Origin of the sequence: Vibrio sp. 11-4(1) (genome assembly GCF_013048625.1) — a bacterium.
GTDB classification, from domain to species: Bacteria; Pseudomonadota; Gammaproteobacteria; order Enterobacterales; family Vibrionaceae; genus Vibrio; species Vibrio diabolicus.
In genome coordinates this window covers 1-82,607 of the sequence record NZ_VHSY01000014.1, presented here as the reverse complement: position 1 = coordinate 82,607, position 82,607 = coordinate 1, and the positions used below count along the sequence as shown (strand labels likewise).

The 82,607-nt window shown below is 46.8% G+C and carries 80 protein-coding genes and 1 rRNA gene; 35 read left to right on the top strand and 46 right to left on the bottom strand.

Going from position 1 to position 82,607, the window contains the following annotated elements:
* Positions 1-114, bottom strand: a 16S ribosomal RNA gene (locus FKN16_RS21515); the annotation flags it as partial.
* 503 nt (positions 115-617) lie between these two features.
* On the opposite strand from FKN16_RS21515, the gene FKN16_RS21510 reads away from it, so the two are divergent.
* Complete coding sequence (locus FKN16_RS21510) at positions 618-1,166, top strand: gamma carbonic anhydrase family protein (protein ID WP_170903508.1); 549 nt, start codon at positions 618-620, stop codon at positions 1,164-1,166.
* A gap of 7 nt (positions 1,167-1,173) precedes the next feature.
* On the opposite strand, the gene FKN16_RS21505 is transcribed toward FKN16_RS21510, so the two are convergent.
* From FKN16_RS21505 to FKN16_RS21490, 4 genes are all read right to left on the bottom strand, one after another.
* Positions 1,174-1,437: a DUF1488 domain-containing protein gene (locus tag FKN16_RS21505; RefSeq protein ID WP_012841273.1), complete on the bottom strand. Its 264-nt coding sequence runs from the start codon at positions 1,435-1,437 to the stop codon at positions 1,174-1,176.
* 3 nt (positions 1,438-1,440) lie between these two features.
* A complete protein-coding gene (gene aroE, locus FKN16_RS21500; protein ID WP_170903507.1) occupies positions 1,441-2,274 on the bottom strand; it encodes a shikimate dehydrogenase in 834 nt (277 codons plus the stop codon).
* Positions 2,275-2,375: 101 nt separating this feature from the next.
* Positions 2,376-3,293 (bottom strand): oxygen-dependent coproporphyrinogen oxidase, encoded by a 918-nt coding sequence (hemF, locus tag FKN16_RS21495; RefSeq protein WP_024699626.1) that lies wholly within the window; start codon positions 3,291-3,293, stop codon positions 2,376-2,378.
* Between the two features lie 47 nt (positions 3,294-3,340).
* Positions 3,341-3,898, bottom strand: a complete 558-nt coding sequence (locus FKN16_RS21490) for an L-threonylcarbamoyladenylate synthase (RefSeq protein ID WP_025624054.1) — start codon at positions 3,896-3,898, stop codon at positions 3,341-3,343.
* A 199-nt stretch (positions 3,899-4,097) separates the two neighbouring features.
* Between FKN16_RS21490 and purE the strand changes: the two genes are divergently transcribed.
* Together purE and FKN16_RS21480 are read left to right on the top strand one after the other, a co-directional pair.
* Positions 4,098-4,583: a 5-(carboxyamino)imidazole ribonucleotide mutase gene (purE, locus tag FKN16_RS21485; RefSeq protein WP_048625611.1), complete on the top strand. Its 486-nt coding sequence runs from the start codon at positions 4,098-4,100 to the stop codon at positions 4,581-4,583.
* A 4-nt stretch (positions 4,584-4,587) separates the two neighbouring features.
* On the top strand, positions 4,588-5,721 hold the full coding sequence (locus tag FKN16_RS21480) for a 5-(carboxyamino)imidazole ribonucleotide synthase (RefSeq protein ID WP_170903506.1): 1,134 nt from the start codon (positions 4,588-4,590) through the stop codon (positions 5,719-5,721).
* 65 nt (positions 5,722-5,786) lie between these two features.
* On the opposite strand, the gene FKN16_RS21475 is transcribed toward FKN16_RS21480, so the two are convergent.
* From FKN16_RS21475 to FKN16_RS21460, 4 genes are all read right to left on the bottom strand, one after another.
* Complete coding sequence (locus tag FKN16_RS21475) at positions 5,787-6,356, bottom strand: topoisomerase DNA-binding C4 zinc finger domain-containing protein (protein ID WP_005386647.1); 570 nt, start codon at positions 6,354-6,356, stop codon at positions 5,787-5,789.
* Positions 6,357-6,434: 78 nt separating this feature from the next.
* On the bottom strand, positions 6,435-6,914 hold the full coding sequence (locus FKN16_RS21470; RefSeq protein ID WP_005379074.1) for a DUF494 family protein: 480 nt from the start codon (positions 6,912-6,914) through the stop codon (positions 6,435-6,437).
* Between the two features lie 2 nt (positions 6,915-6,916).
* On the bottom strand, positions 6,917-8,026 hold the full coding sequence (dprA, locus tag FKN16_RS21465; RefSeq protein ID WP_170903505.1) for a DNA-processing protein DprA: 1,110 nt from the start codon (positions 8,024-8,026) through the stop codon (positions 6,917-6,919).
* The gene (locus FKN16_RS21460; protein WP_170903504.1) at positions 8,010-9,104 is read right to left on the bottom strand and encodes a LysM peptidoglycan-binding domain-containing protein; all 1,095 of its coding nucleotides are present in this window, start codon (positions 9,102-9,104) and stop codon (positions 8,010-8,012) included. Before FKN16_RS21460 ends, dprA begins: the two co-directional genes overlap by 17 nt.
* Positions 9,105-9,242: 138 nt before the next feature.
* Between FKN16_RS21460 and def the strand changes: the two genes are divergently transcribed.
* The 6 genes from def (at position 9,243) to FKN16_RS21430 (ending at position 15,611) form a co-directional block, all read left to right on the top strand.
* On the top strand, positions 9,243-9,761 hold the full coding sequence (gene def / locus FKN16_RS21455) for a peptide deformylase (protein ID WP_005379068.1): 519 nt from the start codon (positions 9,243-9,245) through the stop codon (positions 9,759-9,761).
* A gap of 33 nt (positions 9,762-9,794) precedes the next feature.
* The gene (gene fmt / locus FKN16_RS21450; RefSeq protein WP_170903503.1) at positions 9,795-10,742 is read left to right on the top strand and encodes a methionyl-tRNA formyltransferase; all 948 of its coding nucleotides are present in this window, start codon (positions 9,795-9,797) and stop codon (positions 10,740-10,742) included.
* Between the two features lie 80 nt (positions 10,743-10,822).
* Positions 10,823-12,106, top strand: a complete 1,284-nt coding sequence (gene rsmB / locus FKN16_RS21445) for a 16S rRNA (cytosine(967)-C(5))-methyltransferase RsmB (RefSeq protein ID WP_170903502.1) — start codon at positions 10,823-10,825, stop codon at positions 12,104-12,106.
* A 63-nt stretch (positions 12,107-12,169) separates the two neighbouring features.
* Positions 12,170-13,546, top strand: a complete 1,377-nt coding sequence (gene trkA / locus FKN16_RS21440; protein ID WP_005394041.1) for a Trk system potassium transporter TrkA — start codon at positions 12,170-12,172, stop codon at positions 13,544-13,546.
* Between the two features lie 9 nt (positions 13,547-13,555).
* Complete coding sequence (locus FKN16_RS21435; RefSeq protein ID WP_006742925.1) at positions 13,556-15,001, top strand: TrkH family potassium uptake protein; 1,446 nt, start codon at positions 13,556-13,558, stop codon at positions 14,999-15,001.
* Between the two features lie 25 nt (positions 15,002-15,026).
* Entirely contained in the window at positions 15,027-15,611 is a 585-nt protein-coding gene (locus FKN16_RS21430) for a DUF3157 family protein (RefSeq protein WP_170903501.1), read from the top strand.
* 38 nt (positions 15,612-15,649) lie between these two features.
* Here the strand turns inward: FKN16_RS21430 and FKN16_RS21425 are convergent, their stop codons facing one another.
* Positions 15,650-16,303, bottom strand: a complete 654-nt coding sequence (locus tag FKN16_RS21425; RefSeq protein ID WP_005394044.1) for a hemolysin III family protein — start codon at positions 16,301-16,303, stop codon at positions 15,650-15,652.
* Positions 16,304-16,373: 70 nt separating this feature from the next.
* The gene (locus FKN16_RS21420) at positions 16,374-17,180 is read right to left on the bottom strand and encodes a sporulation protein (protein WP_005394045.1); all 807 of its coding nucleotides are present in this window, start codon (positions 17,178-17,180) and stop codon (positions 16,374-16,376) included.
* A 296-nt stretch (positions 17,181-17,476) separates the two neighbouring features.
* Here FKN16_RS21420 and FKN16_RS21415 point away from each other — a divergent pair, with 296 nt between their 5' ends.
* The 5 genes from FKN16_RS21415 (at position 17,477) to FKN16_RS21395 (ending at position 21,490) form a co-directional block, all read left to right on the top strand.
* Positions 17,477-17,644 carry a hypothetical protein gene (locus FKN16_RS21415; protein ID WP_005379043.1) on the top strand — a complete coding sequence of 56 codons (168 nt, stop codon included), beginning with the start codon at positions 17,477-17,479 and terminating at the stop codon, positions 17,642-17,644.
* Positions 17,645-17,810: 166 nt separating this feature from the next.
* Positions 17,811-18,077: a YihD family protein gene (locus FKN16_RS21410; RefSeq protein WP_170903500.1), complete on the top strand. Its 267-nt coding sequence runs from the start codon at positions 17,811-17,813 to the stop codon at positions 18,075-18,077.
* Between the two features lie 313 nt (positions 18,078-18,390).
* A complete protein-coding gene (gene ccoG, locus FKN16_RS21405) occupies positions 18,391-19,812 on the top strand; it encodes a cytochrome c oxidase accessory protein CcoG (RefSeq protein ID WP_170903499.1) in 1,422 nt (473 codons plus the stop codon).
* A 54-nt stretch (positions 19,813-19,866) separates the two neighbouring features.
* Entirely contained in the window at positions 19,867-20,853 is a 987-nt protein-coding gene (locus FKN16_RS21400) for a serine/threonine protein kinase (RefSeq protein ID WP_170903509.1), read from the top strand.
* Positions 20,854-20,887: 34 nt separating this feature from the next.
* Positions 20,888-21,490, top strand: coding sequence for a thiol:disulfide interchange protein DsbA/DsbL (locus FKN16_RS21395; RefSeq protein ID WP_005379036.1), 603 nt, complete (start codon positions 20,888-20,890; stop codon positions 21,488-21,490).
* Between the two features lie 46 nt (positions 21,491-21,536).
* On the opposite strand, the gene FKN16_RS21390 is transcribed toward FKN16_RS21395, so the two are convergent.
* Positions 21,537-22,415, bottom strand: a complete 879-nt coding sequence (locus tag FKN16_RS21390; RefSeq protein ID WP_170903498.1) for an acyltransferase — start codon at positions 22,413-22,415, stop codon at positions 21,537-21,539.
* 149 nt (positions 22,416-22,564) lie between these two features.
* Here FKN16_RS21390 and FKN16_RS21385 point away from each other — a divergent pair, with 149 nt between their 5' ends.
* Positions 22,565-23,521: a DUF2860 domain-containing protein gene (locus FKN16_RS21385; RefSeq protein WP_170903497.1), complete on the top strand. Its 957-nt coding sequence runs from the start codon at positions 22,565-22,567 to the stop codon at positions 23,519-23,521.
* Positions 23,522-23,578: 57 nt separating this feature from the next.
* Here the strand turns inward: FKN16_RS21385 and FKN16_RS21380 are convergent, their stop codons facing one another.
* Positions 23,579-25,102, bottom strand: coding sequence for a YifB family Mg chelatase-like AAA ATPase (locus FKN16_RS21380; RefSeq protein ID WP_006742918.1), 1,524 nt, complete (start codon positions 25,100-25,102; stop codon positions 23,579-23,581).
* Positions 25,103-25,566: 464 nt separating this feature from the next.
* On the opposite strand from FKN16_RS21380, the gene ilvG reads away from it, so the two are divergent.
* Genes ilvG through ilvA form a run of 5 tightly spaced genes read left to right on the top strand, consistent with a single transcriptional unit; the run spans position 25,567 to position 31,866 of the window.
* Entirely contained in the window at positions 25,567-27,213 is a 1,647-nt protein-coding gene (ilvG, locus tag FKN16_RS21375; RefSeq protein WP_005394061.1) for an acetolactate synthase 2 catalytic subunit, read from the top strand.
* An 11-nt stretch (positions 27,214-27,224) separates the two neighbouring features.
* Positions 27,225-27,509, top strand: coding sequence for an acetolactate synthase 2 small subunit (gene ilvM / locus FKN16_RS21370; protein ID WP_005378958.1), 285 nt, complete (start codon positions 27,225-27,227; stop codon positions 27,507-27,509).
* Positions 27,510-27,521: 12 nt separating this feature from the next.
* Positions 27,522-28,460 carry a branched-chain-amino-acid transaminase gene (gene ilvE / locus FKN16_RS21365; protein WP_005378953.1) on the top strand — a complete coding sequence of 313 codons (939 nt, stop codon included), beginning with the start codon at positions 27,522-27,524 and terminating at the stop codon, positions 28,458-28,460.
* 14 nt (positions 28,461-28,474) lie between these two features.
* Positions 28,475-30,316, top strand: coding sequence for a dihydroxy-acid dehydratase (gene ilvD, locus FKN16_RS21360; RefSeq protein WP_005394064.1), 1,842 nt, complete (start codon positions 28,475-28,477; stop codon positions 30,314-30,316).
* A gap of 2 nt (positions 30,317-30,318) precedes the next feature.
* Positions 30,319-31,866 carry a threonine ammonia-lyase, biosynthetic gene (ilvA, locus tag FKN16_RS21355; protein ID WP_104971093.1) on the top strand — a complete coding sequence of 516 codons (1,548 nt, stop codon included), beginning with the start codon at positions 30,319-30,321 and terminating at the stop codon, positions 31,864-31,866.
* Positions 31,867-31,921: 55 nt separating this feature from the next.
* Here the strand turns inward: ilvA and punR are convergent, their stop codons facing one another.
* Positions 31,922-32,824, bottom strand: coding sequence for a DNA-binding transcriptional activator PunR (gene punR / locus FKN16_RS21350; protein ID WP_170903496.1), 903 nt, complete (start codon positions 32,822-32,824; stop codon positions 31,922-31,924).
* 152 nt (positions 32,825-32,976) lie between these two features.
* Between punR and punC the strand changes: the two genes are divergently transcribed.
* Positions 32,977-34,182, top strand: a complete 1,206-nt coding sequence (gene punC / locus FKN16_RS21345) for a purine nucleoside transporter PunC (protein ID WP_031780373.1) — start codon at positions 32,977-32,979, stop codon at positions 34,180-34,182.
* Positions 34,183-34,227: 45 nt separating this feature from the next.
* Here punC and FKN16_RS21340 read toward each other — a convergent pair whose 3' ends face one another.
* Positions 34,228-35,004: a transporter substrate-binding domain-containing protein gene (locus FKN16_RS21340; RefSeq protein ID WP_170903495.1), complete on the bottom strand. Its 777-nt coding sequence runs from the start codon at positions 35,002-35,004 to the stop codon at positions 34,228-34,230.
* 115 nt (positions 35,005-35,119) lie between these two features.
* Here FKN16_RS21340 and FKN16_RS21335 point away from each other — a divergent pair, with 115 nt between their 5' ends.
* Complete coding sequence (locus tag FKN16_RS21335) at positions 35,120-35,860, top strand: amino acid ABC transporter permease (RefSeq protein ID WP_031780374.1); 741 nt, start codon at positions 35,120-35,122, stop codon at positions 35,858-35,860.
* Between the two features lie 81 nt (positions 35,861-35,941).
* Here the strand turns inward: FKN16_RS21335 and glmU are convergent, their stop codons facing one another.
* The 23 genes from glmU to FKN16_RS21220 form a co-directional block, all read right to left on the bottom strand.
* Complete coding sequence (gene glmU, locus FKN16_RS21330) at positions 35,942-37,303, bottom strand: bifunctional UDP-N-acetylglucosamine diphosphorylase/glucosamine-1-phosphate N-acetyltransferase GlmU (RefSeq protein ID WP_005394079.1); 1,362 nt, start codon at positions 37,301-37,303, stop codon at positions 35,942-35,944.
* A 149-nt stretch (positions 37,304-37,452) separates the two neighbouring features.
* Complete coding sequence (locus tag FKN16_RS21325; RefSeq protein WP_005378937.1) at positions 37,453-37,875, bottom strand: F0F1 ATP synthase subunit epsilon; 423 nt, start codon at positions 37,873-37,875, stop codon at positions 37,453-37,455.
* 18 nt (positions 37,876-37,893) lie between these two features.
* Positions 37,894-39,297: a F0F1 ATP synthase subunit beta gene (gene atpD / locus FKN16_RS21320; protein WP_005383849.1), complete on the bottom strand. Its 1,404-nt coding sequence runs from the start codon at positions 39,295-39,297 to the stop codon at positions 37,894-37,896.
* A gap of 35 nt (positions 39,298-39,332) precedes the next feature.
* The gene (gene atpG / locus FKN16_RS21315) at positions 39,333-40,199 is read right to left on the bottom strand and encodes a F0F1 ATP synthase subunit gamma (protein WP_005394082.1); all 867 of its coding nucleotides are present in this window, start codon (positions 40,197-40,199) and stop codon (positions 39,333-39,335) included.
* 44 nt (positions 40,200-40,243) lie between these two features.
* Entirely contained in the window at positions 40,244-41,785 is a 1,542-nt protein-coding gene (atpA, locus tag FKN16_RS21310; RefSeq protein ID WP_005394084.1) for a F0F1 ATP synthase subunit alpha, read from the bottom strand.
* Positions 41,786-41,798: 13 nt separating this feature from the next.
* Positions 41,799-42,332 carry a F0F1 ATP synthase subunit delta gene (gene atpH, locus FKN16_RS21305; RefSeq protein ID WP_005394085.1) on the bottom strand — a complete coding sequence of 178 codons (534 nt, stop codon included), beginning with the start codon at positions 42,330-42,332 and terminating at the stop codon, positions 41,799-41,801.
* A 14-nt stretch (positions 42,333-42,346) separates the two neighbouring features.
* Positions 42,347-42,817 (bottom strand): F0F1 ATP synthase subunit B, encoded by a 471-nt coding sequence (gene atpF, locus FKN16_RS21300; RefSeq protein WP_031780375.1) that lies wholly within the window; start codon positions 42,815-42,817, stop codon positions 42,347-42,349.
* A 74-nt stretch (positions 42,818-42,891) separates the two neighbouring features.
* Positions 42,892-43,146, bottom strand: coding sequence for a F0F1 ATP synthase subunit C (atpE, locus tag FKN16_RS21295; protein WP_002540812.1), 255 nt, complete (start codon positions 43,144-43,146; stop codon positions 42,892-42,894).
* 57 nt (positions 43,147-43,203) lie between these two features.
* Positions 43,204-44,016, bottom strand: a complete 813-nt coding sequence (gene atpB / locus FKN16_RS21290; RefSeq protein WP_005378922.1) for a F0F1 ATP synthase subunit A — start codon at positions 44,014-44,016, stop codon at positions 43,204-43,206.
* 8 nt (positions 44,017-44,024) lie between these two features.
* Complete coding sequence (locus tag FKN16_RS21285; protein WP_005378921.1) at positions 44,025-44,414, bottom strand: F0F1 ATP synthase subunit I; 390 nt, start codon at positions 44,412-44,414, stop codon at positions 44,025-44,027.
* Between the two features lie 189 nt (positions 44,415-44,603).
* Positions 44,604-45,485 (bottom strand): ParB/RepB/Spo0J family partition protein, encoded by an 882-nt coding sequence (locus FKN16_RS21280; protein WP_005394090.1) that lies wholly within the window; start codon positions 45,483-45,485, stop codon positions 44,604-44,606.
* Between the two features lie 24 nt (positions 45,486-45,509).
* The gene (locus FKN16_RS21275) at positions 45,510-46,283 is read right to left on the bottom strand and encodes a ParA family protein (RefSeq protein WP_005383838.1); all 774 of its coding nucleotides are present in this window, start codon (positions 46,281-46,283) and stop codon (positions 45,510-45,512) included.
* Positions 46,284-46,293: 10 nt separating this feature from the next.
* On the bottom strand, positions 46,294-46,929 hold the full coding sequence (gene rsmG, locus FKN16_RS21270) for a 16S rRNA (guanine(527)-N(7))-methyltransferase RsmG (protein WP_170903494.1): 636 nt from the start codon (positions 46,927-46,929) through the stop codon (positions 46,294-46,296).
* Complete coding sequence (gene mnmG / locus FKN16_RS21265; protein WP_170903493.1) at positions 46,929-48,824, bottom strand: tRNA uridine-5-carboxymethylaminomethyl(34) synthesis enzyme MnmG; 1,896 nt, start codon at positions 48,822-48,824, stop codon at positions 46,929-46,931. The genes rsmG and mnmG overlap by 1 nt, the downstream gene beginning before the upstream one ends.
* Before the next feature lie 477 nt (positions 48,825-49,301).
* Positions 49,302-49,736, bottom strand: coding sequence for an FMN-binding protein MioC (mioC, locus tag FKN16_RS21260; RefSeq protein ID WP_005394096.1), 435 nt, complete (start codon positions 49,734-49,736; stop codon positions 49,302-49,304).
* Positions 49,737-49,836: 100 nt separating this feature from the next.
* A complete protein-coding gene (gene mnmE / locus FKN16_RS21255) occupies positions 49,837-51,198 on the bottom strand; it encodes a tRNA uridine-5-carboxymethylaminomethyl(34) synthesis GTPase MnmE (protein ID WP_005383836.1) in 1,362 nt (453 codons plus the stop codon).
* 117 nt (positions 51,199-51,315) lie between these two features.
* Positions 51,316-52,938 (bottom strand): membrane protein insertase YidC, encoded by a 1,623-nt coding sequence (gene yidC, locus FKN16_RS21250; protein WP_170903492.1) that lies wholly within the window; start codon positions 52,936-52,938, stop codon positions 51,316-51,318.
* A gap of 2 nt (positions 52,939-52,940) precedes the next feature.
* On the bottom strand, positions 52,941-53,198 hold the full coding sequence (gene yidD, locus FKN16_RS21245; RefSeq protein ID WP_005378822.1) for a membrane protein insertion efficiency factor YidD: 258 nt from the start codon (positions 53,196-53,198) through the stop codon (positions 52,941-52,943).
* Positions 53,165-53,488, bottom strand: a complete 324-nt coding sequence (gene rnpA / locus FKN16_RS21240; RefSeq protein ID WP_005394102.1) for a ribonuclease P protein component — start codon at positions 53,486-53,488, stop codon at positions 53,165-53,167. The genes yidD and rnpA overlap by 34 nt, the downstream gene beginning before the upstream one ends.
* Positions 53,489-53,534: 46 nt before the next feature.
* Entirely contained in the window at positions 53,535-53,669 is a 135-nt protein-coding gene (gene rpmH / locus FKN16_RS21235) for a 50S ribosomal protein L34 (RefSeq protein ID WP_005378825.1), read from the bottom strand.
* A gap of 242 nt (positions 53,670-53,911) precedes the next feature.
* The gene (locus tag FKN16_RS21230; protein WP_048625594.1) at positions 53,912-54,649 is read right to left on the bottom strand and encodes an amino acid ABC transporter ATP-binding protein; all 738 of its coding nucleotides are present in this window, start codon (positions 54,647-54,649) and stop codon (positions 53,912-53,914) included.
* Positions 54,646-55,317: an amino acid ABC transporter permease gene (locus FKN16_RS21225; protein WP_005378829.1), complete on the bottom strand. Its 672-nt coding sequence runs from the start codon at positions 55,315-55,317 to the stop codon at positions 54,646-54,648. The genes FKN16_RS21230 and FKN16_RS21225 overlap by 4 nt, the downstream gene beginning before the upstream one ends.
* A 114-nt stretch (positions 55,318-55,431) precedes the next feature.
* Positions 55,432-56,178: an amino acid ABC transporter substrate-binding protein gene (locus FKN16_RS21220; RefSeq protein WP_170903491.1), complete on the bottom strand. Its 747-nt coding sequence runs from the start codon at positions 56,176-56,178 to the stop codon at positions 55,432-55,434.
* A gap of 412 nt (positions 56,179-56,590) precedes the next feature.
* On the opposite strand from FKN16_RS21220, the gene dnaA reads away from it, so the two are divergent.
* From dnaA to FKN16_RS21190, 6 genes are all read left to right on the top strand, one after another.
* Positions 56,591-57,997 (top strand): chromosomal replication initiator protein DnaA, encoded by a 1,407-nt coding sequence (gene dnaA, locus FKN16_RS21215; RefSeq protein WP_005378835.1) that lies wholly within the window; start codon positions 56,591-56,593, stop codon positions 57,995-57,997.
* 63 nt (positions 57,998-58,060) lie between these two features.
* Positions 58,061-59,161, top strand: coding sequence for a DNA polymerase III subunit beta (dnaN, locus tag FKN16_RS21210; RefSeq protein ID WP_005394106.1), 1,101 nt, complete (start codon positions 58,061-58,063; stop codon positions 59,159-59,161).
* 9 nt (positions 59,162-59,170) lie between these two features.
* Positions 59,171-60,250, top strand: a complete 1,080-nt coding sequence (recF, locus tag FKN16_RS21205; protein WP_170903490.1) for a DNA replication/repair protein RecF — start codon at positions 59,171-59,173, stop codon at positions 60,248-60,250.
* A gap of 13 nt (positions 60,251-60,263) precedes the next feature.
* Positions 60,264-62,681 carry a DNA topoisomerase (ATP-hydrolyzing) subunit B gene (gyrB, locus tag FKN16_RS21200; protein WP_005394109.1) on the top strand — a complete coding sequence of 806 codons (2,418 nt, stop codon included), beginning with the start codon at positions 60,264-60,266 and terminating at the stop codon, positions 62,679-62,681.
* A 344-nt stretch (positions 62,682-63,025) separates the two neighbouring features.
* Positions 63,026-63,442 (top strand): GreA/GreB family elongation factor, encoded by a 417-nt coding sequence (locus FKN16_RS21195; protein ID WP_053807522.1) that lies wholly within the window; start codon positions 63,026-63,028, stop codon positions 63,440-63,442.
* Positions 63,443-63,974: 532 nt separating this feature from the next.
* On the top strand, positions 63,975-64,412 hold the full coding sequence (locus tag FKN16_RS21190) for an Hsp20 family protein (protein WP_005458680.1): 438 nt from the start codon (positions 63,975-63,977) through the stop codon (positions 64,410-64,412).
* An 84-nt stretch (positions 64,413-64,496) separates the two neighbouring features.
* Here FKN16_RS21190 and FKN16_RS21185 read toward each other — a convergent pair whose 3' ends face one another.
* From FKN16_RS21185 to glyQ, 4 genes are all read right to left on the bottom strand, one after another.
* The gene (locus FKN16_RS21185; RefSeq protein ID WP_170903489.1) at positions 64,497-65,750 is read right to left on the bottom strand and encodes a valine--pyruvate transaminase; all 1,254 of its coding nucleotides are present in this window, start codon (positions 65,748-65,750) and stop codon (positions 64,497-64,499) included.
* A gap of 221 nt (positions 65,751-65,971) precedes the next feature.
* A complete protein-coding gene (locus tag FKN16_RS21180) occupies positions 65,972-68,056 on the bottom strand; it encodes an alpha-amylase (RefSeq protein ID WP_170903488.1) in 2,085 nt (694 codons plus the stop codon).
* A 218-nt stretch (positions 68,057-68,274) separates the two neighbouring features.
* Entirely contained in the window at positions 68,275-70,341 is a 2,067-nt protein-coding gene (gene glyS, locus FKN16_RS21175; RefSeq protein ID WP_048625587.1) for a glycine--tRNA ligase subunit beta, read from the bottom strand.
* 12 nt (positions 70,342-70,353) lie between these two features.
* Positions 70,354-71,271: a glycine--tRNA ligase subunit alpha gene (glyQ, locus tag FKN16_RS21170; RefSeq protein ID WP_048625586.1), complete on the bottom strand. Its 918-nt coding sequence runs from the start codon at positions 71,269-71,271 to the stop codon at positions 70,354-70,356.
* Positions 71,272-71,755: 484 nt separating this feature from the next.
* Between glyQ and FKN16_RS21160 the strand changes: the two genes are divergently transcribed.
* Both FKN16_RS21160 and FKN16_RS21155 read left to right on the top strand, forming a co-directional pair.
* The gene (locus FKN16_RS21160; RefSeq protein WP_170903487.1) at positions 71,756-72,310 is read left to right on the top strand and encodes a TMEM165/GDT1 family protein; all 555 of its coding nucleotides are present in this window, start codon (positions 71,756-71,758) and stop codon (positions 72,308-72,310) included.
* Between the two features lie 206 nt (positions 72,311-72,516).
* Complete coding sequence (locus FKN16_RS21155; protein WP_031780377.1) at positions 72,517-72,777, top strand: hypothetical protein; 261 nt, start codon at positions 72,517-72,519, stop codon at positions 72,775-72,777.
* Positions 72,778-72,819: 42 nt separating this feature from the next.
* On the opposite strand, the gene tusA is transcribed toward FKN16_RS21155, so the two are convergent.
* A complete protein-coding gene (gene tusA, locus FKN16_RS21150; RefSeq protein WP_005394130.1) occupies positions 72,820-73,068 on the bottom strand; it encodes a sulfurtransferase TusA in 249 nt (82 codons plus the stop codon).
* Between the two features lie 133 nt (positions 73,069-73,201).
* Here tusA and FKN16_RS21145 point away from each other — a divergent pair, with 133 nt between their 5' ends.
* Together FKN16_RS21145 and FKN16_RS21140 are read left to right on the top strand one after the other, a co-directional pair.
* The gene (locus FKN16_RS21145) at positions 73,202-73,384 is read left to right on the top strand and encodes a hypothetical protein (RefSeq protein ID WP_005394131.1); all 183 of its coding nucleotides are present in this window, start codon (positions 73,202-73,204) and stop codon (positions 73,382-73,384) included.
* Between the two features lie 166 nt (positions 73,385-73,550).
* Positions 73,551-74,495 (top strand): LysR substrate-binding domain-containing protein, encoded by a 945-nt coding sequence (locus tag FKN16_RS21140; protein WP_005378881.1) that lies wholly within the window; start codon positions 73,551-73,553, stop codon positions 74,493-74,495.
* A gap of 51 nt (positions 74,496-74,546) precedes the next feature.
* Here the strand turns inward: FKN16_RS21140 and FKN16_RS21135 are convergent, their stop codons facing one another.
* The 3 genes from FKN16_RS21135 to fadB form a co-directional block, all read right to left on the bottom strand.
* Positions 74,547-75,527 carry an MDR family oxidoreductase gene (locus FKN16_RS21135; protein ID WP_047010269.1) on the bottom strand — a complete coding sequence of 327 codons (981 nt, stop codon included), beginning with the start codon at positions 75,525-75,527 and terminating at the stop codon, positions 74,547-74,549.
* Positions 75,528-75,808: 281 nt separating this feature from the next.
* Complete coding sequence (gene fadA / locus FKN16_RS21130; protein ID WP_170903486.1) at positions 75,809-76,984, bottom strand: acetyl-CoA C-acyltransferase FadA; 1,176 nt, start codon at positions 76,982-76,984, stop codon at positions 75,809-75,811.
* 14 nt (positions 76,985-76,998) lie between these two features.
* Entirely contained in the window at positions 76,999-79,170 is a 2,172-nt protein-coding gene (gene fadB / locus FKN16_RS21125; protein WP_170903485.1) for a fatty acid oxidation complex subunit alpha FadB, read from the bottom strand.
* A gap of 261 nt (positions 79,171-79,431) precedes the next feature.
* Here fadB and FKN16_RS21120 point away from each other — a divergent pair, with 261 nt between their 5' ends.
* Genes FKN16_RS21120 through hemG form a run of 3 tightly spaced genes read left to right on the top strand, consistent with a single transcriptional unit; the run spans position 79,432 to position 82,096 of the window.
* A complete protein-coding gene (locus FKN16_RS21120; protein ID WP_005378891.1) occupies positions 79,432-80,055 on the top strand; it encodes a YigZ family protein in 624 nt (207 codons plus the stop codon).
* Between the two features lie 46 nt (positions 80,056-80,101).
* Complete coding sequence (locus tag FKN16_RS21115) at positions 80,102-81,559, top strand: TrkH family potassium uptake protein (RefSeq protein WP_170903484.1); 1,458 nt, start codon at positions 80,102-80,104, stop codon at positions 81,557-81,559.
* A 9-nt stretch (positions 81,560-81,568) separates the two neighbouring features.
* Positions 81,569-82,096, top strand: coding sequence for a menaquinone-dependent protoporphyrinogen IX dehydrogenase (gene hemG, locus FKN16_RS21110; RefSeq protein WP_170903483.1), 528 nt, complete (start codon positions 81,569-81,571; stop codon positions 82,094-82,096).
* Positions 82,097-82,607 lie beyond the last annotated feature (511 nt).

Here is an 82,607-nt window from a genome sequence, read left to right as displayed (position 1 = left end):
CGCTCGACGCCGTTATCGTCCCCCGAAGGGTCAGATAACTCGTTTCCGCTCGACTTGCATGTGTTAGGCCTGCCGCCAGCGTTCAATCTGAGCCATGATCAAACTCTTCAATTTAAGATTTTGTTCGACTCAATGAATACTGAACATTACATAAAGTAATGTTTGAATTGACTGTGCTGAATCCGAAGATTCAATGGTCACTTCGTTTCATTGAAACCTAAATTGTTTCCGAAGAAACTATTTGGATTATCATCAACGAGTGCCCACACAGATTGATAGGTCTATATTGTTAAAGAGCTTTTCCTGTTGAGCTTTGCTCAAAACAGGACGGCCATTTTAGCGAGTTAAAGTTTAGTGTCAATCACTTTTTTCAAACTTTCTTCAAGCGTTTCCGCTTGGCTAATTTGGCTTGCTAACCTCGACCTCGGACTTCGTTTCTTTCGAAGCGTTGCCGTGTCAGCGAGGTGGCATTATAGAGATTGCGATCACATTGGCAAGCCCTTTTTCACGTTTTTTTTGATTTTTTTATCGTTTGGGTGTTTTTTATTCTAAAAGGCGAGTTTTCACTACTATTCTACCTCCATGTCCCCTGTACTCGCCCCTAATAAGGAGAAAAGATGAGCTCAATTAGAAGCTACAAAGGTATAAAGCCTCAACTTGGTGAGCGTGTTTACGTTGACTCAACCTCAGTGTTAGTCGGAGATATCCGTATTGGGGACGATTCTAGCATTTGGCCATTAGTAGCGGCACGAGGCGATGTGAACCACATTCACATTGGTGATCGAACGAATATTCAAGATGGTAGTGTTTTGCATGTCACCCATAAGAACGCCGAAAACCCAAACGGCTACCCACTTATAATTGGCAATGACGTTACGATTGGCCACAAAGTGATGCTGCACGGTTGTGAGATCCACGATCGTGTATTGGTTGGTATGGGGGCGATTGTTTTAGATGCTGTCGTTATTGAATCAGAGGTGATGATTGGAGCGGGCAGTTTAGTGCCGCCAGGAAAGAGATTAGAAAGCGGCTATCTTTATGTCGGTAGTCCAGTTAAACAAGCTCGTCCTCTATCAGAGACAGAACGAGCTTTTTTGCAAAAGTCTGCCAATAACTATGTTCAAAACAAAAACGACTACTTACATGAAGTAGAAGACTTGAGCTAAAGGTCTGTTAGCCGATGATAATATGGCCTTCTTCGTTGAAGGCTTCATCTTCTATTAACTCTTCTGCTATTTCTTCCAGATCAAATCGGTAGTCAATAAAAGCAGAGAGCACGGCCTGCTCCGTATCTAACTCTGAGCCAGATAACTTTTCTAACTTTTGTTTCGTCACAAAGCATTCTATTAGCGCACCAGATTGTTGCGCCGCAAAGTTTACTGATTGTGACACTTCATCCCATGATTGCATGTCTGGGAATAAGATGGATTGATTCATCGCTTATTGACCTTCAAGGTTCTTTCTTAATTCACGCAAAATCTGTTTAGCTCCAGGACGAAGACCGCGCCATAACATAAAACTCTCAGCAGCTTGGCCAACTAACATACCTAAACCATCATAAGCATGTGCCGCACCGTGTTGCTTAGCCCATTGGTTAAATGTGGTATCACCTTTGCCATACATCATGTCGTAGCTTGTACTATTGGCGGCGAACACCGAGGAAGAGATCGCAGGTAACTCACCACTCAATGATGCAGACGTAGAGTTGATTATGACATCGAACTCTTCAGCAATGGTATTCATCTCGTTTGCTGTAACAGGACCATATGCAGAAAACAATTCTGCCAATTCTTCGGCTTTAGAAAATGTACGATTAGTTATCGTTAGAGATGTTGGTTTTTGATCGAGCAATGGTTTAATCACTCCTCGAGCGGCACCACCAGCTCCTATGATCAGGATGCGTGCGCCTTCTAAAACGACTTGATGTTGCAACAAGTCCTGCACTAAGCCTGCACCATCAGTGTTATCACCAATGATTTCACCATCATCAAGCTTCTTAAGTGTATTCACTGCTCCAGCAAGCTGAGCACGCTCGGTCAAACGGCTGGCAAATTGATAGGCATCTTCTTTAAAAGGCAAGGTCACGTTACAGCCTTTGCCGCCGTCAGCAAAAAATGCTTTCGCCGCCTCGATAAATCCACCCACAGGCGCACACTCTGCGGTGTATGTAAGGGACTGATTAGTTTGGCGAGCAAAGAGTGTATGGATAAATGGCGACTTGCTGTGCCCGATAGGGTTACCAAACACGGCGTAACGATCGATTTGCGGGGTCATGTCCTTACCTTTGTTCCTTACTTAGATATAGAGAAAACAGGGCCATCTGATTACAGATGACCCTATCACTATCTATCTATATAGAAAAGGAGATTCCGTGCTTACCATTCGCGTGGTTTCAGGTATCGCTCGTAAAGTTCCGCTTCAGGCGTTCCTGCTTCTGGTTCGTAGCGGTACTCCCATCGCGCTAACGGCGGCATCGACATCAGAATCGACTCGGTACGCCCACCACTTTGTAAACCGAATAAAGTGCCACGGTCGTACACTAAGTTGAACTCAACATAACGACCACGACGGTAAAGTTGGAATTCACGTTCGCGCTCGCCATATTCGATGTCTTTACGACGAGACACGATCGGCAAGTAAGCTTGGCAATAGCCTTCACCCACCGCTTTGATGTAATCAAAACACTTATCAAACTCCCAGTGATTCAAATCATCAAAAAACAAACCACCAACACCACGAGTTTCATTTCGATGTGGCAAGAAGAAGTACTTATCACACCACGCTTTGTGTTCAGCATATACTTCTTCACCAAATGGGGCACAGATTGCCTTAGCTGTATCGTGCCATGACTGACAATCTTCTTCGAAAGGATAGAAAGGAGTCAGGTCGAAACCACCACCAAACCACCAAATTGGTTCTTCGCCCTCTTTCTCGGCGATAAAGAAGCGGACATTGGCGTGTGAAGTCGGTACATAAGGGTTTTTGGGATGGATAACCAAAGAGACCCCCATCGCTTCAAAGCGGCGACCAGCTAGCTCCGGACGATGTGCCGTCGCAGATGCTGGCATTTCTTTCCCTTCTACATGCGAAAAGTTCACCCCACCTTGCTCGAAAACAAGGCCATCACGCAGAACACGTGAGCGCCCACCGCCACCAAGACGTTCGCCCGGTTCACGATGCCATGCATCCTCGACAAAGACGGCCTTTCCATCTTCTTGTTCTAACTGCTGACAAATGGAGTCCTGAAGCGACATCAGGAACTGCTTTACGGCGTACTTATCGATTGCTGACATACGTTATTACCTATTACGTGAAACCTATTGATGGCTGGCAAGCAGGGTTAGCCCTGTCTTAATATTTGTGAAGTTTTGGCGTCACGAATCTCGCTGGGTTTATCACGGCCGCTGGTTTCACCACGAAGAATGGCCACCAGCTTGTCACCTAATTGCTGCTCTACCTCTTCCGTGGTCATACACGGTGGCAAGCCGGAAAGATTCGCGCTGGTAGAGGTTAACGGCTTTCCGAATGCATTACACATCTTTTGAACCAAAGGATGATCAGTCACACGAACTGCAATTGAATCAAATTGTCCTGAAACCCAGTTGGAGACTTTATCGCTCGCTGGCATGATCCAAGTGTATGGACCAGGCCAAGTTGCATGAACGGTCGCTAATTGTTCTGGAGTCAGTTGAGATTCATCAATATACGGCAAGAGCTGCTCATAACTTGCAGCGATCAGAATCAGCCCTTTTTCCACCGGGCGCTGCTTGAGCTCCAGCAGTTTTTGAATTGCTTCTGGGTTATCTGGATCGCATCCGACACCAAAAACCCCTTCTGTTGGGTAGGCAATCACTTCGCCTTGTTGTAGTGCGTTGAGCACTTGTTCAAAGTTATCCACCGATTACTTCCTGATTGTCTGACTGTATTATTTTCACTAAGTGTACAAATATTCATTCTCAGACACTAAAGCAATTTTTTTATAAAATGTATCAATAGCGACAACAACAGGACGCAAACGTTTGCTTGAGATAAAAATCCCCGTATAATGCGCACAAATTTATCAGCTCACCTAATTTTGCAGCTTGAAGGAGTTTGAGATGAAAGTCGGTATCATCATGGGTTCTAAATCCGATTGGCCAACCATGAAACTAGCAGCAGACATGCTAGACCAATTTGGCGTACCTTACGAAACAAAAGTCGTGTCAGCACACCGAACTCCTCAATTACTGGCGGACTACGCCAGCAGCGCGAAAGAACGTGGTATCAAAGTGATCATCGCTGGTGCAGGCGGTGCGGCTCACCTACCAGGTATGGCAGCTGCATTTACTAGCATACCTGTACTTGGCGTTCCGGTTCAATCTCGCGCACTAAAAGGCATGGACTCTCTGCTATCTATTGTACAAATGCCAAAAGGCATTGCCGTCGGTACGTTAGCGATTGGCGAAGCGGGCGCTGCAAACGCAGGCATCTTAGCGGCACAAATCCTAGGCACTCATGACGAAAGCATCATGGCGAAGGTAGAAGCGTTCCGCAATGAACAGACGGAAACCGTACTGGCTAACCCAAATCCAGCTGAGGATTAATCAGATGCATGTACTGGTTCTTGGTGCGGGTCAATTGGCTCGAATGATGTCTCTGGCTGGTGCGCCACTGAATATTCAAATTTCAGCTTACGATGTCAGCAGCGGTGATGTCGTTCACCCTTTAACTCAACAGGTACTTGGCCATGGCTTGGAAAATGCGATTACGCAAGTTGATGTGATTACTGCCGAGTTCGAGCATATTCCACATGACGTGCTCAAGGTTTGCGAAGCGAGCGGCAAGTTCCTACCAAGTACGCAAGCCATCAAAGCAGGTGGTGATCGCCGTATTGAAAAAGCACTGCTTGATGATGCTAGCGTGCGCAACGCGAAATACTACGTGATTGAAACTCGTGAAGACTTTGAGCGCGCAATTGAACACGTTGGTATGCCAATGGTTCTGAAAAGTGCATTGGGTGGTTACGATGGTAAAGGTCAATGGCGCTTAAAAGACGCTTCTCAAGTCGACGACATTTGGACTGAGATGGCAGAGTGCATCGCGGCAACACCTACTCAAGCGATTGTTGCTGAAGAGTTTGTTCCTTTTAACCGCGAAGTATCACTTGTAGGTGCTCGCGGTAAAGATGGCAGCGTTGAAGTGTACCCTCTGGCAGAGAATGTTCACACCAACGGTGTATTGAGTCTTTCTACTGCGATTGATGCGCCAGGGTTACAGGAACAAGCAAAGCAAATGTTCACGGCAGTCGCAGATAGCCTAGATTACGTTGGCGTATTGGCGCTTGAGTTCTTTGATGTCGATGGGGCACTTTTAGTGAATGAGATTGCTCCACGCGTGCACAACTCTGGTCACTGGACACTGCAAGGTGCAGAAACGTGTCAGTTTGAAAACCATCTGCGCGCAGTGTGCGGCTTACCATTAGGTAGTACGAAATTGGTTCGTGAAACCTCAATGATCAATATTCTTGGTGAAGACACACTACCAGATGCATTGTTATCAATGGATGGTTGCCACATTCATTGGTATGGCAAAGAGAAACGTGCAGGTCGCAAGATGGGACACATCAACGTGTGTGGTGACTACCCAGGAGAATTGCACCTTAGGTTGTGCGCTCTGGCAGACATCTTAGACCCAATAGCTTTCCCTGCTGTGCAAGCGTTCGCTAAACAGCCTCAACACTAACGTTTGGCAGCAAAAAAACAAAAAAGGGTCGCACGATGCGACCCTTTTCAATTCCTTTGATTCATTTACCCTTGCTGGGTGTGCTGACACTTACGATTAGCACACTGCAATTTCACACCACTGGCGAGTTTCTTCTCCACCAACAGAGTAAAACCACATTCTTCGCACCTCCCCTTTACCGGAGGGAGATTCACTGCAAATTTACATTTAGGGTAGTTATCACATGCGTAGAAAGTTTTACCAAAACGCGTCTTACGTTCAACTAAATGACCTTTACCGCATTCAGGACACGCGTGGTGCTCTTGCGACTGCTTTTCTGGCTCTGGTTGATTAATCGACTCAATATGATGGCACGCCGGATAGTTACTGCAACCAACAAACATCCCATAACGCCCTTGGCGTAATACCAACTCGTTACCACAATCTGGACAAGGAACGCCAAGCTCTTTGACGATGTGTCCATCATTGTTGTGCAGGGCTTTGATGTAATCACAGCTTGGATAGTGGCTACAGCCAAGAAAGGGACCGTGTTTGCCATGTTTGAGGGTCAACTCGCTGCCACATTTAGGACACGGCTCGTGTTCCAATGCGTGTTCATGGGCAGAGAAAAGGGTGTTGTCGATTTTACTACTCATACTTACCGTTTCGTGAAAAACACACCAAAAGACAAGCTCGCGTTCTTGCTAGCTAAACTCGAACTTGCCTAGATTGGGTTAGTGAAGAATCCCTTGTTCCTTGGTGTACAACAGCTCTTCCATTAGCGTATAAGCGTTTTCATTGCCAGGCACATTAAACAGCACCATCAAAATGATCCATTTGAGGTCTTCAAGCTCAAACTCACTCGTTTCTAGACCCATCACTCGATCAATCACCATTTCGCGAGTTTCTGTGGTTAACACATTGATTTGCTCGAGAAACAATAAAAACCCTCGGCATTCCAAATCTAAACGCTGCATCTCTTTCGCTGTGTAGATACGAGTTGATGACGAAGCCATGCAAGTCGAGATTGCAGAAGAGGTGTCACTTTGCTGCAATGCGGCAAGCTCTTCTAACCAGACAAGGGCTTTGTAGATATCTTTTTGTTGGAAGCCTGCACGGAGCAGCTCTTCTTCCAACTCGTCTTGTTCGACCTGTAACTCTGCATCGCTATGGATGTAGGTTTCGAATAGATACATCAGTATATCCATCATCATAGCTAGCCCCTCCCCTTTCGAATATAGCCACCTGAAACCGCAACGACATGCCCAGAGAGTTCTAACTCTAAGAGCTGCATCATGACTTCCTGGACAGGTATATTGGTCCTGTTTGCAAGAATATCAACCGGTGTAGCTTCACTTCCTACGTTAGCTAACAGCTGAGGAAATGGCAATTCTTCTTCATCATTTAACGTAGAAAATAAATCGGTACTCTGATTAATAGACCAATCAAGCAAAGACTGTATTTCATCTAAGACATCTTTCGTCTTTTCTACGAGGCAAGCACCATGACGTATCAACTGGTTGCCACCGCTGGCATTAGGGGCATTTATCGAAGCTGGCAGCGCAAATACTTCTCGACCTTGCTCAAGCGCGTAACGAGCAGTAATTAACGAGCCACTCCTTTCCGCCGCTTCCACAACTAACACACCTAGCGATAATCCGCTAATAATGCGGTTTCGACGCGGGAAGTTTTCCGGGCGCGGCTTGGCGTTGGGACGAAATTCAGACACCAAAGCCCCATGTTCAATAACACGCTGCGCTAAACCACGATGACGTGCCGGATAAATATTTTCTAAGCCAGATCCCAGCACCGCAATCGTCTTACCTTTTGCTTGCAACGCACCATCATGCGCATGGCCATCAATGCCTAAAGCGAGACCACTGGTGACAATAAAATCGTGCTGAACAAATTCGGCGGCAAAGTGGCGTGCATGCTGTAAGCCATCAATACTCGCATTTCGGCTGCCAACCATTGCTATTTGTGGCTGCGAAAGACAAGTAGAACTTCCTTGCACAAAAAGCAGAGGTGGCGGCGCAACGATTTGTTTGAGTTGAAGTGGATAAAGCGGGTCAGTCAGTGTCAGGATATGATGATTTGTAGAAGCCTCAAGCCAACTTAAACAGGCATCAACTTCTTTATCTGTTGAAGCCCAAGCTTGAATTTGCTTAGTTGTTAACCCAAGTTGTTGTAGCTGTTCAGGAGAGAAGTTTACAATGTTACGCGGCGTGTCTCTTGCCAGTAGCTTATTCATTTTTACCCCGCCAATGCCTGGTAAACAACTCAGTTTTAACCAGGCAGCGAGATCATCGTTATTTCGTCGATTCATCGATGGTTAATTCGTTCGCCAACGGTGACACCACCGAAATATCTTGGTTAATGGGTTTCTTACTGTTAGTGATCAGTGCCAAGCTAAAGTACTCATAAGGACGAATCACAAGCAATTCGCCAACTTTGCTTTGAGGCAAAGTGATTTGCTTATCAAGCACGCCAAACTCTTTCTTGAACTCATCGCCGTCTTTGTAAACTGGGTGCGCGTCTTCTTTTAAATCAAACACACTGCCTTGCTTCAGATTGTCTGACGTGCCTTTATCAATCACCACGACTTGGTTGGTTGAGCTAAAACGAATACCTTCGATATTGCCTAGCAACTTTGCAGAGCTGTCTCGTGGCGACGGCAGCGGGTAGAACGTAGTCGTGAAGTCAGTATTCTCAACCGATTGATTTGGCAACGCGATATCGTTACGTAGAATTTCTTGCATCTGCGATGTAAGCTTCAAACCTGAATAATCACTCGAAGCTTCAACGAGCTCGCCTTTGGCAATCAAACGCAGCGCGGTAATCTCTTCGGACACATCGTCACGCGAAAAGGTAGCTACTGGTCGGTAAATAGCCCAACCTGTCGCGGTCTGATTACCATTGATATACAGCACATCTTCTGCAGTCAGATACTTACTGCCTTTGCTGCTACCCATCACTTTTGCTGCTCTGTTCAACGAATCTTTATCTAGCAACCGATCCGATTTAAGGTAAGGCATCACCAAACCTTCCGCGACCGTTGGTACCGCTTTCTTTTCCGTGATACGTGCTTTCGGGCTCAGCTTCTTAACCGGTTTTAGGCTCAACACGGGCTGACCGTTAATCCACACCAAAGACAGCTTGTCACCGGGATAAATTAAATGAGGGTTGTCGATTTCCGGGTTTACTTGCCACAAACGAGGCCACAGCCACGGGCTATCTAGGTACATAGCCGAAATATCCCATAGCGTATCGCCCTTCACGACTACATATGTTTGTGGCGCATCATCTTTAACAGTCAGTGGGTTTGCATCCACATTTGCTACAGCGTTGAAAGAGAAAAGTAACGGCAACGTAACACTGGCAACGTTGCGGAAAATTCGATTCATGACCCTCGTCCTTGGTCTATTAAGCAGGAACCAGAATGGAAATTGGTGCAAGGATGCTGTCATTTAGGCTATAAAATGTCTAGAATTGAGCCAACAAGGTTTGTGCTGTTTCGGCACAGTTCAATATTTCGAGTGAATATGTCTGTATTACAAGTATTAACATTCCCGGATGATCGCCTGCGCACAGTCGCAAAGCCTGTTGAAGCGGTGACGCCTGAGATTCAAAAAATCGTCGATGACATGATTGAAACCATGTACGACGAAGAAGGTATTGGCCTTGCTGCAACGCAGGTTGATATCCACAAACGTATCGTAGTGATTGATATTTCAGAAACTCGCGATGAGCCGATGGTGCTAATCAACCCTGAGATTCTGGAAAAGCGTGGCGAAGATGGCATCGAAGAAGGCTGTCTGTCGGTACCAGGTGCACGCGCACTTGTGCCTCGCGCTGCAGAAGTTACCGTTAAAGCACTGGATCGTGATGGCAAAGAGTTCACCTTTGAAGCCGACGACCTGCTAGCGATTTGTGTTCAACACGAGCTTGATCACCTACAAGGTAAGCTATTCGTGGATTACCTATCGCCACTGAAACGCAAACGCATTCAGGACAAGCTAGCAAAAATCAAACGCTTTAACGAGAAGCAGCAAAACGCTTAATCTCGAACCATACCAATTAGAAGGAAGCCTACCTTGAGTCAGTCTTTACGTATTGTCCTTGCAGGTACTCCGGATTTCGCCGCCCGTCACTTGGCGGCGTTGTTGTCTTCGGAGCATGAAGTCATCGCGGTTTACACAAACCCAGATCGTCCAGCGGGTCGTGGCAAGAAATTGGCAGCGCCACCGGTAAAACAACTGGCGCTGGAACACAACATCCCGGTTTACCAACCTGAAAGCTTTAAGTCCGACGAAGCGAAACAAGAACTTGCCGATCTGAACGCCGATCTCATGGTTGTCGTGGCGTACGGTATGCTCCTGCCACAAGCGGTTCTTGATACCCCTAAACTGGGCTGTATCAACGTACATGGTTCTATCCTACCTCGTTGGCGTGGTGCGGCTCCAATCCAACGCTCTATTTGGGCGGGCGATGCAGAAACTGGCGTGACCATCATGCAGATGGACATCGGTCTCGACACTGGTGATATGCTGAAGATTGCAACTCTGCCAATCGAAGCGACAGATACCAGCGCTTCAATGTACGAAAAATTGGCTGAGCTTGGTCCAGAAGCCCTGATTGACTGCCTAGCAGACATTGCTGCGGGTAAAGCAGTGCCAGTGAAGCAAGACGATGAGCTAGCGAACTATGCGAAAAAACTCAGCAAAGAAGAAGCACGCATCAACTGGAACGACGATGCGGCGCACATTGAGCGCTGCGTTCGTGCATTTAACCCATGGCCAATGAGCCACTTTGAGGTGGCAGAAAACAGCATCAAAGTATGGCAAAGCCGTGTGGCAGAGCAAACCAGTGACAAGCCAGCCGGCACCATCGTGCAAGCAGATAAAACCGGTATTTATGTTGCGACAGGCAACGGCGTACTGATGCTAGAGCAACTGCAAGTTCCTGGCAAAAAAGCCATGTCAGTTCAGGATATTCTAAACTCACGTGCAGCTTGGTTTGAAGTCGGCACTCTGCTGGTTTAAGCCATACTAGGGGTTATCATCCCCAATAATACGAACTTTTAGAGGGCAGAGATGCCCTCCTTTACTTTAAGGTACTCATCATGAATGTTCGCGCTGCGGCTGCTAACGTCCTGTATCTTGTCGTCGACAAGGGCCACTCACTTTCAAGCGCTCTTCCAGCGGCTCAACAAACGGTACGACCTCGTGACCACGCTCTGCTACAAGAGATCTGTTACGGTGCGCTACGTTACCTACCTCGCCTAGAAATGATCGCAAACCAGTTGATGGATAAGCCGCTCAAAGGCAAACAACGTGTATTCCATCACCTAATTCTGGTTGGTATTTACCAACTGAGCTTCATGCGTATTCCTGCGCACGCAGCAGTCGGAGAAACGGTTGAAGGCACTAAAGAGCTGAAAGGTCCTCGTCTGCGTGGTTTGATTAACGCTGTATTGCGTAACTACCAACGCAACCAAGAAGAACTCGACCAAATGGCCGTCAGCAACAACGCTGGCAAGTACGGTCACCCAAGCTGGTTACTAAAACTGCTGCAAGAGGCCTACCCACAGCAATGGGAAAGCATTGTTGAAGCGAACAACCAAAAAGCACCAATGTGGCTGCGTGTGAACCATCAGCACCACACTCGTGATGAATACCTTGCGCTACTCAAAAATGAAAACATTGATAGCACGCCACACACAGAAGCAATGGACGCCATAAAATTGGCCGCACCATGTGATGTGATGAAGCTACCTGGCTTTGATAAAGGTTGGGTTTCGGTCCAAGATGCGGCGGCGCAGCTCTCGATCAACTATCTAAAACCACAAGACGGCGAACTGATTTTAGATTGCTGTGCAGCGCCAGGTGGCAAGACTGCGCACATTCTAGAGCGCACGTCGGGCAGTGAAGTGGTCGCGATTGACTGCGACGACACACGCTTGAAACGTGTGCATGAAAACCTGAAGCGTCTCAACCTTCAGGCAAAAGTGGTTTGCGGTGATGCGCGTAATCCACAAGAATGGTGGCAAGGCGAGCAATTTGATCGCATTTTGCTGGATGCCCCATGTTCTGCGACTGGCGTGATTCGTCGTCACCCAGACATCAAATGGCTACGTCGTGCAGACGACATCGCCGCATTAGCAGAGCTACAAAGTGAAATTTTTGATGCCATGTGGACGCAACTGAAACCCGGCGGCACAATGGTTTACGCGACTTGTTCAATCACACCGCAAGAAAACGTGGAGCAAGTAAAAGCGTTTTTAGCACGTACCGCGGATACGCAACTGCTGGATTCTGATCCCGACCAACCTGGTCGTCAAATTCTACCAGGTGAAGAAGACATGGATGGTTTCTACTACGCAGTGCTAACCAAAACACACGCGTAACAGCATGCTAAATAGGGCGATTGGAGTGATTTCAATCGCCTTTTTCAGATACGAGAAAAGAGTATGAAGATCATTATTCTTGGTGCAGGTCAGGTTGGCGGCACACTGGCAGAAAACCTAGTGGGTGAAAACAACGACATCACCATCGTCGACAACAATGCCGACCGACTGCGTGAATTACAGGACAAATACGACCTGCGTGTGGTCAATGGCCATGCGAGCCACCCAGACGTGCTGCACGAAGCGGGCGCACAAGACGCCGATATGCTCGTCGCGGTGACCAACACTGATGAAACCAACATGGCCGCCTGTCAGGTCGCGTTCACTCTATTCAACACCCCAAACCGCGTTGCACGTATTCGCTCTCCAGAATACTTGGCAGAAAAAGAAGCCCTGTTTAAATCTGGCGCCATTCCTGTCGATCACCTTATCGCCCCAGAAGAACTCGTTACGAGCTACATCGAACGTCTGATCCAATACCCAGGCGCGCTGCAAGTGGTGAGCTTTGCTGAACAGAAAGTCAGCCTAGTCGCAGTAAAAGCCTACTATGGTGGCCCGCTGGTGGGTAACGCGCTGTCTGCTTTGCGTGAGCACATGCCGCACATCGATACCCGTGTGGCGGCGATTTTCCGCCAGGGTCGCCCGATTCGCCCACAAGGCACCACGATTATTGAAGCCGACGATGAAGTGTTCTTCGTTGCAGCAAGTAATCATATTCGCTCAGTGATGAGTGAACTTCAGCGCCTAGAAAAACCGTACCGCCGCATCATGATTGTTGGCGGGGGTAACATTGGTGCCAGTCTCGCAAAGCGCTTAGAACAAAACTACAGCGTGAAGCTGATTGAACGTAACTACCAACGTGCAGAAAAACTGTCAGAAGAGCTAGAAAACACCATCGTGTTCTGCGGTGATGCGGCAGACCAAGAGCTTCTCTCGGAAGAGAACATCGACCAAGTCGACGTCTTCATCGCGCTGACCAACGAAGATGAAACCAACATCATGTCTGCGATGTTGGCAAAACGCATGGGTGCGAAAAAAGTAATGGTGCTGATCCAACGTGGCGCTTATGTAGATCTGGTACAAGGCGGCGTAATTGATGTGGCGATCTCACCACAACAAGCGACCATTTCCGCCTTGCTGACGCACGTTCGTCGCGCTGATATCGTGAACGTATCCTCACTTCGCCGCGGCGCTGCAGAAGCAATTGAAGCCGTCGCTCACGGTGATGAAAGTACATCCAAAGTTGTTGGACGTGCGATTGGAGATATTAAGCTCCCACCTGGGACCACCATTGGTGCTATCGTTCGTGGCGAAGAAGTCCTTATTGCCCACGACCGTACGGTCATCGAGCAGGATGACCATGTGGTGATGTTCCTGGTCAACAAAAAATACGTATCAGACGTCGAAGCGCTATTCCAGCCGAGTCCATTCTTCCTCTAGGATTTTCCTATGGTCAACTTACGTCCCGTACTGTTTGTTATCGGGCTGGTTTTATCCAAACTGGCCCTGTTTATGTACGTGCCGACTTTGGTCGCTTTCTTTACCGGTACGGGGGGATTTCTCGATTTCGCCCAAGCCGTTGTGATCACGCACCTTGCCGCCTTCATTTGCCTAACGATCGGTCGAACCGCCAAGTTCAAACTCAGCGTACGCGATATGTTCCTCATCACCAGTTTGGTTTGGACCATCGCCAGTGCGTTTGCCGCCTTGCCGTTTGTGTTTATCAACCACATCAGCTTCACCGACGCCTACTTCGAAACGATGTCGGGTATCACCACGACGGGCTCAACGGTGCTCAGTGGCCTAGACAACATGGCGCCGAGCATCTTGCTGTGGCGCTCTATTTTGCAGTGGCTTGGGGGGATTGGTTTTATCGTAATGGCGGTGGCGGTGCTACCTATGCTCAATGTCGGTGGTATGAAGCTATTCCAAACCGAATCATCCGATTGGTCGGATAAAAGTAGCCCGAGAGCAAAAACGGTCGCCAAAAACATCGTAGCGGTTTATTTGATGCTTACTGGCTTATGCATTGTGGGCTACTTGGTCACCGGCATGAACCTGTTTGAAGCGATCAATCACGCCTTTACCACGCTATCAACGGGCGGATACTCTACATCCGACGGGTCGATGAACCACTTCTCTAATGGCGCACACTGGGTGGCCACTACCTTTATGTTCTTAGGTGGCTTGCCATTTTTGCTCTTCATCGCCGCGTTACGTAAACGCCGTATTGATGTGTTAGTTAACGACGCTCAAGTTCGAGGATTCGCGTACCTGTTCGTGTTCTCAAGCTTAGTGATTTCAGCCTGGTTAGTGATTCGAGACGGATACACCATTTTGGATGCGCTACGAGTGTCGATGTTTAATATCGTCTCTGTCGTCACCACAACCGGCTTTGGCTTAGAGGACTTCACCGCGTGGGGCGCATTACCCACAACTCTTTTTGCCTTCTTAATGATGGCGGGGGCATGCTCAGGATCAACGTCTGGCGGGATCAAAATCTTCCGTTTCCAAATCGCAATGACACTGCTGAACAAACAGATGATGAAATTGATTCACCCTTCAGGTGTGTTTGTACAGCGCTACAACCAACGCCCAGTGAATGATGACATTGTTCGCTCGGTGGTCGCGTTTGGCTTGATGTTCTTTATCACCATCATCTTTATCGCGGGTTGCTTGAGTGCACTGGGTTTAGACCCCATCACTAGCATCTCTGGTGCCATCACTGCGGTAGCCAACGTCGGCCCAGGTATGGGAAGCGTGATTGGACCGACGGGTAACTTCGCGCCTCTGCCAGATACCGCCAAGTGGCTCCTGAGCTTTGGCATGTTAATGGGCCGCTTGGAAATTCTGACTATTCTTGTACTGTTCTTCCCTGCGTTTTGGCGCCGTTAAGCAGACACAAATAAAAGGTATAACAATGAAAACATGGATTACTCTGGCGACCCTACTTGCCGCCTCATCCACATACGCCGCTGAAGTCATCACTTTAGCCGATGGTCGAGAAGTGAAGTTAAACGATGACTTTACTTGGGAATACGTCATGAAAAAAACTGCGCAGCAAGCAACAGAGACGCAAGCGACAACAAGTGCGGTTGAAACGATCGCATCTCCCGCAATTGCGACAATTCCAGTGGTGACGAAAACTGTTGGCACTACCGTGGTGGTAAACGCCAAAAAGCCAACCATGCAGCTGTCTGACTCTGGTGTCGACGTACTGATTGGCTCCGCGAGCTATCAAGATGGTGAGCTCGTACTGCCAACGTCCATTACCAATCAAAGCTCACAATCGGTGATTCAAGTTGAAGTGGAAGTTCAGGTATTTGATATGTCTGGCCAGCAACTGGCGAAAGAAAAAGTCACAGTTTGGCAATCCATCAAGCGAATGGCGGATACTTACCTGCGACCAAAGCAAGCAGAACAGGGTAAAAGCATCAAACTGGCAGTGCCGCAGTCTCAGCAATACCAGTTTTCAGCCAAAGTGTTAGAAGTGAAAACTCGTTAATGTGATAACACATGTTTTGTCGAGTTCATATCTATCCGTTAGATAGGCTCGACAAAATAATAAATTGCGAAGAAGTGACACACACAACCCGCTAAAACGAAGCCGTGCCAAATCGCATGATTGAATGGAATACGCTTCGCAACGTAGAAAATCACCCCCAGTGAATACACAATCCCACCAGCTGCGAGTAATGTCAGTCCGCCAATATCCAAGTTGATCGCCAACTGATAAATCACAATCAACGACAGCCAGCCCATGACCAAATACGTCATCAAGGAAAGCTTTTTAAATCGGTAGACAAACGCGACTTTCATGATGATGCCGAGTAGAGCGATGGTCCAGATAACAATCATCAAACCAAACGCGAGCGGCGTACGTAAACTCACCAACAAAAAAGGCGTATAACTGCCAGCAATGAGTAGATAAATGGCGCAGTGATCGAAAGTTTTTAGCCAACGTTTGGCGTTGGGGTGCGGAATTGCATGATACAGCGTCGAAGCCAAAAATAGCACGATAATACTCGCGCCGTAGACAGCCATACTGGCCAGCGTCAGCGTATCAGCTTGCTGGTCTATGGCTTTGATTAGCAGCAGTATCAGGCCAACAATACCAAAAATCATCCCAATGCCATGAGTGATGGTATTGGCCAGTTCTTCGCGTTGACTGTATTGAGGTTTCTGCAGTTCAGACATCAATGCGCCTATACTAGAGTTTGAAATTTGCTCTAGTATGGCACATTAGGCTTACACGTGTAAGCTTAAATTAAGACTCATGAACGGCCGTGGTTTGGTCGAGGTAATTAAGTACAAGTTCGCCCACTTGATCAAGCTTAGTTGTGGCTGGAATGGTCAACTCTCGTTTGAGTTTTCCGCTACCCAGTAAGCTTGCGAGCATGCCACCCTCGCCCTTGCGTGTACGGTCAACTTCAAACCATAATTTAAGTTCTTGCTCGCTACGATGAGCGACAAATTCTAACTCACGCCACACGCCATGGTATGGCCCGTCAGTCGGCACCATCTCAAATTCTTGCACAAATGGCAGGTCGAACCCTTTTACTTCCTCACACTCCACTTGGCGAATACGCAAACCTTGCGCTTCAAATGCGGATAACACCGCATCCATTAGTGGATCAGGTCGAACGGTGAGGATGTCTTTATCGGTCGGATCTAAAGCAGCAGCAACGTCCAAGCCGGTTTCGAGCCACACTTTGGCGTCACCAATGGTGACAGGCGTATTCCAAGGCACATCGAGCTGAACATCGAAGGTACGCTCTTCGCCAGAATGGATGGTAAACGCATAAGGGAGGCTCCACTTAGCAAGAACATGAGTCTGAGGTACTCGACGCATGCTGTGTCCTTCTCGCGCACCACGGTCATCAGGAGCTTCCGCGATATAGCGACAACACAGTTTTAAATCGATGTTGTCGATCGCTTGTTCAGTGGCACCACCATAAACATGGATAGACACATCCACACTTTGACCAGGATATAGCACGTCTTGATTTAGGATTGAGTCAACCTTAGCACTCCCAATCCCAAAACTGGCAAGTGTCTTCTTCAAAAATGACATAGGCACCTCCTTCGTCGAGATCTCATACTACTACTGCTGATCGAGGGATCAAACAAAAATTGCCTCGATCATCGCGACAAAATGACAAAATCTAAACAATTCAATTGCTCAACTATCGACCAATTATTACAAGGATGCTAATCTTATACGTGATATGCATGCATATCGGTATTCCTGATTCATTAACTGGATTGGCGAGAGCCAGAAGAGTGATTCTTCAATCTTGTTGGAGCCTAGCTCATAATGATTCAGGCCATTACATCGGCAATGGATATGCCTGACAGTTAGGTAAATTAATGCGCCCAACAACAGTCAGGTTCGCACACACTAATACTAGTGCAATGCGCCGCCGCAGTGGCTTTACTACTGCACCAAAGGCAAAGCAAGTTGCGCCAGCAATGACATTGGTTGAGAAGACAGCAATGATGTCGAGTGTTCCGGCCAAAGTTATCAAAGCAGCTTAATCAAAAGCGCGGCGCCAGCTGCGCTTTTTTCTTTGCACGCGACTCAAACCTCCTCAACGACTTAGAACAAAACACAGTGAAATAGATAGTTTTTCCTATTTGGTCTTCGCAAAGCAATTTGGTACCTTTACAGCTAATTACACCTATAAATTCTGTGGAGAAAGAAATGAAGTGTCATCGCATTGAAGAGCTGCTTGAGCTACTAGAGCCTGAATGGCATAAAGACCAAGAAATGAACCTACTGCAGTTCATCGTGAAGCTAGCGAAAGAATCAGGCTACGAAGGCAAGCTAGAAGATCTGACCGACGACGTGCTGATCTACCACCTTAAAATGCGTAACAGCAGCAAAGACGAAATGATCCCAGGTCTTAAGAAAGACCAAGAAGATGATTTTAAAACTGCGATTCTGCGCGCTCGTGGCATCATCAAATAACCGGTTCAACAGCCCAGTATTCTTTAAGCGACTCCCTCAAATGAGTCGCTTTTTTATAACTAAAATTTTTAGTCCCACAGTTGGTTATAACTGTTCAGCCAATTATCAGGTTAACTGTACTGACTTTTGTTGTTAAACGTTGACTGCGTTAAAGAAAAGGAATTGTTATTGATTGTATAATCGCCGTTCATCAGTATTTACTAAAATAATTATGTCCGGTCATGATTTATGATAAGGACGAAGTAGCAATGTCATCGAGCGACATCAATAGAAATGACGCCGTACATTATAAAAGCCTAAGAAGGATGAGTGCATGAGTCAGGATAAGATCGATATCAAAGATGTGACTCCTAAAACCTACAACCCCAAGACTCATAAAGGGAATGGGGATCGGTTCAACCCAAGTAATAGCATCTATGTACGCGAAAGCAAAGGGACTTACCAGAAACTGCGTCGTTACGGTGGTTGGTTCTTACTGCTTCTCTTCGCTTTGATACCGTGGATCCCTTACGGTGAACGTCAAGCGATCTTGCTCGATATTGGCAACCAGCAGTTCAACTTTTTCGGTACCACGTTGTATCCGCAAGATCTTACCCTACTCGCCTTGCTATTTGTGATCGCGGCGTTTGGGTTGTTCTTTATTACCACCTTCTTAGGTCGAGTTTGGTGTGGCTATCTCTGCCCACAAACCGTCTGGACCTTCATGTATATCTGGTTTGAAGAGAAGCTAGAGGGCAGCGCCAATAAGCGTCGTAAGCAGGACTCCAATAAGCTAACGGCGAATTTAGCGATGCGTAAAACCGTCAAACATATCGCTTGGTTTGCCATTGCGCTCGCCACTGGTTTTACTTTTGTTGGCTACTTCGTTCCAATGAAGCAATTGGTTATCGACTTTTTCACTTTTAACGCCAACTTCTGGCCCGTCTTTTGGGTAATGTTCTTTGCCATTTGTACTTATGGTAATGCTGGTTGGATGCGTTCCATCATGTGTATTCACATGTGTCCTTACGCGCGCTTCCAGTCTGCCATGTTTGATAAAGACACCTTCATCGTTGGCTATGATGCCAAACGTGGTGAAAAGCGTGGTCCACGTCCACGCAAAGCCGATCCAAAGCAGCTTGGTTTGGGGGATTGTATTGATTGTGATTTGTGTGTGCAGGTGTGCCCAACAGGTATCGATATTCGTGACGGCTTACAATATGAATGTATTAACTGTGGCGCCTGTATTGATGCGTGTGACAACACCATGGATCGCATGGGTTACGAGAAAGGACTAATCAGCTACACCACCGAGCACCGCTTATCGGGTAAGAGTACCAAAGTCATGCGTCCGAAGCTGCTGGGCTATGGAGCTGTGCTACTGGTCATGATTGGTCTGTTCTTTGCCCAAATCGCAGCGGTAGACCCAGCAGGCATGAGTGTTATTCGCGACCGTAACCAACTGTTCCGCGTTAATAGCTCGGGCGAAGTAGAAAACACCTACACCCTCAAAGTGATCAACAAAACCCAGCAAGTGCAAGAGTACTCGTTGGATGTTGAAGGGCTATCCGATGTAAGCTGGTACGGTAAGCAGACAATTCAGGTACAGCCAGGTGAAGTATTGAACTTACCAATGAGCCTTGGCGCCGATCCTGACAAGCTAAACTCTGCGATTACGACAATTCAGTTTATACTCACCGATAAGAGCAACGAATTCACCATTGAAGTGGAAAGCCGCTTTATAAAAAAACTATAGCGTCTACTTCAGTGACTAATGGAAAAAGGCTCAGCAATGAGCCTTTTTGTTTATATGTCCCAAAGTATGTTTAACTTTGACGCCCTTACCCCAGATTTTATGTGGTACGCGTTAGAAAGCATCGGCGTTCGCGCAGAATCAGGCTTTCTTCCCCTCAATAGCTACGAAAACCGTGTTTATCAATTCACTGACGAAGAGCGTCGTCGTTATGTCGTCAAGTTCTACCGCCCTGAACGTTGGAGCAACGAACAGATCCAAGAGGAGCACGACTTCACTTTAGAACTAATTGGTAACGAAATCCCCGTCGCACCACCTGTGCACATCAACGGTGAAACCCTGCATCACTATCAAGGCTATGCCTTTGCGCTGTTTGATAGCGTGGGTGGTCGCCAATACGAGGTTGACAATTTAGATCAGCTCGAAGGTGTAGGGCGTTTCCTTGGTCGCATCCACAAAGTGGGTAGCCGCCAAGCCTTCCAACATCGCCCAACGATTGGCTTGCAAGAATACCTGTATCAACCAAGAAAGATTCTGCAAAACGCCAACATGATTCCAATGCACTTGGAGAACAGCTTCTTCAATGACTTGGATATGCTGATCAAATCGATTGAAAGCCACTGGCAAGAAGGCTTCAATACCATTCGGCTGCATGGCGATTGCCACCCAGGCAACATTTTGTGGCGAGATGGCCCTATGTTTGTTGATTTGGATGACGCTCGTAACGGCCCTGCTGTGCAGGACTTATGGATGCTGCTTAATGGTGAGCGCCAAGACAAACTGATGCAGCTGGATATTGTTTTAGAAGCTTATCAAGAGTTTTGCGACTTTAACCCCGCAGAATTGAAACTAATTGAGCCACTTCGCGGTCTACGAATGGTGCACTATATGGCATGGCTAGCAAAACGTTGGCATGACCCTGCGTTTCCTCTCGCTTTTCCATGGTTTAATGAGCCAAAATACTGGGAAGGTCAGGTCCTTGCATTTAAAGAGCAGATCGCCGCTTTAGAAGAAGCACCGCTGTCTTTAATGCCTCAATGGTAAGTCAGGCCACAAATTCAAAAATGGAGATATTTCGATGAAAAAACTGTTCGCACTGTTTTCTATGCTGATGCTAAGCCTGTCGGCACATGCAGCGCAATTCAAAGAAGGTGAACATTACAAAGTATTGGATCTTGAGGCATCAAAAAAACCTCTTGTGACGGAGTTTTTCTCTTTCTACTGCCCGCACTGTAATAGCTTTGAACCTGTTATCCAGCAACTGAAAAAGCAGTTGCCAGAAGGCACTAAACTACTAAAAAACCACGTTTCTTTCATGGGTGGCAACATGGGCCCATCAATGAGCAAAGCCTACGCGACCATGGTTGCACTAAAAGTGGAAGACAAAATGGTGCCAGTGATGTTTAACCGCATCCACAATCTAAAGAAGGCGCCACGTAACGATGAAGAGCTTCGCCAAATCTTCCTTGATGAAGGTGTAGACGCGAAGAAATTCGACTCTGCATTCAAAGGCTTTGCGGTTGATTCCATGGTTCGCCGTATGGACAAGCAATTTGAAAACAGCGGTCTAACCGGCGTTCCTGCGGTTATCGTTAACAACAAATACCTAGTTCAAGCACAAAGCATCAAGACAATGGATGAGTACTTCTCTCTGGTGAACTACTTGCTGACACTAAAATAAGCGCATCGATATCAATCAAAAGGGGAGCCCATCGCTCCCCTTTTGTTTATTTGTAAATCTCTTGTAGCAACCGATCTTTTTCTTGCCACACATCACCCAACCATTGCTGAAATTGTCGCTTATAGGGCTTATCGTTAAAGTAATCACCAAGCACTCGTTCATCGACGGGCAACACATTCACACGCACAACAACCTTGCCCATTCGGCCCATTAATAAATCCTTGAATGGCTTATTTGTATTTTCTGGGTACGCCAGAGTCACATCGATAATGTTCTCGAACTGCTCCCCCATTGCCGCTAACGTGTATGCGATCCCGCCCGATTTTGGTTGCAGCAAATATTGGTAGCTCGCCTTGCTCTTACGCTGTTTTTCTTCGGTAAATCGAGTGCCTTCGACATAATTAACCACTGTGGTTGGGGCATTTTTGAACTTGGCGCACGAGCGACGTGTCGTCTCTAAATCTTGACCTCGTTTGTGCGGGTTGCGGATCAGATACTCTCGCGAATAACGACGCATAAATGGCATGTCGAGCGCCCAACACGCCATCCCAATGAAAGGCACATACAACAGTTGTTGTTTGAGGAAAAACTTCGGCATAGGAATGCGGTCTTTAAACACGCAGCAAAGCACCACAATATCGGTCCAACTGAGATGATTACTGATCAACAGATACCACCCGTCTTTTTTCAGCGCCTCACCGCCCTGAACATTCCAGTCAACACGGTTAGAAACCGCCAGAATGCCCGCATTAACGGTAGCCCATAACCACATCACCTTGTTGGCACAAGCGGTCGCTTTCGCTTTTAGCTCCACGCTTGGAAGCAATACTTTAAACACAGCGATAATACAAATTGCGATTGAACACAGCGCAGAATTGAGAATCACAAAAGAAGCGTTAAAAAAAAATAACAAATATGCCAACATGATAGTCAAACAACAGTGATAATGTGTGAAGAATAAAACAGCGTGTAATTATACTGCGCCTTTGCCACATTGGAATATGCGTGGGAATGGTCAGATTTGTTACCTCAACCAATATTTGCACCACTCATTCGACAATAAGGAGATAACGAATGAAACCAAGGCTAATTCTCTTGCCTTTGGCCTTTGTCGTCAGTTCTGCTCAGGCTCAACTCGCTGAAACCGCAGGTTTTGGCGGTGAAATTTCGCTGAATGCCGGATTTGTATCATCAGAATCCAACTTCAATACGGAAAATAGTAACACCATCGCTTCTCTCGATAAGCGCGCCGATAGTGACAGTTCCGTTATCGCTGCGCCGCTAGGAAGCATTACTTACACTTTTGGTAACCGACTCAATCACCAAGTGTACGCGGGTACCACACGTTCCGATGTCGCGGTTGGTACACTCGCTTTTCAGCTGGGCTATCAACACGAGTTGCCATCCGGCACCGTACTCGATATTTCCTATCTACCGACCGTGCTCAAAAGCGAAACTTGGCGTAACCCATATCAAGTCGGAATCGCCCGTCAAGAAACGGATGTGGACGGCAATGCCTATCGCTTTCAAATCAAGGGATTGATTGATAAAAACTTCAACCTTGATCTCGCTTATGCTGATAAAGACATTGAGCAAGAAGAAGTAACGGACCGTTCACTCGCTCGCGATGCGAGCCTTTACTACGTTAAAGGTGACTATCGGATTTCACTTAATCAAACATCCATGTTGCAACCCGCTTTCACCTACATCAATCAAGATGCCGACGGTAAGGCGGAATCATTTGATTCGTACGGGTTTGACATCAGCTGGTTTAAATTTATCAACCGCCATCGATTGGCCCTCACCGCAGGTTATGCATGGAAAGACTATCAAGCCGCTAGCCAAACTTTTGCTAAAACACGAAATGACGACACCGTCAGCCTATTTGCAGCCTATGAATATCAAAACGTATTTGACTGGCAAAACTGGTCGTTCATCTCTTTAGCCGGCTACAGCCAAACGGACTCCAATATCACGTTCTATGATGAGAAAGAGTACCTGTTGTCTCTTGGTCTCAACTACACCTTCTAACGTCCTTCATCGCAACAAGGCACTTACAACACTTGTTGCGGTGATATTTGCACGTCTCTATACCGCTTGCGCCGTGAGTTGTTTCAGTAAGCGATCCATCGCTCGATACCCAAGCGCCTCGGCTAAGTGCGCTCGTTCAATCTGCTCCGCCCCATCAAGATCTGCTATCGTTCGTGCTACTTTGATAATGCGATGATACGCGCGAATCGAAAGCCCCAAACGATGTAAAGCGGTTTCAAGAAACTCCGCATCACTTTTGTGTAAGGGGCAAAACGCCTCGATTTCTCGACTGCCTAACAGTGCATTTACCTTACCGCTGCGGTTCAGCATATTGGTACGCGCATGATTCACACGTTCTTTAACGATAGCGGTCGGCTCACCGCGATCACCACCTTCTGCTAATGTCCCTTTGGGCAGAGCAGGGATTTCTAAAGACATATCAAAGCGATCTAACAGCGGTCCAGATAATCGACCAAGGTAGCGCAAAATAGCTTGTGGGTTGGTACGGGCTTGATTACCTTCGTAATATCCTGTCGGACTTGGGTTCAGTGCACCAACTAATTGGAAGCGAGCCGGAAAACGTGTTTTACCTTGCGCCCGAGAGATAATGATCTCACCAGATTCGAGCGGTTCGCGTAACGAGTCCAGCACCTTTCGGTCAAATTCGGGCATTTCGTCGAGAAACAACAAGCCGTTGTGGGCTAAAGAGATCTCCCCGGGTCTGGGTACCGAGCCACCGCCAACTAATGCAGCCATTGAACTTGAATGATGCGGCGAACGAAACGGACGCGACTTCCAATTGTGCTCATTAATTTCACTCTGCGTCAGCGACGCCACCGAAGCGGTTTCCATTGCTTCTTCGTCACTCATCTCCGGTAGTAAGTCACACAAACGCGAAGCCAACATGGTTTTTCCAGTACCTGGCGGGCCAAGGAAAAGTAAGTTGTGGTTTCCAGCGGCAGCTATCTCCAATGCGCGCTTACCTTGTTGTTGGCCAATAATATCTTGTAAGTCTCGACCATGTTTTTCGACTATTTTGCGCTTAGGCGTTTGAAAAAGATTCAGTCGATGTTGACCACAAAGCTCGGCACATACTTCCAGTAATGATTGGGCCGATTTATGTTGTTCCTTCCCCACCAGCGCCGCCTGATCGCCATTTACATGTGGGACCACTAAATGACGTTGAATCTTACTGGCTTCCAGCGCAGCAGGCAGCACACCTTTTACAGGTCTTAGACCACCAGATAGCGCTAACTCGCCAACAAATTCGTAGTTTTTAAGCTTATCTGTCGCGATTTGCTCCGAAGCGGCCAAAATCCCCAATGCGATAGGAAGATCAAAACGCCCTCCCTCTTTGGGCAAATCTGCTGGAGCTAAATTAACGGTGATCCGCTTAGCAGGAAATTGAAAATTAGAATTAATGATCGCGCTACGAACGCGATCTTTGGACTCTTTTACCGTCGTCTCTGGCAGCCCTACCAAGGTAAACCCGGGCATACCATTGCTAATATGAACTTCTACACTAACCGATGGCGCTTGCACCCCGACGCTTGCTCGACTATGAATGATTGCCAGCCCCATACGTTCCTCAATTTATTGAACACTCTGTAAACAAATGTTTTATCTAGTTGGTTATGTTATATACCGCGTCCCAATTGAGAGTTAATGTGAAAAAAGAATGACTTTTTGCTTGTCATGCAGCGGAATTGTGTGATACCACTAATGACGCAAACAATTTCGTAGAACATTACACAACATTTTTTAACGAAAAAAGAACGACAGACAGATGAACCTTTTCGCTCATATCAACGCACTGCTAGCCCTGATTATCGTGGTCATTATTGGCACCGCGCGGGGTATTGTGGGCGAAAGGTAACCACAAATTACAAAAAACCCCCGCACTGAAAAGTCCGGGGGTTTTTTTACAACTACAAGTTGTCATCTGTCTAACCCTCGGACAGTTTAACGGGAAGAATGGGAGTGCACATGAAGTGCAATAAATATGGCAATCGCTACGAGCCACAACGTAGCAAAGGAGGTTTACGATGACTGGTGCACAACTTGTCGTAGCCGCTTTAAGACAGCAAGGCATCGAAACCGTTTTTGGCTACCCTGGCGGGGCCATCATGCCAATCTACGATGCTTTGTATGACGGAGGGGTGGAGCACATCCTATGCCGTCATGAGCAAGGGGCTGCCATGGCCGCCATCGGTATGGCTCGTTCCACTCAAGACGTTGCCGTGTGCATGGCAACTTCCGGCCCAGGGGCCACTAACCTTGTTACCGGCCTTGCCGACGCTTTCCTTGACTCCGTACCTCTAGTTGCCATCACCGGCCAGGTTGCTAGCTCTCATATCGGTACCGATGCATTCCAAGAAATGGATGTGATCGGAATGTCCCTAGCCTGTACTAAGCACAGCTATCTCGTGACCGAAATTGAAGACCTAGCGCCAACGCTAGCCGAAGCGTTTGAAGTGGCCAAAACGGGTCGTCCGGGTCCAGTCATTGTCGATATCGCCAAAGACGTTCAACTGGCTCAAACCCCAACAGATCTACTGCCTCCATATGTAGCGCCTGCAATCGAAGATGTCAGCGCTGAAGATATCAAACGTGCGCAAGATGTACTGGCAGCATCAACTCGCCCAGTGTTGTATGTTGGTGGTGGCGTGCAACTCGCGAAAGCAACCGATGCAGTACGCGAATTCCTTCGCTTAAACCCAATGCCAGCAGTTAGCACACTAAAAGGCCTCGGTACCATTGAACGCCATGACCCTCACTATCTTGGTATGTTGGGCATGCACGGCACCAAAGCCGCTAACCTAGTGGTTCAAGAAGCCGATCTATTGATCGTGGTTGGCGCGCGCTTTGATGACCGTGTGACGGGTAAGCTCGACACGTTTGCACCAAATGCGAAAGTGATTCACATCGACATTGATGCTGCGGAGATTCATAAACTGCGCCACGCCAACGCACCATTGCGTGGCGACATCAACACCATTCTTCCTCAGCTAGAGCTGACTCAAGATATCTCACCGTGGGTACATCACAGTGAAAGTCTGCGCAGCGGCTTTAAGTGGCGTTACGACCACCCGGGCGAGTTAATCTACGCACCGCTATTGCTTAAACAACTGTCAGACATGATGCCAGACAGCTCAATTGTCTCGACTGATGTCGGTCAGCACCAGATGTGGGCAGCGCAACATATCCAGCCACGCGAACCACAAAATTTCATCACTTCTGCTGGCCTTGGCACCATGGGCTTTGGCTTGCCAGCAGCGATGGGTGCAGCAGTCGCACGTCCTGATGATCAGTCTATCCTTATTACAGGTGACGGTTCATTTATGATGAACGTGCAGGAATTGGGCACGCTGAAGCGTCGTCAGATTCCAGTGAAGATTGTCCTTCTTAATAACCAACGTCTTGGCATGGTTCGCCAATGGCAATCGCTGTTTTTCGACGGTCGCCACAGTGAAACCATTCTTGATGACAACCCAGATTTCGTGATGCTAGCAAAAGCGTTCGATATCCCGGGCAAGACCATCACCAAGAAAGAAGAAGTGGAGCCAGCGCTGAAAGAGATGCTAGCGAGTGAAACTTCTTACATGCTTCACGTTTTGATTGATGAAGAAGAAAACGTGTGGCCATTGGTGCCACCTGGCGCATCAAACAGTGATATGTTGGAAAATACATAGGAGACAATCGCATGGACAGATATTTACTCGACATCAAAGCCGATGACAAACCGGTACTGTTGGAGCGCGTTCTACGTGTGATTCGTCACCGAGGCTTCGTGATCAAACAAGTCGCTGCTACGCAAAACCATGAAAGTAAAGTAGCCAGCGTCGAGATCATCGTCGACAGCGATCGACCAATCTCGTTTTTGATCAATCAAATAGAGAAGTTGTGGGACGTTCGTAAGGTTGAGGTGCTAAAAATCCGCAACGATGAACTGCCAAATCACAACTTACAACAACACGTAAGTGCATAAGGAAGGCAACAAATGGCAACGAAAACTGCAGATTTCATTTGGTTTAATGGTGAGATGGTTCCATGGGCAGAGGCGAACGTTCACGTTCTGACTCACGCAATGCACTATGGTACATCCGTGTTTGAAGGCGTGCGCTGTTACAACACACCAAAAGGCCCAATTGTCTTCCGTCACCGTGAGCATGCACAACGTCTAAAAGATTCTGCCAAGATTTACCGCTTTCCGATACCTTTCTCTGTAGAAGAAATCATGGAAGCGACCCGCGAAACACTGCGCCAAAACAAACTCGACAGCGCTTACATTCGTCCATTGGGTTTTGTCGGTAATGTTGGCTTAGGCGTATGTCCACCAGTTGGCACTGAGATGGATCTAATCATTGCAGCATTTCCTTGGGGCTCTTACTTAGGCGAAGAAGCGCTAGAAAAAGGTGTCGATGCGATGATTTCAAGCTGGAACCGCGCTGCGCCAAACACCATCCCAACTGCGGCTAAAGCAGGCGGTAACTACCTATCTTCACTACTGGTTGGTGGTGAAGCGCGTCGTCACGGTTACGACGAAGGTATCGCACTGAGCGTTGATGGTTACCTATCAGAAGGGGCTGGCGAAAACATCTTCGTTATCAAAGATGGCGTGATCACCACACCACCAGCAACCAGCGCGATTCTGCCGGGCATTACTCGTGATTCGATAATGACGATTGCACGCGATAAAGGTTATGAAGTGCGTGAAGCCAATATTGCACGTGAAGCGCTTTACCTTGCCGATGAAGTCTTCATGACAGGTACTGCAGCTGAAATTGTGCCAGTGGCAACCATCGACAAAATTGAAGTGGGCACAGGTAAACGCGGCCCAATCACTAAAGAACTACAAGCAGCCTACTTTGGCCTATTTGACGGCACCACGGAAGATAAGTGGGGCTGGTTAGACTATGTGTACCCAGAACAGAAGTAAGAAGGATTTAAGAAATGCCAAAATATAGATCAGCAACCACAACACATGGTCGTAACATGGCGGGTGCACGAGCACTATGGCGTGCAACGGGTGTGAAAGAAGAAGACTTCGGTAAACCAATCATTGCCGTCGTAAACTCGTTTACTCAATTTGTTCCGGGTCACGTACACCTAAAAGACATGGGTCAGCTTGTCGCACGTGAAATCGAAAAAGCCGGCGGCATCGCAAAAGAATTCAACACCATCGCGGTTGATGATGGTATTGCAATGGGTCACGGCGGCATGCTGTACTCACTGCCTTCACGCGAACTTATCGCAGATTCTGTGGAATACATGGTCAACGCGCACTGTGCCGATGCCATGGTATGTATCTCTAACTGTGACAAAATCACTCCGGGAATGTTGATGGCATCTATGCGTCTCAACATCCCGGTTATCTTTGTCTCTGGCGGCCCAATGGAAGCAGGTAAAACCAAGCTTTCTGATCAGATCATCAAACTAGACCTTGTTGATGCAATGATCCAAGGCGCGGATCCAAAAGTATCTGATGAGCAAAGTGAGCAGATCGAACGTAGCGCATGTCCAACGTGTGGATCGTGTTCAGGCATGTTCACGGCAAACTCAATGAACTGTCTAACGGAAGCACTGGGCCTTTCTCAACCAGGTAACGGTTCTATGTTGGCAACGCACGCTGACCGTGAACAGCTGTTCCTTAATGCTGGTCGTCGTATCGTTGAACTGACTCGTCGTTACTACGAGCAAGATGACGAATCCGCGTTGCCACGCAACATCGCAACTTATGATGCCTTCGAAAATGCAATGGCACTGGATATTGCCATGGGTGGTTCAACCAACACCATTTTGCACCTACTGGCAGCGGCACAAGAAGGCGAAGTGGATTTCGATATGGAAGATATCGATCGTCTGTCTCGCCAAGTGCCACACCTATGTAAAGTGGCACCATCCACTCAGAAATATCATATGGAAGACGTACACCGCGCTGGTGGCGTAATGGCGATTCTTGGTGAATTGGATCGTGCTGGTCTACTGCACAATGATGCTCGCACCGTACTGGGTCTTTCAATGAAAGAGCAGTTGGCAAAATACGACATCATCCAAACTGAAGACGAAGAGGTACTTAAGTTCTACCGCGCAGGCCCTGCGGGTATTCGTACCACCCAAGCGTTCTCGCAAGATTGTCGTTGGGATCGCCTTGATGACGACCGTGCAGAAGGTTGTATTCGCGCGAAAGACAACGCCTTCAGCCAAGAAGGTGGCCTAGCCGTTCTATCAGGCAACATCGCATTGGATGGCTGTATCGTGAAGACTGCCGGTGTTGATGAAAGCATTCTTAAGTTTACTGGTCCGGCTGTGGTATTTGAGAGCCAAGAAGATGCGGTGGAAGGCATCTTGGGTGGCAAAGTCAAAGCAGGTGACGTGGTTGTTATCCGTTACGAGGGCCCTAAAGGTGGTCCGGGCATGCAAGAAATGCTTTACCCAACCACTTACCTAAAATCGATGGGCCTTGGTAAAGAATGTGCACTGCTGACTGACGGTCGCTTCTCTGGTGGTACATCAGGACTCTCTATCGGCCATGCTTCTCCTGAAGCCGCTAACGGCGGTGCTATTGGACTGGTGAAACCGGGCGATATGATCGCGATTGATATTCCGAACCGTTCAATTTCACTCGAAGTGTCTGAACAGGAACTTGCAGAGCGCCGTGCAAAACAAGACGAACTTGGCTGGAAACCTGTTGATCGTCAAAGAGAAGTTTCCTTTGCACTTAAAGCGTACGCGAGCATGGCCACCAGTGCTGACAAGGGTGCTGTACGAGACAAGTCGAAGCTAGAGGGCTAGCAATGATGGAATCTCAACCCGAAAAGAAAGTAAATCAAACTGGCGCAGACTATCTGCGCCAAATCCTCCGCGCTCCGGTGTATGAAGTCGCAACAGTAACACCACTGCAAGAAATGCCTCGTTTATCTGCGCGTATTGGTAACAATGTGCAAATCAAGCGCGAAGATCGCCAACCCGTGCACTCATTTAAATTACGCGGTGCGTACAACATGGTGGCAAGCCTAACTGAAGCACAAAAAGCCGCTGGTGTCATCGCTGCATCGGCAGGTAACCACGCTCAAGGCATGGCACTGTCTGGCACTAAGCTGGGCATCAAAACCACTATCGTGATGCCAAAGACCACGCCGGATATCAAAGTCGACGCAGTACGCAGCTTTGGTGGCAATGTGGTACTACACGGCAGCAACTTTGATGAAGCAAAAGCAGAAGCCGAACGTTTGTCAGAGCAATATGGCTATACTTTTGTGCCCCCCTTTGATCACCCACTAGTGATCGCAGGTCAAGGCACCATCGGTATGGAAATGCTGCAGCAAAATGGTCACCTTGATTACATCTTTGTTCCTGTCGGTGGCGGCGGTTTGGCCGCTGGTGTTGCGGTACTCGTGAAGCAGTTAATGCCAGAAATAAAAGTCATTGCTGTAGAGCCGGAAGACTCATCTTGTCTAAAAGCCGCGCTGGATGCAGGTGAACCTGTCGTACTAGACCAAGTCAGCATGTTTGCCGATGGCGTTGCAGTAAAGCGCATTGGTGAAGAGACTTTCCGTCTGTGCCAAAAGTACATTGATGGCCACATTGCGGTGTCTAGTGATGAAATCTGCGCAGCAGTAAAAGACATCTTTGAAGATACCCGAGCGATTGCTGAGCCTTCGGGTGCGCTTGCTCTGGCGGGGCTGAAAAAGTTTGCTGAACAGAACAAGCTGAAAGACAAAAACCTAGGCACGGTACTGTCTGGCGCAAACACCAACTTCCACGGGTTACGCTATGTGTCAGAACGTTGCGAGCTAGGTGAAAAACGTGAAGGTTTATTGGCAGTGACGATCCCTGAACGCCAAGGAGCATTCTTTGAGTTCTGTAACTTGATTGGCGGCCGTGCAGTTACGGAGTTTAACTATCGTTATAACGATGACGAACTCGCTAATATCTTTGTCGGTGTTCGTCTGCAAGGTGGTCAAGAAGAGTTGGAAAACATCATTCACGATCTACGTGAAGGTGGCTATCCGGTAGTTGACCTTTCTGACGATGAAATGGCGAAGCTACACGTTCGCTACATGATCGGCGGGAAGCCATCGAAGCAACTCAAAGAGCGACTCTACAGCTTTGAATTTCCAGAGTACCCTGGTGCCTTACTGAAATTCTTAAGCACGCTTGGTACCCATTGGAATATTAGCTTGTTCAACTACCGTAACCACGGCGCCGACTACGGACGCGTTTTATGTGGTTTCGAGTTAGATGAAGGAGATTTAGCTCAGTTTTCTGCGCATTTACGCGAACTTGGCTATCAATGCAAAGACGAAACAGACAACCCGTCTTACAAGTTCTTCTTGTCATAAAACGCCACACTCCAAACATATCAAATAAAACACCTCGCTATTGCGAGGTGTTTTTTTATGACTGTAACCAATCTTGATGTAGCTGATTAGGCGATCCTAGGTAATCCACCATCCATTGGATCAATTTATGATTATCATCTTTGCGCCAGACCAAGCAACAATGACTGAGTGGCTTATCATCTGGCATCACCTTCTCCACCAGCACACCATCATTGATCACTGGCGTTGCAATATGACGTGGCATGTAACCCACGCCAACTCCATTTTTCAAACATTCAATTGCACTGTACCAGTTGGGTAGTAACAATCGGCGTTGTTGAGGGTAATGGCCAGTATGGCGCTTTGGCAGCACGTTCGAAGTATCATCAAGGCAGATCGCCGGAAATTGACTCACAAACTCTTCAGTAAGCACTTGTTGGCGAACACAGGGATGAGCGGGAGACATTACAAATGCCCAATCCAATACGCCCATGTCTTTGACTTCAAAATCTCCACCAACGGGAACCGCAGACGTGGCTCCAACGACAATATCGGCTCGCCCTTGTGCTATAGCTTCCCAAGAACCATTGAAGACCTCCATATTGATCTGCAATTCAGCAAATTCAAACTCGCGATAAAAATCTTCCACCAGAGGTTTGAGCTTCTCTAACTTCACCACGTTATCTAAGGTCAGCTTTAACGTGCTCTTCCATCCCTGAGCTGCTCGGCGTGTTTGTGCTTTCACCTCTTCCATTTGACGCAGCAAAGAGCGAGCCTCGGCCATAAAAAGTTCACCCGCTGGAGTTAACTCCACTTTCCTCGGTAAGCGTCGAAACAGCACCACATCTAAATCTTGCTCGACCTGCCTTACTCCATAACTGATGGCTGAAGGGACTTTATGCAGCACCTCAGCCGCAGCGGTGAAACTGCCTAAACGGGCAACCGTATCCAGCATTTCCAGAGACGCTTTAGAGAACATGATTTAACCTTTCAAAAAATTTGATTGATAACCAACAATTTTAGCGTTTTATTTTCTTAAAATCGAAAAATAGAATAATAAGGTAAATAAATCAGGATTGGCGCCAACTGATGTTGATTAAAAAATGATTAAATAATTTGACTGGTTGAATCATGAAAATATCAAAACTACAGCTCATTTATCTGGCAGCATTATCGATGCTTGGCTTCGTTGCTACCGATATGTATCTGCCAGCATTCAAAGCGATGGAAATCGACTTTGCAACAGGCCCTGAGCAAATAGCGCTCTCTTTAACAGTATTCCTAGTTGGTATGGCGGTTGGCCAGCTAATGTGGGGATTGGCATCCGATAAATTTGGCCACCGCAATACACTCGCGGCCGGGTTAGTGCTGTTTACTATCGCGTCATTCGGTTTGGCTTTCTGTGACCAAGTATGGCAACTACTGACACTGCGCTTTATCCAAGCTATCGGTGTATGTGCACCAGCCGTGATCTGGCAAGCCATGGTCATTAAACGCTACTCAAGCAGCAGTCAGCAAATTTTCGCAACGATCATGCCGTTAGTCGCGCTATCACCAGCACTAGCACCTCAATTAGGGGTAGTGTTGGCAGATAACTTCGGCTGGCACAGTATCTTTATTACGCTAACACTAGTTGGTGTCTTCTTGGTCTTTGCGACAATGGCCCAAAAAGACGAGAAAGCAGAAATCAAACAAACCAGTATGTCTGCCGATATCAAAGCGCTGCTAAGCTCTAAAAAATACCTTGGCAACGTGTTTATGTTTGCGACGGCTTCGGCTGCATTCTTTGCTTACCTAACTGGTATGCCAGAAATCATGGCGCAACTGGGCTACGAAGCCAAAGACATTGGTCTGAGCTTTATCCCACAAACTATCGCGTTTATGGCTGGTGGTTACTTGGGTAAAGTCGGCGTTCGTAAATTTGGTGATGAAAAAGTTCTACGTCAATTGATTGGACTATTTAGTGTCGCGGCAATAATGATATTCATTGCCTCACAATGGGAACTGTCTTCTATCTGGCCAATTCTAGCGCCTTTCTGTTTAATTGCGGTAGCCAATGGTGCGCTATACCCAATCGTAGTAAACCGCGCGTTGGCAAGTGCTAAGCAAAGCCCTGCAACAGCTGCAGGCCTGCAAAACAGCTTACAAATTACTGTGAGCAGTCTATCAAGCGCATTAGTTGCTGCAATGGCAAGCCAAGCTCAAATGGTAACGGGCGTTGCAATCATAATCTGTATGGGTGGTCTTTGGATGGGTTACATCTTATCTAACCGTGAATTGTCTCAGCACTTCACGACTCCAGACAATGCTCGTGTAGTGAGTGAAGACGAACTTTAATTGTTCAGATAATAAAAAAGAGCCGCGTAATGCGGCTCTTTTTGTTTATAAGCTTTTCAACCCCCACTTCTTGGCAGTCAGCTTGAAAAAGCCTTGGGTCTTTTTCAGCTCAACCCAATGGTTGATGTAATTAATCCATACTTGATCGTCTTGCGGCAACAGCATCGCAATTGGTGTCGGTTTACGCGGAGCGGTCACTGGTACTATCGCTAGTTGTTTAAACTTGTCCACCAACGTCGCTGCTTCCACATTGGACGTCACCGATACATCGGCCCTGCGAGCTAGTAATTCTTGGAAGTCGCGCGCTGGCGCTTCAATCACAATGTGTTGAGCCAGCGGGAAAAACTCTTTCACCATTTTTTCTTGCACCGTTCCTAGTGTCGCCGCGACTTTCACATCAGGCGTATTAAAATCTGCCCAATCAGAGAATTTGGCGAGATCTTTCTTTTGCACAACAGGTACAAAGGCAAGGTAGAAATACGGTTGGCTGTATCCAGCGACTTTCGCGCGCGACATATTCAGGGACGCGCTGCCAGTAATATCGTATTTGTTGGCGGTAATGCCATTGACTAACGTCTTCCAATCCGTGGCTACATACTCTACTTTTACACCGATATCTTTAGCAAGCTCTGTCGTTACGTCGATATCAAAGCCACGATAACTGTTGGTTGCAGGGTCTTTCATCGTCATCGGATTCCAATCTCCCGTCGTTCCAACACGGAGTACACCATTGTCTAAAATGGATTGAAGACGGCTTTCAGCATGAGCAATTTGAGTTGCAGCAAGTAAACACATTCCTAGCGCTAGTAAAATCTTTTTCATTTTTATTCCCTTAAAAATAATGACCTTATACGGTTTAATGATTAACCTTTATTAAAGCTCTATTGATAACATAGCAGCAACAATGGAAGTTTTTTAGTTAATTCAGGGAGTAAATGTGACCTTTCGAACTCTATGGCTGATTTCGCTGCTGTTGCTCACAGGTTGCTCAGATTATCAATGGGGCTGGTATGTACTCGATCCTTCTACGGAGCAAGGACTCACCAATCTGAAGTTTTTAATCGCCGGATTTAGTGACACCATCCAAGTATCACTCCTCAGTATGTTATTTGCGATGACCTTAGGTTTAATCATCGCCCTACCGGCTCTGTCGAACTCTCCCTACTTGAAGTGGATCAACCGCATTTATGTCGAGGTAGTCCGTTCAGTGCCTGTTTTAGTCTTACTACTTTGGGTGTATTACGGCATGCCAACGCTGTTGGATGTCTCACTCAATCACTTTTGGGCGGGTGTTATTGCACTGACCATTGCTGAGAGTGCGTTTATGGCGGAGGTGTTTCGCGGCGGAATCCAAGCCATCAGTCGTGGCCAGCATGAAGCGGCTGAATCTTTGGGCTTAAGCTATTGGCAAAAGATGCGCTTGGTAATTCTTCCTCAAGCGTTTCGGCAAATTCTCCCACCACTGGGCAATCAATTTGTCTACATCCTCAAGATGAGCTCTTTAGTCAGTGTGATTGGTTTAAGCGATCTCACTCGCCGTGCCAATGAGCTAGTGGTGAATGAGTACTTACCCCTAGAGATTTATACCTTTCTCGTTTTGGAGTACTTGTTGCTCATTCTATTCGTATCCCAAGCCGTTCGTTGGCTCGAAAAACGCATCGCCATTCCTAGTTACTAACGATGAAGCCTTTAGCTAGAAACAACAAAGCCGCTCTTGTTGAGCGGCTTTGACAATATATCTACAGAGTGTAGGTACTGCTTATTTCTGTTTTACAGGGCGTTGCCAGCCATTAATTTTGCGCTCTTTGACGCGAGTAATCACTAACTCGCCTTCTTCAACATCTTTTGTCAGCGTCGTGCCTGCACCGATGGTTGCGCCATCAGCGATAGTGACAGGCGCCACCAGCTGACTATCAGAACCGACAAACACATCATTACCGATGATGGTTTTAAACTTGTTCGCACCATCGTAGTTACAAGTAATCGTACCGGCACCGATGTTCGTACGTTGACCGATTTCAGCATCACCAAGGTAAGTTAGGTGGTTCGCTTTTGAGCCTTCTCCGATACGCGCATTTTTAACTTCTACGAAGTTACCCACATGGGAATCGTTACGCATCTCAGCACCAGGACGAAGGCGAGTAAATGGACCAACGGTACATTCTTCACCAACCGTTGCACCTTCAATCACACTGTAAGGGCGAACGATGGTGTTGTCGTCGATTTCGCAATCTTTCAGTACACAGCCAGCACCGATAACCACGTTATCACCGAGTGATACTTTACCTTCAATGATAACATTCACGTCAATTTCACAGTCCATACCGCACTGCAACTCACCACGCAAATCAAAGCGTGCTGGATCGCGTAGCATCACACCTTGCTCTAGTAGCTTCTGAGCTTGCATTGATTGGAAAGCACGCTCTAAACGAGCAAGCTGTGCGCGGTCGTTGACCCCTTCCACCTCAATGGCATTGACTGGGTGTACTGCTTCAACGGCGCGACCTTCATCGTGTGCGGCTGCAATAACGTCAGTTAGGTAGTACTCGCCTTGCGCGTTGTTATTGTTTAAGCCAGACAACCAACGCTTGAGATCCCCACCAGTAGCAACCATGACACCCGTGTTGATCTCTTTAATTTGTTTTTGTTCTTCCGTTGCGTCTTTTTGCTCAACGATCGCAACAACAGGACCATTTTTACGAATAATACGACCATAACCTGTTGGGTTATCAAGCATCACTGTAAGCAGTGCAATACCACCAGTTGGTTGAGCATCCAACAAGTTCTCGATGGTTTCAGCTGAGATTAATGGCACATCACCATAAAGCACGAGGATTTTCTCATCGTCTTCGAAGCGAGGAGATGCTTGGTCAACCGCATGGCCAGTTCCCAACTGATCCGCTTGCAGCACCCAGTTTACTGGCTCTTCAGCAAGAGTGGTTTGCATTTGATCACCACCGTGACCAAATACTAAGTGAATATTTTGTGCACCAAGACCAGTACATGTATCAATCACATGTTTTGCCATTGGCTTCCCTGCCAAAGTGTGTAGCACTTTAGGCATGTTCGAATGCATACGGGTACCTTTACCCGCAGCAAGAATCACTGCACTGAATTTCATTGAGAACCTATTGACGTTTTATGTTAATTGGCCGTTATTTTAAACAGCTCTTTTAAAATAGTTAATGGAGTAAGGTAAATTTCCAACTAAAATTAATCAAAAAGGCGACCATTTGGCCGCCTTTTGTCATGCAACGTTGCTAATTGAGCTTAGCGACGCTTTTTTGTCAGCTCGATAACTCGTAGCTGAGCAATGGCTTTAGCCAGTTCACTGGCCGCTTGTGCGAAGTCCATGTCACCATGCTGATTCTGGATTTGCTCCTCAGCGCGGCGCTTGGCTTCTTCTGCCTTCGCTGCGTCTAGCTCTTCACCACGGATAGCGGTATCAGCCAGTACAGTCGCTGTACCAGGCTGAATCTCTACCATACCACCAGAAACATAAATGATTTCTTCGTGGCCGTGCTGTTTCACAATACGCACCATACCAGGCTTGATAGCGGTCAGCAGCGGTGTGTGACCATGGAAAATACCAAGTTCACCTTCGCTACCGGTCACCTGAAACGTTTCAACACGACCAGAGAAGATTTTCTTCTCAGCGCTTACTACGTCTAGGTGAAAGGTTATTGCTGCCATATCGCCTCCTAGTTAGCCTTATAGCTTCTTCGCATTCTCAATAGCATCGTCGATGCTACCGCAGTACATGAATGCCTGCTCAGGAATGTCGTCGTATTCACCAGCTAGTAGACCTTTAAAGCCACGTAGAGTCTCTTTTAGAGGTACGTAAATACCAGGGTCACCTGTAAATACTTCTGCTACGTGGTAAGGCTGAGTTAGGAAACGCTCAATCTTACGTGCACGAGATACAACTTGCTTATCTTCTTCAGATAGCTCGTCCATACCTAGGATAGCAATGATGTCTTTCAGCTCTTTGTAGCGCTGAAGTGTCTGCTGAACGCCACGAGCAACTTCGTAGTGATCTTGACCAACTACTAGTGGATCAAGCATACGAGATGTTGAATCTAGTGGGTCGATCGCAGGGTATAGACCCATTGCAGCGATGTTACGGTTAAGTACAACCGTTGCATCCAAGTGCGCGAACGTTGTTGCTGGAGACGGGTCAGTCAAGTCATCCGCAGGTACGTATACCGCCTGTACAGACGTGATAGAACCTGATTTCGTTGACGTGATACGCTCCTGAAGTACACCCATCTCTTCTGCAAGAGTTGGCTGGTAACCTACCGCAGAAGGCATACGACCTAGCAGTGCCGATACCTCTGTACCTGCAAGTGTGTAACGGTAGATGTTATCAATGAACAGTAGTACGTCACGACCTTCGTCACGGAAACGTTCTGCCATTGTTAGACCAGTCAGTGCAACACGTAGACGGTTACCTGGTGGCTCGTTCATCTGACCGTAAACCATCGCTACTTTCGATTCTTCAGGCTTCTCAACGTTTACAACGCCCGCTTCCTGCATCTCGTAGTAGAAATCGTTACCTTCACGAGTACGCTCACCAACACCCGCAAATACGGATAGACCTGAGTGCTGTAGTGCGATGTTGTTGATAAGTTCCATCATGTTAACGGTCTTACCTACACCAGCACCACCGAATAGACCGATTTTACCACCCTTAGCGAATGGACAAATTAGGTCGATTACTTTAACGCCCGTTTCTAGAAGTGCGATCTCGTTTGATTGTTCTTCGTAGCTTGGTGCGCTGCGGTGGATAGAGTAAACCTCTTCCGCGCCCACTTCACCACGCTCATCAATCGCGTCACCTAGGACGTTCATGATACGACCTAGAGTTTTAGTACCGACTGGTACTGAAATTGGAGCGCCAGTGTTAACCACTTCAACTCCACGACGTAAACCATCAGAGCTACCCATTACGATACAACGAACTACGCCACCGCCTAGCTGTTGTTGAACTTCAAGAACTAGACGCTCTTTTGAGTCCGTTACGTTTAGAGCGTCATATACACTAGGTACATTGCTCTGTGGGAACTCTACGTCGACTACCGCACCGATGATCTGTACGATCTTACCTGTAGCCATCGTTAATCCTCTAAACTATTTCGTTTTACCTAAGCTTAAACCGCAGCTGCACCACCAACGATTTCCGATAGTTCTTGTGTGATCGCAGCCTGACGGGCTTTGTTGTACACAAGTTCCAAATCGTCAATCAAGTTGGTTGCGTTATCCGTTGCAGCCTTCATCGCAATCATTCGAGCCGCTTGTTCACAAGCAAGGTTCTCAACCACACCTTGGTATACCTGAGACTCTACGTAACGCACTAGTAGTGTATCCAGTAGAGGTTTTGGCTCAGGCTCATAGATGTAGTCCCATGAGTGCTCACGCTGCATCTCTTCGCTGTCCGATTTAGGCAAAGGTAGCAATTGATCGATCGTTGGTTGCTGAACCATAGTATTAACAAACTTGTTGAATACTACGTATAGACGGTCCAGTTCACCTTCATCGTATTTCTTCAGCATTACGCCAACAGAACCGATTAGGTCTTCTAAGCTTGGGTTATCACCCAGGCCAGAAACCTGTGCCGCAACTTTTGCGCCACCATGTTTAAAGAAAGCTGTTGCTTTTGAGCCAACAACGGCAAGCTCAATCTCAGCACCTTTCTCTCTCCATGCTTGCATGTCTGTAACGGCTTTTTTGAACACGTTAATGTTCAAACCACCACACAGACCACGGTCTGTAGAAACGATGATGTAACCAACTCGCTTTGCTTCACGCTCTTCTAGGTACGGATGTCTGTACTCTAGATTTGCGTTAGCCACATGACCGATCACTTTACGCATTGTTTCAGCGTATGGACGAGAAGCTTCCATTGCATCTTGAGAACGACGCATTTTTGAAGCTGCTACCATTTCCATCGCTTTCGTAATTTTCTGCGTGCTTTTAACACTACCGATTTTATTACGTATCTCTTTTGCGCCGGCCATCGTTACTCTCCGTTAGTTGGTGGCAGAAACTGCCACCGACCTAATTACCAAGTTTGGGTTGCTTTGAAGTCGTCAGTCAGTTTCTTCAACTGAGCTTCGATTTCATCGTTGTAAGCGCCAGACTTGTCGATCTCAGCTGCTAGTTCAGCGTATTGACCGCGAGCGTACGATAGTAGAGCCGCCTCGAAATCTAGAACTTTGTTAAGTTCTACATCATCAAGGTAACCGCGCTCTGCCGCGAAGATAGTTAGAGCTTGGTCAAATACAGACATCGGAGCGTACTGCTTCTGCTTCATTAGTTCTGTTACTTTTTGACCATGGTCTAGCTGTTTCTTCGTTGCTTCATCAAGGTCAGAAGAGAACTGAGCAAATGCTGCTAGTTCGCGGTATGCAGCTAGTGCTGTACGGATACCACCTGATAGTTTCTTGATGATTTTCGTCTGAGCTGAACCACCTACACGAGATACTGAGATACCTGGGTCAACCGCTGGACGAACACCGGCGTTGAATAGCTCAGTTTGTAGGAAGATCTGACCATCGGTAATCGAGATTACGTTAGTCGGTACGAATGCTGAAACGTCACCTGCTTGAGTTTCGATGATAGGAAGAGCAGTTAATGAACCAGTCTTACCTTTCACTTCACCGTTAGTGAAACGCTCTACGTACTCTTCGTTTACACGAGCTGCACGCTCTAGTAGACGCGAGTGTAAGTAGAATACGTCACCTGGGAATGCCTCACGGCCTGGTGGACGTTTAAGTAGTAGAGAGATCTGACGGTAAGCTACCGCTTGCTTAGATAGGTCATCGTAAACAATCAGTGCGTCTTCACCGCGATCGCGGAAGTATTCACCCATCGCACAACCTGCGTATGGCGCTAGGTATTGCAGCGCTGCAGATTCAGAAGCTGATGCAACTACAACGATCGTGTTTTGTAGTGCGCCGTGCTCTTCTAGTTTGCGAACTACGTTAGCGATAGTCGATGCTTTCTGACCAATTGCTACGTAGATAGAGAAAATACCAGAGTCTTTCTGGTTGATGATCGCATCGATCGCCAGTGCTGTTTTACCAATCTGACGGTCACCGATAATAAGCTCACGCTGACCACGACCGATTGGGATCATTGAGTCAACTGACTTATAACCAGTTTGCACAGGTTGGTCTACCGATTTACGGTCGATTACACCTGGTGCGATCACTTCTACAGGCGAAGTCATTTTCGCTTCGATTGGACCTTTACCATCGATAGGCTCACCCAGCGTGTTTACTACGCGGCCTAGTAGTTCTGGACCAACTGGCACTTCAAGAATGCGGCCAGTACCTGTAACTTTCATGCCTTCCTTAAGGTCAGCATATGGGCCCATTACAACCGCACCAACCGAGTCACGCTCAAGGTTAAGTGCCAGTGCATAACGGCCACCCGGTAATTCAATCATTTCACCTTGCATCACGTCCGCTAGGCCGTGGATGCGGATGATACCATCGCTTACCGATACGATAGTACCCTCGTTGCGAGCTTCACTAACAACTTCGAAAGATTCGATGCGTTGTTTGATTAGATCGCTAATTTCCGTGGAATTAAGTTGCATGCTCCAATCCCCATTAAGACTGCAATGCATCGCTCAGGCGGTTCAAACGACCACGCGCTGAGTCATCGATGACTAGGTCTCCGGCTCGAATAATAACCCCACCAAGTAGGGTCTCATCTACACTGCAATTCAGCTTCACTTTGCGTTCAAGACGCTTTTCAAGTTTGCTGCCAATGTTTGCAAGTTGCTCATCAGAAAGTTCTGTTGCTGAAATGACTTCAACATCGATTTCTTTCTCATGCTCTTTCTTCAGAGTGTAAAACTCTGTGCAAACATCAGGAAGGGCCGCTAAACGACCATTCTCAGCCATCACCTTCAAAAGGTTTTGACCGTGCGTATCAACTTGTTCGCCGCAAACTGCAACAAAAATCTCTGCCATTTTATCAGCAGAAACCGAACCGGTTAGAAGTTCGTTCATTTGTTCGTTTTTGGCCACTTCAGCAGCAAAAGATAACATTTGGCCCCATTGGTCCAACTGGTCTTTCTCTAAAGCAAAGTCGAAGGCTGCTTTAGCATAGGGGCGTGCGATAGTAGTCAAATCAGACATATGCGCCCCCAGACTTAAAGTTTTGCAGTAATGTTGTCGAGAATATCTTTTTGCGCATCTTTATCGATAGAACGCTCAAGGATTTTCTCAGCACCAGCTACAGCCAGAGTAGCAACTTGTTTGCGCAGGTCATCGCGCGCACGATTGCGTTCAGCTTCAAGTTCTGCTTCTGCTTGCGCTAGGATTTTCTGGCGTTCTGCCTGAGCTTCCTCGCGAGCTTCATCAAGAATTTGAGACTTACGCTTGTTCGCTTGTTCGATGATCTCAGTTGCTGTGCGCTTCGCTTCTTTCAATTGATCAGAAGCGTTGGCTTGTGCTAGATCCAAGTCTTTCGCAGCACGTTCTGCTGCTTGAAGGCCATCAGCAATTTTCTTCTGACGCTCTTCGATCGCTTTCATCAATGGTGGCCATACATACTTCATGCAGAACCACACAAATAGTGCAAACGAGATTGCTTGACCTAGCAGAGTTGCGTTTATGTTCACAACAGCTACCCCTCTATTTGGACTTAGTGTTAATCAGTGACAAGCGCTAATCGCTCGTCCCGAGTTAAAGGTGATTAACCTAGTTGACCAACGAATGGGTTTGCGAAAGTGAATAGTAGCGCGATTACGATACCGATCATTGGAACCGCATCAAGTAGACCCGCGATGATGAACATCTTAACTTGTAGCATAGGAGCCATTTCTGGTTGACGTGCAGCACCTTCTAGGAATTTACCACCTAGCAGTGCGAAACCAATCGCTGTACCAAGAGAAGCAAGACCGACGATAATACCTACGGCGATTGCAGAAAAGCTCAGTAAAGTTTCCATTACTATCTCCAATTTATAGTTGTTGGCTTAGTGCCCAAATAAAAAGCTTTAAAAAAATTAATGATCAGGATCTTCGTGTGCCATTGACAGGTAAACAATTGTCAACATCATGAATACGAAGGCTTGAATCGTAATAACCAAGATATGGAAGATTGCCCACGGTAGTGAACCCATCCATTGTAAGTACCATGGTAGCATTGCCGCACAAAGAATGAATACAACCTCACCCGCGAACATGTTACCGAATAGACGCATACCAAGTGATAGAGGTTTCGCCAGTAGCGATACCACTTCAATCAGTAGGTTAAACGGAATCATAAGTGGGTGATTGAATGGATGTAGTGCAAGTTCTTTTGCGAATCCACCTAGACCTTTCACTTTGATGCTGTAGTAAATCATCAATGCAAAAACGCCTAGAGCCATAGCCATGGTGATATTCACATCAGCAGACGGTACAACCTTAAGGTAAGGGATACCTAGCCAATGTTCTGCTGGGTACGGTAAGAAGTCGATAGGAACTAAGTCCATCACGTTCATCAAAAATACCCAACAAAAGATAGTCAGTGCTAAAGGCGCGATCAGTGGGTTGCGTCCATGGAACGTGTCTTTGACGTTATCGGCGACAAATTCAACGATCATTTCTACAGCACACTGAAGCTTACCCGGTACACCCGCTGTTGTTCTCTTCGCTACTTTGTAAAAAATTCCGAGGAAGATTAAACCAGTAAACCAAGAAAAAAACAGGCTATCGATATGTACGTTCCAGAAACTTGTCTCCGACCCTACTAAACCCAACTTATACAGCGATAGGTTAGAAAGGTGGTGGGCAATGTAACCGGACGATGTTAGCGCTTCACCTGGCGCAGCCATAACTCATCCTATTTTTTGTTGTTAATGAATAGCACTGGTGCACAGATATTAATACCTAGTACCAGCAAATAGGTTAGTTTGAGGGGAACAAGTTCCACCTGCATATACATGTAGGCAACATAGAACAGTGCAACCGTGATGAGAATTTTCAGTACTTCACCCGTATAGAAGGAAGCCGCGATGCGCTTGGCAGCGCGAGCCCCACTAAACATGAAAGCACACAGCGCAAATACTGCATTGGCAACAACAAAAATGCCTCCGCCAATCAGCGCTGAAAATCCCCAGTCAGGATTTATGGCTACCGCCATTCCTGCTGCCACAAAAATAACCGCGCCAGACTGGATCATTAACAATTGCCTTGCGAGCTCTCGTCCTGGTCTAGCTAACGCAGCTACCATGTATTCGTACCTCTAGTAATATCCACTTCGCACTAAACTCTCTGTGCTGGGAAATTGGCGAAAATTATACGTTCAGTTCAACGTAAAGCAATTCGATTGCATCAAAAACTTACAGTTTTGTTTACAAAACGACAACTTTCGCACAAAATTCGATTAATTAGATTAATTGACCTAAATCAATTATCTCATCTAGGCCTCAAGCTTGGCAATTAGTTGGTCCAATTTGTGAGGCTCATCAAGACTTATCGTCAATTTCGCTTTTCCGTTTGCAGAACGGGTCAGAGAAACTTTTGCATCAAGCAGCTGACTCAATTTATGCGACATTTGCTCAGCTTCGGTATCTTCTTGTTGCCCTTTTTGCTCATTTTGTGGGGCTAAACACTTTTTTACTAACTGTTCGGTTTGGCGAACAGTCATTTGCTTTTTCGCGACTTGTTGAGCAACCTCAACCTGCTGTTCACCCTGCAAGGCCAATAGCGCTCGCGCATGACCCATTTCTAGCAATTTATCCGCAACCAAGCTTTTCACATCGGACTCAAGCTGGTTTAAACGTAACAAGTTACTGACCGTCGTTCTCGACTTACCAATCACTTCTGCGACTTGTTGATGCGTAAGCGTAAATTCGTCTTGTAAGCGCTCAAGCGCTTGTGCTTCTTCAATCACATTCAAGTCTTCACGTTGAATGTTCTCAATCAACGCCATGGCAATCGCCGCGCGATCTTCGACTTTCTTCACCAAACACGGCACGCGTTTTAAACCAGCCTGCCTTGCCGCACGCCAGCGGCGCTCACCTGCGATGATCTCAAACTGGCCGTTTTCAACCTGGCGAACCACGATTGGCTGAATAATGCCTTGTGACTGAATCGAAGCCGCTAATTCTTCTAGCGCTTCAGGCGCCATATCTTTACGCGGTTGGTATACGCCCGGTTGCAATTGACCAATCGCTAAGTCGGTTAACTCACCGTCTGCCGATAATTCTTGGCTATGCGATGCAATATGCTGTTTTTCACGAGCAAACGAACTGGTCGACAATAACGCATCCAGTCCTTTTCCGAGACCACGCTTAGACATGGGATTGAATTCCTTAGGTTAGAGTTAAACTGGGATTTCTTCGCGGCGGAGCATTTCGCCCGCTAGAGCAAGATACGCTTTGGCCCCTGCAGAGTACTTATCGTAGTACATCGCTGGTTTACCGTGACTTGGCGCTTCGGCCAAACGCACATTACGCGGAATGACGGTACGGTAAACTTTATTGCCAAAGTGTTTTTTAAGTTGATCGGACACTTCATTCGATAGGCGGTTGCGCGGGTCGTACATAGTACGCAGTAAACCTTCGATTTTGAGGTTTTCATTAACCACAGCCGCTAACTTGCTGATTGTGTCCATAAGAGCAGTTAAACCTTCTAACGCAAAGTATTCACATTGCATCGGCACCAGCACAGAATCAGCTGCCGCCATCGCATTGATTGTAAGAAGGTTTAGAGAAGGAGGACAATCAATAAAGATGAAATCATAGTTATCGCGAACTGACGACAATGCATTTTTTAAACGCACTTCGCGAGCGAACACTTCCATCAATTTGATCTCTGCCGCGGTTACGTCACCGTTCGCCGCGATCAAATCATACTTCCCTGTGGTTTGGGTACATACGACTTGATCGAACGGTGTATCTTCGACCAAAAGATCGTATGCGGTGGCATCGACCATATACTTATCCACGCCACTGGCCATCGTAGCATTGCCTTGCGGGTCGAGATCGATCACCAAAACCTTGCGCTTTGTTGCCGCCATCGAAGCCGCTAAGTTAATGCACGTTGTTGTTTTGCCGACCCCACCTTTCTGGTTGGCGATTGCTACAATTTTACCCACGATTACCTCGCTAATTTTCCTTGCGCGATAAGATTACTAGATGACGATCACCTTCCAACTCAGGAACAGCTAAAGATATGATCTCTGTCACACTGCACCATTCAGGAAGCTGATCCATTTCATCTTTAGGGTGCTGTCCTTTCAGCGCTAGAAACACCCCATGCTCTTGTTTCGGCAAATGGTGGCACCATTCCACCATGTCTGTCATTGAAGCAAAAGCTCGACTCAAAACGCCATCAAATTTTTCTTCAGGTTGGAATTCTTCGACGCGACTTTGAATTGGTGTCACGTTTTTCAGCCCTAATATGTGCACGACTTGCTTGATAAAACGGATGCGTTTGCCAAGACTGTCGAGCAAGAAGAAGGTCTTCTCAGGGTTCATGATTGCCAAAGGTATGCCCGGTAAGCCCGGACCAGTACCAACATCAATGAAACGCTCACCGGGCAGGTGTGTGCTCACCACGATGCTATCAAGAATATGTTTCACTAACATATCAAGCGGATCGCGCACCGACGTTAAGTTGTACGCTTTGTTCCACTTGTCGAGCAGTTCGACGTAACCGACCAATTGCTCTCTTTGTTGCTCTGACACTTCTAAATCGGTTTTCGCGATCAGTGAATCCAGCTTTGTTCGCAATGCGCTCATTATTCTTCCTCACCTTTCTTCAGCAAACCATGCTTTTTCAAGTGAACAAGTAGAATAGAAATTGCAGCAGGCGTAATACCAGAAATGCGCGATGCAATACCGATGCTCTCTGGTTTGGCTTCACTCAGTTTAGCAACGACTTCGTTTGATAAACCTTTTACATCGCGGTAATCCAAATCAGCAGGTAACTTGGTATTTTCGTGACGCAATGATTTTTCGATCTCTTCCTGCTGACGCTTGATGTAACCATCGTATTTTACTTGAATTTCAACTTGCTCCGCCGCTTGCTGATCTTCAAGTGCAGGAGCAAACGCTTCAAGTTGCGTCAGTTGCGAATAAGTGATCTCTGGACGACGCAGAAGATCCTCACCACTCGCTTCACGTGCCATTGGTGTTTTCAGCAGCTTGTTCAGCTCATCCACGCCTTCTGACTTCGGATTCATCCACGTTGATTTCAAACGTTGACGTTCCATTTCCATGTTATTGAGTTTCTCGTTAAAGCGAGCCCAACGAATATCGTCAATCAAGCCTAACTCGCGTGCTTTTTCCGTTAAACGTAAATCGGCGTTATCTTCACGTAGCAACAAGCGATATTCCGCACGAGAAGTGAACATGCGGTACGGTTCTTTGGTACCCATGGTCGATAAATCATCAATCAATACGCCCATGTAAGCTTGGTCACGACGTGGGCTCCAGCCTTCTTTGTCTTGGCTGTACAAGCTTGCGTTTAGACCGGCCATCAAGCCTTGCGCTGCGGCTTCTTCGTAGCCAGTCGTACCATTAATCTGACCAGCAAAGAACAGACCATGAATAAACTTGGTTTCGTACGTTTGCTTCAAATCACGTGGATCGAAGAAATCGTACTCAATCGCATAACCAGGACGAACGATATGCGCATTTTCAAAGCCTTTCATTGAGCGAACGATTTGTACTTGCACATCAAATGGCAAGCTAGTCGAGATACCGTTAGGGTATAGCTCGTGCGTCGTTAAACCTTCTGGCTCAATGAAGATTTGGTGGCTATTTTTATCCGCAAAACGCATCACTTTGTCTTCAATCGACGGGCAGTAACGCGGACCAATGCCTTCAATCACACCCGCGTACATCGGACTGCGATCCAAGTTGCTACGGATCACGTCGTGCGTTTGCTCATTGGTGTGCGTAATAAAACATGGGATCTGACGCGGGTGTTGTTCGCGTTTACCCATGAATGAAAATACAGGGGTAGGGTTATCACCGTGCTGAGCTTCAAGCACTGAAAAATCAACGGTGCGAGCATCAATGCGCGGTGGGGTACCCGTTTTTAAACGATCCACACGGAATGGCAGTTCACGTAATCGATCCGCTAATGCGATCGACGGTGGATCTCCTGCACGTCCGCCTGAAGAGCTCTCCATGCCAATGTGGATCTTACCACCAAGAAACGTACCTACCGTTAGTACGACGGCTTTCGCATGGAAGCGAAGTCCCATTTGAGTCACCACGCCAACCGCGCGGTCTTGCTCAACAATCAGATCATCCACTGACTGCTGGAACAGCGTTAAGTTAGGTGCATTTTCTAATGCGTTACGGACGTACGCTTTGTACAGAGCACGATCCGCTTGAGCTCGAGTCGCTCGAACTGCAGGACCTTTGGAGGCATTTAGTGTACGGAATTGAATACCTGCATGGTCGATGGCTTCAGCCATCAAACCGCCCATAGCATCCACTTCTTTTACTAAGTGACCTTTACCAATACCACCAATCGCCGGGTTACAAGACATCTGGCCTAATGTATCGATGTTATGGGTAAGGAGAAGCGTTTTTTGTCCTGTGCGTGCAGATGCGAGCGCGGCTTCCGTTCCTGCGTGTCCGCCACCGACAACAATGACGTCAAAGTTTTCGTGATAAAGCATGAACTGACCTCAGGTATTCAAAGGGATTTAATGGACAGATAAAGGAGCCGTATTTTACCTGCTTTATGCCACAGAGAAAAACGTTTTCTCGTTTTATCCGTTTTAAGCTTCAAGATAAATATATATAAGATCTATATATATGATCTTTTATTAGATCTACTATTAGGATCGACCGTTTCTGTGGATAACCTAAAAATGATCAACAAGATCATGGATCTTCTTTGGATCATATCTTGTGATCATGATTGGATCAGATCGAGGATTACCTGGGATCAAAAGTGGTAGTTATACACAGGGGGTAAAATTGATCAAAGTTGTTATTGGGATAACTAAAGGAAAATCACTGGATCTTATCGTAGTTATCCACAGCTCGTTTGATTGGTTTTTGAGCAGTTAAACAAAATAATTTGACGGGAGTTATTCACATTGGGGAAAACAGAGCCGAATTTCGACTCTGTTGAAGGGAAAGCGGAGAGCTTAAAAGCGTTCGATATTCTCTTTTAACCATGCCTCAGCGGCGTCTTCGGGTACTGCATGGCTCAGTACATCAATCTTAAGACAATCAGCGAGCGGTGTGGCACCAATGTCCTCTAGTAAATCATAAGCGTGTTGACCAGCGGCGCAGAACGTATCATAGCTTGAATCACCAATCGCAATCACTGCGAACTTTACGTCGGTCATTTTCGGCGGGGTATTTTGTAATGCCGCGATAAAAGGTTGAATATTATCAGGGTACTCACCAGCCCCATGGGTTGAGGTGATCACCAACCACGTTCCTTGATTTTCGATCTCATCAAGAGATGGCTGATTGTGGATCGTTGTTTCAAATCCATTCTCGTTGAGTAGATCACTCAGGTGATCCCCTACGTATTCTGCGCCACCTAGCGTGCTGCCTGTAATAATGTGGATCATACTTCTTCCTTATTGAATGCGACGGCTAAAGCTCATGGATGGCTTGCCGTACAAAAAGAAACGCGGTGTGAGTTAAGCTCAGCACCGCGCGTTCGATTATTTACTTCCCGATACAGAATGAAGAGAAGATTCGGCCCAGTAAGTCGTCTGAACTGAACTCGCCGGTAATCTCGTTGAGATGCTGCTGGGTGATGCGCAGCTCTTCTGCCAGTATCTCGCCAGCCATATAGCCTTCAAGCTGTTCCTGGCCTATTTGAAGGTGCTGTGCGGCGCGTTCCAACGCATCGAGGTGACGGCGACGAGCCATAAAGCCACCTTCACTGTTGCCAGAGAAGCCCATACACTCCTTGAGATGATCGCGCAGAGCTTCAACCCCTGCACCAGTCTTCGCTGACAAACGGATAAGGGTAGGGTTATTGACGTGGCAGATCCCCATATCTTCACCCGTTTGATCCGCTTTATTACGTATCACAGTTATGCCAATGTTGTCTGGTAGGCGATCCACAAAATCTGGCCAGATATCTTTCGGATCGGTGGCATCGGTTGTCGTGCCATCCACCATAAACAACACGCGGTCTGCTTGGGCTATTTCATCCCATGCACGTTCGATACCGATTTTCTCTACTTCATCGGAAGCATCACGCAAACCTGCTGTATCAATGATGTGCAGTGGCATGCCATCAATATGGATGTGCTCACGCAGTACATCACGCGTGGTTCCTGCGATGTCGGTTACGATTGCAGATTCTTTACCCGATAGCGCGTTCAGCAGGCTTGATTTGCCCGCATTTGGACGACCCGCAATCACGACTTTCATTCCTTCACGCATAATAGCGCCTTGGTTAGCTTCTTTGCGCACCGCATCTAGGTTGTCGATGATGGCTTGTAGGTCACCAGCCACTTTACCGTCGGCCAAAAAGTCGATCTCTTCTTCAGGGAAGTCGATGGCTGCTTCAACATAGATACGCAAATGAATCAGCGACTCAACTAAGGTATTAATGCGGCCTGAAAATGCGCCCTGTAAGGATTGCAGTGCCGATTTTGCTGCTTCTTCAGAACTGGCATCAATGAGGTCTGCGATCGCCTCTGCTTGAGCGAGATCGAGTTTATCGTTCAGAAACGCGCGCTCAGAGAACTCACCAGGGCGAGCTGCTCTAATACCATCAATACCTAGAATGCGTTTTATCAGCATATCCATCACGACGGGGCCGCCATGGCCTTGCAGCTCAAGTACGTCTTCACCAGTAAATGAGTGCGGGTTAGGGAAGTACAGAGCGATGCCCTGATCAAGCACTGTGCCATCTTCTGACTTAAACGGCAGGTACTCTGCATAGCGGGGCTTTAGTGTCTTACCCGTGACTTCTAACGCCACTTGGTTGGCTTTAGGGCCTGATACTCGAATTATACCGACACCGCCACGACCAGGCGCGGTCGCTTGAGCGACAATCGTATCTGTAGTCATAATTTTGCCTTTTGAGCTGGGCTCAAATTGAGCCATAACTTTAGTTAGCTGAATTGTAATCAGCCAAAAACAAAAAGGCGACCTTTTGGCCGCCTTTCTCAATCATTTCCTAAAAGGTTACTTGCTGTGTAAGCCTTTTTTCTCTAACCCTTTGTAGATCAGAGTTTGCTGGATAAGCGTTACGATGTTCGACACCAACCAGTACAGAACTAGGCCTGATGGGAAGAACAAGAAGAAGAAGGTAAACATAACCGGCATAAAGGTCATGATCTTCTGCTGCATTGGATCCGTTACTGTAGTCGGGCTCATCTTCTGGATTAGGAACATAGACGCACCCATCAATAGCGGTAGGATGTAGTAAGGGTCCTGCGCTGACAAGTCGTGAATCCAACCAAAGAATGGTGAGTGACGAAGCTCTACCGATTCCATTAGCGCCCAGTATAGTGCGATGAAGATAGGCATCTGTAGGATAAGAGGTAAACAGCCACCGAGTGGGTTTACTTTCTCTTTCTTGTACAGTTCCATCATTTCTTGGCTCATACGTTGGCGGTCATCACCGATACGCTCACGCATTGCTTGCAGCTTAGGCTGAAGCATACGCATTTTCGCCATAGACGTGTATTGCGCTTTTGTTAGTGGGTACATTGCACCACGAACGATGAAGGTCAGACAGATGATTGCCACACCCCAGTTACCAACAAAGCTCTGGATGAATGAAAGCAACATATGAAGAGGCTTCGCAATGAACCATAACCAGCCGTAGTCCACTACTAGGTCTAGGTTAGGTGCCACTTCTGCCATTTCATCTTGCAGTTTTGGACCAACCCAAAGTGTTGCTTCAAACTTAGCCTGATCGCCTGTTGCGATAGTTTTGTTTGGCATACGAACGCCGATGTCGCCTAGGTTGCCAATTACACGAGTGTATAGGTTAGTACCTGGTTCGTTACGTGGGATCCAAGCTGCGGCAAAGTAGTGCTGAATCATTGCTGCCCAACCTTGGCTATCGGCTAGGTTAAGAGACAGGTTGCGATCCTGCATATCATCAAAGCTGTACTTCTTGTAACGCGTATCTTCTGTTGAGTATGCGCCACCACGGTAAGTAGGCATTGTGATGCTACCACCATCGTCCATTAGGTTTTGACGTAGGTGAGCGTACATACCAAATGTTGCGTTGTTGCCTGAGTTGTTCACTACATCGTATTCAACATTAAGCGCGTAGCTGCCGCGTTTAAAGATGTAAGTTTTGGTGTATTCGATGCCGTTTGCAGTGAATGTCATCGGAACGCGAAGTTCATCTTGACCGTCAGCCATTGTGAAGCTGTCTGCACTTACGTTGTAGTGAGGGCGATTTGTGCTGCTCAAGTCGATACCTTGAGGACCCACTAGACCGCTTTGAGCGATAAATTGGTGACCTTGATCGTCTTTAAGCAGAACAAAGGAATCTGATGAATCTAACTCAGCAGAGTATTCGTTAAGGTTGGCATGTACCACATCGCCACCAACGGTGTCGATCGACAGAGTTAAAACATCAGTCGTTACTGTGATAGTTTTTGCAGAAGCTTGCTGTTGGCCAGGAACTGGGTCAAGTTCATCAGCAAAAGATGGTGCAGGTAGAGTGCTGCTTGATTGAGCCTGTTCAACTGCTTGAGGTTCTGGATTCTTTGCTACTTGCCATTGTTGAAACAGCAAAAAAGAAACCAGGGCCAAACCGATGAGCAGGATATTACGTTGAGAATCCATCGTTAGTTATCTCTGTCTTGTTTTTGGACTGGTGGAACGGGGTCATACCCCCCTTCATTCAAAGGGTGGCATTTTAATAGACGTTTGCCTGATAACCAACATCCTTTTACAAAACCGTGAGCTCTCAAAGCTTCTAGCGCGTAAGTGGAACAGGTTGGTGTGAACCGGCAACGAGGACCAATCAAAGGGCTGATAAACCAGCGATACAGATAAACGAGCCCAATGGCTATCCACGTGAAGGGCGAGACAGGCGTTGCCATAGCTTATCAAACAACTTAAAAATTTCCTCATTGCTTAAATCTTGCGCGCTTTTCTTCGCAATCACAACAAAATCTTTGTTTGGAAGCTGATGTTGATTGTTACGAAAGCTTTCACGAGCCAAACGCTTAAATCGGTTACGACCGACTGCCGTTTTGATTTGCTTTTTTGGAACCGCTAAACCTAATCGTGGATGAGAAAGTTTGTTATTGCGAGCAATGATGGTGAAATGAGGCGAGCCAGCTCGATGAGCTTGCTGGAAGACGTTTTGATAATGCTCGGGAGTTAACAAACGTAACTCCCGATTAAACGCGTACGTGTTCAAAATAAACTAGCGATTATTTTGATAGGCGCGCACGGCCTTTTGCACGACGTGCGTTGATAACTTTACGACCGTTCTTAGTTGCCATGCGAGCACGGAAGCCGTGAGTACGCTTGCGCTTTAGAACTGTAGGTTGAAAAGTGCGTTTCATGATAATTACCTTTACTGATCAGTAGTTTTAGGTTCTTGTTAAACTCGGCGTGGGTATTTGCTTTCTTATATAAAGAAGCTCTTTATATAGAGAAGGACAACCGACGCCTCTCAACAAAGAGGCGGAATTGTAATCACACTCACATAATGTGTCAATGACTCAATGAGTACGAAATTCCGGCCGGGCGATTATACGTAGTGTGAGTAAAATCTCAAGGATCAATCGATCCTGATGCTTGATCGTTACTCTATTCCTACTTGGTTAAGGAATTTTTTCAAACGAGGATCTTGTGGATTATCGAAGATATCCTGTGGAGAACCTTGCTCAACGATATTGCCTTCCGCCATGAAGATCACTCTATCTGCGACTTCTTTCGCGAATTGCATCTCGTGCGTCACCACCAGCATGGTTTGATGCTGATTAGCTAACTTCTTCATTAATGAGAGAACTTCTCCAACCCATTCCGGATCCAACGCAGAAGTTGGTTCGTCAAATAACAGCAGTTCTGGTTGCAGCGCCATCGCTCGGCCGATACCCACACGTTGTTGTTGGCCGCCAGACAATGCCGCTGGATAACTATCGCCTTTATCCCCAAGGCCTATGTCATCCAGAATTTGTTGCGCTCGTTTGAGAGCATCGACTTTTTTCCAACCTCGAACGGTCACTAGACCTTCGGCAATGTTCTGGCGCGCATTCATATGGGCAAACAGGGCATAGTTTTGGAACACAAAGCCAGTTCGACGACGCAGCGCTAATACTTCGGCTTTAGTGTGTTTTTGAGTATCAACGGAGATGTCATCTATCGTGATACGACCTTCATCTGCTTGTTCTAGAAAGTTCACCGTACGCAGCAAGGTTGATTTACCCGTACCACTTGAGCCGATAATCACGATGATCTCACCTTGCTTAATATCGAGGTCGATGCCTTTCAGCACTTCAGTCTCACCAAAACGTTTGTGAATATTTTCTAACTTAATCATCGTACGTACGCCTTATTCAGTTTTGCTTCTGCCCAGATTTGTACGCGAGTCAGAATCACCACCACGCCCCAGTAAATAAGAGCAACCGCAAGGAAAGCTTCAAAGAAACGGAAACTTGATGAGGCTTCCATCTGTGCTTTCGCCATGATTTCGGCCACACCAAGCGTGAAGGCGAGAGACGTTGACTTGATCATATCGATGAAATAGTTCATCAATGAAGGCAGTGCGACACGCGTTGCTTGAGGTAAAATCACTCGGCGCATCGCCTGAGATGTTGTCATACCCACCGACAAGCTCGCTTCCATCTGGCTACGATCAATACCAATAATGGCGGCACGAATGCTTTCCGCCATATAAGCGGCAAAGTGCAGCGTTAAACCGATCACCGCTGCTGAGAAGGCATCAATACCCACCATCAATGGGAAAATTTGTGGTAAGCCGTAATAAAGCAGGAAAAGCTGAACTAGGAGAGGGGTGCCACGGAAGAAGCTGATGTACAGTTGGCTTAATTGATCCAGAACTGGCAGTTTAAATACGCGAATATTGGCTAAAATGACGGATAAAATCAGCGAAAACACTAATCCCCACGTCGCCATTTCCATGGTAGTGCCAAGATATTTCAGCAATATCGGCAGCAGTTCTAACATGTAATTAAAGTCAAATCCCATACGGCTTACCTAAAGGCTAGAGAAAAGAAAAGGTGGAAAACAAGTTCCACCTTTACGTAAGTTTATTTTAGTCCGAGAGTGATACCACTTTGCGGCCTAAAGTACAAAGAGTTCTTATTTCGTGATGTCAGCGCCAAACCACTTCACGGAAATTTTCTCTACTGTACCATCTGCGCGCATCTCAGCCAGTGCTTTGTTTACTTCTTCTTGCAGCTTACGACCTTTCTCGTTGTCCACGAAAGGCCATGCGTTTTGAATGGTTTCAAACGGTTCGCCCGCCAATTTCAGAGGAAGACCGGTTTTCTTAATCAGTTCTAGCGCAGAAAGACGATCCATTACAAATGCATCTGCACGACCGAGCGCCACGTCATGTTCGATACCTGTGTCGTACGTTTTAATGTTGATCTTGCCGTCTTTGTCGTATTGACGCAGCAGTTGCTCGAAGTTAGATCCTAGATTCACAGCAACGGTTTTGCCCGCAAGATCGTTAACACCTTTGATGCTTTCGTTGCCTTTACGCACGGTAATTTGTGCGCCATCTACAACGTAAGGGTCAGCAAATAGGTATTTGGCTTTACGCTCATCAGTCATGGTGATTTGGTTGGAGATCGTATCGATGCGACCGGTTTCTAAAAGACCAAATAAACCAGAGAAGTTGGCTGTTACGTATTCGATTTTGTAATCGTTACGTTTGCCGATTTCATCCCACATGTCGACTTCAAAGCCTTGTAGCTTGTCTTGCTTTACAAAAGTAAACGGGAAGTAGCGACCTGACATACCAACTTTGACTTCAGTAGCGGCTTGTACGGTTGCTGCCGACAGTGCAATGGCTGCAACGGCAACCTTAATCCAGTTTTTCATAATACATCTCCATAATTTTATGGTTGGAAATACTACTGTTAGTTAGCTCAATTAAATAAATAACCAAGAGCAATAACCTAGACCTGTGAGTTATTAGATAATAGAAGAAGAATGTTAAATGTGACGAAAATGCGAACTGAACCAGGGGAAATGATCGACAAAATCAGCATTGGGAATAAAATAATACACAGACTTATCACCAATCGCTCGATCTTGTGAATTTTGCCCAATTGTGGATCGTTGTGTGGGCAAATTTGGGGCAAGGTGTGTTGATCTCATCAAGTTTGCAGAAATAATTGTGAATAACTTGGATCTTATTCACTGGATCGTCGATCAATCGCTGGCGATCTTGGTTATCAACAGGTAAAATTGCCAGTCTTTTCCGATAATTCAATTACTCAGTGGGGGCACCGTGTCATCTTCGCTTTGGCTGCAATGTTTGCAGCAGCTTCAAGAAGAGCTACCAGCTACAGAATTCAGCATGTGGGTTCGTCCGTTACAAGCGGAGCTCAATGACAATACTCTCACTCTATTCGCGCCAAACCGCTTTGTGTTGGACTGGGTGCGTGATAAGTATCTGAACAATATTACTCGCTTACTGCAGGAATACTGTGGTGGCGACATTCCTAACTTACGCTTTGAAGTGGGGAGTCGACCTGTCTCTGCTCCAAAACCAGCGCCGACACGTACGCCTGCAGATGTGGCTGCGGAGTCATCTGCACCTGCGCAATTACAGGCGCGTAAGCCAGTACACAAAACCTGGGATGACGACGCTCAAGCGATTGCGGCGATCAATCACCGTTCAAACATGAACCCAAAACACAAGTTCGACAACTTTGTTGAAGGTAAGTCGAACCAACTGGGTTTGGCTGCGGCGCGTCAGGTATCGGATAACCCAGGTGCAGCTTACAACCCACTATTCCTATACGGCGGCACGGGTTTGGGTAAAACCCACTTATTGCATGCGGTGGGTAACGCGATTGTGGATAACAACCCGAACGCGAAAGTGGTCTACATGCACTCAGAACGTTTTGTGCAAGACATGGTGAAAGCGCTGCAAAACAATGCGATTGAAGAATTCAAACGCTACTACCGCAGTGTGGATGCACTCCTTATCGATGACATCCAATTCTTTGCTAATAAAGAACGTTCGCAAGAAGAATTCTTCCATACCTTCAACGCACTATTGGAAGGTAACCAGCAGATCATCTTAACGTCTGACCGTTATCCTAAAGAGATTAATGGCGTTGAAGATCGTCTTAAATCTCGCTTTGGTTGGGGTCTTACTGTTGCGATCGAGCCGCCTGAGCTTGAAACGCGTGTGGCGATCTTGATGAAAAAAGCCGAAGATCACCAAATCCACCTTGCTGATGAAGTGGCATTCTTCATTGCCAAGCGTCTGCGTTCGAACGTTCGTGAGCTAGAAGGTGCACTGAACCGCGTTATCGCTAACGCGAACTTTACTGGCCGCCCAATTACGATTGATTTTGTTCGTGAAGCGCTGCGCGATCTGCTTGCTCTACAAGAGAAGCTGGTGACGATCGATAACATTCAAAAGACGGTGGCGGAATACTACAAGATAAAAGTGGCTGACTTGCTGTCCAAACGTCGCTCTCGTTCTGTAGCGCGTCCTCGTCAGCTGGCCATGGCGTTAGCAAAAGAGCTAACCAACCACAGCCTGCCTGAAATTGGTGATGCGTTTGGTGGCCGCGATCATACGACCGTACTTCATGCGTGTCGCAAGATTGAGCAGCTGCGTGAAGAGAGCCACGATATTAAAGAAGATTACTCTAACTTGATTCGCACCCTGTCCTCGTAATCGGTTAGAATAACGGTATTCTAAGCAAATCATTTATTGAGCTGACAGCGTAAAGAGCCAAGCATGAAATTTACCATTGAACGTAGTCATTTAATCAAACCGCTACAGCAGGTTTCGGGCGCTTTAGGTGGCCGACCAACTCTGCCAATCCTGGGTAACCTACTTCTTAAAGTAGAAGAGAACGTATTGTCGATGACGGCAACCGATCTTGAAGTAGAGTTAGTAAGCAAAGTGACGCTAGAAGGTGATTTTGAAGCGGGCAGCATTACCGTTCCTTCGCGTAAGTTTCTCGATATCTGCCGTGGTTTACCGGACGATGCGATCATCACATTTGTATTAGAAGGTGATCGCGTACAAGTTCGCTCTGGTCGCAGCCGTTTCTCATTGGCAACGCTTCCTGCGAACGATTTCCCTAATATTGAAGATTGGCAAAGTGAAGTGGAAGTATCACTGAGCCAAGCCGATCTACGTACGCTGATCGACAAAACTCAGTTCTCGATGGCGAATCAAGACGTTCGTTACTACCTCAACGGCATGTTGTTTGAAATTGACGGTACCACGCTACGCAGCGTGGCGACGGACGGCCACCGTATGGCGGTATCGCAAACTCAGCTGGGTGCGGATTTTGCGCAGAAGCAAATCATCGTGCCACGCAAAGGTGTGCAAGAATTAGTGAAGTTGATGGACGCGCCAGAGCAACCTGTAGTACTTCAGATCGGTAGCTCCAATGTTCGTGCTGAGGTGAATAACTTTACTTTTACCTCTAAGTTGGTTGATGGTCGTTTCCCTGACTACCGCCGCGTATTGCCTCAGAGCACCAATAAGACCCTAATAGCAAGTTGTGACGAGTTGCGCCAAGCCTTTTCTCGTGCTGCGATTCTTTCCAACGAAAAATTCCGTGGCGTGCGTGTGAATCTAGCTGATACTGAAATGCGCATAACCGCGAATAACCCAGAACAAGAAGAAGCGGAAGAGATGCTTGATGTGACCTTTGAAGGTGACGCCATCGAAATCGGCTTTAACGTAAGCTATGTGCTTGATGTTCTAAACACGTTGCGTTGTGAAAATGTACGTGTGTCGATGTCGGATGCTAACGCTAGCGCATTGATTGAAAATGCCGACGATGATAGTGCCATGTACGTGGTGATGCCAATTCGTCTATAAGCCAACTGAATGCCTCTTTCTCGTCTCATCATTCAGCAGTTTCGAAACATTAAAGCCTGTGATATTGAGTTATCAGCAGGCTTTAACTTTCTTATCGGGCCGAACGGCAGCGGTAAAACCAGTGTCTTAGAAGCGGTTTACCTGCTTGGGCATGGCCGCTCATTCAAGAGCTCTCTCACCGGACGAGTGATACAAAATGAGTGTGATGAACTGTTTGTTCATGGTCGTTTTTTGAACTCGGATCAATTTGAGCTACCTATCGGCATTAATAAGCAGCGTGATGGCTCAACAGAGGTTAAAATAGGCGGTCAATCTGGACAAAAATTAGCGCAGTTGGCACAAGTTCTGCCTCTGCAGTTGATACACCCAGAAGGGTTTGATTTACTGACAGGTGGCCCTAAACATCGTCGTGCGTTTATTGATTGGGGCGTGTTTCATACCGAGCCCGCTTTTTATCAAGCATGGGGAAGGTTCAAACGCCTGAACAAGCAGCGCAACGCGTTGTTGAAAACCGCCAATAGTTATCGTGAGCTCAGTTATTGGGATCAGGAAATGGCAGGATTGGCTGAAAGCATCAGCCAATGGCGAGCAAGTTACATCGAGCAGATGAAAACCGTCGCCGAAACTATCTGTCAGACATTTTTGCCAGAATTTGAGATCCAATTGAAGTATTATCGTGGCTGGGATAAAGACACCCCATACCACGAGATACTAGAAAAGAATTTTGAGCGTGATCAGGCATTGGGATACACCTTTAGTGGCCCAAACAAAGCTGATTTGCGCATTAAAGTGAACGGAACGCCCGTTGAAGATGTTCTGTCACGCGGTCAATTAAAACTCATGGTGTGTGCATTGCGTGTCGCGCAAGGGCAACACCTGACAGAGATGACCGGTAAACAATGCATTTACCTAATTGATGACTTCGCGTCGGAATTAGATAGCCAACGTCGCAAGCGTCTTGCTGACTGCTTAAAAGAGACGGGCGCACAAGTATTTGTAAGCTCTATCACTGAAAGCCAAATCGCCGATATGTTGGACGATAACGGTAAATTGTTTCATGTGGAACATGGCAGGATAGAGTCAAACTAGAAGAGAGAAACTCATGTCTGAAAATTACGATTCATCGAGTATTAAGGTACTGAAGGGTCTGGATGCGGTACGTAAGCGTCCAGGAATGTACATCGGCGATACGGACGACGGCACCGGCCTTCACCACATGGTTTTCGAGGTGGTGGATAACTCAATTGATGAAGCGTTGGCAGGTCACTGTAAAGACATCGTTGTGACAATTCATGAGGATAACTCGGTTTCCGTTAGCGATGATGGTCGTGGCATTCCAACAGAAATCCACTCAGAGGAAAATGTCTCTGCAGCAGAAGTAATCATGACGGTACTTCACGCGGGTGGTAAGTTCGACGATAACTCATACAAAGTATCGGGTGGTCTTCACGGGGTAGGTGTTTCAGTAGTAAACGCACTATCAGAGAAAGTTGAGCTGACGATTCATCGCGGTGGTCATATCCATACGCAAACCTACCGCCATGGTGAGCCTCAAGCGCCACTAGCCGTTGTGGGTGATACGGATAAAACCGGTACACAAATTCGTTTCTGGCCAAGTGCCGAGACCTTCTCTAACACTGAGTTCCACTATGACATTCTGGCGAAACGCCTGCGTGAACTGTCATTCCTGAACTCTGGTGTATCGATCAAATTGGTTGATGAGCGTGAAGCGGACAAACACGATCACTTCATGTATGAAGGTGGTATTCAAGCGTTCGTTGATCACCTAAACACCAACAAAACGCCAATCATCGAAAAAATCTTCCACTTTAACTCAGAGCGTGAAGACGGCATTTCAGTTGAAGTGGCGATGCAATGGAACGATGGTTTCCAAGAGAACATCTTCTGTTTTACCAACAATATCCCACAGCGTGATGGTGGTACTCACCTTGCTGGTTTCCGTGCTGCGTTAACACGTACATTGAACAGCTTTATGGATAAAGAAGGTTTCTCTAAGAAAGCAAAAACAGCGACTTCAGGCGACGATGCGCGTGAAGGTCTAACTGCGGTTGTTTCGGTGAAAGTGCCTGATCCTAAGTTCTCAAGCCAAACAAAAGACAAACTGGTTTCTTCTGAAGTGAAATCAGCTGTTGAGTCTGCAATGGGTGAAAAACTGTCTGAGTTCCTGATTGAGAACCCGACAGAAGCGAAGATGGTTTGTTCGAAAATCATCGATGCAGCACGTGCGCGTGAAGCAGCACGTAAAGCTCGTGAAATGACGCGCCGTAAAGGTGCACTAGACCTAGCTGGCCTTCCAGGTAAACTTGCAGACTGTCAGGAAAAAGATCCGGCACTCTCTGAACTATACATAGTGGAGGGTGATTCGGCAGGCGGCTCCGCAAAACAAGGCCGTAACCGTAAGAACCAAGCAATCCTACCGCTAAAAGGTAAGATTCTTAACGTAGAAAAAGCACGTTTCGACAAGATGCTGTCTTCGCAAGAAGTGGCCACTCTGATCACTGCACTTGGTTGTGGTATCGGTCGTGACGAGTACAACCCGGACAAGCTGCGTTACCACAACATCATCATCATGACCGATGCCGATGTCGATGGTTCGCACATCCGTACGCTACTATTGACCTTCTTCTACCGTCAAATGCCAGAGCTTATCGAGCGTGGTTACGTGTACATCGCTCAGCCACCACTTTACAAAGTGAAAAAAGGCAAACAAGAGCAGTACATCAAAGACGAAGAAGCGATGAACCAATACCAAGTATCATTGGCTCTGGATAATGCATCGCTACACGTAAACGCAGAAGCACCAGCATTGGCAGGTGAAGCACTAGAGAAGCTTGTTCAACAGTACAATGCGGGTATTAAACTGGCGGAACGTATGAGCCGTCGTTACCCAAGTGCTTTGGTAAACGAGCTGATTTACACACCTCGTCTAACGCCTGAGCAATGCCATGACGCATCAGTTGTTGAAGCGTGGACGAAGCAGCTTATTGAGCAGCTGAATGCGAAAGAAGTGGGCGCTAGCCAATACAGCTACGAAGTTGAACAGCACGAAGAACTAGGCTTAAACTTGCCTAAGATCGTGGTTCGTACTCACGGTGTGACGCACGAACATGCAATTAGCATCGATTTCCTAAACTCGAAAGAGTACGGCAAATTGGCTGATCTATCAGAAGCACTGGATGGGCTTCTGGAAGAAGGCGCGTACATCAAACGTGGTGAGCGTACGATGCCAGTAGCAAGCTTTGCAGAAGCACTTGATTGGTTGGTTAAAGAGTCAATGCGTGGTCTGAGCCGTCAGCGTTACAAAGGTCTAGGTGAGATGAACCCAGATCAGCTGTGGGAAACGACTATGGACCCAGAAACGCGTCGCATGATGCAAGTAACGATTGAGGATGCGGTAGGCGCAGACCAATTGTTCACAACACTAATGGGTGATCAAGTAGAACCTCGTCGTAACTTCATCGAAGAAAACGCGCTGAAAGTAGCGAACTTAGACGTGTAACGACAACTTGTCTTAATAGAAAAAAGCAGCGAGAAATCGCTGCTTTTTTGTTTTAACCACCAATGAAAATCGCCACTTTCTGCCAAGACTTTGGTTTTTCTGGTGCTAACTGCCAATAACCTGATCAAGCTTGCCATTTTATTTCTGTTTTCTTTTTTTCTCGCCATTTTGTTCGCTTGGGCACTTTTGCATTCTTTTTTCTGCTCGCTATAGTGCTGAAGAGCTGATGAATAAGGAGGTTGAGAAAATGGTTATGACTTTCCTGAACTAAGCCGGAGGTGATGCACTTCCGGTTCAATGCACTGAATTTATTTGTAAGACAAGGCATTAAGAAGGAAATAATCATGTTTGAACGCTGGTTCTCGGCGTACTGTTTGGCGCTGCGAACTTGGTGGTTAACCAGTCGCTTTTTAACCTATCAATCACCACTAAGGTTGTTATCGCTATTTGAAACCTGCGAGCAACAGGCCCATTGCCGTAACCGAGCTCGTATTGCGGTTGGGGACACGGTTCGCTTAGTGGATGTTGAGCGTGCTTATCAATATCGCATGACGTTAGTCAACTCGCACAAGAGCCAACCGATGACAGGTATGCTCGCGGTCGATTCTTATTTGGGATCCCGTTTATTAGGGCGAGCTAAAAATGATGCGTTCGAAATAGAAATTTTTAATCAGCGACGCTGCTTTGTGATTACTGAAATTGTTCATCAATCGCAGCCACCAGCGCAGAAAATGCTGTGTGGCTGTCTGTTGTGTCAATAAATAGAGGTGAAGTCATGAGTAAGAAAGACAAGAAACAACCACAGTTGAGTCTGAAAGAAAAGCGTAAGTTAAAACAGGAAAAAGCGGCAGAAAAGAGCGTTGTAAAAGCTCGTAAATCCTCCCGCAAGTAGAGTGCAGATTGAGCCCACCAGAAAGGTGGGCTTTTTAATACCGATTGCAAAGCGAGGGTAAACTGACCTTTCTGGGGAAATAGCGAGCGCACTTAAAATTTTTTATTTTTTCCCTTGAAAGTCATTTTTGACGACCTTATATCTAGTTGTGAAGAGGATGACTGGCTTGCTAGAGACTAGAAGACAGCCCTCTGGAATCGCTAAAACGAGATCGCTCAAAAGAGGATATGGCGTTTTAGCACACAACTTAAACCTTTAGATTTCCTATCATGTCTCCGAGCTAAATGATGGCCTGCGGAATGATAAGAATCTCTTAGCTCGGCGTTGGTTTTTGCATAAACACGCCTGTGAGATGAAGGTCATCTGAGCTAAGACTATTGCTTAATTAAGAGGATAGATTTATGCGTAACGTAGATTTCTCACCACTATACCGTAATGCAATTGGCTTTGATCGTCTGCTAAACCTGATGGAAGCGAATACAGCGAAAAATACTTCTGGCGGTTACCCTCCGTACAACATTGAGCAAAAAGATGAGCATAACTACCGTATTACTATGGCAGTTGCTGGCTTCTCTGAAGACCAACTCGATCTGACTCAAAACGAAAACATGTTGATTGTGAAGGGCGAACGCAAAGCAGAAGAAGGCAAAAATTACGTGTACCAAGGCATTGCTGAGCGCGACTTTGAACGTAAATTCCAGCTAGCGGATTATGTAAAAGTGACTGGCGCATCAATGGAAAACGGCTTATTACATATTGATTTGGTTCGTGAAATCCCAGAAGCAATGCAACCACGTAAAATTGCTATCGGTGGCAACAACCTGCTAGAAAGCAACTAATCAGCAAGTTATTTGCCTTATAGAGTGAGAAAGAGCGCCAGTTGGCGCTCTTTTTAATTTGTGTCTTTGATGTGGGAGTTTGCTTTACTGACCTTGTTGGTAAGCCTTTTCGACTTCTTCCGCGATAATCGCGATACCGTTCTGCATCATCTCATCGCCTTGAACGTAGTTCATGCGTAAGCACTGATGAGCGTGGTCCCATTCGTCTTTCTGGCCAATAAAGAAGTACTCACCCGGAACAATCAATACACCACGCGCTTTCAAGCGTTGGTACAACTCCATTGTCGTAATTGGCAACTCATCAAACCATAACCACAAGAAGATCGCCCCTTCAGGTTTGTGGATACGGAAGCGCTCATCGGTAATCGCCTGTTGTAGCAGTTCAACCGCACGTTGCGACTTCTGCTTGTAAAACGGCTTAATCACCTCTGAACTCAGTTTAAGCAGGTCGCCTTTAGCGATGATGTGGTTTGCCAGCGCTGGACCCACACTGCCTGGTGCTAGGCTGATGATGCCGTTCATATTGGTTAACGCTTGAGTGATTTCTTCACTCGCAATCACAATCCCGCAACGCACGCCAGGCAAGCCAAGTTTGGATAGGCTCATGCACAAGATGGTGTTTTCATTCCAGAATGGTTCGACATCTTCAAAGATGATGTTCGGGAACGGCAAGCCGTAGGCGTTATCGATGATCAGTGGGATGTTGTTTTCACGTGCGAGTTTGTCCAGTTTACGCACTTCTTCGTCTGTCAGTACGTTACCCGTTGGGTTGGTTGGGCGAGATGCGCAGATTGCCGCAACAGAATCGTCGACGGTTAGCTGTTCAAAATCGACGTGGTATTTAAACAATCCGTTATCTAACAGCTCGATTTCTGGGTGGTAAGAGACAAAAATATCTTCATCAATGCCAGCATCACCATAGCCGATGTACTCAGGCGCGATAGGCAGTAGCACCTTCTTATGCGAACCGTCTGGCTGTTTACCTGCGAGTAAGTTGAACAAGTAGAAGAAGCCACTTTGGCTGCCGTTAGTTAGGCTGATGTTCTTCTCTGAAATGTCCCAACCGTAAGTATCACGGAATAACTGAGCCAGCGCTTTCACGAACGCGTCTTTACCCTGTGGCCCATCGTAGTTGGCTAGGGCGGCGACGAGTTCGCCACTGGCGAGCATTTCCTCACTGGCTTGGTGAAAGTAATCGAGCATGGCAGGAATGGCGGCTGGGTTACCTCCACCGAGCATGATGGCACCTGGTGTGCGCAGACCATCATTCAAATCGTCCATTAACTGCGTAATACCTGAATACTGATTAAATTTTTCACCAAACTTTGAGAACTGCATGCTGACTGATACCTAATTCATTGTGATTGCTTATGTGTATTGAATGCTGATGAAACATCAGCTTATAGAGTAATACTTGACCTTACCCTAATGTTATTACGACGCAAAGTGTGAATTTACTCGAAGAAGAAAAAAGTTTGTCATCAGACCAGATGATGGGGATATGAGCAGTGAATAAAAAAGGGAAGCGAAATGCTTCCCTTGCTGGTGGAGTGAATCGGCTATTCGCCAGTGTAGACGATCAGCACTTTGTCGTCGTGGTATTGGCGCTCGAACGCGTAATACCCTTCTTGATTGCGAGTGATGTGTTTGCCTTGCGCAACCGCTGGGTGGCGTTGACGGAACTCGCCGAGTTTTTGCCAATGTTGCAGCAAGTCTTCACGTTCGCCATGAATCTTATCCCATGGCATATCAGAGCGAGTACCTTGAGTAGGATCGGAGCCAGTCACGCCAAAGTCACGAGCAATCTCATCGCCGTAGTAGATTTGCACTGCACCCGGAGCCAACATCAGTGCATTTGCGGCACGTGCTTGGTCATCGAAGCTGCGGCTGCGTGCCGACCAAAACAGCTGTGTATCGTGTGAAGATAGGTAGCTCAACACGTTGAACTCAGGATCGGAGTTAATACGTTCTGCGTAGCGGCGATAATCGCTATCGAGTTGAGCGAAGCATTTCAGCGCTTTTGGTGCCACATCAGATTGGAACTCGAAGTTGATGATGGAATCGAAGCCGTTATCGAAATACGGGCTCTTCACCACGCTGTGTGCCCACACTTCACCTGTCATCCAGAAAGGTAAATCATCCAAGGCTTTGTCTGGGTTGTTTTGCTTCCACTGGGCAAGCGCTTGGGTGGTGCTGGCTTTCAACTCTGCCCACGCTTCCATTTCAACGTGCTTAGCAGTGTCGACGCGGAAACCATCAATGCCGTAGTCGCGTACCCAGTCGGATAACCAGGTAATCAGACGCTCACGTGGGGTTTTCAGCTTATCTTGCGCATTAGTGTCTTTATTGCGGAAGAAGTTCGGTAAGCCGGTTTTCTGAGTAGATTCGGTTTTGAGATCCGGTAGGTAGTTTAAAGACATGGTGATGTCGTTGTATCCCGGCGCATCGTACTCGCCGATGTCGGTACGAATCCAATCTTTGCCCCACCATTTATCCCACGCTTCGCTATCACCGTATTTGATGTAGTCGTTGAAGCTGTGCCAGCTTTGTCCTGATTTTGGCTGCCAGTCGGTCCATTTTTCACCAAGGACTTCTTTGGCTTCTTGGTCATCAAGGTAAAGCTGACCAAATCCGAATTCCTGCATGTCTGCTAATGTTGCGTAGCCAGTGTGGTTCATGACCACATCCCAAATCACGCGGATGCCTTTCTTATGCGCGGTATCGACGAAGGTTCTGAGTTCATCTTCGGTACCCATGTTGGCATCAAGCTTGGTCCAATCTTGATGGTAGTAGCCGTGGTAGCCGTAGTGTTTAAAGTCGCCTTTATCGCCGCCGCCAACCCAGCCATGGATTTGTTCCAGTGGTGAGGTTATCCAGATAGCATTGACACCAAGTGATTCGACGTAATCGAGTTTTTTCGTCAGACCCGCTAAGTCACCACCATGGAAGGTGCCAATCTCGTATTTCCCGTCTTTGCTGCGACCGTAGCTGTTGTCGTTGTCTGGGTTGCCGTTATAGAAGCGGTCAGTCATGACGAAGTACACCGTCGCGTTATCCCAGCTGAAAGGTTTTTCTGCTTGTTGCTCAACCTCTTCTAGTAACAACAGACCTTGGCTCATAGGGCCCGGCTGCATGGTTACGCTGCCATTTGTAACTATAGTTTCTTGTCCGGTTAAGGCATCGCGAACGACAGTGCCATCATTAAAGGTTTGAGCAACGTTGATGGTTTTTGGCGCCTCAGTTGCGACAGGGCAAGAGTAGGTGATGTATTGGTTCTCTTTGGGTTTGAGCCTAACAGTTAGCTCGTTAGTAGTTGGGTTGAGCGTAAACTGATAGGTGTTGGCTTTGAAGATGCGCAGCGGCATTTGGGCATCTGTGGCGCAATTATCCATTTTTAATGGACGATTGAATTTGATGCGATCTTCTTCTGCTAGAGCAAAGCTGCTGCCGCAGGTTTGGTTGCTGTCGGCAATGGTAAAGGTATAGCTGCCTTTTTCGAGTTTTTGCTCGGCGACAAGTAAGCCGTTAGAGTTTGCTTCGAAGACGGCTGTATCGTCTCCGACGCTCAGTACGATAGCATTTTCTGGAATCTGGCTGCAAGCGCTCAATAGTCCAATAGAGAGTGCGAGAATTGTTTTTTTCATTGTGTCCTTCCCCCGAATAAACAGTCCAGTTATAGCAAAACTGAGCCTCTACAATCCGAGCTCTGCACCAACAAGTTAAACGTGTCTCACCCTACAAATTTTTGCCTTGTTCACAAAATGAATAATAAGAACCGATTATCTCCGTTTAAAGACAACAAAAAAGGGAAGCCGACGCTTCCCTTTACTTATCTCTTAATCACTTCTGAATCAGTAATGAATTACTTTTGAAGGACAGAGATATCTGCGACCTGTAAGAACAGGTTACGCAGGTTGTTCAGCAATGTCAGACGGTTCTTCTTAAGTGCTTCGTCGTCTGCCATTACCATTACGTTATCGAAGAATGCATCTACTGGCTCACGTAGATCTGCTAGCTTGCTTAGGGCTTCTTGGTAGTTACCGGTCGCAAATGCAGGCTCTAGTGCTTCAGTCATGACTTCAACGCTTTCTGCTAGTGCTTTCTCTGCGTCTTCTTGTAGCAATGCTAGGTCAATTTCTTCTGCAAGTTCGCCGTCGAATTTCGCTAGGATGTTACCAACACGTTTGTTCGCTGCTGCTAGAGACTCTGCCGCTTCCAGTTCACGGAAGTGAGAAACCGCTTTAACACGTTGGTCAAAGTCTGCTGGTTTCGTCGGGCGACGAGCCAGTACCGCTTGAATGATGTCTACGCTGAAGCCTTCGTCTTGGTACCAAGCACGGAAACGACCAAGCATGAACTCGATAACGTCTTGTTCAACGTTGTCGTTGGTTAGGCGGTCGCCGAACAGTGACTTCGCTTTCGCAACTAGGTCAACAAGATCTAGGTTGTAGCCGTATTCAACGATGATACGCAGTACACCTAGAGATGCGCGGCGTAGTGCGAATGGGTCACTGCCTTTAGGCGCTTGACCAATACCGAAGATACCTACGATAGTGTCTAGTTTGTCTGCCATTGCAACTGCTGTTGAAACGCCGTTTGATGGCAGTTCATCACCTGCGAAACGAGGCATGTATTGCTCATTCAGTGCGACTGCAACTTCTTCTGCTTCACCGTCGTGGCGAGCGTAGTGCATACCCATAACACCTTGAGTATCCGTGAATTCGAATACCATTGAGGTCATTAGGTCACATTTTGCTAGTAGACCAGCACGCTTTGATTTCTCAACGTCAGCACCGATTTGCTCTGCAATGTAGCCAGCAAGTTCTGTGATGCGGTCTGTTTTGTCTTTGATCGTACCCAGTTGCTTTTGGAAGATCGCTTGCTCTAGTTCAGGCAGACGGTCGATAAGCGGACGCTTACGGTCTGTGTTGAAGAAGAACTCTGCGTCAGCAAGACGAGGACGAACCACTTTCTCGTTACCTTCGATTACGTAACGAGGTTCTTTTGATTCGATGTTCGATACGAAGATGAAGTTAGGTAGTAGCTTCTTGTTTTCGTCATAAACAGGGAAGTACTTCTGGTCACCTTTCATGGTGTAAACCAACGCTTCAGAAGGCACTTTTAGGAACTCTTCTTCGAACTTCGCTGTAAGTACTACTGGCCATTCAACCAGAGACGTGACTTCTTCTACTAGGTCATCTTCTAGATCAGCGATACCGCCAACTTCTGCTGCCGCTTTTTGTGCGTCAGCTAGGATGATGGCTTTACGTGCTTCGTAATCTGCCATAACTTTACCGCGCTCTTCTAGGATTGCAGGGTATTGCTCAGCAGAATCGATAGTGAACTCTTGTTCACCCATGAAGCGGTGACCACGGATAGTGCGGTCAGAAGCGACACCAAGGATCTCGCCTTCGATTAGGTCGCTGCCCATCAGCATGGTTAGCGTTTTCACTGGGCGGATAAATTGAGTCGTTTTGTTACCCCAGCGCATTGGTTTTGCGATAGGTAGGTTTGCTAGTGCTTTCGCTGCAAGTTCAACAACGATCTCAGACGTTGGCTGACCTTTCACTTCTTGTTTGAACAGTAGCCATTCGCCTTTATCTGTAACCATGCGCTCTGCTTGGTCAACAGAAATACCACAACCGCGTGCCCAGCCTTGAGCCGCTTTGGTTGGGTTGCCTTCCGCGTCAAACGCTGCAGAAACCGCAGGGCCACGTTTTTCAACGATTTTGTCTGATTGGCTTTCTGCTAGTGCCGCGACTTTAAGTGCAAGACGACGAGGAGCCGCAAACCATTTTACGCCTTCGTGAGCTAGCTCAGCGCCTTTTAGTTCTGCTTCGAAGTTTGCTGCGAATGCTTCAGCTAGCGTACGAAGTTGCGTTGGTGGTAGCTCTTCTGTACCTAGCTCGATTAGAAATTCTTTTGCCATGTTCTCTACCCCTTACGCTTGTTCTTTCTTACACATTGGGAAGCCAAGAGCTTCACGCGATGCGTAGTATGCTTCTGCTACTGACTTAGTCAGATCGCGAATGCGCAGGATGTAACGCTGACGCTCAGTTACTGAGATCGCTTTACGCGCGTCTAGTAGGTTGAATGCGTGACCTGCTTTTAGGATACGCTCGTAAGCAGGTAATGGCAGTGGCTTTTCAAGCTCAAGCAACTCTTTACACTCTTTCTCACACTGCTCGAAGAAACCAAATAGGAATTCAACGTCTGCGTGCTCGAAGTTGTAAGTCGATTGCTCTACTTCGTTTTGGTGGAAGATATCACCGTAAGTCACTTTGCTGCCGTCTGGTGCGATGTTCCAAACTAGGTCGTAAACCGAGTCTACTTCTTGGATGTACATTGCTAGACGCTCGATACCGTAAGTGATTTCGCCAGTGACTGGTTTACACTCAAGGCCGCCAACTTGTTGGAAGTACGTAAACTGAGTTACTTCCATACCGTTTAGCCAAACTTCCCAGCCTAGACCCCATGCGCCTAGTGTTGGGTTTTCCCAGTTGTCTTCTACGAAACGGATGTCGTGTACAAGAGGGTCAATACCAAGAACTTCAAGGGAGCCAAGGTACAACTCTTGAATATTGTCAGGCGATGGTTTTAGCGCTACTTGGAATTGGTAGTAGTGCTGAAGACGGTTAGGGTTTTCACCGTAACGGCCATCAGTAGGACGACGTGAAGGTTGTACGTAAGCTGTCGACATTGGCTCTGGGCCAAGCGCTCGTAGACAGGTCATTGGGTGAGAGGTACCCGCACCCACTTCCATATCTAGCGGTTGAACAATGGTACAACCATTTTGAGCCCAATAATCCTGCAGCGCGAGGATCATTCCCTGGAAGGTTTTGATATCGTATTTTTGCATAAGTCAGGTTCGCGCGATTCTCTTGTTACTCGTTAATTCGTCATCTATGCCGAGTTTTTCAACTCTAACAACGGCGATAAAGAGTAATTACGGTTGAATAAATTAACAATCTAGTATAACCAGATATTGAGCATGGGAGTAGAGCTAATCTTGATTAATTCGTGGGCGATTTTCTCCTTTAATGAATTTTTACCGCGTTATCTGCTGTATTTTTCTTAAAAGGGAGTTTTTGCCTGCTTTGGCTCTTGAGAAGCGCAACAAAGGTGGCTAGAATTGCGCCTGTCTTTGGGGAGTAGCTTACCTGATGAAGTTTCTGTTTCATCTGGTTCGTCCGTCAACATAATTGGTGCAAAATCACCATGGCGTTCGAGACTTGAAGCCTTTCAAGTTTAGCAAGACCTTAGACAAATCATCACGAACCGGGGTAGGGGCGTGAGGTTTGTCTTCGGTTAAAAATAATAATCCCTGCCCCAATGAGCATGTCGTGAGCGTTTTAGCTATTTCAATTACTACTGTAGCGTTAGCAGAAATTGGCGATAAGACCCAATTGCTATCTCTATTACTCGCAAGTCGTTACCGCAAACCAATACCAATTATTGCAGCAATCTTTTTGGCAACCATTGCCAACCACGCTTTAGCTGCATGGTTAGGTGTGGTTGTCGCTGACTATTTATCACCTGATATTTTAAAGTGGGTGCTGGTGGTCAGTTTTGTCGCGATGGCGGCTTGGGTGTTGATTCCTGATAAGTTGGATGATGACGAACAGATTTCAAACCGAGGTCCTTTCATTGCCACCTTTATTGCTTTCTTTGTGGCTGAGATTGGCGATAAAACTCAGATCGCCACTTCCATCTTAGGGGCGCAATACGCGGATGCGCTGAGTTGGGTCATACTTGGCACGACCATTGGTATGTTGTTGGCTAATGTGCCTGTGGTGTTAATTGGTAAGCTTTCAGCAGACAAGATGCCCCTGGGGTTGATTCGTAAAGTCACCGCTATTTTGTTCGTGTTGTTGGCGATTGGTGCGGCCTTCTTTTAATGTTTTTAGGCGGATAACGCAGCCTGAAAATGGAAAATGTTATCCGCGAACAATCGTTAAAATGGTGCAAATAATCAATAACTAGCGAATTAGTGGCGTAGCTCAAACTCTGACTTAAAATCGCTCCGTAGCGTGACGGATGACATATTAGTGTCATACTTGTCATGGTAGTTTAATGGTGTGAATGATAGCGAGAGGGCAAGTTTATGCTTACACGTTACATGGGGATGACCCCAAAGAGTCAGAGTTATTTATTCACCTTTGGTTTGGCGCTGTGCTTGTTAGCGATGGTACTGACTGATATGTGGTTGCCGATTGTGGCAGGATCGTTCGTTCTTACTGGATTAACAGTAGAGGCGTGGATTCGTGTAGCCCACATCATTCCTATGCATGAAGAGATGCGGGCAATGAAAAAACAACTCAACAAGCTCCAATCAGAAGTTCGCACACTCGAATACGATGAATAAACAAACGGCAGCCAATCGGCTGCCGTTTTTAATTCGACCAGATTATTCCAATCCTTTCTTGATCAGGTACTGATACGGAACTTGCTCCGTTTGTGCCGCAATTAATTGGTGATCCATAAAACGGCAGAAACTCGGAATGTCTCGAGTCGTGGATGGGTCATCTGCTTTGACCAGCAAAATCTCACCATCTTGCATGTTGCGAATTGTCTTCCTGACCATCATCACTGGCTCTGGGCAGCGCAGTCCTTCCGCCTCTAATGTCTTTGTTGCCAGTTCAGGATTAAAGCTCATAGTGTGATTCTCGTAACTAACTTAGCGGTGAATTCTACGTTCGTTGAAAAAATATTCAATAACCACTTGGCAAACGGAATTTTTTGTTTTACCTTAAATTAACAATTTGGTAACAACTGGCAAGGGAGAGGCAATGTTAACAGCGTTAGACAGACTTACGATTTACTCCGTACTTTGTTTTATCTCGTTTTGTGCTTTGGTACTCAGAACGCCAGCTGACACCTCTTTGATGCCTCTTGTAGGCATGGTTGCCACTATTATTGGGATTTGGATCGAGATGCGCAAATGGTCAGGTGCATCTGAGCAAGAAAATTAGCGCTTTTTGCTTCGATCAGAATACTTTAATAACGCTCACCTATTTTTACCGACACTTCATTCCGACACTATCCCCATTTTTCTTGGGCTTCCCCGCTGAAAGGCGGGATTTTTTTTGCCTGAAGAGTACAATTTACCCAAACACATACAAAATAAGTGGCTAATTCGTGGAACTGGAAGACATCTATCGCCGAGATTTAAATTTACTGGTTGCGTTGCGAGTACTGATAGAAGAAAATAGTGTCAGTAAGGCGGCAACACGTCTGAATTTGAGTCAATCGGCAATGAGTCGTGTGCTTGGTCGTCTGCGTGACTTATTGGGAGACCCGCTGTTTACTCGTCAGGGGCAGCATTTAATCCCAACTCAGAAAGCGTTAGAGATCGATCGCTCATTAGGCGAGCCATTAGAGTCTTTACGTCAGTTGTTATCTCCGGTTGAGTTTGACCCATTGCAATGCGTACAGACTTTCAACATCGTGACCACCGACTATGCCATGCAAACGATCTTACCGTTCGCTTTGCCGAGAATTTACCAAGAAGCGCCAAACGTGTCTTTTAACTTCTTACCACTGCAACACGACCGTTTATCAGATCAGCTCACTTATGAAGGTGCAGACTTAGCGATTTGTCGCCCGACAGGTCCGGTGGAGCCGCTACGCAGTGAAGTGTTGGGGCGAGTGGGGGTGCTGTGTATGCTTTCAAAACAGCATCCATTAGCGGATAAAGAAATGAGCTTGGATGATTATCTGAGTCATCCACATGCCATGATCGCCATCAGTGATGGTGTTAAGGCACTGATCGAACAAGCTTTGATGGAGAAACCTAAGCGTAAAATGGTTCTGCGGGCTTATCATTTAGAAGCCGCATTGGCGATCATGGATACCTTGCCAATTATCATCACAGTGCCAGCGGACTTGGCGTATCTGGTTGCCGAGCGTTATGACTTGGTGGTGAAACCATTACCATTCCAATTTACTCCATTTGAATACTCGATGATTTGGCATGCGCGTTGCGAGCATTCCCCTGCTCAAGAATGGTTAAGAACGATTGTGCGTGAAGAATGTAGCCGTCTAATAGCTAAGCGTATCGAAGATATGGGACTAAACTGCTAACAAAAAGAGCCAGCAATGCCGGCTCTTCGTCTGTTTACGCTGAGTCAGTGTTTATAGCTTGATAACCACACGACCTGTTACTTGACCGTTGGTGATGTCTTCTGCGTATTTTGGTGCTTCTGCTAGTTCTACTTCAGTACACGCTTGCTCGAAATAGCTGTCTGGTAGTAGTTCAACCAGTTTTTCCCATGCTGCGATGCGTTTCTCTGTTGGACACATTACTGAGTCCACACCTTGTAGACGAACGTTACGTAGGATGAACGGCATCACTGTAGTTGGTAGATCAAAACCACCTGCAAGACCACAAGCGGCGACTGCACTGTTGTAATCCATTTGCGCCAATACTTTTGCTAGTACTTTGCTGCCGACGGTATCTACCGCACCTGCCCATACTTGCTTTTCAAGTGGACGTGCTGGTTCTTCAAATTCAGTACGGTCAATGATGCGGCTAGCACCTAGTTTTTCAAGTAGCGGACCGTTTTTCTCTACACGTCCTGTCACTGCTGCAACTTTGTAGCCAAGCTGCGCTAGGAGCGTTACTGCTACCGAGCCTACGCCGCCACTTGCGCCCGTTACTAGGATTTCACCAGCTTCAGGTTTGATGCCTGCATCAAGCAGTGCTTGAACACATAGCATACCAGTGAAGCCAGCAGTACCAACCATCATTGCTTTTTTGCTGTCTAGACCTTTTGGTAGTGGCACTAGCCAATCCGCTTTTAGACGAGCACGTTGAGCCATGCCACCCCAATGGTTTTCACCCACGCCCCAGCCAGTTAAGACCACTTTGTCACCAGCTTGGTAACGCGAATCTTCAGAACTTACAACCGTACCCGCTAGATCAATGCCAGGTACCATCGGGAAGTTACGGATGATTTTACCTTTACCTGTGATCGCCAAACCATCTTTGTAATTCAACGATGAGTAATCGACTTCAACCAGAACGTCGCCTTCCGGCAGTTGTGTTTCATCGATTTGCTCGATACTAGCGATAGTGCGTTTGTCTTCTTGGTTTAGAACTAGAGCATTAAACATAAGGTTCTCCGAAATTGCGTTAGCGTGACTCAGTTGCCACATACAGCAAGATATTAACTGTCTATAAGTCTATGTCTTCTCTATCTATGAATAAAATGAAAGTTACTCATTTAATGTATGCTTTTTATGCATATTTACTGTGTTTGGCGTAAAACAAAGGGCGACATCTGATGTCGCCCTTAAGTGTAATACTAAATTATTTTAGTATTTATTCATTTCATTCTGGTTGTTGAGTAGATCACTACGACCATCGTCGTTTTGAGCCTACTTCACTCCAAGCGTTAAGGCCTCTCAAATACGGTCGCTATACCCTGACCCAAACCGATACACATGGTGGCTAGACCGTATTTCGCATCTTTCGCTTCCATTAGGTTGATCAACGTTGTTGAGATGCGGGAACCAGAACAGCCTAGTGGATGACCCAATGCTATCGCACCACCGTTAAGGTTGACCTTCTCATCCATAACATCAAGCAGACCTAGGTCTTTAGCACACGGTAGAGACTGCGCTGCAAATGCTTCGTTTAGCTCAACCACATCCATGTCTTCAATTGAAAGACCGGCACGCTTGAGCGCTTTTTTCGTCGCAGGTACCGGACCGTAACCCATAATAGAAGGATCGCAGCCCGCAATGGCCATGCCTTTAATACGTGCACGAATCTTCAAGCCAAGCTCGTTGGCTTTCTCTTCGCTCATGATCAACATCGCTGATGCACCATCGGACAGCGCCGATGAAGTACCGGCTGTTACTGTACCGTTTGCAGGGTCGAACACTGGGCGAAGTTGAGATAGACCTTCAACTGTTGTCTCTGGACGAATCACTTCATCATAGTCGAGAGTAAACAGTGTACCGTCAGCCGCATGGCCTTCAATTGGTAGGATTTCGTTTTTAAAGCGACCCTCTACGGTTGCTGCGTGCGCACGAGCGTGAGAGCGCGCGGCAAACTCGTCTTGTTGCTCACGGCTAATGCTATGTAATTTACCAAGCATTTCAGCCGTTAAGCCCATCATGCCCGCAGCTTTTGCTACGTTCTTTGACATACCAGGGTGAAAGTCTACACCGTGGTTCATCGGCACATGCCCCATGTGCTCAACGCCACCAATTAGGCAGATTTCAGCATCGCCAGTCATGATGGCACGTGTACCGTCGTGAAGCGCTTGCATTGATGAACCACACAAGCGGTTAACCGTCACGGCGCCAATTTCAATCGGCAGACCAGCAAGCAGCGCCGCATTACGTGCAACGTTAAAGCCTTGCTCTAGTGTTTGCTGTACACAGCCCCAGTAGATGTCTTCAATCTCGCTTGGGTTCACTTGTGGGTTACGCGCAAGAATGCCTTTCATTAGGCGCGCAGATAGATCTTCTGCTCGTGTATGACGGAAAGCACCACCTTTAGAGCGACCCATTGGAGTACGTAGACAATCGACTACGACAACATTTCTTGTTTGATTAGTCATTTTAGAATCCCTCCTTAGATAGAACCTTGCTGTTGTGCACCGTAAAAGCTTTCACCTTTCGCCGCCATATCAATCAGCATTTTCGGTACTTGGTACATCGCACCTAGCTCGGCGTGTTGTTTTGCCATTTCAACGTATTCAGCAATACCCACGCTGTCTAGATAGCGGAATACGCCACCGCGGAATGGAGGGAAACCAAGACCATAAACCAATGCCATGTCTGCTTCCTGCGGAGTAGCGATGATGCCTTCTTGAAGGCACAGCACAACTTCGTTGATCATTGGAATCATCATACGTTGAATGATGGTCTCATCGTCAAAGTCCTGCTTATCGGCACAAACGTCAGCGAGCACCGGCAAGATCTCTTCAGAGAAGGTTTTCTTCGGCTTACCTTTTTTATCTATGGTGTAGCTGTAGAAGCCATTACCATTCTTCTGACCATATTTGTCTGCTTCGAATAGTGCATCAATCGCATCACGACCTTGTTTACCCATACGCTCAGGGAAACCCTCTGCCATCACAGCTTGTGCGTGGTGCGCGGTATCAATGCCGACTACGTCAAGCAAGTACGCCGGTCCCATCGGCCAGCCAAACTTACGCTCCATGACTTTGTCGATTTTCGTAAAGTCAGCACCATCACGAAGTAGCATGCTGAAGCCGCCAAAGTATGGGAACAATACGCGGTTAACGAAGAACCCTGGGCAGTCATTAACGACAATTGGTGATTTGCCCATTTTCGCAGCATACGCCACAACACGATTGATGGTTTCATCAGAGGTGTGCTCACCACGGATGATCTCAACAAGAGGCATACGATGCACTGGGTTGAAGAAGTGCATACCACAGAAGTTTTCTGGGCGTTTTAGTGATTTTGCCAATAGGTTGATAGGAATAGTCGAGGTGTTTGAGGTGATAACGGTGTCGTCACCGACATGGGATTCGACTTCACTCAAAACCGCCGCTTTTACTTTCGGATTTTCAACGACAGCTTCAACAATCACATCAGAGTTCTCAATACCTGCGTAATGTAGGCTCGGTGTGATTGACGCTAAAATACCCGCCATCTTAAAGCCATCAATGCGACCGCGAGATAAGCGTTTATTCAGCAGCTTAGATGCTTCAGTCATGCCTAGGTCGAGCGACGCTTGTGCGATGTCTTTCATTAAGACAGGCACACCTTTTAGCGCTGATTGGTAAGCAATGCCGCCACCCATGATACCTGCACCTAATACGGCTGCACGTTGCGTGTCTTTACTTGCTGACTTCGCTGCTTTTTTCGCAATGCCTTTGATGTATTGATCGTTAAGGAATAGGCCAACCAGTGATTTTGCTTCTTCCGATTTAGCCAATTTCACGAAGTGCTTACGTTCAATGTCTAACGCTTCATTACGTGCAAAGCGAGCACCTTCTTCAATCGTGATAACGGCTGTCATTGGGGCAGGGTAATGAGGACCTGCTTTTTGTGCCACCAGACCCTTCGCCATGGTGAAGCTCATCATTGATTCAAGCTTACTCAGCGTTAGCGGAGATGTTTTCTGTGCTCGGCGTGCTTGCCAGTCAAGTTTCTCGTTAATTGCAGAGTTAAGAGTTTGTAGTGCTGATTCGTATAAAGCATCAGTCTCTACAACAGCATCGAGTAAGCCAATTTTCAATGCTTCATCAGCTCGGCATGCTTTGCCTTGGGTGATGATTTCCATTGCGCTGTCTGCGCCAATAACGCGAGGTAAACGCACACAACCACCAAAGCCCGGCATGATTCCCAGTTTCGTTTCTGGTAGGCCGATGCTGGTGGTTATGTCACCAATACGCATGTCTGTTGCTAGCACACATTCACAACCGCCACCAAGAGCGTGACCTTTGATCACCGAGATGGTCGGAACGGGTAAGTCTTCTAATTTGTTAAAGATGCTGTTAGCAAATTGCAGCCATTGGTCGAGCTCGGCATCCGTTTTAGCAAACAGACCTAAAAACTCGGTAATGTCTGCGCCTACAATGAATGCGTCTTTATCTGAGGTGAGCAACAACCCCTTGAGGCCTTGATGGGCAATGAGCGCATCAAGAGCTTTATCTAGCGATTCCAATGTCGCTAGGTCGAGTTTGTTGACGGATTTTGGAGAGCAGAAGCTTAGCTCTGCAATACCATCTTGTATTTCCTTTACCTGTAGGGTTTCGGCTTGGTAAATCATTGTCTATCTCCATGACATACAATCGTGGATTGTCTGTATACCTATTTCAACGACGCCGTGTACCTCGGCAAATAGGTATCGAGGAAGTCGTTTTATTTTTGTTCTGGTTTGACCAGTAAAGTTAGTTTGGATCGTGGATTGTCTAATTTCAATACATTTTTTAAACAAGTGTTTAACATTGTGCGCTGTGGCAGATCTTATGCGACGGGTAAATCACACTCGTGATAGACTTCAGACAAATAGACCTGAATCCATAATCCTATGAATGACAAGCCTTATCTGATTCCAGCAGAGCCCGCTCAATTTGAAGAAGAAATTAAAAAGAGCGTCTTCATTACTTATTTGGCACACACGCCAAGTATCGAAGCAGCAAAAGCATTTGTTGATCAAATCAAAGCTAAACACGCTGATGCCAGACATAACTGTTGGGGCTTTGTTGCTGGCCGCCCGGAAGATTCAATGAAATGGGGCTTTAGTGATGATGGGGAGCCATCCGGAACTGCAGGCAAACCGATCCTGGCGCAGCTGTCTGGATCTGGTGTGGGGGAGATCACGGCAGTGGTCACGCGATACTCTGGTGGAATCAAGTTAGGTACAGGCGGCTTGGTTAAAGCGTATGGGGGTGGGGTACAACAAGCGCTCAAGCTGCTTCAAACTATTGAGAAAAAAATAACCACAAAGCTCAGACTAACGTTAGACTATGGGTTTATGCCGATCGCACAGTCAATCATGCCGCAATTTGGTGCGATAGAAGTCGAGGCTGAATACAGCGATCAGGTGGTATTAGTGGTGGAAATTGAGCTTCGAGAAGTGAGCGCGTTTACCCAAGCAATCATCAATAAAAGCGGGGCAAAGGCAATTGTCACTCCGCTAGACGGACAATAATGAAAAACAGGATGCAACAGGGACAGCTTCGCTAGTCAATTTATCCATGCAATTTCGTTCAATTATTCGAATCGTCGGGCTACTGCTCGCACTCTTTAGTGTCACTATGCTTGCGCCAGCACTCGTTGCGCTGATCTATCGAGATGGTGCAGGTGTGCCTTTTGTCACGACATTTTTTGTTCTGCTGTTTTGTGGGGCCGTTTGTTGGTACCCAAACCGCAGGTATAAGCACGAGCTTAAAGCTCGAGATGGCTTTCTTATTGTCGTCTTATTCTGGACAGTACTTGGCAGTGCAGGCTCGATCCCCTTTCTCATTGCTGACAACCCGAACGTCTCAGTCACAGATGCGTTTTTTGAATCGTTTTCTGCTCTCACTACGACCGGGGCGACCGTTATTGTTGGTTTGGATGAGTTACCTAAAGCGATTCTATTCTATCGACAGTTACTGCAGTGGTTCGGCGGTATGGGAATCATCGTATTAGCGGTGGCGATTTTGCCAGTACTTGGCATTGGTGGTATGCAGCTTTACCGCGCCGAGATCCCAGGTCCAGTCAAGGACACTAAAGTGACGCCGCGCATAGCAGAAACTGCTAAGGCGCTTTGGTACATCTATTTGAGCCTGACTATCGCCTGTGCATCGGCTTTTTGGTTAGCTGGTATGACGCCATTTGACGCCATCAGTCACAGCTTTTCCACCATTGCCATTGGTGGCTTCTCTACCCACGATGCCAGCATCGGATACTTTGATAGTTACGCGATTAACCTAATTACCGTGGTTTTTCTGCTTATATCTGCATGTAACTACACACTGCACTTTGCTGCATTTGCATCGGGTGGTGTGCATCCCAAGTATTACTGGAAAGATCCTGAGTTTCGCGCCTTCTTGCTTATTCAAGTGCTGCTATTTGTCATTTGCTTTCTATTATTACTGAAACATCACTCTTACACATCGACATACGATGCTTTCGATCAGGCTCTGTTCCAAACCGTGTCAATTTCGACAACAGCGGGCTTTACGACGACGGGTTTTGCGGACTGGCCGCTCTTCTTACCTGTACTGCTATTGTTCTCCTCTTTTATCGGTGGTTGTGCTGGTTCAACAGGCGGCGGCATGAAAGTGATTCGTATCCTGCTTCTTACCTTACAAGGTGCGCGTGAACTAAAACGTTTAGTCCATCCGCGCGCGGTTTACACCATCAAAGTAGGTGGCAGTGCCCTACCGCAACGTGTTGTCGATGCGGTTTGGGGCTTCTTCTCCGCATACGCATTGGTATTTGTGGTTTGTATGTTGGGGTTGATTGCAACAGGAATGGATGAGCTCAGTGCGTTCTCTGCGGTGGCTGCGACTCTGAACAACCTCGGTCCTGGTTTGGGAGAAGTGGCGCTTCACTTTGGTGATGTTAACGACAAAGCAAAATGGGTATTGATAGTTTCTATGCTGTTTGGTCGTTTGGAAATCTTTACCTTACTTATTCTACTTACGCCGACGTTTTGGCGTAGCTAAGGGGAAATCGTGGCAAAAGCATTATTTCTATACTCTTCCCGCGAAGGGCAGACTAAAAAAATTCTCCACTATATAGATGAACAACTTCCAGACTTCGAGTGTGAGCTGGTGGATTTACATAATGTCGAGACGATTGACTTCAGTCAATACGACAGAGTGTTGATAGGTGCCTCTATTCGTTATGGTCATCTTAATAAAAAGCTATACCAGTTTATTGAGCGAAATCTCAATCAATTGGAGCAAAATAAAGTGGCATTTTTCTGCGTAAACCTAACCGCTCGTAAAGAGGACCAAGGAAAGGATACACCTGAAGGTAGTGCTTACATTCGCAAGTTTCTAATTAAGTCGCCTTGGAAACCAACGCTAATCGGTGTTTTTGCTGGTGCACTTTATTACCCACGTTACAGCTGGTTCGACAGAACTATGATTAGGTTCATTATGTCGATGACAGGTGGAGAAACCGATACGACCAAAGAAGTGGAATACACCAATTGGGGAAAAGTGGCTCTTTTCGCAGATAAATTCAGAGAACTGTAGAAATAACGTGCTCTTTTGACCGCTTTTGATGCAAATTTATCCGAAAGATAAAAAAATCAAAAAAAACGAGAAAAAGGGCTTGCCAATGTGATCGCAATCTCTATAATGCCACCTCGCTGACACGGCAACGCTTCGAAAGAAACGAAAGCCAAGTTAGCAAGCCAAATTAGCCAAGTGGAAACGCTTGAAGAAAGTTTGAAAAAAGTGATTGACACTAAACTTTAACTCGCTAAAATGGCCGTCCTGTTTTGAGCAAAGCTCAACAGGAAAGCTCTTTAACAATATAGACCTATCAATCTGTGTGGGCACTCGTTGATGATAATCCAATTAGATACCTCGGTATCAAATTAGGTTTCAATGATACGAAGTGACCATTGAGTCTTAGGATTCAGCACAGTCAATTCAAACATTACTTTATGTAATGTTCAGTATTCATTGAGCCGAACAAAATCTTAAATTGAAGAGTTTGATCATGGCTCAGATTGAACGCTGGCGGCAGGCCTAACACATG

Bases quoted from the DNA above. Each gene is read 5' to 3' on its own strand.
- FKN16_RS21510 (WP_170903508.1), top strand. From the start codon at position 618: ATGAGCTCAATTAGAAGCTACAAAGGTATAAAGCCTCAACTTGGTGAG.
- FKN16_RS21505 (WP_012841273.1), bottom strand. From the start codon at position 1,437: ATGAATCAATCCATCTTATTCCCAGACATGCAATCATGGGATGAAGTG.
- aroE (WP_170903507.1), bottom strand. From the start codon at position 2,274: ATGACCCCGCAAATCGATCGTTACGCCGTGTTTGGTAACCCTATCGGG.
- hemF (WP_024699626.1), bottom strand. From the start codon at position 3,293: ATGTCAGCAATCGATAAGTACGCCGTAAAGCAGTTCCTGATGTCGCTT.
- purE (WP_048625611.1), top strand. From the start codon at position 4,098: ATGAAAGTCGGTATCATCATGGGTTCTAAATCCGATTGGCCAACCATG.
- FKN16_RS21480 (WP_170903506.1), top strand. From the start codon at position 4,588: ATGCATGTACTGGTTCTTGGTGCGGGTCAATTGGCTCGAATGATGTCT.
- FKN16_RS21475 (WP_005386647.1), bottom strand. From the start codon at position 6,356: ATGAGTAGTAAAATCGACAACACCCTTTTCTCTGCCCATGAACACGCA.
- FKN16_RS21470 (WP_005379074.1), bottom strand. From the start codon at position 6,914: ATGATGATGGATATACTGATGTATCTATTCGAAACCTACATCCATAGC.
- dprA (WP_170903505.1), bottom strand. From the start codon at position 8,026: ATGAATCGACGAAATAACGATGATCTCGCTGCCTGGTTAAAACTGAGT.
- FKN16_RS21460 (WP_170903504.1), bottom strand. From the start codon at position 9,104: ATGAATCGAATTTTCCGCAACGTTGCCAGTGTTACGTTGCCGTTACTT.
- def (WP_005379068.1), top strand. From the start codon at position 9,243: ATGTCTGTATTACAAGTATTAACATTCCCGGATGATCGCCTGCGCACA.
- rsmB (WP_170903502.1), top strand. From the start codon at position 10,823: ATGAATGTTCGCGCTGCGGCTGCTAACGTCCTGTATCTTGTCGTCGAC.
- trkA (WP_005394041.1), top strand. From the start codon at position 12,170: ATGAAGATCATTATTCTTGGTGCAGGTCAGGTTGGCGGCACACTGGCA.
- FKN16_RS21435 (WP_006742925.1), top strand. From the start codon at position 13,556: ATGGTCAACTTACGTCCCGTACTGTTTGTTATCGGGCTGGTTTTATCC.
- FKN16_RS21430 (WP_170903501.1), top strand. From the start codon at position 15,027: ATGAAAACATGGATTACTCTGGCGACCCTACTTGCCGCCTCATCCACA.
- FKN16_RS21425 (WP_005394044.1), bottom strand. From the start codon at position 16,303: ATGTCTGAACTGCAGAAACCTCAATACAGTCAACGCGAAGAACTGGCC.
- FKN16_RS21420 (WP_005394045.1), bottom strand. From the start codon at position 17,180: ATGTCATTTTTGAAGAAGACACTTGCCAGTTTTGGGATTGGGAGTGCT.
- FKN16_RS21415 (WP_005379043.1), top strand. From the start codon at position 17,477: ATGCGCCCAACAACAGTCAGGTTCGCACACACTAATACTAGTGCAATG.
- FKN16_RS21410 (WP_170903500.1), top strand. From the start codon at position 17,811: ATGAAGTGTCATCGCATTGAAGAGCTGCTTGAGCTACTAGAGCCTGAA.
- ccoG (WP_170903499.1), top strand. From the start codon at position 18,391: ATGAGTCAGGATAAGATCGATATCAAAGATGTGACTCCTAAAACCTAC.
- FKN16_RS21400 (WP_170903509.1), top strand. From the start codon at position 19,867: ATGTCCCAAAGTATGTTTAACTTTGACGCCCTTACCCCAGATTTTATG.
- FKN16_RS21395 (WP_005379036.1), top strand. From the start codon at position 20,888: ATGAAAAAACTGTTCGCACTGTTTTCTATGCTGATGCTAAGCCTGTCG.
- FKN16_RS21390 (WP_170903498.1), bottom strand. From the start codon at position 22,415: ATGTTGGCATATTTGTTATTTTTTTTTAACGCTTCTTTTGTGATTCTC.
- FKN16_RS21385 (WP_170903497.1), top strand. From the start codon at position 22,565: ATGAAACCAAGGCTAATTCTCTTGCCTTTGGCCTTTGTCGTCAGTTCT.
- FKN16_RS21380 (WP_006742918.1), bottom strand. From the start codon at position 25,102: ATGGGGCTGGCAATCATTCATAGTCGAGCAAGCGTCGGGGTGCAAGCG.
- ilvG (WP_005394061.1), top strand. From the start codon at position 25,567: ATGACTGGTGCACAACTTGTCGTAGCCGCTTTAAGACAGCAAGGCATC.
- ilvM (WP_005378958.1), top strand. From the start codon at position 27,225: ATGGACAGATATTTACTCGACATCAAAGCCGATGACAAACCGGTACTG.
- ilvE (WP_005378953.1), top strand. From the start codon at position 27,522: ATGGCAACGAAAACTGCAGATTTCATTTGGTTTAATGGTGAGATGGTT.
- ilvD (WP_005394064.1), top strand. From the start codon at position 28,475: ATGCCAAAATATAGATCAGCAACCACAACACATGGTCGTAACATGGCG.
- ilvA (WP_104971093.1), top strand. From the start codon at position 30,319: ATGATGGAATCTCAACCCGAAAAGAAAGTAAATCAAACTGGCGCAGAC.
- punR (WP_170903496.1), bottom strand. From the start codon at position 32,824: ATGTTCTCTAAAGCGTCTCTGGAAATGCTGGATACGGTTGCCCGTTTA.
- punC (WP_031780373.1), top strand. From the start codon at position 32,977: ATGAAAATATCAAAACTACAGCTCATTTATCTGGCAGCATTATCGATG.
- FKN16_RS21340 (WP_170903495.1), bottom strand. From the start codon at position 35,004: ATGAAAAAGATTTTACTAGCGCTAGGAATGTGTTTACTTGCTGCAACT.
- glmU (WP_005394079.1), bottom strand. From the start codon at position 37,303: ATGAAATTCAGTGCAGTGATTCTTGCTGCGGGTAAAGGTACCCGTATG.
- FKN16_RS21325 (WP_005378937.1), bottom strand. From the start codon at position 37,875: ATGGCAGCAATAACCTTTCACCTAGACGTAGTAAGCGCTGAGAAGAAA.
- atpD (WP_005383849.1), bottom strand. From the start codon at position 39,297: ATGGCTACAGGTAAGATCGTACAGATCATCGGTGCGGTAGTCGACGTA.
- atpG (WP_005394082.1), bottom strand. From the start codon at position 40,199: ATGGCCGGCGCAAAAGAGATACGTAATAAAATCGGTAGTGTTAAAAGC.
- atpA (WP_005394084.1), bottom strand. From the start codon at position 41,785: ATGCAACTTAATTCCACGGAAATTAGCGATCTAATCAAACAACGCATC.
- atpH (WP_005394085.1), bottom strand. From the start codon at position 42,332: ATGTCTGATTTGACTACTATCGCACGCCCCTATGCTAAAGCAGCCTTC.
- atpE (WP_002540812.1), bottom strand. From the start codon at position 43,146: ATGGAAACTTTACTGAGCTTTTCTGCAATCGCCGTAGGTATTATCGTC.
- atpB (WP_005378922.1), bottom strand. From the start codon at position 44,016: ATGGCTGCGCCAGGTGAAGCGCTAACATCGTCCGGTTACATTGCCCAC.
- FKN16_RS21285 (WP_005378921.1), bottom strand. From the start codon at position 44,414: ATGGTAGCTGCGTTAGCTAGACCAGGACGAGAGCTCGCAAGGCAATTG.
- FKN16_RS21280 (WP_005394090.1), bottom strand. From the start codon at position 45,485: ATGTCTAAGCGTGGTCTCGGAAAAGGACTGGATGCGTTATTGTCGACC.
- rsmG (WP_170903494.1), bottom strand. From the start codon at position 46,929: ATGAGCGCATTGCGAACAAAGCTGGATTCACTGATCGCGAAAACCGAT.
- mnmG (WP_170903493.1), bottom strand. From the start codon at position 48,824: ATGCTTTATCACGAAAACTTTGACGTCATTGTTGTCGGTGGCGGACAC.
- mioC (WP_005394096.1), bottom strand. From the start codon at position 49,736: ATGATCCACATTATTACAGGCAGCACGCTAGGTGGCGCAGAATACGTA.
- mnmE (WP_005383836.1), bottom strand. From the start codon at position 51,198: ATGACTACAGATACGATTGTCGCTCAAGCGACCGCGCCTGGTCGTGGC.
- yidC (WP_170903492.1), bottom strand. From the start codon at position 52,938: ATGGATTCTCAACGTAATATCCTGCTCATCGGTTTGGCCCTGGTTTCT.
- yidD (WP_005378822.1), bottom strand. From the start codon at position 53,198: ATGGCAACGCCTGTCTCGCCCTTCACGTGGATAGCCATTGGGCTCGTT.
- rpmH (WP_005378825.1), bottom strand. From the start codon at position 53,669: ATGAAACGCACTTTTCAACCTACAGTTCTAAAGCGCAAGCGTACTCAC.
- FKN16_RS21230 (WP_048625594.1), bottom strand. From the start codon at position 54,649: ATGATTAAGTTAGAAAATATTCACAAACGTTTTGGTGAGACTGAAGTG.
- FKN16_RS21225 (WP_005378829.1), bottom strand. From the start codon at position 55,317: ATGGGATTTGACTTTAATTACATGTTAGAACTGCTGCCGATATTGCTG.
- FKN16_RS21220 (WP_170903491.1), bottom strand. From the start codon at position 56,178: ATGAAAAACTGGATTAAGGTTGCCGTTGCAGCCATTGCACTGTCGGCA.
- dnaN (WP_005394106.1), top strand. From the start codon at position 58,061: ATGAAATTTACCATTGAACGTAGTCATTTAATCAAACCGCTACAGCAG.
- recF (WP_170903490.1), top strand. From the start codon at position 59,171: ATGCCTCTTTCTCGTCTCATCATTCAGCAGTTTCGAAACATTAAAGCC.
- gyrB (WP_005394109.1), top strand. From the start codon at position 60,264: ATGTCTGAAAATTACGATTCATCGAGTATTAAGGTACTGAAGGGTCTG.
- FKN16_RS21195 (WP_053807522.1), top strand. From the start codon at position 63,026: ATGTTTGAACGCTGGTTCTCGGCGTACTGTTTGGCGCTGCGAACTTGG.
- FKN16_RS21190 (WP_005458680.1), top strand. From the start codon at position 63,975: ATGCGTAACGTAGATTTCTCACCACTATACCGTAATGCAATTGGCTTT.
- FKN16_RS21185 (WP_170903489.1), bottom strand. From the start codon at position 65,750: ATGCAGTTCTCAAAGTTTGGTGAAAAATTTAATCAGTATTCAGGTATT.
- FKN16_RS21180 (WP_170903488.1), bottom strand. From the start codon at position 68,056: ATGAAAAAAACAATTCTCGCACTCTCTATTGGACTATTGAGCGCTTGC.
- glyS (WP_048625587.1), bottom strand. From the start codon at position 70,341: ATGGCAAAAGAATTTCTAATCGAGCTAGGTACAGAAGAGCTACCACCA.
- glyQ (WP_048625586.1), bottom strand. From the start codon at position 71,271: ATGCAAAAATACGATATCAAAACCTTCCAGGGAATGATCCTCGCGCTG.
- FKN16_RS21155 (WP_031780377.1), top strand. From the start codon at position 72,517: ATGCTTACACGTTACATGGGGATGACCCCAAAGAGTCAGAGTTATTTA.
- tusA (WP_005394130.1), bottom strand. From the start codon at position 73,068: ATGAGCTTTAATCCTGAACTGGCAACAAAGACATTAGAGGCGGAAGGA.
- FKN16_RS21145 (WP_005394131.1), top strand. From the start codon at position 73,202: ATGTTAACAGCGTTAGACAGACTTACGATTTACTCCGTACTTTGTTTT.
- FKN16_RS21135 (WP_047010269.1), bottom strand. From the start codon at position 75,527: ATGTTTAATGCTCTAGTTCTAAACCAAGAAGACAAACGCACTATCGCT.
- fadA (WP_170903486.1), bottom strand. From the start codon at position 76,984: ATGACTAATCAAACAAGAAATGTTGTCGTAGTCGATTGTCTACGTACT.
- fadB (WP_170903485.1), bottom strand. From the start codon at position 79,170: ATGATTTACCAAGCCGAAACCCTACAGGTAAAGGAAATACAAGATGGT.
- FKN16_RS21120 (WP_005378891.1), top strand. From the start codon at position 79,432: ATGAATGACAAGCCTTATCTGATTCCAGCAGAGCCCGCTCAATTTGAA.
- FKN16_RS21115 (WP_170903484.1), top strand. From the start codon at position 80,102: ATGCAATTTCGTTCAATTATTCGAATCGTCGGGCTACTGCTCGCACTC.